Origin of the sequence: Lelliottia amnigena, assembly GCF_019047465.1 — a bacterium.
GTDB lineage: Bacteria > Pseudomonadota > Gammaproteobacteria > Enterobacterales > Enterobacteriaceae > Enterobacter > Enterobacter amnigenus.
In genome coordinates this window covers 4,424,406-4,505,532 of sequence record NZ_CP077236.1, presented here as the reverse complement: position 1 = coordinate 4,505,532, position 81,127 = coordinate 4,424,406, and the positions used below count along the sequence as shown (strand labels likewise).

At 51.2% G+C, this 81,127-nt stretch carries 71 protein-coding genes, 3 tRNA genes and 7 pseudogenes (1 of these 81 running past the window's edge); 55 read left to right on the top strand and 26 right to left on the bottom strand.

The features are described 5' to 3' along the window. Positions 1-669: 669 nt before the first annotated feature. Both I6L74_RS21320 and I6L74_RS21560 read right to left on the bottom strand, forming a co-directional pair. On the bottom strand, positions 670-897 hold the full coding sequence (locus tag I6L74_RS21320; protein WP_216979991.1) for a hypothetical protein: 228 nt from the start codon (positions 895-897) through the stop codon (positions 670-672). 514 nt (positions 898-1,411) lie between these two features. Further along, positions 1,412-2,794, bottom strand: a pseudogene (locus I6L74_RS21560) (alpha-L-fucosidase). 839 nt (positions 2,795-3,633) lie between these two features. On the opposite strand from I6L74_RS21560, the gene yedD reads away from it, so the two are divergent. After that, positions 3,634-4,047, top strand: coding sequence for a lipoprotein YedD (gene yedD, locus I6L74_RS21305; protein ID WP_059179625.1), 414 nt, complete (start codon positions 3,634-3,636; stop codon positions 4,045-4,047). A 51-nt stretch (positions 4,048-4,098) separates the two neighbouring features. Here yedD and amyA read toward each other — a convergent pair. The 4 genes and pseudogenes from amyA to fliD all read right to left on the bottom strand — a co-directional run bounded on the left by amyA (position 4,099) and on the right by fliD (position 7,861). Then, positions 4,099-5,584 (bottom strand): annotated as a pseudogene (gene amyA, locus I6L74_RS21300) (alpha-amylase). A 66-nt stretch (positions 5,585-5,650) separates the two neighbouring features. Next, positions 5,651-6,013, bottom strand: coding sequence for a flagella biosynthesis regulatory protein FliT (gene fliT / locus I6L74_RS21295; protein WP_059179627.1), 363 nt, complete (start codon positions 6,011-6,013; stop codon positions 5,651-5,653). Next, positions 6,013-6,422, bottom strand: a pseudogene (gene fliS / locus I6L74_RS21290) (flagellar export chaperone FliS). The gene fliT and the pseudogene fliS overlap by 1 nt, the downstream one beginning before the upstream one ends. Positions 6,423-6,439: 17 nt before the next feature. Continuing rightward, positions 6,440-7,861, bottom strand: a pseudogene (gene fliD, locus I6L74_RS21285) (flagellar filament capping protein FliD). A gap of 383 nt (positions 7,862-8,244) precedes the next feature. On the opposite strand from fliD, the pseudogene I6L74_RS21280 reads away from it, so the two are divergent. The 24 genes and pseudogenes from I6L74_RS21280 to I6L74_RS21175 form a co-directional block, all read left to right on the top strand. After that, a pseudogene (locus tag I6L74_RS21280) lies at positions 8,245-9,069 on the top strand (flagellin N-terminal helical domain-containing protein); the annotation flags it as partial. Positions 9,070-9,290: 221 nt separating this feature from the next. Then, positions 9,291-9,599 (top strand): hypothetical protein, encoded by a 309-nt coding sequence (locus I6L74_RS21675; protein ID WP_367304378.1) that lies wholly within the window; start codon positions 9,291-9,293, stop codon positions 9,597-9,599. A gap of 5 nt (positions 9,600-9,604) precedes the next feature. Then, positions 9,605-10,321 (top strand): hypothetical protein, encoded by a 717-nt coding sequence (locus I6L74_RS21670; protein ID WP_367304377.1) that lies wholly within the window; start codon positions 9,605-9,607, stop codon positions 10,319-10,321. A gap of 48 nt (positions 10,322-10,369) precedes the next feature. Continuing rightward, positions 10,370-10,705: a hypothetical protein gene (locus I6L74_RS21665; protein WP_367304376.1), complete on the top strand. Its 336-nt coding sequence runs from the start codon at positions 10,370-10,372 to the stop codon at positions 10,703-10,705. 44 nt (positions 10,706-10,749) lie between these two features. Beyond that, complete coding sequence (locus I6L74_RS21270; protein ID WP_059179631.1) at positions 10,750-14,100, top strand: O-linked N-acetylglucosamine transferase family protein; 3,351 nt, start codon at positions 10,750-10,752, stop codon at positions 14,098-14,100. A 64-nt stretch (positions 14,101-14,164) separates the two neighbouring features. Next, positions 14,165-15,325 carry a DegT/DnrJ/EryC1/StrS family aminotransferase gene (locus tag I6L74_RS21265; RefSeq protein ID WP_059179632.1) on the top strand — a complete coding sequence of 387 codons (1,161 nt, stop codon included), beginning with the start codon at positions 14,165-14,167 and terminating at the stop codon, positions 15,323-15,325. Beyond that, complete coding sequence (locus I6L74_RS21260) at positions 15,322-15,960, top strand: acetyltransferase (protein ID WP_059179633.1); 639 nt, start codon at positions 15,322-15,324, stop codon at positions 15,958-15,960. The genes I6L74_RS21265 and I6L74_RS21260 overlap by 4 nt, the downstream gene beginning before the upstream one ends. Before the next feature lie 24 nt (positions 15,961-15,984). Next, positions 15,985-16,224 carry a hypothetical protein gene (locus tag I6L74_RS21255; RefSeq protein WP_059179634.1) on the top strand — a complete coding sequence of 80 codons (240 nt, stop codon included), beginning with the start codon at positions 15,985-15,987 and terminating at the stop codon, positions 16,222-16,224. Between the two features lie 17 nt (positions 16,225-16,241). Next, complete coding sequence (locus tag I6L74_RS21250) at positions 16,242-16,988, top strand: SDR family NAD(P)-dependent oxidoreductase (protein ID WP_059179635.1); 747 nt, start codon at positions 16,242-16,244, stop codon at positions 16,986-16,988. Positions 16,989-16,998: 10 nt separating this feature from the next. Further along, the gene (locus I6L74_RS21245; RefSeq protein WP_059179636.1) at positions 16,999-17,742 is read left to right on the top strand and encodes an SDR family NAD(P)-dependent oxidoreductase; all 744 of its coding nucleotides are present in this window, start codon (positions 16,999-17,001) and stop codon (positions 17,740-17,742) included. Next, positions 17,739-18,548 carry a transketolase gene (locus tag I6L74_RS21240; protein WP_059179637.1) on the top strand — a complete coding sequence of 270 codons (810 nt, stop codon included), beginning with the start codon at positions 17,739-17,741 and terminating at the stop codon, positions 18,546-18,548. Before I6L74_RS21245 ends, I6L74_RS21240 begins: the two co-directional genes overlap by 4 nt. After that, the gene (locus I6L74_RS21235) at positions 18,545-19,513 is read left to right on the top strand and encodes a transketolase family protein (protein ID WP_059179638.1); all 969 of its coding nucleotides are present in this window, start codon (positions 18,545-18,547) and stop codon (positions 19,511-19,513) included. The genes I6L74_RS21240 and I6L74_RS21235 overlap by 4 nt, the downstream gene beginning before the upstream one ends. Beyond that, positions 19,510-20,892: an AMP-binding protein gene (locus I6L74_RS21230; RefSeq protein ID WP_059179639.1), complete on the top strand. Its 1,383-nt coding sequence runs from the start codon at positions 19,510-19,512 to the stop codon at positions 20,890-20,892. Before I6L74_RS21235 ends, I6L74_RS21230 begins: the two co-directional genes overlap by 4 nt. Beyond that, positions 20,885-21,967, top strand: coding sequence for a LuxE/PaaK family acyltransferase (locus I6L74_RS21225; RefSeq protein ID WP_082691941.1), 1,083 nt, complete (start codon positions 20,885-20,887; stop codon positions 21,965-21,967). Before I6L74_RS21230 ends, I6L74_RS21225 begins: the two co-directional genes overlap by 8 nt. Continuing rightward, positions 21,951-23,156: an acyl-CoA reductase gene (locus I6L74_RS21220; RefSeq protein WP_059179640.1), complete on the top strand. Its 1,206-nt coding sequence runs from the start codon at positions 21,951-21,953 to the stop codon at positions 23,154-23,156. The genes I6L74_RS21225 and I6L74_RS21220 overlap by 17 nt, the downstream gene beginning before the upstream one ends. A 127-nt stretch (positions 23,157-23,283) precedes the next feature. Beyond that, a complete protein-coding gene (locus I6L74_RS21215; protein WP_015959511.1) occupies positions 23,284-24,003 on the top strand; it encodes an RNA polymerase sigma factor FliA in 720 nt (239 codons plus the stop codon). Positions 24,004-24,058: 55 nt separating this feature from the next. Beyond that, positions 24,059-24,520: pseudogene (gene fliZ / locus I6L74_RS21210) on the top strand (flagella biosynthesis regulatory protein FliZ); the annotation flags it as partial. Beyond that, positions 24,514-25,038 (top strand): annotated as a pseudogene (gene uvrY / locus I6L74_RS21205) (UvrY/SirA/GacA family response regulator transcription factor); the annotation flags it as partial. The pseudogenes fliZ and uvrY, both read left to right, overlap by 7 nt. After that, positions 25,035-26,867 (top strand): excinuclease ABC subunit UvrC, encoded by a 1,833-nt coding sequence (gene uvrC / locus I6L74_RS21200; RefSeq protein WP_059179649.1) that lies wholly within the window; start codon positions 25,035-25,037, stop codon positions 26,865-26,867. The pseudogene uvrY and the gene uvrC, both read left to right, overlap by 4 nt. A 55-nt stretch (positions 26,868-26,922) precedes the next feature. Continuing rightward, positions 26,923-27,471: a CDP-diacylglycerol--glycerol-3-phosphate 3-phosphatidyltransferase gene (gene pgsA, locus I6L74_RS21195; protein ID WP_015959501.1), complete on the top strand. Its 549-nt coding sequence runs from the start codon at positions 26,923-26,925 to the stop codon at positions 27,469-27,471. Between the two features lie 152 nt (positions 27,472-27,623). After that, positions 27,624-27,699: transfer RNA gene (locus I6L74_RS21190), tRNA-Gly, on the top strand. Between the two features lie 46 nt (positions 27,700-27,745). Then, a tRNA-Cys gene (locus I6L74_RS21185) sits at positions 27,746-27,819 on the top strand. A gap of 12 nt (positions 27,820-27,831) precedes the next feature. Further along, positions 27,832-27,917: transfer RNA gene (locus tag I6L74_RS21180), tRNA-Leu, on the top strand. A gap of 1,025 nt (positions 27,918-28,942) precedes the next feature. Beyond that, positions 28,943-29,161, top strand: a complete 219-nt coding sequence (locus tag I6L74_RS21175; protein WP_059179651.1) for a cold-shock protein — start codon at positions 28,943-28,945, stop codon at positions 29,159-29,161. Between the two features lie 294 nt (positions 29,162-29,455). On the opposite strand, the gene I6L74_RS21170 is transcribed toward I6L74_RS21175, so the two are convergent. The 7 genes from I6L74_RS21170 to I6L74_RS21140 form a co-directional block, all read right to left on the bottom strand. After that, positions 29,456-29,614: a YnfU family zinc-binding protein gene (locus I6L74_RS21170; RefSeq protein ID WP_216979987.1), complete on the bottom strand. Its 159-nt coding sequence runs from the start codon at positions 29,612-29,614 to the stop codon at positions 29,456-29,458. Between the two features lie 266 nt (positions 29,615-29,880). Further along, entirely contained in the window at positions 29,881-30,114 is a 234-nt protein-coding gene (locus I6L74_RS21165; RefSeq protein ID WP_059179652.1) for a YnaE/YdfK family cold shock protein, read from the bottom strand. Between the two features lie 245 nt (positions 30,115-30,359). After that, positions 30,360-31,076 carry an ABC transporter ATP-binding protein gene (locus I6L74_RS21160; RefSeq protein WP_059179653.1) on the bottom strand — a complete coding sequence of 239 codons (717 nt, stop codon included), beginning with the start codon at positions 31,074-31,076 and terminating at the stop codon, positions 30,360-30,362. Beyond that, positions 31,073-31,948 (bottom strand): ATP-binding cassette domain-containing protein, encoded by an 876-nt coding sequence (locus tag I6L74_RS21155; RefSeq protein WP_059179654.1) that lies wholly within the window; start codon positions 31,946-31,948, stop codon positions 31,073-31,075. The genes I6L74_RS21160 and I6L74_RS21155 overlap by 4 nt, the downstream gene beginning before the upstream one ends. Further along, positions 31,945-33,234 carry a high-affinity branched-chain amino acid ABC transporter permease LivM gene (gene livM, locus I6L74_RS21150; protein WP_059179655.1) on the bottom strand — a complete coding sequence of 430 codons (1,290 nt, stop codon included), beginning with the start codon at positions 33,232-33,234 and terminating at the stop codon, positions 31,945-31,947. The genes I6L74_RS21155 and livM overlap by 4 nt, the downstream gene beginning before the upstream one ends. Before the next feature lie 11 nt (positions 33,235-33,245). Then, entirely contained in the window at positions 33,246-34,160 is a 915-nt protein-coding gene (locus I6L74_RS21145; RefSeq protein WP_059179656.1) for an ABC transporter permease subunit, read from the bottom strand. A 101-nt stretch (positions 34,161-34,261) separates the two neighbouring features. Further along, a complete protein-coding gene (locus I6L74_RS21140) occupies positions 34,262-35,383 on the bottom strand; it encodes a branched-chain amino acid ABC transporter substrate-binding protein (protein ID WP_059179657.1) in 1,122 nt (373 codons plus the stop codon). A gap of 476 nt (positions 35,384-35,859) precedes the next feature. Here I6L74_RS21140 and I6L74_RS21135 point away from each other — a divergent pair, with 476 nt between their 5' ends. Continuing rightward, the gene (locus tag I6L74_RS21135; protein WP_059179659.1) at positions 35,860-36,528 is read left to right on the top strand and encodes a YecA/YgfB family protein; all 669 of its coding nucleotides are present in this window, start codon (positions 35,860-35,862) and stop codon (positions 36,526-36,528) included. A gap of 39 nt (positions 36,529-36,567) precedes the next feature. Here I6L74_RS21135 and tyrP read toward each other — a convergent pair whose 3' ends face one another. Next, positions 36,568-37,779, bottom strand: coding sequence for a tyrosine transporter TyrP (tyrP, locus tag I6L74_RS21130; RefSeq protein WP_059179807.1), 1,212 nt, complete (start codon positions 37,777-37,779; stop codon positions 36,568-36,570). A gap of 249 nt (positions 37,780-38,028) precedes the next feature. On the opposite strand from tyrP, the gene I6L74_RS21125 reads away from it, so the two are divergent. Continuing rightward, positions 38,029-38,370, top strand: coding sequence for a PM0253 family protein (locus I6L74_RS21125; RefSeq protein ID WP_059179660.1), 342 nt, complete (start codon positions 38,029-38,031; stop codon positions 38,368-38,370). 67 nt (positions 38,371-38,437) lie between these two features. Continuing rightward, positions 38,438-38,677 carry a YecH family metal-binding protein gene (locus tag I6L74_RS21120; protein ID WP_059179661.1) on the top strand — a complete coding sequence of 80 codons (240 nt, stop codon included), beginning with the start codon at positions 38,438-38,440 and terminating at the stop codon, positions 38,675-38,677. Positions 38,678-38,707: 30 nt separating this feature from the next. Here I6L74_RS21120 and ftnA read toward each other — a convergent pair whose 3' ends face one another. The 3 genes from ftnA to I6L74_RS21105 all read right to left on the bottom strand — a co-directional run bounded on the left by ftnA (position 38,708) and on the right by I6L74_RS21105 (position 41,870). Continuing rightward, on the bottom strand, positions 38,708-39,205 hold the full coding sequence (ftnA, locus tag I6L74_RS21115; protein WP_059179662.1) for a non-heme ferritin: 498 nt from the start codon (positions 39,203-39,205) through the stop codon (positions 38,708-38,710). 218 nt (positions 39,206-39,423) lie between these two features. Next, complete coding sequence (yecR, locus tag I6L74_RS21110; RefSeq protein WP_059179663.1) at positions 39,424-39,762, bottom strand: YecR family lipoprotein; 339 nt, start codon at positions 39,760-39,762, stop codon at positions 39,424-39,426. Positions 39,763-39,866: 104 nt separating this feature from the next. Next, on the bottom strand, positions 39,867-41,870 hold the full coding sequence (locus tag I6L74_RS21105) for an HD domain-containing phosphohydrolase (protein WP_243398817.1): 2,004 nt from the start codon (positions 41,868-41,870) through the stop codon (positions 39,867-39,869). Positions 41,871-42,291: 421 nt separating this feature from the next. On the opposite strand from I6L74_RS21105, the gene I6L74_RS21100 reads away from it, so the two are divergent. Next, positions 42,292-42,930 (top strand): RpiB/LacA/LacB family sugar-phosphate isomerase, encoded by a 639-nt coding sequence (locus tag I6L74_RS21100; protein WP_059179665.1) that lies wholly within the window; start codon positions 42,292-42,294, stop codon positions 42,928-42,930. A 59-nt stretch (positions 42,931-42,989) separates the two neighbouring features. Here I6L74_RS21100 and I6L74_RS21095 read toward each other — a convergent pair whose 3' ends face one another. Further along, complete coding sequence (locus tag I6L74_RS21095) at positions 42,990-44,408, bottom strand: MFS transporter (RefSeq protein WP_059179666.1); 1,419 nt, start codon at positions 44,406-44,408, stop codon at positions 42,990-42,992. A 214-nt stretch (positions 44,409-44,622) separates the two neighbouring features. On the opposite strand from I6L74_RS21095, the gene azuC reads away from it, so the two are divergent. Further along, positions 44,623-44,706 carry a stress response protein AzuC gene (azuC, locus tag I6L74_RS21090; protein ID WP_014832437.1) on the top strand — a complete coding sequence of 28 codons (84 nt, stop codon included), beginning with the start codon at positions 44,623-44,625 and terminating at the stop codon, positions 44,704-44,706. Between the two features lie 107 nt (positions 44,707-44,813). Next, entirely contained in the window at positions 44,814-45,065 is a 252-nt protein-coding gene (locus I6L74_RS21085) for a DUF2766 family protein (protein WP_015959482.1), read from the top strand. A gap of 80 nt (positions 45,066-45,145) precedes the next feature. Here the strand turns inward: I6L74_RS21085 and I6L74_RS21080 are convergent, their stop codons facing one another. Both I6L74_RS21080 and I6L74_RS21075 read right to left on the bottom strand, forming a co-directional pair. Then, on the bottom strand, positions 45,146-46,489 hold the full coding sequence (locus I6L74_RS21080) for an anaerobic C4-dicarboxylate transporter (protein WP_059179667.1): 1,344 nt from the start codon (positions 46,487-46,489) through the stop codon (positions 45,146-45,148). Between the two features lie 179 nt (positions 46,490-46,668). After that, positions 46,669-47,172: a non-heme ferritin-like protein gene (locus tag I6L74_RS21075; RefSeq protein ID WP_059179668.1), complete on the bottom strand. Its 504-nt coding sequence runs from the start codon at positions 47,170-47,172 to the stop codon at positions 46,669-46,671. A 445-nt stretch (positions 47,173-47,617) separates the two neighbouring features. Here I6L74_RS21075 and I6L74_RS21070 point away from each other — a divergent pair, with 445 nt between their 5' ends. The 6 genes from I6L74_RS21070 (at position 47,618) to otsA (ending at position 54,437) form a co-directional block, all read left to right on the top strand. Beyond that, positions 47,618-48,175, top strand: coding sequence for a DJ-1 family glyoxalase III (locus I6L74_RS21070; RefSeq protein ID WP_059179669.1), 558 nt, complete (start codon positions 47,618-47,620; stop codon positions 48,173-48,175). 315 nt (positions 48,176-48,490) lie between these two features. Further along, positions 48,491-49,480, top strand: a complete 990-nt coding sequence (gene araF / locus I6L74_RS21065; protein WP_059179670.1) for an arabinose ABC transporter substrate-binding protein AraF — start codon at positions 48,491-48,493, stop codon at positions 49,478-49,480. 66 nt (positions 49,481-49,546) lie between these two features. Continuing rightward, positions 49,547-51,061, top strand: coding sequence for an L-arabinose ABC transporter ATP-binding protein AraG (araG, locus tag I6L74_RS21060; protein ID WP_059179671.1), 1,515 nt, complete (start codon positions 49,547-49,549; stop codon positions 51,059-51,061). A gap of 14 nt (positions 51,062-51,075) precedes the next feature. Further along, positions 51,076-52,056: an L-arabinose ABC transporter permease AraH gene (gene araH, locus I6L74_RS21055; protein WP_015959476.1), complete on the top strand. Its 981-nt coding sequence runs from the start codon at positions 51,076-51,078 to the stop codon at positions 52,054-52,056. A gap of 175 nt (positions 52,057-52,231) precedes the next feature. Continuing rightward, complete coding sequence (gene otsB / locus I6L74_RS21050) at positions 52,232-53,038, top strand: trehalose-phosphatase (RefSeq protein WP_059179672.1); 807 nt, start codon at positions 52,232-52,234, stop codon at positions 53,036-53,038. Continuing rightward, entirely contained in the window at positions 53,013-54,437 is a 1,425-nt protein-coding gene (gene otsA, locus I6L74_RS21045) for an alpha,alpha-trehalose-phosphate synthase (protein ID WP_059179673.1), read from the top strand. The genes otsB and otsA overlap by 26 nt, the downstream gene beginning before the upstream one ends. 21 nt (positions 54,438-54,458) lie before the next feature. Here otsA and uspC read toward each other — a convergent pair whose 3' ends face one another. Continuing rightward, entirely contained in the window at positions 54,459-54,884 is a 426-nt protein-coding gene (gene uspC, locus I6L74_RS21040; protein ID WP_059179674.1) for a universal stress protein UspC, read from the bottom strand. Between the two features lie 793 nt (positions 54,885-55,677). Here uspC and flhD point away from each other — a divergent pair. From flhD to cheW, 6 genes are all read left to right on the top strand, one after another. After that, positions 55,678-56,028, top strand: a complete 351-nt coding sequence (gene flhD / locus I6L74_RS21035; protein WP_041689445.1) for a flagellar transcriptional regulator FlhD — start codon at positions 55,678-55,680, stop codon at positions 56,026-56,028. A 2-nt stretch (positions 56,029-56,030) separates the two neighbouring features. Next, positions 56,031-56,609, top strand: coding sequence for a flagellar transcriptional regulator FlhC (gene flhC / locus I6L74_RS21030; protein WP_015959471.1), 579 nt, complete (start codon positions 56,031-56,033; stop codon positions 56,607-56,609). A 123-nt stretch (positions 56,610-56,732) separates the two neighbouring features. Then, positions 56,733-57,620, top strand: coding sequence for a flagellar motor stator protein MotA (motA, locus tag I6L74_RS21025; protein WP_015959470.1), 888 nt, complete (start codon positions 56,733-56,735; stop codon positions 57,618-57,620). Next, positions 57,617-58,546, top strand: a complete 930-nt coding sequence (gene motB, locus I6L74_RS21020; protein WP_059179675.1) for a flagellar motor protein MotB — start codon at positions 57,617-57,619, stop codon at positions 58,544-58,546. The genes motA and motB overlap by 4 nt, the downstream gene beginning before the upstream one ends. A gap of 4 nt (positions 58,547-58,550) precedes the next feature. Next, positions 58,551-60,581: a chemotaxis protein CheA gene (gene cheA / locus I6L74_RS21015; RefSeq protein WP_059179676.1), complete on the top strand. Its 2,031-nt coding sequence runs from the start codon at positions 58,551-58,553 to the stop codon at positions 60,579-60,581. Positions 60,582-60,601: 20 nt separating this feature from the next. Next, the gene (gene cheW, locus I6L74_RS21010; protein ID WP_015959467.1) at positions 60,602-61,105 is read left to right on the top strand and encodes a chemotaxis protein CheW; all 504 of its coding nucleotides are present in this window, start codon (positions 60,602-60,604) and stop codon (positions 61,103-61,105) included. A gap of 722 nt (positions 61,106-61,827) precedes the next feature. Here cheW and I6L74_RS21005 read toward each other — a convergent pair. After that, complete coding sequence (locus I6L74_RS21005; RefSeq protein ID WP_059179677.1) at positions 61,828-63,087, bottom strand: dicarboxylate/amino acid:cation symporter; 1,260 nt, start codon at positions 63,085-63,087, stop codon at positions 61,828-61,830. Positions 63,088-63,524: 437 nt separating this feature from the next. Between I6L74_RS21005 and I6L74_RS21000 the strand changes: the two genes are divergently transcribed. The 11 genes from I6L74_RS21000 to cheZ all read left to right on the top strand — a co-directional run bounded on the left by I6L74_RS21000 (position 63,525) and on the right by cheZ (position 75,147). After that, entirely contained in the window at positions 63,525-64,094 is a 570-nt protein-coding gene (locus tag I6L74_RS21000) for a Csu type fimbrial protein (protein ID WP_059179678.1), read from the top strand. Between the two features lie 14 nt (positions 64,095-64,108). Beyond that, positions 64,109-64,657, top strand: coding sequence for a Csu type fimbrial protein (locus I6L74_RS20995; RefSeq protein WP_059179679.1), 549 nt, complete (start codon positions 64,109-64,111; stop codon positions 64,655-64,657). A 16-nt stretch (positions 64,658-64,673) separates the two neighbouring features. Further along, positions 64,674-65,435: a fimbrial biogenesis chaperone gene (locus tag I6L74_RS20990; protein ID WP_059179680.1), complete on the top strand. Its 762-nt coding sequence runs from the start codon at positions 64,674-64,676 to the stop codon at positions 65,433-65,435. After that, a complete protein-coding gene (locus I6L74_RS20985; RefSeq protein ID WP_059179681.1) occupies positions 65,411-67,795 on the top strand; it encodes a fimbria/pilus outer membrane usher protein in 2,385 nt (794 codons plus the stop codon). Before I6L74_RS20990 ends, I6L74_RS20985 begins: the two co-directional genes overlap by 25 nt. Then, positions 67,792-68,757, top strand: coding sequence for a Csu type fimbrial protein (locus tag I6L74_RS20980; RefSeq protein WP_059179682.1), 966 nt, complete (start codon positions 67,792-67,794; stop codon positions 68,755-68,757). The genes I6L74_RS20985 and I6L74_RS20980 overlap by 4 nt, the downstream gene beginning before the upstream one ends. A gap of 84 nt (positions 68,758-68,841) precedes the next feature. Beyond that, complete coding sequence (gene tar / locus I6L74_RS20975; protein WP_059179683.1) at positions 68,842-70,509, top strand: methyl-accepting chemotaxis protein II; 1,668 nt, start codon at positions 68,842-68,844, stop codon at positions 70,507-70,509. A gap of 43 nt (positions 70,510-70,552) precedes the next feature. After that, complete coding sequence (tap, locus tag I6L74_RS20970; protein ID WP_059179684.1) at positions 70,553-72,154, top strand: methyl-accepting chemotaxis protein IV; 1,602 nt, start codon at positions 70,553-70,555, stop codon at positions 72,152-72,154. A gap of 19 nt (positions 72,155-72,173) precedes the next feature. Beyond that, positions 72,174-73,040, top strand: a complete 867-nt coding sequence (gene cheR, locus I6L74_RS20965) for a protein-glutamate O-methyltransferase CheR (protein ID WP_015959457.1) — start codon at positions 72,174-72,176, stop codon at positions 73,038-73,040. Beyond that, positions 73,037-74,086 (top strand): protein-glutamate methylesterase/protein-glutamine glutaminase, encoded by a 1,050-nt coding sequence (locus I6L74_RS20960; RefSeq protein WP_059179685.1) that lies wholly within the window; start codon positions 73,037-73,039, stop codon positions 74,084-74,086. Before cheR ends, I6L74_RS20960 begins: the two co-directional genes overlap by 4 nt. Positions 74,087-74,102: 16 nt before the next feature. After that, on the top strand, positions 74,103-74,492 hold the full coding sequence (gene cheY, locus I6L74_RS20955) for a chemotaxis response regulator CheY (RefSeq protein WP_015959455.1): 390 nt from the start codon (positions 74,103-74,105) through the stop codon (positions 74,490-74,492). A gap of 10 nt (positions 74,493-74,502) precedes the next feature. Further along, complete coding sequence (gene cheZ / locus I6L74_RS20950; RefSeq protein ID WP_059179686.1) at positions 74,503-75,147, top strand: protein phosphatase CheZ; 645 nt, start codon at positions 74,503-74,505, stop codon at positions 75,145-75,147. A 45-nt stretch (positions 75,148-75,192) separates the two neighbouring features. Here the strand turns inward: cheZ and I6L74_RS20945 are convergent, their stop codons facing one another. The 4 genes from I6L74_RS20945 to I6L74_RS20930 form a co-directional block, all read right to left on the bottom strand. After that, on the bottom strand, positions 75,193-76,344 hold the full coding sequence (locus I6L74_RS20945) for a fimbrial protein (protein ID WP_059179687.1): 1,152 nt from the start codon (positions 76,342-76,344) through the stop codon (positions 75,193-75,195). Next, on the bottom strand, positions 76,334-78,889 hold the full coding sequence (locus tag I6L74_RS20940) for a fimbria/pilus outer membrane usher protein (protein WP_059179688.1): 2,556 nt from the start codon (positions 78,887-78,889) through the stop codon (positions 76,334-76,336). The genes I6L74_RS20945 and I6L74_RS20940 overlap by 11 nt, the downstream gene beginning before the upstream one ends. A 10-nt stretch (positions 78,890-78,899) precedes the next feature. Next, complete coding sequence (locus I6L74_RS20935) at positions 78,900-79,586, bottom strand: fimbrial biogenesis chaperone (RefSeq protein ID WP_059179689.1); 687 nt, start codon at positions 79,584-79,586, stop codon at positions 78,900-78,902. Between the two features lie 127 nt (positions 79,587-79,713). Continuing rightward, positions 79,714-80,283, bottom strand: coding sequence for a fimbrial protein (locus I6L74_RS20930; RefSeq protein ID WP_059179690.1), 570 nt, complete (start codon positions 80,281-80,283; stop codon positions 79,714-79,716). Positions 80,284-80,796: 513 nt separating this feature from the next. Between I6L74_RS20930 and flhB the strand changes: the two genes are divergently transcribed. Next, positions 80,797-81,127, top strand: partial view of a flagellar biosynthesis protein FlhB gene (gene flhB, locus I6L74_RS20925; RefSeq protein ID WP_059179691.1) — the 5' portion only. The gene runs 818 nt beyond the window's last position; only the first 331 of its 1,149 coding nucleotides appear in the window; it begins with the start codon at positions 80,797-80,799; its stop codon lies beyond the right edge, outside the window.

The following is an 81,127-nucleotide window of genomic DNA, read 5'->3' as shown; positions in this document are numbered from 1 at the left end:
TCCTTCTTTGGAGCAAAGGTTGTTGAACCTAGCGCCATAGGATACATACAAAATTGTTCAGCATAGCCACCCAATTAGAAGGACTTAAGTCACCATTAGGTGCGATTGACATAGTGAAATAACCATCAGGGCTCACTGCGCTTTGCCAGTTAACACGATCGAATATTTGCTGGGCAAGTGCCCCACATTCACCACCAAAATATTGCCCAGCTGTTAAAATTCCGTTGAGGGCTAACATTGTATCAACGGTAGAAACATTGCTTCCCTCCGTATCTAATGTATCCATGTCGATAAAGTGGTAAAGAAACCATTAACTTGCGGGACTGTATTCAACAGACTTACTAAAGATAGCTGACAACGTTGCTGTGCTAAATCGAAGTCAATCCATCCACGTTCGGCTGCAATGACGAATGACGAAAGGCCAAACCCCGTATTCGCAATGGTTGCTCGTCTCGAATTTGTCGTATCAGAAATAAGACCATATCCGCTAGCGCCCGGGGTCAAATTAGCCTCACGCCAGAAATATTCAAAGCAGCTCCTGGATTCCAGTTCAAGAATCTCCTCATCATCAAGGGAGCATGTTGATTTCTTGCGGTTTGCCATACAGAGAATTCATAAATGCTGGGGCCACTCTGGTCTATCACATCGTTGATAATGAGTTTTATTGATTCACCCTTGGTTAGATAGGGTAATGAAATGGGGACTGATATCATTACCATTAAATATTTCAACCCAACCATGTTCTTCACTGAAAACTTCCAGAGAGAAATTTGAAATGCGGCTAATGGTTTCTTGGCTCGTTAAATACTCAGAAATTAAAACTAAGTCAAATGTTGTTTCTCTAATAAAGTTAAACGTCAGTTCAATGGGTAACGGTGGATTAGCGTTTGCAGCCATCGGGTTGTCTGGTTGCCGTCAATAGCGAATAATGGACCATACTGATCTTCTTTATCATACCAGACATCAGTGGCTGATGCGGACGATCCTTTTGCTAAGTTAATAGGTATATTAACGGGAAGAAGTGTTTCATTAGCATTCAACGCAAAGAGTGTATATATACTTGAATTGTTATCATCAAATACTGAATTAATTGTTAAACGTATTTTAGTTGCCCGTATCGGAGTATCAAGATATCCAATATAATAAGCTGCTGGAGAAGAGGAGGTAATAACTGGCTGCCACGCATCGTCGATATAAGCATCAATAACGAACTGATTAATTCTCGTTTCATATTGCCTGAACCCAATTCTTGTAAGTGTTTGAACACTTCCCAAATCAACTTCAACGATAACCGGTGTTATGCTTGAGGCCCACCGAGTTGCTTCATTACATCAACCATAAATTGCGGCCCATCTCTTTTATATCATTGTTCCATACATTATTGGCAGTGGCATGTTTCATCAGGGCTTTATCAGGATAGTTTTTGGGCTGAGGAAGCTTCAAATTCCATTGCCAAAACAATGCCTAAATCATCTGAAGGACCTTCCAGCAACGAGAAAACCATCAAGCCATCAATAATGGTATACGTTAACGAAGAGGAGGGGTTATTAAGCCAGTAGCATCTAACCGGCAATACCTGAGGTGCATCTATCCTGATTTGATCATCCTGGCTTCTTTCGGTTAGCGTCACATAAAGGATGTTGTTTTTATCCACTGTACAAAAACATCCCGGCTGATATGAGACATCAAGGGTGCCGGCTCGAGTTTGATAAACGGCTTGTCCCCATTTAGATAACCATTTTCCTATTTGATCAAGCCTGTCAACACAGGGTTGAGGAATAATGCCGTCTGCAGTTGGCCCGGTATTAAGTAAAAAATTTCCACCTTTGCTGGCACAATCAAGTAGTTCATTCAGCAAAGTTTGCGTAGATTTCCAGTTTTGATCGTTACTGTTATACCCCCAACTATTATTAATAGTCATACATGTTTCCCACAAACCAGTACTTGTCCCGGCAGGGATGCTCTTTTCTGGCGTTGCGTAATCCCCATATCCATTTCCGATACGGTCGTTTATAATAATGTCAGGAGAAAGACAATGAAGATATTTAGCAATCCTTGGGAAACTTCGTCATTTTAAAGGCAGCCCATGCACCATCAAACATATTAATACCGGATCGAATATTTCAATAAGTTCTTTCAGATGTTCTTTCATTTCTGACAGATAACGTGTTACATCATCTGGATTAATATTTTCAGGATCAAGAGAATTAGCATTTTCTATTGCTACTTCCCATTTGTTGCCCCAGTCAAGCAACGAATAGTAACAACAAAATTTTATTCCTTTAGAATGACATGCAGAAGCAAACGGCTTTAAAACAGACCGATGAGCGCTGGCTGTATTAACCACATCATAGGGTGCGAAATCTTTCACATTAGTATTAAACATGGCAAAGCCGTCATGATGCTTTGTTGTTATGGTAACGTATTTTTGCCCAGCGCCAAGGATAATATCCGACCAGTAATCAGGATCGTAATTTTTTGGATCGAATGGAATGCATGCTTGCTGTATATATTCATCTTTGGGGATTTTTTCCGTATTCATTACCCATTCGCCCCTGGCTAGCACAGAATACGCTCCCCAATGTATCATGTGTCCAAATTTAGATTCTGTAAACCAACTCATTCTCCTGAGTTTTTCTTCATTTGCTTCAGTATTTGAGTATTGACAAAAAACGAACCAATTGAGGCATCCATTAAACCCAGAAGGGAAGTTAAAATAAACATCTTGTTCAGACTCTGTGTTGAAATCTATGGTATTTGAGTAATTGTCTATAAAATAATTTTCTACACCCACCTTCGTTGCGGTAATCCTCCATAATGGGTCGTTAGATATACTTCCGATGGAGATATCTTTTTTTGATTATCTGAGGTTGTGGATGCATATATCATACACGTAGAATTACGGCCTAAGGGAATTTTTGTTCTGAATTTCAGCCATGCTCCAACGGGTAATTTTACGACTGACTGTTGTGATGGGTTTAGGGGAACTCCATCATAATCTGTTGTGCTATAATTATCGACATCGATAATTTCAGGTACTACGTTACTTTCAATATAATTTTGGAAATATAAAATATCGTTTGACATTTTCCACCTCGTAATTATAGAAATGTGACCCGTCCAGTTTAGACGTGAACATCATGAAGTGTTCTCGCAGTCAAGATTACGCATAATCAAAGATTTCCCCTGAATTAACACTATGATTTTTAAAAGAATATATAAACAGCACCATCAAGATAAGCTGAGCGAAGAAAATATTCATCTGTGATGAGTCGAATCTATATCACTTTGAAGGGTTTTATTGCGCATACTGATTGATTAGGTAAGTGAATCGACAGAAACTTTCACTAATAGTCTAGGGCTGACAGGCAAAGCGAATGCGGGTGTGTTGATCCCAGACCGCGTTCGTTGCCATCGGCTTTCGAAGTGATGGCTTCACCACTTTTTGGCAATGACTTCCTGAATGATCCCGGTTTTTAGCTACTCTTCAGCATACCTCTTTTTACGGCGGCGGGTTTCGTCCTCCTATGATGTCGATGCAGGTGTAGTCCTTGCCATTCATTCAGCATCTTGCGCTGGCGGCTTTAACGCTTTAATGCCACAATATTTTTTTCTTCGCAGGCAGGAAAGATGATGAAAAAAATAGTGATGGTTGGCGCGCTGATGGCGTTGACCGGGTGTGTGCAGGTCGATAATTATCAGGATGTGGTTAAACATCCGGTCCCTGCACATCTGGCGGGCTATTGGCAGTCGAAAGGGCCGCAAAGCAAAATGGTGAGTCCGCAGGCGATCGCAACGCTTGTGGTGACAAAAGAGGGCGACACGCTGGATTGCCGTCAGTGGCAGCGGGTTGTCGCTGTGCCAGGTAAAATCATGCTGCGCTCAGATGATTTCTATAACGTCACGCGCAAACTGGATGTCTATCAGCTGGACCGCGAAGGCAATACCCTGGAATATGATGGTATGGAATTACAACGCGTCGACCGCCCAACGGTGGAATGTGCGCAATACCTGACTAAAAACCCGCTCGAAAGCACCTTGCCATAAATTGTGTGCCGGGTGGCAACACTGCCTTACCCGGCAAACACATTTCCTCCGTTACAGCACATCCTCCATGACCCAAATACTCACGCTCCCGCCGTTACAGGTAAACGTGCCTTCGCCATCTGCGGCGGTGGTGACCGTCTCTTCACGATTGCCGAGAAAATCACGCCAGCTCTTGTTGCCGTAATTCTCGCCCAGACAGATCGCTTTTTCGCCCTCGTCACCGTTCGACAGCACCACCACACAGCCCGGTTCTTCGTCCGTACCGCTGCGGCTGAACGCAATACAGTTTGGATGATCAAAATAGAGCGTTTGCACCCCATGGGCAAAACGTTGACGGGCGAGAATCAGCTCGTGCAGCTGTTCGATAATCGGCATTTCAATAGGGTAAGTTTCGCCGTCACCGCCGGTGTCTTCATAGTTTGCGCCAAAGAGATCGGGAAAACACGCTGGGCACACCGTTTTCGCGCAGCAGGATTAACGCGTAGGCGAGGGGTTTAAACCAGGATTCTACCGGGGCCTCTAACGCCTGAAGGGGTTGGGTGTCATGGTTCGCCACCAGCGTCACCGCGTGGAACGGATCGGCTTCCACCAGCGTACCGGTGAAAATCTGGCTCATGTCATAGTCACGTCCCTGACGAGACGCTTCATGAAATTTCATTTGCAGCGGGGCGTCGAACAGCATGGTTTTGCCTTCAACTTGCTCAATGTACTGCTGCAATTTGTCGACTTCATGGGACCAGTATTCGGCCACGATAAACAGCGGGTTTGGCGCGACTTCCTGGACGTGTTCGATCCACTCTTTGTAGAACCAGGCGGGGATATGTTTGACTGCATCGAGTCGAAAACCGTCGCACTGGGTCTGTTCCATGACCCAACGTGCCCAGTATTTGATCTCTTCCGTCACGGCATGATTGCGAAAATCGATATTTTCGCCCATCAAATAGTCGAAATTCCCCATCTCGTTATCGACCTGATCGTTCCAGCCTTCGCCGGTGTAATCATTGACGATCTTGAAGATGCTGTCCTCGTTCGGGTTTTCGATATGATCAATGCCGCTAAAGCATTTGAAATCCCAGACAAACTGAGAATATTGTCCACCGCGGACAGGGAAGGTGTAGCGGGTCCAGGCTTCGCATTCGATGATTTCTTCATCGATCTGGGTGCGGTCCTGCTCATTGACGCGCTGCACACGGATGGGCTCTTTTTCATCCGCACCCATTTTGTGGTTCACCACCACGTCCAGCAGCACCGCAATGTCATTACTTTTTAACGCCGCGATGGCTTCAAGCAATTGGGCCTTATCACCATATTTGGTGGCAATAGAGCCTTTTTGATCAAATTCACCGAGGTCGAATAAATCGTACGAGTCGTAGCCAACAGAATAACCACCCGATGCACCTTTATAGGCGGGGGGCAGCCAAATCATGTTGATGCCGATTTCGTTAAGATTGGGAGCCAGGGCCGTCACTTCCGGCCACAATTCACCGCCGGTGGGGTAGTACCAGTGAAAACATTGTAATAGCGTGGGATTTTTCATCTTCCGTGCTCCAGAGGCCGTTATCGGCGAATCTCTGGAGTATGGATGATAAACCGCTAATGTGGATTACTGATTGATCTCTCCGGGAAACAAAACGTTACCGGAAAGCCTTCCGTAGGTAATATTCACATTTTTCTGCTTGCCGGTCTGAGCCATCAGACCGTGCAGTTCATCCATCCGCTCCTGCAGCAGAATTTTTAGCGTCATTTCATTCTGCAGCACATTGTTCAGCATCACCATCGCCTGTTCCTGTATATGCTTACTGTCAGGCGGGAAAGGGGTAACGCTGATCTTTTCTACCAGCGAAACGTAGGCGACCTCCTGTTCAATAAGCTCATCCCATTTCCCGGATTGAGCAAGGCTCAGCATGGTATTACTCAGTGCAGAAAGTGCATGCCACTTTTTTAGGGATAAGCTGGAGTCTTTCATCAAAATTGATCCTGCGTGGGAGGAAAACCTGGATTGATTTGCTTCCAGGCGTCGGAAATATTAAGCAGCAGTGCTTCAACTTCAACGATAGCCTCAACGTCGTTACGCAGGTTAGCGTGCAACAAACGGCGTACCATATAGTCGTAAAGTGCTGATAGATTATGGGGAAGCGTGCCCCAACATCCATGTTCAGCCCAGCTTTAAGTCCATTGTCGATAATATTGATGGCTTTCGAGAGCGCTTCGCCTTTAGCAGGGATATCACCCTGCTCAAGGAACAGGCGCGCTCGAACAAGCGCGCTATGGACACCGTCGAATAGCATGACAACCAACTGGTGCGGGCTGGCACTTAAGACGGCAGATTCAACACCTACCTTCTGATAGGCCTGTACACCAGATTTGCTATACATAGAGGTTCCTTTCTTATTTACGACTTCGTGCTGAACTGTTGAGTCAGATAGCTGGCGGTACCATTAAATTTGGTGACCAGTGCATCTAAATCACTAAATTGTTTTTTGTAACGCGCCATCGTGGCATCGATGGTGAGTTCCATCGCTTCATAACGCTTGCCGATGGATTTCAGTGTCGCGTTGATACCATCTTTCGCATTTTGAATAACCCCTTCTTTGCCGACGGAGGTGCTGAGCATATCGGTCAGTTTGTTATTCATTTGGGTCGCGAAACCGGTCGTTTTGCCGTCACCAACAAAGTAAGCCTGCACGCCAGCTGGGTTATCTGCTAACACCTGGGTCAGCTTCTTGTCATCAATTTTCAAATTCCCAACTGCGCCGTCAGCGCCTTTGATAGGATCCTGGGTGATGCCCAACTGCGCCATAATGGCATACGATCCACTCTGGACATTGGTCAATAAAGAGCGCAGATCGGACTGTACTCCCCTGATAGTGCTGTCACCCATCAATACGCCGTTGCTGGAAGACTGGGCGGTAGCACCCGTCGCAGGCGGTTCGTATTTGGTCAGAGAAGCAATGGTTGACTGTAATGAGTTATAGGCTGTAACCCAGTCGGTAATGGCTTTTTTATTATCCGTGGTGGAACGCGTTACTGAAAGCGTTTCATCTGCTGTGCTCTGTGCTTTCAGGGTTAAGGTCACCCCTGGCATCGCGTCGTTGATCACGTTGCTCTGGCGGACAATGTCGATACCGTTAACGTTCACAACGGCATTTTGCGATTTGACCTGCTCGTTCAGGGCTGCACTGCCAATCACGTCGTTCAGCGCGTCATCGCCCGTCACTGATACGGTCATATCCGAATCAGTACCGGTGGTTTTTTGAGGACAGCATCAAGCGATAATCACCGGTATCGGATTTGATTACGCTTGCGGTCACGCCGCCGTTGGCTGCGTTAATCGCTTTCGCAATGCCATTCAGCGATGTATCACCGTCTGCCAGTTTCACCGTCATCGGTTTGCTGTCAGCGCCAGCCTGGGTGATGGTAATTGTACGGGTGTTATCCGCTGTCGTGCCGCCCAGCTGTTTCGTATTGCTATCAATGGTGCCTGGCGCTGTCGTCAGAACCTGGCCTTTAGCAATCTTGCTGACGTTAACCGTAAACTCGCCAACGTTAGCATTTGTTGAGGTAGTGGCAGCGAACGCGGTATTGGTGCTGGTAACCGTCGTTGAGTTCCAGGTATCAGTGTTAGCCAGCTTAGCCGCAGCGGTTTGCAGATTGGTCAGGGCGCTTTGCAATTTACCGTAACCCGTAATCTGCGCATCGTATTTGGTTTCTGCGTAGCAATGGCCGTTAATTTTGTCTCTTCAGCAGCCTGTAACTTATCGTACAGGTCTGACAGCCCAGGCAAACCGACGCCGAGGTTACTGATAGTCGCCATACATTGTTCCTTGTCAATGGTAGTTTCAGACTTATATCGGCCATACACCGGAAAAGTTTACGGAAGCTCAAAAAAATAAATCGTGGAATTACCCCCTCAAACGGAGGCTTATAGAAGCATAACGCTCGCCTCGACAGTTCAAATCCAGGATCGACCCTTAATAAAGCGCGCAATGCGGATGCACGGGAGGCGAGATTTTGAAACGCGTAAAAGGAATGCTTAAAGCGTGGATGAAAAAACAATTCTTTTAAAAACAGTGAATTAAAAAATTCCTTCGATATTTTCTAAAGTCTTTTTCAGACCCGTCGATAACCTTGTTGACGGTGAGAGACGCCGTGAGTGTTAGACACCGACCCTAAAAATCAATTTGAAGGAATTTAATCATGGCAGTTATCAATACTAACCTGTTGTCCCTGACTACTCAGAACAACCTGAACAAATCTCAGTCTTCCCTGGGTACCGCTATCGAGCGTCTGTCTTCTGGTCTGCGTATCAACAGCTCTAAAGATGATGCTGCTGGCCAGGCGATTGCTAACCGTATGAACTCCCAGATTAAAGGGATGACTCAGGCAGCACGTAACGCAAACGACGGTATCTCTCTGGTTCAGACTGCTGAAGGCAACCTGAACGAAATCAACACCAACTTACAGCGTATCCGTGAACTGTCTGTACAGGCAGCAAACGACACCAACGGTTCAACTGACCTGGATTCAATCAACACTGAAATCACTCAGCGTCTGTCTGAAATCGACCGTATCGCGGGTGGTGCTAACTTCAACGGCAAAAGCCTGCTGAACGGTGCGGTATCTACCGCTCTGAGCATTCAGGTTGGTGCTGGTGTTTCTACTAACGACACCATCTCTATCGACAGCACTGCGCTGATCAACGCAACTTCCGGTACTCTGAGCTCCACTCTGAGCACCAAAATTGCTGATAACTCTACTGCACAGGCTGTTATCTCTGCTGCTGACGAAGCTATCGGTAAAATCGACGAAGCTCGTTCAAACATGGGTGCGATTCAGAACCGTTTCGAATCTACCATCAACAACCTGAACAACTCTATCACTAACCTGTCTGCTGCTCAGTCCCGTATCCAGGACGCTGACTACGCTACCGAAGTTTCTAACATGTCTCGCGCGCAGATCCTGCAGCAGGCTGGTACTTCTGTACTGTCTCAGGCAAACCAGGTTCCTCAGGCGATGCTGTCCTGCTGCGTTAATTTCGCAGAATATTCAGAAAAGGTTGCTGGAAACAGCAGCCTTTTTTTTGCCTCTCTTTCCTTAATTACGTCAGCCTCCTCGTTTTCTAATATCGAAAATAAGCCCTTCATTTAGGTTTTGTTCCCCCCATTATGGTTGCCGCTCTGGTGATAACCTTTCAGCATCTGCAGTATTGGCTAAAAATCGTGTCACCACAGGTTACGTAAAATATGACTAATTACGCTCGTACCCGAGCTTTGCATCAATTTTATCGGGATGTCTTTACCCGTACGATCTCTTTGCCTGATGCCGATGCTCTTCCCGCGCATCTTGTGGTCGAAATCCTGAACTATGCCAATGCTGATTTTGACTCGCTCGAAGCGAAACTCTGGGATGCGGAAACCGATTTAGACACGGAAAACGATCGCGCATTAAAGCTGATGATGAGTTCAGTTGCACTCGCTAACGGTGCATTTGATGGTCGCTCTGACGGACCGCTGGCAGCCGAAAAAGTCGCGCTGATCACCGTCAGGTCGTAGAGGCCATGCAGCTCTCGGACAACGTCAATTATCTGGTGGCGTCTATTCAACTGCTGTTCCGCGTCAATGAAATCGACTCGGTGCTGTTCCTTATCTCTAACAATCTTTCAACGCTCAGCGAAACGCCAGATGTCCTTAAAATCCTGCTGCTCATCTGTCTGATGGAAGAGGATTACAACCAGGCGCATGTAGTGATTCAGCAGTTAACGTCGAACGCCGATCTGATTGGCGAAGATCGCATGACGCTGGTGATGGTGGTGTGCTGCATCTATAAGCTGGGCGGTTATCCCGATTCGTTTATTGATTTCCGACCGCTGGCGGAACCCGCGCCAGAACTGGATGCATCCCGTTACGAATGGCTGATCGCGCCGGAAGATAACGGCAAAACGACCGTGCTGGTGGCGTGCGATAAAGGCTATTACTACGAACACGCTATCGCGCTGCTGCTCTCCCTCTATGAAACCAACGGCACCGCGCTGAACGTCCATTTCCACATTTATAACTGCGACGCAGAAATGATTTCGCATTTGAAGTCGCTTGGCGAAAAACTGCCAGGGCTGTCGATCTCACTCAGTAGCGAATATTTTGCCGCGCTCAAAGCGGTCAATGTCCATTACGCCTGCCGCCGCTTTGTCTTCCTGAGCCATGCGATCGAGAAAATCACCGGGCCGGTGATGGTGCTGGACGCCGATTGCCTGGTGAGAAAACCGTGGATGAGGTGAAAAACGCGCTACCAGGATAACGAACTGATCTTCTCGCATCATCAGGGGTTGCCGCTGTGGGAACAGATCCCGGCCGGATTCGTCTATACCCGCGGCGGTGAAATCTCGCAAAAGTATTTTGCGGCGGTGGGGCATTTCATCGACGTTAACCTGGCGAGTGACAAAGCCGAATGGTTCCTCGATCAAATCGCGCTCTCTTTTGCGGTTGATATCTTATCCCCGGTTGAGCAGATGGCCATTGGTCGCGAACCGACGGAAGAACTTATTGATATCAGGCATTCCGACGCGGCGTTTAGCTGGGTGGTGACCACCAAGAAAAACGCTGCTGGTCCTTATCAGGACTATAAACGCCAGCTGAATAGCAAATATCTGCCAGAGGCCTGAGCCGCGGCAAAGACAGTTTCATTCTTTATTTTGGATACGTTATCGTGACACGCGTTTACTCTGCCTCTCGTCATACGCCAGTTGCTTTTCATGCGGCGGCCTCGCTTTATCTCGCTGATGCGGTTATTCCCGCAGAGGCGCGTATTCTGGAGCTGGGATGCGGGCAGGGTGAATCCTTGATTGCCAACGCGCTGGCCTGGCCCGCAAGCGTGGCGATTGGCGTCGATATTCATGAAGACGACATCGCTCGCGGTCAACAGCAGATCGCGCAGTATGCGCTGGCGAACATTGAGCTGCATCATGCCGGGCTTGCCGATCTGCTGGCCTCCGATTTGGGTGAATTTGATTACATCATCCTGCGCGGGCTGTTTTCTCTGATGGGAGGCGACGAGCGCACAGCGCTGCTGGCCTGGTGCCAGACGCACCTTTCCGCACAGGGCATGATGGCGATTCACTGGCAGGTACTGCCGGGCGCGCACGATGCGAAAACGCTGCAGGACTCGCTCAGCTTCCACGCCAGCGGCGCAGAGGGTATCGACGCTCAGCTGGATTCCGCGCGCGGGATGCTCAGCTATCTGGCGATGACGCTGCCCGAAGGCGGCCTGAAAAATCAGGTCACTGACGCAGAGCAAAGCAGCGATCTGACGCTCGCGTTCCGCTATCTCGGCAATATCAATCAGGCCGATTATTTCACCGATTTCCATCAGCAAATCACCGATGCGGGCTTTAGCTATATTGGCGATGCCGTTCCTCAATCTGAAGTGGCGAACACGTTCGGCATCCAGACAGGGCAGATGCATGCCCTGATTAGCGGCGGCAGCTCACGTGAGAAAAGCCAGCAGTATCTTGATTTTGCCGTCAACCGCCGCGAACGTTTTAGCCTGCTCTCGCATGCTGGAGCGCACGACGCTGCGACTACGCCAGACCTGAAATCGGTTGAGCATTTGCACTGGGCAGGCTGCTTTAAGCGTCAGATCAACCACTTTGGCGTAGCGGCGAACGGACATATCGGGCTGGATGGCACACCGCTGAAAACGGAAAACAAAACCACGCTACAAATCCTGGATGTCCTGACGGAAGTCTGGCCGTTGAGTTTGAGCTTCGAGCAGCTGCTTTTCCACTGTCGCTTCCCGGAAGATACGGCCAGCGACACCCGCGCTGAGCTGGTCGCCTCGCTGCAGGATCTGCTGGGGAACACCATCAATGGCCTCATGATCAGCGCCGTTCCTTCGCCTTATAACGACGCCATTGACACCGTTTTGCGGCCCATTGTGCCCGTGACGGAAGAGGCGTTTGCAGAGCAGGATTTCATCACTCTCGGTAATTACTGGGGGCAAACCGTAACGCTTAGCCGCGAAGAGTGGGTCTTTGCCACGGATGAGATAAAAAACAGCGATGAATCAAGCTGGCTGCTGTTTTGCGCGCTGCGTGACAAAGGCCTGCTGACCGGTTCGACCGCTGCGTGGCGTGCCGGTTTCCAGCGATTTATGAAGTCCGACAATGTGGCAATCATTAAGCAGGTTTATACCGCACTGCTGATCTTCAGCTGTGAACGTAAATACGGTGGTTTCCCGCTCAAAATAGATCTCAAGCCGATATCGGTCGAAGACAATCAACAGTACGACAGCGTGTACGATGAAGTTAACGCGCTTATCAGGCAAGGGCGTAATAAAGAGGGGCGTGAACGGCTGGAGAGTTTGCTCGAAGCCGATCCGGACAACGTTCATCTGCTGCGCTGTCAGGCGCGGTCAAGCCTGCTAATGGGCGCGTGGAAATCGTCGCTACAGCTGAGTAGCCGTCTGCTGGGCCAGTTTTCCATGCACTGGGATAGCTATTTCGATCTGGCAACTGCGCTGTTTAAAACCAACGATCTTCTGCAGGCTCGCCAGTTACTGCGGGCATTACTGCGCATTAACGATAAAAATGCCAACTGCTGGAACCTGCTCGCGTGTATCTACCACGAACGTCGGGAAATGGCGGTCGCTGAGAAATGTGCCCGGCAGGCCATTCGTCTGCGGGCAGACGTGCCGTATTTCCTGAGCATCATAGGCATCATCCTCAGCGATAACCAAAAAATGGCTGATGCGCGCTATTTCCTGCAAAAAGCACTGACGTTGAAAAGTTATGATTTTGATACCTTTACCAGCCTGCTGTTTGTGTTGACGCATGATGCCAGCGTAACGCCCGCCGAGCTGTTTGCTGCCCATCAGGATTATGGCCGTCAGCTGAATGAATGGTGTGCTGCACAGCAGGTGAACATCCGCTATTTCGGCAATAAAGACCCCAACCGTAAGCTGCGTGTCGGGTTCGTCTCGGGTGACCTGCGCATTCATCCGGTCAGCAATTTCTTCCTGCCATTCTGGGATAACCTGAACCGCGATCGGTTTGATGTCATTGCTTACCACACCATCGATAAAAGTGATGCGGTCAGAGACCATTACGATCAAACCGCTACCCTGAGCCGCCTGGTGACTGAACTTAGCGCCGCCGAAGTGGCGAAGCAAATCGCCGAGGATCAGATTGATATTCTGATTGACCTGTCTGGCCACACCACGGGCACCCGTCTGCCGGTGTTTGGTTTTAAACCTGCGCCCATTCAGATGACCTGGATTGGTTATCCCGGCACCACCGGTCTTGAGCAGATGGATTACCGTATCACCACGCCAGGGCTTGGCAAACCGGGTGAAATGGACGATCAGTACACGGAAAAATTGCTCTACATGCCGCTGCGCAGTTTCTTTGCACCCAGTGAGCTTAGCCCTGACGTCAACCCGCTACCGGCGTTGAGCAATGGCTATTTCACCTATGGCAGCTTCAACCGTTCCAAAAAACTCAACAATGAGGTTTTCGCCGTGTGGGCGCAAATCATGGCGCGTAATCCGACGGCCAAATTGCTCATTGGCTTTATGGACGACGACGAAATGATTGCCCGCTATCGCAAAAAACTGTGTGCGCTCGGGGTGCTGGATTCACAGCTGATTTTCCGTAAAACGACCGGGCTTGAAAATTATCTGCGTATGCACCACGAGGTGGATATTTTGCTCGACTCCTTCCCTTACACCGGTGGCACGACCACAAGCCATGCCGTCTGGATGGGGGTGCCCACGCTGAGCATTGCGGGCGGAACAACGTCTTCCCGACAGGGCGTGGAAATCATGCATATCTACGGCCTACAAAAGTTTGTCGCCACCAGCCAGCAGGATTACGTCGAGAAAGCCGTCGCGTGGCAAAGCAACCTCGAAGAACTCAACGGCTGGCGACAGAGAATGCGCCAGCAAATGCCGCTCAAGCAGGATGGATTTGACGTCGCAGCACCGCTGGAAAAGGCGCTGCGTCAGGCGTGGCAGATATATTGTGCCGGGCAACCAGCGCAAAGTTTTACGGTAGAAGAGTAGGGCGGTTCGCGGCGGCGTCATTGCGCTCGCGAAGGCAAACACAGTTTTATTTTGAAGGTGCGCTATGAAGAATAATGTTTACGTCACCAGCCCGCTGCTTCCGCCGCTGGAGGAATTTATTCCTTACCTGGAGCAAATCTGGGACAACAAGTTTTTAACCAACGGCGGTCAGTTCCACCAGCAGCTGGAGAAAGCGCTGGCGGACTATCTTGGCGTTGAACATTTGTGTCTGTTTTCCAACGGCACGTTGGCGTTGCTGACGGCATTACAGGCGCTGCGCATTACCGGAGAAGTGATCACCACGCCGTATTCGTTTGTGGCGACCTCCCATTCATTGCTGTGGAACGGTCTCACGCCTGTCTTCGCGGATATTGATCCGGTCACCTGCAATATCGATCCGGCGAAGCTTGAACAGCTGATCACGCCTGCCACCTCGGCGATCCTGCCCGTGCACTGCTACGGAATTCCGTGCGATGTCGACGGCATCCAGAAGATTGCCGATGCCTGGGGTTTGAAGGTGATTTACGATGCGGCCCACGCGTTCGGCGTGAAAAAAGATGGCCAGAGCGTACTGAACTGCGGCGATCTGTCGATTCTGAGCTTCCACGCCACGAAGGTGTTCAACACCTTTGAAGGCGGGGCGATTATCTGTCCGGACGCCAGAATGAAGCAACGCATCGACTATCTGAAAAACTTTGGCTTTGCCGACGAGACGACCGTCGTTGCGCCGGGCATTAACGCCAAAATGAACGAAGTTCAGGCCGCGTTTGGCCTGGTGCAGCTGCAACACATTGACGGTGCGTTAGCGGCCCGTGCGGACATTTATGCGCGCTACTGCGAACTGCTCAGCGATATCGATGGGATTGAGGTCTTTCGTGCGCCGGACAACGTGGAGTGGAATCACGCCTATTTCCCGGTCATCGTCAACGATGCGTACCCGATCGGCCGCGACCAGCTCTATGACGTGCTAAAAGAGGTGAATATTTACTCCCGCCGTTATTTCTACCCGCTGATCAGCTCGTTCTCGATGTATCGCCATCTGCCCTCAGCCAGCCCGCAAAATCTGCCGGTGGCCGAGGGTATTTCGCAGAAGATTCTTTGTCTGCCGATTTACCCTGATTTGACGCAGGACGATCAGGATCGTGTGGTGGCGATGATTCGCCAGTACAGCGCGACCGCCGCGAATCAACCGCTGGTGCGCCATGCAGATGGAGAAGTGGCATGAAACTGGGTATTTATGGCGCAGGCGGCCTGGGACGCGAAGTCTTAATGCTGGCACAGCAGCTGAATCAATCCTCACGCTGGGAAGAGATCTTTTTTATTGATGATGTGACGGACGAAAATGTGGTCTCCGGCGTGCCGGTTCACCGCTTTGCGCTGCTGGATCATCCCTGCACGGAAGTGGTGATCGCCATTGGCGAGCCCGCCGCGCGGCAGAAACTGGCTGAGAAAGTGTTGGCGAAAACCAGCCTGGCGACGTTAATCCATCCCTCTGTTTTTATTCCGTCGGGAACGCACATTGGTGCGGGCGCGATTATCTGCGACCACGCCTTTATTTCCTGCGACGTTTTTATTGCAGAAAACACCCTGATTCAGCCGCACGCGAGTGTGGGTCATGATACGCACGTTGGCGTGCACAGCGTGGTGTCCAGCAACGTGACGCTGGCCGGGCACTGCGTGGTCGGCAAGCGCGTCTTTATCGGAATGAATTCTGCCATTAAAGAAAAAACCACCCTCGGTGATGACGTCATCATTGGCATGGGCAGCGCCGTGTTCAGCGATATTGCCGATGAGTCTGTCGCGCTGGGTAATCCGGCGCGCGTGATGCGCAAAAACGATCAAAAGAAAGTATTTAAGTAACTGTTTTATCTGGAGCTATTTCACATGACTAACTTAGTAAAATACAACGCGATTTTCGTCGAAACCTTTGAAGTGTCAGAAGATATTCTGCCTACCTATAAATATCAGGATACGCCGTCGTGGGATTCCGTGGGCCATATGAGCATGATTGCCGCGCTGGAAGAGACCTTCGACATCATGCTGGACACCGAAGACATTATTGATTTCTCCTCCTGGGAAAAAGGGAAAGAGATCCTTAATAAATATGATGTTGAAGTTGCCTGATTAACGGAGAGGTAAACATGTTACTGGCCGGGAAAACTGCCGTTATTACTGGATGCCTGCAGGGAATTGGTCAGGCAACGCTCGTGGCCTTCGCCCGCCAGGGTGCGAACCTGTTTGCCTGCGTTCAGCAGGAAGATGAGGCCTTTTTGGCCTTCATCCGCGACCTGAGTGAAGAACACGGCGTGTCTATCACGCCTGTTAGCTTTGATTTGCTGGATGATGCCTCAATCAAAAACGCGGCGATGACCATTCAAAAAGCCAAGCAGCCGATTGATATCCTCGTGAATGTGGCGGGAATCACGCTTGATGCGCTGTTCCCGATGGTCACGCTGGCTCAGATGCAAAAAACCTTCACCATCAATTTCTTCTCGCAGATGGTCTTTACCCAGTATATGACGCGTTTAATGCTACGTAATAAGCGCGGCAGTATCATCAATATCGCCAGTATTTCTGGCCTGGACGGCAACGTCGGTCAGTTATCGTACTCAGCGTCGAAAGCGGCGATGGTGGCGGCGACCAAAACGCTCTCTGCAGAACTTGCGCCACAGGGGATACGCGTGAATGCGGTGGCACCCGGCGTGATTAAGACCGCGATGACGGAGAATTTACCGGAATCCGTGGTCGCTAAAAAAATGGCGGCAGCGGCGATTTCACGCCCTGGTCTTGCCGAAGAGGTGGCAAACACACTTTGCTGGTTAGCGTCTGATGCGGCGAGCTACGTCACCGGACAGGTTATCCGCGTTGACGGCGGCATTGGTCATTAAGGAGCATCGTATGCTGTTAAAAGATAAAAATGTGATTATCACCGGCTGCAAGCGCGGTATTGGTCGGGCGATGGTTGAAGCATTCGCGGCGAATGGCGCCAATGTTTATGCCCACGCCCGCAGCGCTGACGATGCGTTTTTAGCCGACATGGCTGAGATTGCTGCACGTCACGACGTCGAAATTTGGCCGCTCTGTTTTGATTTGACCGACACGGCCGCGATGAAGCTGGCGGTCAAACAGCTGATGAGCGACAAGCGTCCGCTGCATGGCCTGGTCAATAACGCAGGTATCACGCTGAATGCGCTGTTCCAGATGACCACCGAGCAGGCGTTACGCCAGCAGTTTGAAGTCAACTTCTTCGCGCTGTTCAATTTTACTCAGTCGGTCTCAAAACTGATGACCCGCCAGAAGCAGGGCAGTATCGTCAATATCGCCTCAACGGCCGCGCAGGATGGTAATGCTGGTAAATCCGCATACGGCGCATCAAAAGCGGCGGTGATTGCCTTAACAGAGTCGATTGCCACAGAGCTGGGTGAAACCGGGATCCGCGCGAACTGCATCGCGCCGGGCATTACCGATACCGATATGCTGGACACCTTGCCAGCGGCCATTATCGAAGCCACGCGCAATCAGACGGATCTCCGCCGTCTGGGTAATCCGTCTAACATCGCCGATGCGGCGGTCTTTTTGGTCTCCGATTTGGCCAGCTACATTACCGGTCAGACAATTCGCGTCGACGGGGGATTACGATGAAATCGCTCGCTGAACTGCAGCTGGCCGCCCGCCAGATCCGCCGCTCGATCGTTGATGTCGCGTTCCATGCGCCCGTTGACGGCGTACATCTTGGCTCGGCGCTGTCGATGGTCGATATCGCCACCGTTCTGTATGGATCGGTGATGCGTTATCAGCCAGAGAATATGGCCGCTCAGGAACGCGATCGTTTTTTATTAAGTAAAGGGCATGCCGCGCTGGCACTCTATACGACATTGCACCATTACGGCGTGCTCAGCGATGAACAGCTGGCGACCTTCGACCAGAGCGGATCGCAATTTCCGGCGTTAACGCCGATGAATCCCGCGCTGGGGATTGATTTCGCGGGCGGTTCGCTTGGGCTTGGCGTCGGTTTTGCCAGCGGTATCGCCTGGCATCAGCGTCTCAAGCAACAGCCGTGGCACAGCTATGTGGTGTTGGGCGATGGCGAATGTAATGAAGGATCTATCTGGGAGAGCGCACTTTTTGCTGCGCATCACGGATTAGATAATCTGACGGCTATCGTTGACGTCAACGGATATCAGTCGGATATCGCCTGCGAGCAAACCCTAAAAATGAATTTCCCCGCGCTGTGGCAAGCCTGCGGCTGGCACGTCGAAGTGTGCGACGGGCACGATATTCAGGCGCTGCGACAGGCCTTTGCTGCACCTTCCCACAACAAACCAAAAGCGGTTATCGCCACTACCGTGAAAGGGAAGGGGATCTCCTTTATGGAAAATAACAACGCGTTTCACCGCGCGAAACTGTCAGCGGCGCAGCACGGCGCTGCGCTGGAGGAGCTGGTATGAAAATTTCCGTTTCTCCCGCTGACGTCCGCGCCTGGTCGATGATGGGCACGCGCGGCACCTTTGGCGTGACGCTGCTAAACCTCGCCCAGCAGAATCCGAATATTATTGGGCTGACGGCGGACCTGGGTATTACGTCGGGCATGGAGCGTTTTAGCCACACGTTCCCCGAACGCTATATCAACGTGGGGATTGCTGAGCAAAATCTGATGGGTGTGGCCGCGGGGATTGCGTCTCAGGGAAGCATTCCCTTTGCGACGACATTTGCGAATTTTGCCGCGCTGCGAGCCTGCGAACAAATGCGCCATTACATGGGGTATTTGCAGGGCAACATTAAGGTCGTCGGGCTGGCGTCGGGTTTTGCGATGGGCATGTTTGGCACCACGCACTACGGAATCGAAGATATCGCCACGCTGCGGTCGATTCCGAATTTAACCATTCTTTCTCCTGCTGATGCGACCGCGACCGCGCTGCTGACTCTCGCAGCGGCGGAGCATCACGGTCCCGTTTATCTGCGCCTCACGGGCGGTATGCGCACGCCGATTGTCTATCGTGACGCCGTTGAGTTCACACCCGGCAAAGCGAACGTGCTTCGGGAGGGGACGGACGTTGCGCTGGTCGCGACCGGCAGCATGGTGTCGGCATCGCTGAAGGTAGCAGACCTGCTGGCCGAGCGCGGGATCAGCTGCAGCGTGGTGGATATGTTTACCATCAAACCGCTGGATACCGACGCGCTGAAAAAACAGCTGGGCTGCAAACTGATGGTCAGTGTCGAAGAACATAGCGTGATCGCCGGGCTGGGCAGTGCTGTCGCCGAATTTTTGGTGACTCAGCCAACCACGCCGCGCCTGTTAACCATTGGTATTCCGCAGGGTTACGGCCCGGCTGGCGAATACGCGTGGATGCTGGAGCAAAGCGGACTGACCGCAGCGCAGATCGCGGGTGCGATTCTGGAGACCGGGCTATGACACCCTTCTGGCACCTTGAACAGTACGGCGATGCGGTGGCGGTTATCAGCGATGATGAAACACAGCTGACCTATCGCCAGCTGGCGCACGCGGTCAACACGCTTGCAGAACAGTTAACCGCCCGCGCGCTGGTTTTTTGTCTGTGCGATAACAGTCCCGGCGCGCTGGTGGGCTATCTGGCCTGTCTGAACGCTCGAGCCGTGCCGCTGATGCTGGACAAAAATATCGCCCCGGAACTGCTGCAACAGCTAATGGCTATCTATCGCCCTGGTTTCGTCTGGAAACAGGATGACGCCGACGCGGGTAGCTATCAGCTGCACGATTTACATCAGCCCGCGCCGGAGATGGACGATACGCTGGCACTGCTGATTGCCACGTCAGGTTCGACGGGCAGCCCGAAACTGGTGCGCCAGAGTTATCAAAACCTGCTCAGTAACACCCACAGTATCGTTGATTATCTCGCTATCGATAGCCACGAGCGCGCGCTCGCCTGGCTGCCGATGAACTACGTGTACGGCCTGTCGATTATCAATACCCATCTGGCGCAAGGGGCCACGCTGCTGTTGACCAACAGCGGGCCGGTTCAACCGACGTTCTGGCGTTTTTTGAAACAGCATGCGGCCACATCGTTATCCGGCGTGCCTTACAGCTGGGAAATTCTCAAAAAATTGCGCTTTACCCGCATGGATCTCCCGTCGCTAAAAACGCTGACTCAGGCGGGGGGAAAATTACGCCCGGAACTGCAAAGTGAGCTGGCGACGTGGGCAGCGGAAAAAGGATTACGCTTTTTCGTCATGTATGGCGCAGCGGAAGCCACCTCGCGGATGGGTTTTTTGCCCCCGGCGCTATCGGTGAATAATCCCGGCGTGATGGGAAGGGCGATCCCCGGTGGCCGATTTGCGCTCGAAGATGAGACCGGGACTGAAATCACCGCAGCGGGACAGCGCGGTGAGCTGATTTATTACGGTGAGAATGTGACGCTCGGTTACGCGACCTGCCGTGAAGACCTGGTCAAAGGTGACGAGCGCCAGGGGCGTCTGGCTACCGGCGATCTGGCAAGCGTTGATGAGAAGGGGTTGTACACCATCGTCGGGCGAAAGACGCGTTTTCTGAAAGTGTTCGGCAACCGCGTCGGGCTGGATGAGCTTGAGCATCTGGTTCTGAATGCCTTCCCGGCGACGGAGTGCGTGGTGGTTGGGCGTGACGACAACGTTCAGGTGTTTATCACCGATGCCGCTCAGACTGAAGCGGTCAAAAGCTATCTTGCACAAACCTGCCAGCTTCACCATTCTGCCTTTACGGTGAAAGGGATCGACGCGATTCCTAAAAATCCGGCAGGTAAGACGCTGTACCGAGAGCTGGAGGCGTTCTGTGATTGAGTTTGATGCGTGGCTGGAACACGGGCCCTACGCGTTTGAGCGCCAGGAAAAGCGTGAGCATCTGCTGCAACGACTGCGCAAACTGACGGAACATCATCAGGAGCACTGCGAGCCGTACCGCAACATTTTGCAGGGGCTGGGCTGCGATGTGTCGCAACTTCAACAGCCTGAAGATATCCCGTTTTTGCCCGTGTCGCTGTTTAAAACGTTGACGCTTAAAAGCGTGCCGGATGAAGAGGTAGTGAAAACCATGACCTCTTCAGGGACGACAGGGCAGGCGGTGTCGCGTATTTTTCTCGATAAGATGACGGCGGCGCGACAGCAGAAAACACTGGTGCGAATTGTCAGCCATTTCACTGGCGCCGGGCGTTTGCCCATGCTCATTCTCGATACGCCGGCGGTGATGAAAGATCGCAATATGTTCTCTGCGCGCGGCGCGGGGATCCTCGGATTTTCGATGTTCGGCTCCGACCGGTGCTGGGCGTTAACGGATACCATGGCGCTGGATATCGACGGCATCACCGCGTTTCTGGAACGTCATCAGGGTAAACCTATTCTGCTGTTTGGTTTTACCTTTATGGTCTGGCAGCATTTTTATCAGGCGCTTAAGGAAAGCGGCGTTAAGCTGGATTTAGCGAACGGGATCCTTATCCACGGCGGTGGCTGGAAAAAGCTTCAGTCGCAGGCGGTTTCCGCCAGCGCGTTTGCCGATGCGTTGCACAGCGTGTGCGGCCTGACGAAAGTGTATGATTATTACGGCATGGTGGAACAAACCGGCTGCATCTATATGCAGTGTGAGCACGGCCATCTACACGCCAGTATTTTCTCGGATGTTATCGTGCGCGATCCATTGGATCTTTCACCCTGCCCGCACGGTAAGCCAGGTATTATCCAGGTGCTCTCGACGCTCCCGGAATCTTATCCTGGGCATTCATTGTTGACGGAAGATGAAGGGGTTGTGCTGGGCGAGGATGATTGTCCGTGCGGCAGAGCCGGAAAGTATTTTCGTATTATCGGTCGACTTAAAAATGCAGAAATAAGAGGATGCAGTGATACCTATGCCGCCGATTTTTAAAACGTTGCGTTATCGGGTAGGCAACGAACAGGTGCTGGAGCAGATGCGCGATGTTCAGCCGCGTATTCCATTTGACCCGGACGTGATCGCGTTTTTGCAATCCTTTTCAAAAATTTTGCTTACGGAACCGCAGGCACGCCCGCACAGCGATGTTATTTCCCTGGCATTCTGGTGTCGGAAAGCGGCGCTGGAACAAATGAAAAAAGCGCACGCCTATAATGAATTATTGCTGGGCAGAGGTATTACGTTCCATATTGCGCCATCCAATGTTGCCGTCAATTTTGCTTACTCTTTGTTTGCTGGATTACTAACCGGAAATACCAACGTCGTGCGGCTGCCCTCGAAACCTTTTGTTCAGGTGGATATTATTTGCCAGGCGCTTAACCAGGCGCTTGAACATCATGTTGCGATACGTGAATTGATTTGTCTGGTGCAATATGGGCATGAGCCAGAAATTAATCACGCACTCTCTGCGATGTGTCAGGCTCGTATGATTTGGGGGGGCGATAAAACCATCGCATTAATTCGTCAGTCACCCATGTCCGCACGTGCAGTCGATATTGCTTTTGCCGATCGCTATTCCATTGCCGTTATTCAGGCCGATGCTTATCTCGCCGCCGACAATAAACAGCGTATTGCGCAAAACTTTTATAACGACACATTATTAACCGACCAACAGGCTTGTACCTCCCCAAAATTGGTAGTGTGGTTGGGTGAGCAAAAAGCCGAGGCCCGCGTCCTATTTTGGACTGAGTTTGAGGCTTGCTTGCGCGACAAACCTGTGCCAGAAGCGGTTTCCGTGGTGAAAACATTGGCTGATTATTGTGAGCGCGCGGCGCGTAGCCCTGAATTAAAATATATTCCGTCAGAAACGCGGCATATTTTCCGGGTCGAAGCGGAAAAAGTGACTCAGGACATGCTGGAAAATCATCATGGCAGCGGCCTTTTTTATGAGTGGCTACTCGATGATATTAGTGAAATGGCGCCCGTGTGCGGTGAAAAATGCCAAACTGTCGCAACGTTGGGTTTAACAGAAAATAACATTAAGCAGTTTATTCAAAACGTGGCTCCAAAAGGCGTTGATCGAATAGTTGCAGTGGGTCAAACCATGGAATTTACACTGCACTGGGATGGCTATGATTTGTTAAAAACATTAACCCGGACAATCACTTTGTCGCCCGGCTATTAGTCGGGCAGTCTCCTTTTTTGCATTACCCTTCAAATAACCCCTCATTTCACCCACTATTCACCCGATTAAAACCCCTCCAGAATCGGATAATCATGCCGATAACTCAATTAACGCAGGGCTGTTTATCGTGAATACACTCTATACCGCTGATGGTGTAATGGATAAACACTCGCTGTGGCAGCGTTATGTCCCGCTGGTGCGTCACGAAGCATTGCGCCTCCAGGTGCGATTGCCAGCGAGTGTTGAATTGGACGACCTGCTACAGGCGGGCGGTATTGGTCTACTGAATGCAGTGGATCGATATGACGCTCTGCAAGGAACGGCATTTACGACTTACGCAGTACAGCGTATTCGTGGTGCGATGCTGGACGAACTGCGTAGCCGTGACTGGGTACCGCGAAGTGTTCGCCGCAATGCACGCGAAGTGGCACATGCTATAGGGCAACTGGAACAAGAGCTGGGACGAAACGCGACAGAAACTGAAGTGGCGGAGCGTCTTGGTATCGCGGTTCAGGATTATCGTCAGATGTTGCTTGATACCAATAACAGCCAACTCTTTTCCTATGATGAGTGGCGTGAAGAGCATGGCGATAGTGTTGAACTGGTGACTGATGAGAATCAGCACGAAAACCCGTTACACCAATTATTGGAAGGTAATTTACGCCAACGCGTAATGGATGCTATTGAAGCATTGCCTGAGCGTGAGCAATTGGTGTTAACCCTCTATTACCAGGAAGAGCTGAATCTTAAGGAGATCGGCGCGGTTCTGGAAGTGGGGGAGTCCAGGGTGAGCCAGTTGCACAGCCAGGCCATTAAACGCTTACGTACCAAGCTGGGTAAGTTATAGGCGAGTCAATTCGCCCGAAAAATGCCGCACAACGTATTGACAACCAGGAGTTATCATGACGGTGCAGCAATCTAAAAGACGGCCTTTAAGCCGCTACCTAAAAGACTTTAAACACAGCCAGACTCATTGTGCTCACTGCAATAAGCTGCTTGACCGTATTACGCTGGTTCGTCGTGGCGAAATCGTGAATAAAATTGCGATCTCCCGTCTCGACACCCTGATGGATGAAGCCGCGTGGCGTGAAGAGCAGCAGGAGTGGGTCGCTTTGTGTCGTTTTTGTGGCGATCTGCATTGCAAAGAGCAGAGCGACTTTTTCGATATTATCGGCTTTAAACAATTCCTCTTTGAACAAACCGAGATGAGCCACGGGACCGTGCGCGAATACGTCGTGCGTCTGCGTCGTCTGGGGCAACATCTGACGGTACAAAATATCTCCCGCGACTTACTGAAAACCGGTTATATGGATGAAAATCTTGAACCGTGGTTGCCTGCAACCAGCACCAATAACTATCCCATTCTGCCGATGTGGTGTTGATGGACATGAATATGCCCGGCATCGGTGGGCTTGAAGCCACGCGCAAAATCGCCCGCGCCTTCGTTGATACTAAAGTCATCATGCTGACCGTTCATACTGAAAACCCGTTGCCCGCGAAAGTGATGCAGGCTGGCGCTGCCGGTTATCTCACTAAAGGCGCTGCGCCACAGGAAGTGGTGAATGCCATTCGTTCCGTGTATGCCGGGCAGCGCTATATCGCCTCGGATATCGCTCAACAGATGGCATTGAGTCAGATAGAGCCGGAAAAAACGGGTTCACCGTTTGCCAGTTTGTCTGAGCGCGAATTGCAGATTATGCTGATGATCACTAAAGGCCAAAAGGTGAATGAGATTTCGGAGCAACTGAATCTCAGCCCCAAAACGGTGAACAGCTACCGCTATCGTATGTTCAGTAAACTGAACATTCATGGCGATGTCGAACTCACTCACCTGGCTATTCGTCATGGTCTGTGTAATACAGAGACCCTAACCAGTCAGTGAGTGATGTGTTCGATTCTAAATCTTTCCTGAAAACCGTGACCAGCCAGCCAGGCGTATACCGTATGTACGACGCTGGCGAGACGGTTATCTACGTCGGCAAGGCGAAGGACCTCAAAAAGCGCCTTTCCAGTTATTTTCGCAGTAACCTTGCCTCTCGTAAGACTGAAGCGCTGGTGGCGCAAATTCAGCAGATCGATGTCACCGTCACCCATACGGAGACAGAAGCGCTGCTGCTTGAGCACAACTACATCAAACTGTATCAGCCGCGCTACAACGTCTTATTGCGTGACGACAAGTCATATCCTTTTATCTTCCTGAGCGGCGACACCCATCCGCGCCTGGCGATGCACCGTGGTGCTAAGCATGCGAAAGGGGAGTATTTTGGTCCCTTCCCAAACGGCTATGCGGTGCGTGAAACGCTGGCGTTACTGCAAAAAATTTTCCCGGTTCGTCAGTGCGAAAATAGCGTTTATCGCAACCGCTCCCGGCCGTGTCTACAATACCAGATTGGACGTTGTCTGGGCCCGTGTGTGGCAGGTTTGGTCAGCGAAGATGAATACGCGCAGCAGGTTGAATACGTGCGCTTATTCCTGGCCGGGAAGGACGATCAGGTCCTGACGCAGCTGATTGAACGCATGGAAAAGGCCAGCCAGTCGCTGGCGTTTGAAGAGGCCGCGCGCATTCGCGATCAAATTCAGGCTGTGCGTCGGGTGACGGAAAAACAGTTCGTTTCCAATAATGGCGACGATCTGGATGTTATTGGTGTCTCTTTCGATGCCGGGCTGGCCTGCGTCCATGTTCTGTTTATACGCCAGGGCAAGGTTCTTGGTAGCCGCAGCTATTTCCCAAAAGTGCCCGCTGGCACAGAGTTGGGCGAAGTGGTGGAAACCTTTGTTGGCCAGTTTTATTTGCAGGGCAGTCAGATGCGTACGTTGCCGTCAGAAATTCTGCTCGACTTTGCTCTCAATGATAAAACGTTGCTTGCAGATTCGCTCTCTGAGCTGGCAGGACGGCGGGTCAACGTCCAGACCAAACCGCGCGGCGACCGTGCGCGCTATCTGAAGCTCGCTCGGACCAATGCGGCGACCGCGCTGACCACCAAACTTTCTCAACAATCGACCATTCATCAGCGCCTACTCGCCCTGGCGACCTTGTTAAAATTGCCAGAAGTGAAGCGGATGGAGTGCTTCGACATCAGCCATACCATGGGTGAGCAAACTGTCGCCTCTTGCGTGGTGTTTGACGCTAACGGCCCGCTGCGCGCGGAGTACCGCCGCTATAATATTACGGGTATCACGCCCGGTGATGACTATGCTGCGATGAATCAGGTGCTGCGTCGCCGTTACGGAAAAGCGATTGAAGAGAGCAAAATCCCTGATGTCATCATTATTGATGGCGGGAAAGGGCAGTTGGGTCAGGCGAAACAGGTTTTTGCCGAGTTGGACGTGCCGTGGGATAAACATCATCCGCTGATGCTGGGTGTGGCGAAAGGAACTGACCGTAAGGCTGGCCTGGAAACGCTGTTCTTTGAGCCTGAAGGTGAGGGCTTCAACCTGCCGCCAGATTCTCCCGCTTTGCATGTGATCCAGCATATCCGCGATGAGTCGCACGATCACGCTATCGGTGGACATCGGAAAAAACGGGCGAAAGTGAAAAATACCAGCACGCTTGAAACGATCGAAGGCGTTGGGCCAAAACGTCGACAAATGTTGTTGAAATACATGGGGGGATTGCAAGGACTACTCAACGCGAGCGTGGAGGAAATTGCAAAAGTGCCGGGTATTTCGCAAGGGCTGGCAGAAAAGATCTACTACTCGTTGAAACATTGAGGGCTCTGTAGCAACATAGAGCTAAATTTACTGACAACAGACAGTTACCGTCACTATGCGATTTAATATCCCTACGTTACTTACGCTTTTTCGCGTCGTACTTATCCCCTTCTTTGTTCTGGCATTTTACCTGCCGTTCACCTGGGCACCTTTCGCATGTGCATTCATTTTTCTTATCGCCGCGGTGACGGACTGGTTTGATGGTTATCTGGCGCGTCGCTGGAATCAGAGCACGCGTTTTGGGGCGTTTCTTGATCCTGTTGCGGATAAAGTGATGGTCGCCATTGCGATGGTGCTGGTCGCCGAGCATTACCACACATGGTGGGTGACGCTCCCAGCCGCTACCATGATTGGTCGCGAAATTATTATCTCTGCACTGCGTGAGTGGATGGCTGAGCTGGGTAAACGCAGCAGCGTCGCGGTTTCCTGGATTGGTAAAGTCAAAACAACAGCCCAGATGGCGTCGCTGGTGTGGATGCTGTGGCGTCCAAATGCGTGGGTAGAGTGGGCTGGGATTGGCTTGCTGTGGGTTGCTGCCGTGTTGACGTTATGGTCTATGCTGCAATATCTGAACGCTTCACGCGGCGATTTGCTTGAACAGTGATCGTTTCGACGCAAATTTCAGCAAACGATCCTGGGATGCAAAAATTAACGTTGACTCAAACCGTCATATAAGTAGAATGCAACGCATCGAACGGCGGTACGCTTAGCCAGTCGGTAGTGAAATCAAGTGATTAGCATAATGACTTGATGATTGCGGGAATAGCTCAGTTGGTAGAGCACGACCTTGCCAAGGTCGGGGTCGCGAGTTCGAGTCTCGTTTCCCGCTCCAAATTATAGGCATCGGCAATAGCGGGTGCTGAGTAAAAAGATTTTAAGGCGCGTTAGCAAAGCGGTTATGTAGCGGATTGCAAATCCGTCTAGTCCGGTTCGACTCCGGAACGCGCCTCCAATTTCTTCCCGAGCCCGGATGGTGGAATCGGTAGACACAAGGGATTTAAAATCCCTCGGCCATAGGCTGTACGAGTTCAAGTCTCGTTCCGGGTACCATGGGAAAAAGAATAAAATCAATGATAAGCAGTGTCGTTAAACCACCGAAAGGTGGTTTTTTTGTGTCTGAAAATAGTGTTATCTCACTTCCTTCCTAATATTACCGCTTCTTTTTTACCGCCAGTGACCGACACAATTTTTATTTTCCTGTCGTAACGAGCCGTGTGCGAAATCGTTTTGTGACCTGATATCTGCTGTTTATCCCGGAGGCTACCCGCTCCTCAGTCAGCCTGGCGTAGGTTGGACATCGTGTTATCCACGCAGGGATGTTAATTAACGCTTTGCGAGGTAATTTATTGCCGCTTCGTATGCTAACGCTTCGTCAACTGAAGAGCTCGTCTCGTAAATATAGACATACTTGCGGGTAAGGTGCTGAATGAGCATTTTGGGCGTTATGTGGTCTGCTACACCTGCCTGGATAATGTCAAAAACAGCACTGCCTATGACCCTGTCTACATCGTTTGTGGCAAATTCGTTGGATGAGAAGCTCAACATGTCGCCTTTCCCGCGTTGTTAATAGATACCTTTAAGCATATACGCCTTGCATCATTCGTGTACCGTTCAGCCGTAGTTTTTAGGCCGTGGCGATGATTATTTGATGGGTTGTGACATTGATCGCTGCACCGCAGTAGTTCGTCTAACATGGCGCTTCAAAGGCCAGGTTCAAGCTGATAAGTATGAACAAAATGAAAACGTTGCTGGTGTATTGACCGTGAGTGATGGTCTTAGGATCGTGACCTCATAAGAGGTAAAAAACATGTCGATTATGTGTGCGATACCCTTCTCTTGATAGGCTTTCAATCCGGCAAATTACCTCGCCGGATGTGACGGAGGGTAAAGAATACTTTGCTTATTATCACTGTCCGTGCCTTAATGGTCTGCTAAGTTCGATGCACAGGCGAACGTAAACATTTTATCGGGCAGTCCTCATTACCAGGTGCTATCGCTGATACCCCTCCTTCTGAGTCCATACGTTTATTATTATACGTTTATTATCTCACTCATCATGCGTAACAGGAGTAAATATGTCCTCAAGAATTAGAGGCCTGGTAAAGTGGTATAAAGAAGACAAAGGTTTTGGTTTCATCTCTCCTCTTGATGGAGGCAAAGATATCTCTGTTCATGTTTCGAATCTTCAGGGGGATAATTTTAAAACCCTGTTTGAAGGACAGAAGGTCGAATACACTATTTACAAAAGTAATAAAGGTCCCGCTGCTTCTAACGTCATACTTTGTGAAAAATAAAGATGCGTCGCTCTGCGATGTGGAGAATGCCTGAGCAGGCATAGCTGTAAGATGATTGAAGGCCGAATGTTTTAAACTGAGGCCAGCATCGTTACCGATGTGCTGACCACGATGATGAAGCGCAGGCCTTTCGGATGAACAGTCTACACGCTGACGTTAACTGGCGGTACAAACAGTAACGAGCGCCAATGATTAGACGGCCTACAGCAGCATCATTTTTGGTATTCCCTAAACTATTGCTAAATATGGGGCGTTAGTTGTAACGCTCATCATATCTGCAATAATTTTTTGCAGTCATTTTGATGACTTGAACAAGGTGCTGCAAAACGGGCAGACCAATTGGGAACCTTTTTGAACGCGACTAAAACTATGTTCTGAGTCTTTAGAACAGTTTGGGCATGGGCATTTAACTAAGTAATTACGACGGGTTTGTGAATTTTTACGTCCAGACATAGGCATCTCCTGATATAAGGGACGACAACGATACACGTTTAATATACTAATTACTTGTGTTTTTTTACTTTAAATTGGGGAATGGCCGTAATTATGGAACACAAGTTTTTTTTCGGGGAGATCTACAGGTCTGGTCTGTAATGTGGCTCAAATATATTTAAGCGAAAAGGAGACATCTTTTTAATCAGAATCTCGTATCCGCATTTTGATGACGAAGTCCTCACGTCTCTTTGAACCGTCAAATCTTAAGTTCACAACGCCGTCGTTTACAGTCTACCGTTAATCTTCTGGTTATCTTTCAGAACTTCAATCGCAGTTTGCATTGCAATTTTGTTGTCCCTGCCTGTAAGTTTTTTCTGTGTAACCTGCAAGTATTCAAGAATCGTGCGGGCATTGATGGGGCGGCCTGTTTTACCAACTTCGAGTACTGCATTACCGAGGATGATTTTTACTGGCGGAAGCTGGGCTGGGTACCAATCGAGGGTGTCTTCTGATTTCATAACAAATTTCTCTGGGAAGGGCAGTGTACCATAAATTGAGTGAGCCTGCGCGTTGACGGCATCGTCCGTTTTGTACTATTGCCCATTCAAAAAATTCGCCATAATGAATTTTGTTGAACATAGCCTTCTGATATTCATTTAAAAAATAAGGTTTCAATGGCAAAAACCGAGGTGGCTACTCTCGAAGCAATAAGCTGTGTTATGAAACCACCCCAGGCTGGTCTTTGTGTCTAAATTCCAGTGAATTACACGCCGCCTAAATACGCTTTTCGCACCTCCTGATTACCTAAAAGTTCCTCACCGCTACCGCTTAGACGGATTTGTCCGTTGACCATCACATATCCGCGATCGGAAAGCTTGAGCGCGTGATGTGCATTTTGCTCCACCAAAAAAATTGTCATCCCATTACGCGCCAGCTCGCGCAGCGTCTGGAAAATTTGTTTTACCACGATCGGCGCAAGGCCAAGACTTGGCTCATCAAGCAGCAGGAGTTTTGGACGACTCATCAACGCCCGCGCAATCGCCAGCATTTGCTGCTCTCCCCCGGACATGGTCATCGCGCGCTGTTTACGCCGCTCTTTCAGCCGCGGGAACAAATCAAACATCGTTTGCAGATCGTGCGCGGCATGTTGGTTACCCACAGGAATGGTCCCCATCAGCAAATTTTCTTCAACGGTCATATCCGGGAAAATACGTCGACCTTCCGGAGCCTGCGCGATACCGCCTGACGCCACGTAATGCGTTGATTGATGGCTGATATCCTCGCCGCAAAACAGGATCTGACCTTTTCGAATGCGTGGCTGGCCGAAAATGGACATCAATAGCGTCGATTTTCCCGCGCCGTTAGCCCCAATCAGCGCCACGGTTTCGCCTTGATTCACCTGCAAAGACACCTGCTTTAATGCCTGAATCACGCCATAAAATACATCCACGTCCTTAAACTCCAGCATCGTCTCGCTCATACGCTGACCTCGCTTTCATCGGTGCCCAGATACGCGGCGATAACCTTCTCATCATGCTGGATTTCATGCGGTTTACCCTGCGCAATCACATCGCCATGGTCGAGAACAATAATGTGATCCGAAATTTCCATCACCATTCCCATATCATGTTCAATCAGCAAGACCGTGATTTTATGATGGTCGCGCAAAAAACGAATGATTTTACTCAGCGCACGCGTTTCGACGGGGTTTAACCCAGCGGCGGGTTCATCCAGACACAGCATCTCTGGCCCCGTACACATTGCGCGCGCAATTTCGAGACGCCGCTGCTGACCGTAGGACATCTCACCCGCCAGGCGATTAGCACAATCCACCAGATCCACTACCTCTAGCCAGTAAAATGCCCGATCCAACGCGTCGCTCTCCGCGCGGCGGTACGCGGGGGTATTCAGCACGCCGGCAATCAGGTTACGGTTAACGCGCATGTGCTGCGCGACCAGCAGGTTTTCCACCACAGACATTTCCCGAAAAAGGCGGATATTCTGGAATGTGCGAGCCAGTCCTGCGCGGTTGACCAGATGCGTCCCGCCAAACATTTTGTAGAAAATACGCCCCCCAAGCTGCGCCGGATTGATCCAGTCTCCGGGCTGAAATTTTTGCCCAAGAACCTGAATCACGTTGGTGGTTTTGCTGAGCGTATTGAACAGAATCGTGCCGCCAGAGGCTTTGTAGAAACCGGTCAGACAGTTAAACACCGTGGTTTTTCCGGCACCATTTGGGCCGATTAAAGCGGTTATTGAGCCGCGCTGGACGTCCAGATTCACATCGTTTAGCGCTTTTATACCGCCAAAATGCATCATCAAATGTTCAACGTTTAATATCGTCCCGTTCATGGCGCGACTCCTTTGCGAACTGCAAATCCGCTGCGGTTAATGCGAATCAGACCGCGAGGCCGCCAGATCATCATCACGACCATCAGCATGCCGAATAACAGCACGCGGTATTCCGCAAAGCTGCGCAACAGCTCTGGCGTGACGGTGAGTACGAATGCGGCTAACACCACGCCGACAGTCGATCCCATTCCGCCTAAAACGACGATGGCGAGGATCAGCGCGGACTCAAAAAACGTAAACGACGTAGGGTTAACAAATCCCTGATAGGTCGCAAAGAACACACCAGCAATGCCTGCCGTCGACGCCCCAAGAGTAAATGCCGAGAGCTTGACCAGCACATGATTTAGCCCCATCGAACGACAGGCGATTTCGTCCTCACGCAACGCTTCCCACGCGCGTCCAATCGGCATACGCGTCAGGCGGTGTTTGACGTAGAGCACCAGCAAAACGACCAGCAGGAGGACGACATAGATGAAAATAAACTTCAGGTTGGGGTTGTAGGTCAGATGGAAAAACTCGTGGAACGGCACGCCGCCTTCTTTGGCTCGTCGTCCAAACTCAAGGCCGAAAAAGGTGGGAGGTGGGGCCGAAACACCGTTTGGTCCGCCGGTAAAGGTCAGCCAGTTGTTGAGGATCAGACGGATAATTTCCCCGAATCCGAGGGTCACAATCGCCAGATAATCGCCGTGCATACGCAGAACCGGAAACCCCAGTAAAGCGCCGGCTGCGGCAGCCATTAGCGCCGCCAGCGGCAACATCGTCCAGAATCCCAGGCCCAGGTATTGATAGCCCAGCGCTAAACCGTAAGCACCAATAGCGTAAAAGGCGACATATCCCAGGTCCAGCAAGCCCGCCAGGCCGACAACGATATTCAGCCCCAGCCCCAACAGGACATAAATCAGCCCGAGGATCGCGACCGTCAGTACATATTTTGTGGCGATAAACGGGAAACAAACTGCCAGCGTCAGCACCAGCGGGATAATCCAGCGCATCCGGCTTTTATACTCTGGTGGCCGGACGTAAACCCCCGAGTTATCGGTGTCGAAACGGGATAATAACCGTGTCCCCATAGCCGTCATCAAAAACGCGCTCAGTAAAAAGCGCCCCGTCACCACGGTGGCAACGATCCACGCCAGCCGTCGCCCTTCAAAGTTGAAACTGTAGCCATCCAGCACCACGCCGACGATGGGGCCAAAAATGATTAATGCGATCATGCCGGCAAAGATGGCATCCAGAACGCAGCGTTTGAGCGAAAAACCGTCGTGCACATCAGTTTGCGATGTCATATTTGACTCCCTCATACTTTGGCGACAACCGGGCGGCCAAGCAGTCCTTGAGGACGGAAAATGAGGATCACCACCAGTAATCCAAACGAGAACACATCTTTGTAATCAGAATTCACCATCCCCGAAAATTGTGCTTCGGCGATCCCGAGAATCAACCCGCCCAGCATCGCCCCCGGCAGTGACCCAATCCCACCAAGAACCGCAGCCGTAAAGGCTTTGATGCCGATAACAAACCCGACGTAAAAATCAAAGGTGCCGTAGTTCATGGTAATCAACACACCCGCAAGGCCAGCCATGGCTGCACCAATCACGAACACCAGCGAAATTATCCGGTCCGTATTTATGCCTAAAATCGACGCCATTTTGCGGTCCTGCTGAACGGCGCGGCACATGCGTCCTAATCGGGTATTGCTGATTATCCAGGTGAGCAGCAGCATGCCTGCGAATGAGGCAATCAGAATAAACACTTTGGTATAGGTGACCTGGACAAACCCCTCGCCAAGGTGAAAACGGAACACGCCATCCAGCATTGTTGGCACGCCTTGCTGACGCGGCCCCTGGCTGATTTGCGCATAGTTTTGCAGGATTAATGACATCCCGATGGCCGAGATCAGCGGAGCCAGACGCGTTGAGTTGCGCAGCGGTTTATAAGCGATGCGTTCAATCGTCCAGCCATAGACGCCCGTCACGATAATGGTGAACACCAGCGTGCCGAGGATTAATAACGGAAATGACTCCAGGCCAAACCAGGCGAGCAACGCCAGGCCGATGGCGCTGAGATAGGCGGAAATCATATACACTTCGCCGTGAGCGAAATTTATCATCCCGATAATGCCGTATACCATCGTATAGCCGATGGCAATGAGTCCGTATACGGAACCTAGCGTTAAGCCGTTGATCAACTGCTGAAGAAAGAATGTGCTCATCACCGCGCGCTCGTGTTATGGGCTGCACGACACATGCGTGCAGCCTGATGGTTATATCGCGTCGATAAAAAGCTATCGACGTTGAGCGTGACGCCGTTCCGTTACGGCACTTCGGTATATTTCCCTTTGTCATCCCACTGATACACGACGTAGTCGGAGACTTTCAGGTCACCCTTGTCATCCCAGGATTTTTTGCCCATCACCGTTTCAACCGGATTGGCCTTCAGCCAGGCGCTGGCCTTGGCAGAATCCGTACCGCCAGTCGCTTTAAAGGCTGCGGCGATGGCTTGAACAGAGGCGTAGGAATAAAGGGTGTAACCTTCGGGTTCAAACTTACTGGTGCGGAATTTCTCGATGACGGCTTTGCCGTCGGGGATCAAACGGGGATCTTTGCCAAAGGTCATGTAAATACCGTTGGTGTATTTCGGCCCACCTGCCGCGGTCACCATCTCTTCGTTGACGATACAGTCGCCGGAGAAGAATTTGGCCTGCACGCCTTGCTCACGCATCTGACGCACCAGCGGACCGGCTTCCGGGTGACAGCCACCGAAGAACACCACATCCGGTTTTTGCGCGCCGATTTTCGTGACCAGCGCGTTGAAGTCTTTCTCACCGCGCGACAAGCCTTCGTACATCACGTCATTCACGCCACGTTTTGCCAGCGCGGCTTTCGTCGCATCCGCCAGTCCCTGACCGTAGGTGTCTTTATCGTGAATGATCACCACCCGTTTGGCCTTCAGCTTATCAATAATAAAATCGCTGGCGACTTTCCCTTGCTGATCGTCACGTCCGCACATGCGGAACATATCGCTCATGCCGCGTTCGGTGATTAACGGGTTGGTAGAGCCTGGAGTGATTGCCAGGACGCCTGCGTCGTTGTACACCTCGGAGGCGGGCATCGTCGACGATGAGCAAAAATGCCCGACAACCGCTTTGACTTTGTCCTGATCAACCAGACGGTTAGCGACGGAGACGGCCTGTTTAGGCTCGCAGGCATCATCACCCTGAACCAGCTTAATCTTTTCGCCGTTGATCCCACCGGCGGCATTGATATCTTCGGCGGCCTGAGTCGCTCCATGCCAGTACTGATCGCCATAGGTCGCGTTTGGCCCGGTGAACGGCCCCGCGACGCCAATGACGATATCCGCCTGGGCGGAAAATGCCGTGACCAGACAACCTGCTACTACAAGAGAAAGGGGACTTCTGAGTAATTTCAGCGACATTATTATGTTCCTTAGCAAAGAGGTTTTTGCACCACGGTCCAAACCTGAAGGCAGATGGCGCAGTCAATCCAAAAACAAAAGCGAGAACAAAATGCACGAAACAAACGCGAGCCTGACAATATCCTGCTGATACGGCGAGATTTCCTGTCACCCTTTACGGGCAGGAACATTAAGCAAAATGGTTGCCAGAGTGGATAACCCGTTGCGGGGTTTTGACTTATTTCAGTATAGAGCGCCGTTTTATGCGCTCTGGCAGCATCAACTGAAATTACAGCGGGGATCACATCTCATTAACAATAATGCCCGCCACGTGTGCAACGGTCACGATTCAAGCTATTTTGCACCAGGAAAGCCCATGGGGATGGTGTTGTTATCGTTGTTTGAACACGCTGCGCCGCACGCCTGACGCTGGCGTTGAGAAGTCCCTGGGCATTGTGTGATAAAATCGTTTTCTTTTTTTATCAGGAGTATCTGCAATGACTGAAGGCCCATTAACTGAAAACGAACTGGAGTGGCTGGAAGAGACGTTGATGTCTTACGGTCATGAGGATGCGTCTGTGATTGACGTTTCCGAGCTTGACGGCATGCTTACCGCGGTTTTATCGGGTCCGGTAGTCGTTGAACCCGATACCTGGCTGGTGGCGGTGTGGGGCGGTCAAAAGTATGTTCCGCGCTGGAAAAACGATCGCGAAATGAACCGATTTATCGATCTCTGCTTTAAGCATTTGAACGATATCGCTGAGCGACTGAGTGATTATCCCGATCAGTTTGAACCGGTTTTCGGCGTTAACGACGTGGACGGGAAAAGCTACACCGTGGTGGAAGAGTGGTGTTACGGCTATATGCGCGGGATGGCACTGACCGACTGGTCATCGTTGCCGGAAGCGCTGAAAGCCGATTTAGACATCATTACGCTGCACGGAACGGAAGCGAATGCCGAACAGCTGGATGAATTGACCGAAGACGAATATCACGCCAGCATTGAACGAATCAAACCGGCAGCGCTTCGTTTATATAACTACTGGGTGGCGAACCCGCTAGTGACCGTGGCCCAGCAGCCGATCATCAATGGTGCGAAAGTGGGCCGTAACGATCCTTGTCCGTGCGGCAGCGGTAAGAAATTCAAAAGCTGCTGTTTGCATTAATTGCATTGATAAAAATAGGGCTCATTATGAGCCCTTTTCTTAACCGATTTCCGGTAACAATCCTGCTGCGATTGAAAACTGTACCAGGATAACCACAATACCGCAGGTGAATACCATTGCCAGAAGCGGTTTGCCCCCCCATACCCGATAGCCTGAGTCAGGATGTTGCTGACGGCTTTTCCATGCCAGAAGGGAAGGAAGCAGCAGCGCAAGCACGGCGAGCGCCACGCCCGCGTAGCCCAGCGCCATCACAAATCCGCGTGGGTAAAACAGCGCGAAGGCGAGTGGCGGCAAGAAGGTTACAACGCCTGTCTGGATGCGTCCCCCGACGGAGCGACGGCGCTGGAACAAGTCCGCCAGATAATCGAACAGACCCAGCGCTACGCCAAGGAAAGAGGTCGCCAGCGCAAGGTCAGCAAACAGATGAACCGCCAGCTCAACATGCGGCGAGGCTACCACTTCACGCAGCGCCTGCAGGAATCCATTCAAACCGGAATGGTCAGCCATTAAGCCGATAAACGTCGAGGAATCGATGCTGCCCAACGTCACCAGTTGCCAGAAGATATAAGCAATTAATGGAATGGCGCTGCCGATGATAAACACCCGACGCAGCTTGCGGATATCACCGTTCATGTAGCTCACAATGCTCGGCACGCTGCCGTGAAAGCCAAATGAAGTGAAAATTACCGGGATGGCGGAAAGCGCCAGCCCTTGCTGAAGCGGAAGTGTCAGTAAATTGACTTTGTGCACGTGCGGGGCAAGCAGAACGAGCATCAGCACCAGGAAAATAATTTTGGCGCTAAACAGAAAACGGTTAAACAGATCGACGAGAGAGGTTCCGACACATACCACGCCGCCACCGATTACGGTGAAAAAGATAACGCCGGTCGCCGGGGAAATGTCCGTACCAAACCAGTCATTCACACTCGAGGCGATCAACTCACCCGCGCCGCTTATATAAGCCGCGGTCAGCGCGTACATCAGGAACATCATGCTGAAACCGGTGATCCATTGACCGTAGCGGCCCAGATAGCGTGCCGCCAGCGAGCCAAGCCCTGTGTCAGCAGGAACGTGCTGATAGACCTCAAGCAGCAGCAATGCCGTGTAGCACATCAGCGCCCACAGGCAGCCTAAAAGCAGTAACGTGACGCTAAAGCCGACACCGGCAGCGGCCAGCGGCATCGCCAGCATTCCTGCGCCAATCGTCGTGCCTGCGACGATAAAAATACTTCCCAGAGTTCTGTTTCTCACGCTTTCCTCTACCGCAACAACAAATCGCAACCCATTCTGCGGCGCAGAGTAAGTGAAAAGCACCACTTCGTCAAATCACCGTTACAATTGGCGTAATTAAATATTTACGATTTCGACTGAGTGCGATATTTAGGGCAACTGGCTGATACTTTTGAGGGTTTTGCCTACTTCATAAGGGCAATACTTTCGCGCGAAAATCAGGCGTACCTTAAACAGTAAATATAAATAATCAACAAAAGTGAGAAGCTGATGGCAGGGGATAATCCCTTTCAGGCCGCTTGGAGTCGTTCGGGCAATTTACTGTGTCACGGACACTGGATTATTCACTACAACGGTGAGGCACTTGAATTGCCTGAGCCGCGTCGTGAAAAAGATATGGGGACGTGGGCGATCTACAACATTATGGATCCGGACGATGAGATTTTTGCCCAGGGTTTGAAAGAGGATGAGTGGATAATTGAGAACGTCGAGTGGCTCACCGACCTGTTCTTCGACAACGCTATTCCGCTCGAAAGCGTCAACTATCGCGCCTTTTATCAGGCGATTAATCCTCATGACTGGCGATGCACCAGCTGTGCCGGGTGCATGTAAACCTGTGCCAGCGCAAGGCGTGAGGCCGACTTCGCGTGTAGTCTGTGCCTTTCTTTCTGGAGGGGTTATGACGTCAATTCACGGGCATGAAGTGCTCAATATGATGCTGGAATCTGATGAGCAATATTCAGAAACCAGTCTGATTCAGGTTATCCATACGCGATTCGGTGAAAGTGCGCGTTTCCATACGTGTTCTGCGGAGAATATGACGGCCGCGCAGCTCGTGGAATTCCTGAAGAATAAAGGTAAATTTATTCCCTTATCGGAAGGGTTTTCTACGCACCAAAGTAAAATATGTCAGCATTAAAAAAGGGAGCCAGCAGGCTCCCTTTTAAAATTAATTCTGGGTGTCGAGCGTGGAAAGCTCTTTATCAATAAAGTACAGACCTTCGCCAGATTTACCCACCAGTGACAATTTATCCAGAACAGATTTAAACAATTTCTCTTCTTCGTGTTGTTCTGCCACATACCACTGCAGGAAATTAAAGGTTGGATAATCCTGACCAATCATCGCAGCGTGGGTTAATTCATTAATTTTTTGCGTGATCAGCTGTTCATGTTCGTACGTTGCGCGGAACAATTCATCCAGAGACGCGTACTCCGCGAAAGGGGATGCAACAGGATTAATGCGCGGCAGACTGCCAGTATCGGCCAGATAATCAAACAGACGCTGCATGTGCGTCATCTCTTCCTGAGCGTGACGACGCAGAAATGCGGCTGCGCCTTCAAAACTGTGGAAGCTGCACCAGGCACTCATCTGTTGATAAAGCAGGGATGAAAAAAGCTCAAGGTTCATTTGCTCGTTGAGCTTATCGATCATTTCAGTTTTCAGCATGGTGCAGCTCCATATAATTATTTATGAGTCGGGCAGAGCGTCACTATAATTTGTTATTAAATTATTTGCAAAAGGTAAAATAAAGATATTATTTATTTAAAATACGAATGGGAATAAAACGCATTGGCAATGGTTAATATTTTAATGAGAATTGTTCTGTTTCTTATTTGAATATGCTGCCAGCGCTATTCTGGCAGCACTATTATTAATAGTAGGTATTAATAGTAGGTTTGCTTTGCCGAGGGATTAATCGCGAAACCCTGGCACTTGTATTGGATCGTCACGCTTTCATTCAGGCACAGCGAACCGCTGACAACAGTGCAGGTTTTTATCGGCTGGCCATAAGCTGAAGCGGTCGCGTAACCCATTGCCTGGCATTCACGTGTCGCCGTACCGTTAGTCACGTAATTATCATAATGGCTATTTTGCAGTATTGCCTGACCCATATTGAGCCTGACAACGCCGCTGGTGCTGTCCACGCTGTTCACTTCAGCCTGGCGGGTCACATTACAACCCGCGAGCAACAGAAGCGCGCCTGCAAGGAATAATCTCTTCATATTTCGCTCTGAGTCATTGAAAACACTCTATCCTACCGTCTGATCCGGCGCGCAATGCGTGGAATAGCCAGCCAATCCGCTCTTTCTCTTTGCGACGGCGGTGCTCAATCCGCCAGACTGTCAAATATCGTGCGAAACTTGAGATGGTGTTTGCGGAATAACGCAATGAGTTGCGGATCGAAGTGGCGTCCAGCGCCATCAAAGATCACCTCGCACGCCTGTTCGTGAGTAAATGCGGGTTTGTACACGCGTTTTTGCCGTAATGCGTCGTACACATCCGCCAACGCCAGGATGCGTGCTTCTAGCGGAATATTCTCGCCGCGAAGCCCCTCGGGATAGCCGCTGCCGTCCCATTTTTCGTGATGGAAGTGAATAATATTTTCCGCGACCGGACCCAGCGCCAGGCCCTGAATGATCATATAGCCTTTCGTCGTATGCAGTTTCATTTCGCTGAATTCTTGAGGCGTTAGCGGCCCCTGCTTGCGCAAAATGCGGTCGGGGACGGCGATTTTCCCGACATCATGCAACGAAGCAAAATGCTCAATGTCTGCGATCATTTTGCGGGACAATTTCAGCTCGCGAGCCATCATTGCGCAGTATTTCGCGACGCGCTGGATATGGCTTCCTGTCTCGTCATCGTGCGCGCGGTTGACCTTTTCCAGCGCCTGCACAATATTGCGATTGATTAACCGATTCTCTTTTATATGGCGGCGCATCATTATCAGCATAAACAGGCTAAACAGCGCCGTCACAAGCAAAATGACGCTGACTATTTTCAGCGTGTTTTTGGTTAAATCAGGAAAGAAATCAGGTTCTTCCTGGCGCTCCAGTTGCGTACGGAAGCTAGAGAGACGGTGAATCTGAGTGAGCAGTTGAAAGAGAGGGTGATCGGGCTGAACCCGGGGGCCAACAATAAACTCAGATCGCGTGATGCCAGCCACTTTTAGCACGCCTCGGAACAACTCATTGCCGCGAAGCGTCGACTCCAGCGAACTTAAATCGCCCAGAATATAGTCAATTTTGTTGTTTTCGATGGCATCGATCAGGCCGTTAAGGCTGTGTTGGGTCACGATAACGACGTCGTTACCGAATCGTTCCTGTAAATAGCGGGCGGAGAATGACCCCTCCAGCACGCCGACACGCTGGCTGCGAATACTTTCCTCATCCCACAAAAATGGCTGTTTGATTCGATTGTAATAGACGTTATGCCAGGCAATGTCCGGCCCAATTCGACCTGCTGCATGCTCGGTATTGCTGCTTTCGGCGACATCAACAAGGCGAACAGGCCAGCGCTGTTTGTCCAGCGTTTCGGCATAATTATCAATAAAATGAACATCGACTTCCATGCCGAGTAATTCGCGCATGTCATTAATCATATTGATCGCGGTTCCCTGGTAACCACGGTTGTCTTTCCAGATTATCGGCGCAAAGTTTTCATTTTTAGGTAACCAGATTTCCAGATGATTATTGGCAAGCCAGGCTTTTTCATCATTTGAAATAACAATACGACTGAGAAGGTATTGTCGCTTACTCTCCTCCAGCGCCTGGCGTAACGCCCCGCTGCGGTACCACTCACCAATAAAGGTATTTACCTTTTCACGTAAATCGCGCAGCTCCGGGCTGAACGCTAGCACCACGGGGATACGCAGTTCAGGAAAAGGATGGGAGAGCAGGTAGTAGCGCTGGGTGTTTTCCATCTCACTGGCGTCATTGATGTAGAAGTCGGCTTTACGCTCGCTCAGTAAGCGGAAGGCTTCTTCGCTGGTGGCGACCAGATGAATTGAGCGAAACGTCAGATCCGGATAACGCTTTTGTACGCTCTCAAGCGTGGCATCATTCTGGCGAAACAGAACGCGAGCGTTAGCCAGCTCTTCTGCAGTATTCACCCACATCGATGGGCTGGCAGCCACCACTTCATTGATAAAGAGCTGTGATGAGAGGATTTTGGTGCGCGCCCTCGACTCCGTTCGCAGAACGCCTGCATACACTCCGTAGCTGTCGGTATTAAAACGCTGTCCGATTTCAGGTCCACCTATCGGCTTGAGTTCCAGATGTGTGTCATATTTAAGGTTAATCGCGCGGATAAGTTCGGGATAGAAACCCTGCATTTCGCCCTGGGGAGTGCGCCAGTATTCAAAACTGTCGGCATCATAAATCCAGACGGGAACAGGGTTTGATTGAGGGGAGGGTTGTGCAAACGTTATTCTTGCCCAGAACAGTCCATAAAGGATAATTATCCCGATTAGCAATGCGATGCGAGGCTTCCGGCGGCGCATATTCACAGGTGTTCCCCAAAGGATTTTATGGTCTTTAAAATGCAGTCTAGCTAACCGACGGATTCGCGAGTACAAATTTCGTCACTTTATGAGCACGCACAAATTTGCACCCTCAAAACAGAAATGTGTGAAGTCACCTTAATTTTTTAAAACATTTTTTCAGTTAATTTGAAAGTATGTTTGCCAGATAGTAGAGTTGAGTGGACGAGCTATCTGTGGCGGGACAACCCGCATCGCATTCAGGAGATGAAGAATGAAAATTGCACTGATGATGGAAAACAGCCAGGCGGGGAAAAACGCCATTATTCTTAATGAATTGAAAGGCGTAGCCGACGAAAAAGGCTTCCCGGTGTTTAACGTGGGGATGAGTGATGAGAACGACCATCACCTGACGTACATCCACCTGGGCATCATGGCCAGCATCCTGATCAATTCTAAGGCTGTTGACTTCGTCGTGACCGGCTGCGGCACCGGCCAGGGCGCGTTGATGTCCCTGAACATCCATCCTGGCGTGAACTGCGGCTACTGTATCGATCCGGCTGATGCCTTCCTGTTTGCCCAGATCAACAACGGTAACGCACTGGCGCTGCCGTTTGCCAAAGGCTTTGGTTGGGGCGCGGAACTGAACGTGCGCTTTATCTTTGAAAAAGCATTCACTGGCCGTAAAGGCGAAGGTTATCCACCGGAGCGTAAAGAGCCACAGGTCCGTAATGCCGGTATCCTGAATCAGGTTAAAGCCGCCGTTGTGAAGGACAACTATCTGGATACACTGCGCGCAATCGACCCGGAACTGGTGAAAACCGCCGTGTCAGGCCAGCGCTTCCAGCAGTGCTTCTTTGAAAACTGCCAGGACAAAGAGATTGAAGCCTTTGTTCGCGGTATCGTCGGCTAATCTTACGATAAGTCGCAAGACCGCTAAGACGAAAAGCCAGCATCGCGCTGGCTTTTTTATTATCGTTTTTTCGATACCGCGCTGCCTGCATCTTTGGCCAGGCTTAGCGTATCAAACATTCCGATCAGGCAGATTATGGCGATAGCGACAAAGGCCAGTCGGAAGCTCAGACCGGGTATCGCAGCCATACCTAACGCATCGCTCATTTTCTCACCAATACGAATCCCAATCGCACCCAACGTAATGCCCAGCCCGACGGCGAGCTGTGTGGCCGTCGAAAACAGGGTGTTGGCGTAGCTCATCTGCGCGGAAGGCACATCAGAAAAGGCCAGCGTGCTGACGGCGGTAAACTGAATGGAACGGAAAACCCCGCCTAAATACAAGATTAACAAAATAAGCCAGACAGGCGTTTGCGGCGTGATAAGCGCGCACGCCAACAGCGACAGGACATTTAACGCGCCATTAATCAGTAATAATTTCCGAAAACCCAGACGACGGATGAGCGGCGTTGTCGCAGGTTTGATGGTCAGGTTCCCCACGAAAACGGCCAGCACCAGCAGGCCAGAGTGAAACGCATCCATGCCAAAACCGACCTGAAACATGAGCGGCAGCAGGAAGGGAACTGCGCTAATAGAAGCGCGAAACAGGGAACCGCCGTACATTGTCACGCGAAAGGTGGGGACCTGCATGGCGTCGAGGCGGATCATCGGCCATTTGGCGCGTTGAAAATGACGCAAAGCGTAGAACAACGTTACGCATCCGACAGCCAAAAGCGCGAATGTCACAGCGGTATCGGTCTGCTGAGCCCCCATTGATTCCATCGCGTACACCAGGCTTACCATGGCGATGGTCGTTGCTATGAATCCCGGCAAGTCGAACGGACGGCGGGCATCTTCATGCAAATCCGGGATAATACGCAGCGCCAGGATAATCGCGATGATCCCAAGCGGAACATTAATAAAGAAGATCCAGCGCCAGTCGGCGTAGCTCGTAATAAATCCGCCGAGCGGTGGCCCGATTATCGGCGCAACCAACGCGGGCCAGGTTAACGTGGCGATGGCTGTGATGAGCAGATGTTTAGGCGTTGTTCGCAAGACGGCGAGCCGACCCACAGGCACCATCAGCGCACCACCCATTCCTTGCAATATGCGCATGGTGACGAACTGATCGACTGTTGTGGATAACCCGCAAAATACCGATGCCAGCGTAAAGATGGCCAGTGCAACTGCAAACACCTTCCTGGCACCGAAGCGATCGGCAATCCAGCCGCTGGCGGGGATCAGTACCGCCAGCGTGATGAGGTAAGCGCTGATGCCGATGTTTAACTCTACCGCCTCAACGCCAAAACTCCTGGCCATATCCGGAAGGGCGGTCGCAATCACGGTTCCATCGAGAAACTCCATAAAGAACGCACCGGCGACTAAAAGTGCCGCTGGAGATATCCCGCGGCTCTCCTTCACGTTGATATTTTCTGTCATCTTTACCCTGTCGTATCAAAAAAATTTATAAAAATTTACTGGAACTTATCAGGCGCTAACTCACGGATTTGTCGGTGCTTTTATTAACAATCCGGCAGCATTGTTGGTTTGTTAACTGTGATGTGTATCACGCAATTATTGATTTTTGTGATATTGATCATATTATATGCGGATAAAGAATTACACCTGCATAACAAATTACTGGAGCATCACCATGAAACTGCGCAAAATCCTGAAAAGCATGTGGGCCAACTACTGCAATACGTTTAAAGACGTTCCGCCAGGCGCAATGTTCTGATGAAAAAACCTGCTTCGGCAGGTTTTTTTATGTCCGCGGTCGACGAGAGGGAAGATGAAAGGGCTGACGTTTTGCTACTATGGCGCTCTTTATTAAAGGAGCAGCCTATGTCTCAAAATCTGAGCGCCGATCAGGAACTGGTATCTGACGTCGTCGCGTGCCAGTTGGTAATCAAACAAATCCTTGATGTGTTAGACATTATTGCGCCTATCGAAGTGCGCGAAAAAATGTCCACCCAACTGAAAAACATCGATTTCACTAGCCATCCTGCTGCAGCGGATCCGGTTACGCTTCGCGCAATCCAAAAAGCCATCGCGTTAATCGAACTCAAATTCACACCGCAGGGTGAGTCGCACTAAAATAAACCGATGTTTTGAAATTAGAAATATTTTTGACAAAAAACGCAGAGGGCGACGAGAAACGTCGCCCTTTTGGCAGATTAAAAGAAGGTTTGTACCAGCAGATAGCTCGCCGCACAGGCGCAGCTTACGCCAATCAGCCCCGGTAAAATAAAGCTGTGGTTGATGATAAATTTACCGATGCGCGTGGTTCCGGACCGATCAAAGCCGATACAGGCTAAATCGCTTGGGTAAGTCGGGAGGACAAAGTAGCCGTACGATGCCGGGAAGAAGGCAATCAGCATTTTGGGTTCAATGCCTAACATCAATCCCATCGGCGCGACCGCAGTCAACGCGGCAGCCTGGCTGTTCACCAGCTTTGAAACTAAAAACAGCACGATAGCGTAGGTCCATGGATGGCTTTTCACCACCCCTTCCAACGCCATTTTCAGCTCATCGAGATGGGCCTGGAAAAACGTATCACTCATCCAGGCAACGCCGAATACCGAGAAAATCGCCACCATACCGGCTTTAAACACCGCACCGTTTGATATGGCCGAGGCATTAACCTTACACACTATCAGCATGACGGCCCCGGCAATCAGCATCATCATTTGAATCACCAGATTCATCGATAATGCGGTCATTTTCCCTTTAATTTCAAAAGCGGGACGTAAGTCTGGAAGTGCACCCAGCAGAACAACGACGGCTATCCCGGCAAAGAAAATCCACGTGGACCAGTAAGACTCTTTAGGAAATCGTTGATTCATTAATGTTTCAGTACTGCCGAAGATAAACTCGCGCTGTTTCGGATCTTTTATCTTTTCCTGAAACTCCACGTCATCCGCCAGATCCTTTCCGCGACGCAGGCTCCAGAGTGCCGCGATCAGCACCCCGAAAAGTGAAGCGGGAACGGAAATGGCCAGGATCTCGAGAATTCCCCATGCCTGCCCAACGCCATGCTGGGCACCGATAATGGAGACCAGCGATACCACGGCAACGGAAACCGGCGAGGCGGTAATTGCCATCTGTGACGCGATAGATGCCACTGCCATAGGACGTTCCGGACGAATCCCTTTTTTAAGCGCGATATCAGCGATAATTGGAAACATGGTGTAAACCACGTGTCCCGTTCCGCACAGGAAAGTGAGCGTCCAGGTGGTGAAGGGGGCGAGGAGGGTAATGTGCTGCGGATGTCGCCTCAGCAGTCGTTCTGCAAACTGCATCATCACGTTCAGTCCGCCAGCCGTTTGTAACGTCGCCGCGCAGCCAATCACCGCCAGAATCGTGAGCATCACGTCAACAGGCGGCTTACCGGGTTGCAATCCAAAGATAAAGGTTAAAATGAAAAGGCCGATGCCGCTTATCAGCCCAAGCCCCATTCCGCCAAAACGTGTTCCAACCAGCAGGCAAAGAATGATGACTATAAACTCGATGGTGATCATGAAGCTCCCTCGTCAATAATGAAATTTCCTAAATCATTTCATTTTGTGAGGGTATTGGTTGGGAGCCAGATCGGATTTGTTAAATTTCAATAAAAGCAAAGAGTTGATAACGAATGATTAACAACCAGAGAAGGGTCTGCGGACCGTACGACCACAGACCTCATCTGTAGACTGCACGATTAATGACGCTGGCAATTCACCAAATTCAGTAAATGTTGATCGGTTTGCTCAACACAAAGCCCTGCACATTTCGCGCTACGCACTTCATCAAGAATGGTTTTCAGCAATACACCGTCGTGCTGCTGGTCTTTTTCCATATCCTGTAAAAAATCGAGCGTAGCGCTGTCCTGAAGGAATTCTGCTTCGTCAGCGAGTTTGTTCAGCGTGGTCAAACGTGTTTCATAATCGTCGAGCGTTTTTTGGAACAGCTCTTCCAGCGAAGAATAAGAGCCATCGGTCATATTCATGGCTTTAACCACGGGATTACCCCCGGCACTTTTCATAAAGTCGAAAACACGCATCATTTGTGTGATGTTGCTTTGCGCCTGGGCGCGCAGGAAAGTGGCTGTACCGTTGAGACTGTGTTCGGTACACCAGTCGCTTAAATGGAGATACAGATTGGAGGTGTTGAATTCAAGATTCATCTGGGCGTTGAGTTTCTGAATCATTCCTGGCGTCGTCATAATAATATCCTTATTTCTGGAACCCGATCATTGATACGAGAATAGAGCTGTTCAGCATGTCCTGAATGTGATCGACTGTTCACTTTCTTTACTGACTCAAATCAGCATAGCGTCATCACCGCCCTAAGAAAATGCTTAATGGATTAGATTTACGAACAATGACATTTTTTATTATTCCTTCACCTGTTATGAATTATCTCGACTTATAGTTATCAGGGAATGAAATGTCATGTTTATTATATTTTTAATGTATTACAGAGGGTTAGGTTGTTTATTTGTTTTGATGTCATAAATATCGTGACATGTTTATTTTTGAGAAGCGGCATATTTTGAGGTGGATCATTTTATATAAAATACTAAAAAGTGTGATCCAGGCACATTTTTGATTGTGCGCTTTCCATGAAGATGAAACGGTGTTTTAAATTATATTGAAGATGGAGGCTCCATGGCGAAAGTCGCAGTGTTATTAGCACCAGGATTTGAAGAAGCAGAAGCCATTATCACCATTGATATTCTGCGACGTATGCACATCGATGTTGAAATGCTGGCCTGCGCAGAGTCGCGAGCGGTGGTGAGTTACCACGATATTCCTATGGTGGCAGACAGCACGTTGCGGGAGCGGATGGATACCCTGTACGATGCCGTGGTACTGCCCGGCGGGCCACAGGGCAGTGTGAATCTGGCTGCCAGTCGGGACGTTATCCGTTTTATATCCATGCATGATGAAGTCGGCAAATTAATATGCCCTATTTGCTCTGCAGCGGCGCGGGTATTAGGCGCGAATGGCCTGCTTAAGGGGCGGCGCTATGTCTGCTCTGGCGATTTATGGCAATCCGTGACCGACGGTGAATATGTCGATGCCCCTGTCGTTGAAGATCAAAACCTTCTGAGCGGAAAAGGTCTTGGACATGCGTTTGATTTTGCCCTGACGCTCTCGGCACGTTTATTGGGTGATGAAACGCCGGTTCGCGATCACGCCGATCACATTTACTACGCCTGGTAAATTCTGAGCCGGACGCTATGGCGTTCGGCTTACAGGGACTTCTTAGCTGACCTTATGGATAATCTTGCTTAACCCCTTCTGATTTGTCCGACAAACCCCGTCATTTTTATGTCATTTCTCGCTGAATCTATGCACGCAATTACTGTAATTCTGCGGTGTGATGGCGCTCTCTTATGGATGATTAATTTCCCGCTAAAACTATCTCCAGCACTATCACTTATAACAGGTTTTCTCTAATGCCTTGTTTTAAGTCCGATTAAATAAAAAGTACGTAAATGTTCCCTACATAAAAGAACGCTAAAGCTGGAGATAACCATGCACAAATTTACTAAAACGCTCGCGGCCATCGGTCTGGCTGCCGTTATGTCACAATCCGCTATGGCAGAGAATTTAAAACTCGGTTTTTTGGTTAAACAACCAGAAGAACCCTGGTTCCAGACCGAGTGGAAATTCGCGGATAAAGCCGGGAAAGATCTGGGTTTTGAAGTCATTAAAATCGCCGTTCCCGATGGTGAAAAAACGTTAAATGCGATTGATAGCCTCGCGGCCAGCGGCGCGAAAGGTTTCGTGATTTGTACGCCGGACCCAAAACTTGGCTCGGCTATTGTCGCTAAAGCGAAGGGTTACGGGATGAAGGTCATTGCGGTTGACGATCAGTTCGTTACCGCAAAAGGCAAACCGATGGATACCGTTCCACTGGTGATGATGGCGGCCACCAAAATCGGGGAGCGTCAGGGTCAGGAACTCTATAAAGAGATGCAGAAACGCGGTTGGAACGTGAAAGAAACCGCTGTGATGGCGATTACGGCCGATGAGCTGGACACCGCTCGCCGCCGCACAACCGGCTCCATGGATGCGCTTAAAGCAGCAGGCTTCCCGGAAGCGCAAATCTATAAAGTGCCGACGAAATCGAACGATATCCCAGGCGCATTTGATGCCGCTAACTCCATGCTGGTTCAGCATCCTGAAGTGAAACACTGGCTGGTGCTGGGCATGAACGACAACACCGTGCTGGGCGGCGTGCGTGCAACGGAAGGGCAGGGCTTTAAAGCCCCAGATGTGATTGGTGTGGGCATTAACGGCGTTGATGCGGTAAGTGAGCTGTCGAAAGCACAGGCGACCGGTTTCTATGGCTCCCTGCTGCCAAGCCCGGATGTCCACGGCTACAAATCCAGCGAAATGCTCTACAACTGGGTGACCAAAGACGCTGAGCCACCGAAGTTTACGGAGGTCACTGACGTTGTGCTGATCACCCGTGACAACTTCAAAGAGGAACTCGCCAAAAAAGGACTGGGCGGTAAGTAATTCGTTGTGATTGCGCCCCTCATTCATGAGGGGCCAGCCGTACACTACTGGAATCACGGAGACGTTATGCAACAGTCTGACCCGTATCTCTCTTTCCGCGGCATCGGTAAAACGTTTCCCGGTGTTAATGCGCTGACCGATATCAGCTTTGACTGCTATCCGGGTCAGGTTCATGCCCTGATGGGGGAGAATGGCGCGGGAAAATCCACGCTGTTAAAAATCCTCAGCGGAAACTATTCCCCGACGACCGGAACCATCGCCATTCGTGGTGAAGAGATGGCGTTTGCGGATACCACCGCTGCGCTGAATGCCGGGGTCGCTATTATCTATCAGGAACTGCATCTGGTCCCTGAGATGACGGTAGCGGAAAACATCTATCTGGGACAACTCCCGCATAAAGGCGGTTTCGTTAATCGCTCTTTACTCAATTATGAAGCCGGGCTGCAGCTAAAACATCTGGGCCTGGATATTGATCCGCAAATCCCATTGAAATACCTGTCTATCGGTCAATGGCAGATGGTGGAGATTGCCAAGGCGCTGGCGAGAAACGCGAAAATTATCGCCTTCGATGAGCCGACAAGTTCACTCTCCGCGCGTGAAATCGAAAACCTGTTCCGCGTTATTCGTGAATTGCGCAAAGAAGGACGCATCATTTTATATGTCTCACACCGTATGGAAGAGATCTTTGCCCTGAGCGATGCCATTACCGTCTTCAAGGATGGTCGCTATGTGCGGACCTTCACCGACATGCAGCAGGTTAATCATGATCAGCTGGTGCAGGCGATGGTCGGACGCGAGCTGGGGGATATCTATCACTGGCAACCAAGGCAGTACGGCGCAGAGCGTTTGCGTCTTGAGAATGTAAAAGCGCCTGGCGTACGCACGCCAATCAGCCTGACGGTGCGCAGCGGCGAAATCGTCGGCCTGTTCGGTCTGGTGGGCGCTGGACGCAGTGAATTAATGAAAGGGCTGTTTGGCGGGACGCGCATCACGGAAGGCCAGGTCTACATTGACGGCCAGCCGGTGAATATCCAAAAACCGGCGCACGCCATTCGCGCGGGCATGATGCTGTGTCCGGAAGACCGCAAAGCCGACGGGATCATTCCGGTTCACTCGGTTCGCGACAACATTAATATTTCAGCGCGGCGTAAGTTTATCCGTGCGGGCTGCCTGATTAATGACGGCTGGGAATCCAGCAATGCGGATCACCATATTCGTTCGCTGAATATTAAAACCCCGGGTGCTGAACAGTTGATCATGAACCTCTCCGGCGGCAACCAGCAGAAGGCGATTCTCGGGCGCTGGCTATCAGAAGAGATGAAGGTCATTTTGCTCGATGAACCGACCCGCGGCATCGACGTTGGGGCCAAACACGAGATCTATAACGTCATCTATGAACTGGCAAAACGCGGCGTGGCGGTGCTGTTTGCGTCCAGCGATCTTCCCGAAGTGCTTGGCGTTGCAGACCGCATCATCGTGATGCGTGAAGGCGATATTGCCGGCGAGTTACACCATGAACAGGCGAATGAACAACAGGCGTTGAGCCTCGCCATGCCTAAAGTCAGCCAGGCTGTCGCCTGAGTAAGGAGTTAATGATGTCCTCTGTTACTACATCGCAAACGCAGAAGTCGGCTTTCAGTCTTGGTCGCATCTGGGATCAATACGGAATGCTGGTGGTGTTTGCCGTCCTGTTTATCGGCTGTGCGATTTTTGTGCCTAACTTCGCCAGCTTCATCAATATGAAAGGCCTCGGGCTGGCGATTTCCATGTCTGGCATGGTCGCCTGCGGCATGCTTTTCTGTCTGGCCTCCGGTGATTTCGATCTGTCTGTCGCCTCGGTGATTGCCTGTGCCGGCGTGACAACGGCAGTGGTCATCAACATGACGGAAAGCCTGTGGATTGGCGTTTTTGCGGGTCTGTTGCTGGGTATGCTCAGCGGGCTGGTGAACGGCTTCGTGATCGCGCGTTTAAAAATCAACGCCCTGATTACCACCCTCGCTACCATGCAGATTGTGCGCGGTCTGGCGTACATCATTTCTGACGGTAAAGCGGTGGGTATTGAAGACGAGCGCTTTTTTGCGCTGGGCTATGCCAACTGGCTGGGTCTGCCTGCGCCAATCTGGCTGACGGTGGGCTGTCTGATCATTTTCGGTTTCTTGCTGAACAGAACCACTTTTGGGCGCAACACCCTGGCGATTGGTGGCAATGAAGAAGCGGCACGTCTGGCAGGTGTTCCGGTTGTGCGTACGAAGATTATTATCTTTGTGCTTTCAGGACTGGTGTCGGCAGCGGCGGGGATTATTTTGGCTTCGCGAATGACCAGTGGACAGCCGATGACGTCGATTGGTTATGAGCTGATTGTCATCTCTGCCTGCGTTTTAGGCGGCGTATCGCTTAAAGGCGGCATCGGAAAAATCTCATATGTGGTGGCGGGTATCCTGATCCTCGGCACGGTTGAGAACGCCATGAACCTGCTGAACATCTCCCCGTTCTCTCAGTACGTGGTACGCGGCCTGATCCTACTGGCGGCGGTGATTTTCGACCGTTACAAGCAAAAAGCGAAACGCACCGTTTAAGCACTTTTCCCCTCCCAGCGACCCAACTTTTAAGTCTAGTCGTCCCCCCCAACCGCTTGCCAGCTTTGCTGGTAGGCGGTTTGCGAAATGGCGAGCCCCGTCACACTGTCTATACTTACATGGCTACTGAGATGCTAACCGTTTCGACATCTCGCTAACTGTAAGGAGGACAAGGGTGGCAGACACGTTAACCATACCGCCTGTGCTGACCGGAGAGTACGCATTCTTTTTCGACCTCGACGGGACGCTGGCCGAGATCAAACCGCATCCTGACGAGGTGGTTTTACCTGCCGATATTCTCCGGATGTTGAATCAGCTATCAGAATTGAATCAGGGGGCTCTGGCATTGATATCAGGGCGCTCAATGGCCGAACTCGATGAACTTGCCCGGCCTTACCGCTTTCCGCTTGCCGGTGTGCACGGAGCGGAGCGCCGCGACATCCATGATCAATCGCATATCGTTTCTCTCCCCGAGCCGCTCGTGAAGTCACTGCATGCGAAACTCACATCGGCGCTTTCCCATTTTCCGGGGACGGAACTGGAAGCGAAAGGCATGGCCTTTGCACTGCACTATCGCGGTGCACCAGAGCATGAGCAGGCGATAACCCAGCTTGCGGCGTCTGTCGTTGAGGCTAACGCTCAGCTGGCGATTCAGCCAGGCAAATGCGTTGTTGAGATTAAGCCAAGGGGAATCAATAAAGGCGAGGCGCTGAAGGCGTTTATGGCCGAGATGCCGTTTAAAGGGAGAACACCTGTCTTTGTCGGTGACGACCTGACCGATGAAAGCGGTTTTAGCGTCGTGAATCAGGAAAACGGGATATCGGTAAAAGTCGGGCAGGGTGAAACCTGTGCGAAATGGCGACTGGCGAATGTTGCCAGCGTCTGGCAGTGGATCGCTGAAATCGCTAACCAGCAACAAGAAGAAAAAATAGCGCATCACAACAGGAGAAAACATTATGGGTCGCTTAGTCGTAGTCTCTAACCGTATTGCGCCACCGGATGATAAAAAATCCAGCGCCGGGGGTCTGGCGGTAGGGATTTTGGGTGCCTTAAAAACAGCGGGTGGACTCTGGTTTGGCTGGAGTGGAGAAGTCGGTAACGAAGATAAGCCTTTACAGAAAGTCACGCGCGGTAATATCACGTGGGCGTCGTTTAATCTCAGTGAACAAGATCATGAGGAGTATTACTCCCAGTTCTCAAACGCGGTGCTGTGGCCTGCGTTTCACTATCGCCTGGATCTGGTCAAATTCCAGCGAGACTCCTGGGAGGGCTACACGCGCGTCAATGCGCTGTTAGCGGACAAACTGCTGCCATTGATCGAAGAAGACGATATTTTGTGGATCCACGATTATCACTTGCTTCCGTTTGCCAGCGAGCTGAGAAAACGGGGGGTGAACAATCGCATCGGTTTCTTCCTGCATATACCGTTCCCGACGCCGGAAATTTTTACCGCCATTCCACCGCATGAAGAGCTGCTGGAAGGATTGTGCGACTATGACCTGCTGGGCTTCCAGACGGAGAATGACCGTCAGGCGTTCCTCGAGAGCGTCGCGGGTAAAACGCGACTGACCACCCATCATGGAAAATCCCATCAGGCATGGGGGAAAACCTTTGATACAGAAGTCTATCCCATCGGGATTGAGCCAGACGAAATTGCCGCTGATGCCTCCGGGCCGCTGCCACCTAAACTGGCTCAGCTGAAAAATGAGCTGAAGAACGTTAAAAACATTTTCTCTGTCGAGCGACTGGATTATTCAAAAGGGTTGCCCGAGCGCTTTCAGGCTTACGAGAGGCTGCTGGAGAAGTATCCTCAGCATCACGGTAAGATTCGTTATACGCAGATCGCGCCAACGTCGCGTGGTGAAGTCCAGGCCTATCAGGATATTCGTCACCAACTCGAAACTGAAGCCGGACGTATTAACGGACGTTATGGCCAGTTGGGCTGGACACCGCTCTATTATCTGAATCAACACTTCGAGCGTAAAGTCCTGATGAAGGTGTTCCGCTACGCTGAGGTTGGTCTGGTGACGCCGCTGCGTGATGGGATGAATCTTGTCGCAAAAGAGTATGTGGCTGCGCAAGATCCTAAAGACCCAGGCGTGCTGGTTCTGTCGCAGTTTGCTGGGGCGGCCAATGAACTCACCTCCGCGCTGCTCGTCAATCCATACGACAGTGATGATGTGGCGAATGCGTTGGATCGCGCGCTCAAAATGCCGTTAACGGAACGCATTTCCCGGCATGCGGAGATGATGAAAGTCATCCGCGAAAATGATATTAACCACTGGCAGGAGACGTTTATTCGCGATCTCAAGCGTACAACTCCCCGTAGCGTGGAGAGCAATCTGCAAAAAAAGATTGCAACCTTCCCTAAACTCGCCTGATAGATATACCCCCTCGGCAAATCAATTGCCGAGGGGAACCAGCAGCACATCCACCTGGCTTGAACTGACAATCGCTTTTGCAGAGCACGCCGCGCGTGAGAAAAAGCTGTGGTTATGATTCCCACATATCACCAGATCGATGCGCTGTTTGCGGCAAATATCCAGAATATGTTCATTCAGCTCACCCGTCGCAATATAGGTACGCTCGACAGGGTAATGGGCTCTATCTTCCAACTCCTGAAGAAATTGCTGCGTCTCTTCCTGCAAAAGTCCACGTATGTTTTCCAGCATCGGTGCGGCCAGCTGATTGTACATTTCCGGCTCAGCGGCGAGGGTGATAAAACTGACGCGAGCGTCGAGGGGGCGTGCTATGGAAACGGCGCGTGCGACGAGGAGATGGCTTTCGGGTGAGACCGCAACAGAGACGAGAATGTGGGAGTAACTCATTACGCACTCCTTATACTATAAGCCCACGATATCCAACACCATTACCGCTATTCTACTGAGTTCGCAAGTGGGCAATACGACACTCGTGTGACGCTTATCATAATTATTCATTAATTATTCTTATAAAACGAATAGTGGCATAACGCAGGTTGCTACGATAAATGAGGAACTTAACGTAAATCCAACAAAATTAATCATGTACTATTGAATGGTTGTAACCGGTTATCAACCGGTTTGATATGATAACTATTCGCGATTATTTAACATTCATCAATAACTAACACGTTGTTTTTAAAATAAATAATGAAATTGTTTCTATGGTAGAAATGAGCGTGAGGCACTTTAGGGCTGTCTCGAAACCCCAATCGTAAATTTGTGTTCATATTGTTAATACTTATGCATGACTATTCGTTCAGTGAGAATAGAAAGGAGTCGCATTTGAACGCTTTTTGTTCAATCAACAAGTCATACTGATGGGTTTGCAGATTTTTCTGGCTAAATTTTGTGATCTAGATCACACTTTTTTTAAATTCTTGGTAGGGCTGGATTGTATGTCTCAAACCTGACGAGTAGAGTTGCCGCAATTAGGAAAAATCTTAGTTATTTGTAAGAATTGATAAAGCGTGTTATCAGAATGTAACGATTACAGCACTGAGCGTTTTACTCAGCACGACCCTTAATACAACTATGCATTTAGCCTTTTCTTTATTTTTTTACCGGGGTTTTCCCGGCGACATCACGGGATGCGGTTTATCCGCATAAAAATTATAGTTGGTTATTGTGGATGGGAAAAATGCACACATCCGAAATGTTGAAACATGTCTATGACATCAATTTGTCATACTTATTACTTGCACAACGTTTGATTAGTCAAGACAAACCTTCCGCGATGTTCCGCCTTGGTATTAGTGAAGAAATGGCGACAACATTGGGCGGTTTAACGCTTCCGCAGATGGTTAAACTGGCGGAAACTAATCAACTGGTTTGCCAGTTCCGTTTCGACAGTCACCAGACCATTACGCGTCTGACCCAAGATTCTCGTGTTGACGATCTGCAACAGATCCATACCGGTATTCTGCTTTCAACGCGTCTCCTCACTGAAGTCAGCCAGACTGACGAAGTGGCCCGGAAGAAAAGGGCTTAACGATGAGCGAAAAAAGCATTGTTCAGGAAGCACGCGACATTCAGTTGGCAATGGAACTGATCACGCTGGGTGCCCGCTTGCAAATGCTGGAAAGCGAAACTCAATTGAGTCGCGGTCGTCTTATCAAGTTGTATAAAGAATTACGTGGCAGCCCGCCGCCAAAAGGCATGCTGCCATTTTCAACCGATTGGTTTATGACCTGGGAGCAAAACATCCATGCATCGATGTTTTGCAATGCCTGGCAATATCTTCTTAAAACGGGTTTATGCACTGGCGTAGACGCTGTTATCAAAGCGTACAAACTTTATCTTGAGCAATGTCCGCAGCCTGAAGAAGGCCCGTTGCTTGCGCTGACCCGAGCCTGGACTTTGGTGCGCTTTGTTGAAAGCGGCCTGTTGCAATTGTCGCGCTGTAACTGCTGTGACGGCAACTTTATTACCCACGCTCATCAGCCTGTAGGTAGCTTTGCCTGCAGTTTATGCCAGCCGCCATCACGTGCGGTAAAAAGACGTAAACTTTCCCCGCAATCTGCCGATAGTAATCCACAACTGCTGGATGAACAGATCGAACAAGCTGTTTAACCCGAACGTAGGGGCAAGATTCCAGCAGCGGTAAGAAATTACCGCTGCTTTTTTTTACCCCGCATTCCGGTCAATCATTCGAACTGCGCATCTTGCCATAGTCACTAGCTGAAGGATGATGTCGTGCTTATCGTATTAGGTTACCTGGTAGTTCTCGGTACAGTTTTCGGCGGTTACATGATGACCGGCGGACACCTTGGAGCACTCTATCAACCCGCTGAGCTGATTATTATCGGCGGCGCAGGCATAGGTGCATTCATCGTTGGCAACAACGGTAAATCCATTAAGGGCACGCTTAAGGCGCTCCCATTACTTTTTCGTCGTTCGAAATACACCAAAAGCATGTACATGGATCTGCTCGCGCTGCTCTATCGCCTGATGGCGAAGTCGCGTCAGCAGGGCATGTTCTCGCTGGAAAGGGATATCGAGAACCCGAAAGAGAGCGAAATTTTCGCCAGCTATCCACGTATTCTCGCTGATGCGATGATGCTGGATTTCATTGTCGACTACTTACGTCTCATCATCAGCGGCAACATGAATACCTTCGAAATCGAAGCGCTGATGGACGAAGAGATCGAAACCCACGAGAGCGAATCCGAAGTGCCGGCCGCTGCGCTGGCCATGGTCGGCGACTCCTTACCGGCATTCGGTATCGTTGCGGCGGTCATGGGTGTGGTTCACGCGCTGGCGTCAGCAGACCGTCCGGCGGCGGAGTTGGGTGCATTGATTGCCCACGCGATGGTGGGTACGTTCGTCGGTATTCTTCTGGCGTATGGTTTTATCTCTCCACTGTCGAGTGTGTTACGTCAGAAGAGCGCAGAAACAACGAAGATGATGCAGTGCGTGAAAATCACGTTGCTGTCGAACCTGAACGGCTACGCACCGCCAATCGCGGTGGAATTTGGGCGTAAAACCCTTTACTCCAGCGAGCGTCCTTCGTTTATCGAGCTGGAAGAACACGTACGTGCGGTGAAAAACCCAAACCAACAGACGACCACTGAGGACGCATGAAAAATCAGTCCCATCCCATCGTCATAGTAAAAAAGCGCAAACACAAAGGTCACGGGCACGGTTCCCATGGCTCGTGGAAAATCGCGTATGCGGACTTTATGACCGCGATGATGGCGTTTTTCCTTGTGATGTGGCTGGTGTCGATCTCAAGCCCCAAGGAGCTGATACAGATTGCGGAATATTTCAGAACCCCGCTGGCGACAGCCATTACGGGTGGGCCGCGAGTCTCTAACAGCGACAGCCCCATTCCTGGCGGTGGTGATGACTTCACCCAACAGAAGGGTGAAGTCAAAAAAGAACCGAATATTGATGAGCTGAAAAAGCGTATGGAACAAGCGCGCCTCAAAAAATTACGTGGCGACCTTGACCAGTTGATCGAGGCCGACCCGAAACTGCGCGCGCTGCGTCCACATCTGAAAATCGATCTGGTGCAGGAAGGGTTACGCATCCAGATTATTGATAGCCAGAACCGCCCAATGTTCAAAACAGGTAGCGCGGAAGTCGAATATTACATGCGCGATATTTTGCGCGGTATTGCGCCTGTGCTGAACGGTATTCCTAATCACATCAGTCTTTCTGGCCATACGGATGATTTCCCGTATGCCAACGGTGAAAAGGGATACAGCAACTGGGAACTCTCAGCCGATCGTGCCAACGCCTCGCGTCGCGAGCTGGTGGCAGGTGGGCTTGATGAAGGCAAAGTTCTGCGCGTCGTCGGCATGTCATCCAGTATGCGTGTGACCGACCGCGGGCCGGAAGATGCCGTCAACCGTCGTATTAGTCTTTTGGTACTCAATCAGCAGGCGGAGCAGAGCATTCTGCACGAAAACGCCGATAGCCAGAATGAGTCACTGGACGATTTAAAACAGCCAGGGGCAGTTCCTTCGGCTGCCGTTCCAACATCGCCACAAGCCAATCCGAGGTGATAGCGTGAGCATGGATATTAGCGATTTTTACCAGACGTTTTTTGATGAAGCCGACGAGTTGTTGGCTGATATGGAGCAGCATCTCCTGAATTTGGTGCCTGAGGCCCCGGATTCAGAACAGCTGAATGCCATATTCCGTGCGGCACATTCTATTAAAGGTGGCGCCGGAACCTTTGGTTTTACCATTTTGCAGGAAACTACCCATTTAATGGAAAACCTGCTGGATGAGGCTCGTCGCGGTGAGATGCAGCTCAACACCGACATTATTAACCTGTTTTTGGAAACCAAAGATATTATGCAGGAACAGCTTGATGCCTATAAAAGCTCCACAGAGCCGGACGCTGCCAGCTTTGAATATATCTGCAACGCGCTGCGTCAGTTAGCATTGGAAGCAAAAGGCCAGGCGGCAACGCCAGCCGTTAGCGCAGCAAAATTAAGCGTTGTGGATGCGCTGGCGTCAGACGACGCGGCAGCCCCTGTCGCGGAAGATAAACTCCGCGTCGTGCTCTCTCGACTGAAAGAAAGCGAAGTCAATTTGCTCGAAGACGAGCTGGGTAATCTGGCGACGCTGAGCAATGTGGTAAAAGGCAAAGACAGCCTGGCGGCCACCATCGACGGCGGTATCGGTCAGGATGATATCGTGGCGGTTCTCTGCTTCGTTATCGAAGCCGATCAAATTGCTTTCGAAATGGAATCTGCCGCCGTTGAAGCGCCTGCTGAAATCGACGCTGAACCTGAATTCACAGCACCTGCGGTTGTGGCCCCTACGACGGCTCTGAAAGCGGTGCCAAATGATGCAGCGGCGCCAAATCGCGCTGAGCGTGAAAAACCGGCAGCCCGCACAAGTGAATCGACCAGCATCCGCGTCGCGGTAGAAAAGGTCGATCAGCTGATCAACCTGGTCGGTGAACTGGTGATCACCCAATCCATGCTGGCACAGCGTTCCAACGAACTGGACCCGGTGACGCATGGTGATTTGATTACCAGTATGGGGCAGTTACAACGTAACGCCCGCGATTTGCAGGAATCGGTGATGTCCATCCGTATGATGCCGATGGAATATGTGTTCAGCCGCTTCCCGCGTCTGGTTCGCGATCTGGCCAGCAAGCTGGGTAAGCAAATCGACCTGACGCAAATCGGGAGCTCTACTGAGCTGGATAAGAGCCTGATTGAACGCATTATCGATCCGTTAACGCACCTCGTGCGTAACAGCCTTGACCACGGTATCGAATCACCAGAAAACCGTATTGCTGCGGGTAAATCCCCGGTCGGTAACCTGACGCTGTCTGCTGAACATCAGGGCGGCAACATTTGCATCGAAGTGATTGATGACGGTGCGGGTCTGAATCGTGAACGTATCCTCGCGAAAGCCATGTCGCAGGGGATGGCCGTTAACGAAAACATGACCGATGAAGAAGTGGGCATGCTGATCTTCGCGCCTGGCTTCTCGACTGCCGAGCAGGTCACTGACGTATCGGGCCGTGGTGTGGGTATGGACGTGGTGAAACGTAACATCCAGGAAATGGGTGGTCACGTTGAAATCAAATCCAAACAAGGTTCTGGCACGACGATTCGTATTCTGCTGCCGCTGACGCTGGCTATCCTCGACGGAATGTCGGTGAAAGTGGCCGGTGAAGTCTTTATCCTGCCGCTGAACGCGGTCATGGAATCCTTGCAGCCGAGTGATGAAGATTTGCATCCGCTGGCCGGTGGTGAGCGCGTACTGGAAGTGCGTGGCGAATATCTGCCGCTGGTGGAACTGTGGAAAGTGTTTGAGGTTGACGGCGCGAAAACCGAAGCCACTCAGGGCATCGTGGTGATTCTGCAAAGTGCAGGCCGTCGCTATGCGCTGCTGGTCGATCAGTTAATTGGTCAGCACCAGGTCGTGGTGAAAAACCTCGAAAGCAACTACCGCAAAGTGCCGGGAATTTCAGCTGCCACCATCCTTGGCGATGGCAGCGTCGCACTGATCGTCGATGTGTCGGCGCTTCAGGGATTAAATCGTGAACAACGTGTGGCGTACACAGCCGCCTGATTAGTAAAGAAGGTAAAAACATGACCGGTATGAGTAATGTAACGAAACTGGCAGGCGAGCCATCAGGGCAAGAATTTCTGGTTTTCACTTTAGGCGATGAAGAGTACGGCATCGATATTCTTAAAGTGCAGGAGATTCGCGGCTACGATCAGGTGACTCGCATTGCCAACACCCCTGCGTTTATCAAAGGTGTGACAAACCTGCGTGGCGTCATTGTCCCTATCGTCGATCTGCGCGTGAAGTTCAGCCAGGGCGACGTGGAGTACAACGAGAATACCGTGGTGATCGTCCTGAACCTGGGTCAGCGCGTGGTGGGCATTGTGGTTGACGGTGTTTCTGATGTGCTGTCCCTGGCCGCAGACCAGATTCGCCCGGCACCTGAATTTGCCGTCACGCTGTCGACAGAATACCTGACTGGCCTGGGTGCACTCGGTGACCGTATGTTGATTCTGGTGAACATCGAGAAGCTGTTGAACAGCGATGAGATGGCCTTGCTGGATATCGCAGCGAATCACGTAGCATAATGTTTAGTGCCATCAGCTCTTCATGCCTGTTTTGCTTGTCATGTGAGGGTGTGGTGGAATTGTTCCGTTCACTATAGCCAGTCTGCTATCTGTCTCGTCTGCTGCGGTGAACGTGTTAAGGGGGCTTTCGCCGCCCCCTTAACAATCCCGGCGCCCGGCGATGAAAATCGCCGCTTCGTGGTTCCCTCGACTTATTGCGTCTGGCTTTCGGGTCGGATGCGTGGTCACATCCCTGTGACTCGCATCCTCCACCCGCATCCCCGCGGGTGGCCCCGGCCAGTCGCAAACGTTTCGGCGATTTTCTGCCGGACCATCATCTCCTCCGCCTTCTTCATTGTGTGAATGGGAAAGGGCGTATCAATGAAATCAGTGAACGGCTGCTCGTAAGTTAATCGCTGGACTTAATTCCTTTCCAGACTTTACCGGAGCCTGAATGGGGCTCGGGGTTGTGTCCCCGCTGAAATCGGCGAAACGTAGACCGTATGACAAGGGCTGGACGCCAGGGATGGCGGCCAGAGGCGATGCGAGACAGGATGTCGAGTTAAGCCGACCGCGGGCAGTAGGTCGGGAGGTGAGCGTAGTGCGAAGCACCGATTCCTCGCGGGGCCACGGGGATTGATAAGGGGGCCGTGGTGGCCCCTTATCCCGTTCATGAGTTTCTATGTTGAACCATTCACTTCACATGAAATGAACGGAACGATTCCACGAAAGTCATGGAAAGATTACGCTTCCTGCTCAATAAGCTCTGGCTCCTCCTCCAGCAACCCCTCATTCTGCGCCAGCATCGCAGTCGCAATCCCATTCCCCAGCACATTAATCGCCGAACGTCCCATATCCAGGAAGTGATCGATGCCCATCAGCAGTAAAATCCCGGCAACCGGAATATGGAAACTGGGAATGGTGGCGGCTAACACCACCAGCGCAGAGCGTGGCACGCCGGCAATACCTTTTGACGCCAGCATCAGGGTTAGCATCAGCACGGTCACTTCAGCGAAACTCAGCTGAATATTGTACGCCTGAGCGATAAACATCGATGCAAATGAGCAATACACCATTGAGCCCACCAGATTAAAAGAATATCCGATCGGCAGAACAAACGAGACGATATTGCGCGAGCAGCCGAAGCGCGTGAGCTGTTCCAGCGTTTTTGGGTAAGCCGCCTCAGAGCTGCTGGTGGTAAACGCCACCAGCACAGGATCTTTCAGCATGCTGACCAGGCGGAAAACCTCTTTCTTCAGCACCATATATCCCACCGCCAGCAGCACCAGGCAGGTGAGCATAATGGCAACATAATATCCGCCGATAAACGACGCGTAGTTCAGCAGAATCCCCAGACCCTGTGTCGCGATGACCGATGAAATGGCCGCGAAAATAGCCAGCGGCGCAACGTACATCACATAGCCCGTCACCTTCAGCATGATATGGGAAACCACATCGAGCGCGGCAACGAGCGGGGCGTTGAATTTGTCGCCCAGGGACGCGCCGCCAATCCCGAAGAACATTGAAAACACAACAATTTGCAGGATTTCGTTATTGGCCATCGCCCCGGCAATGCTGGTGGGGATGGTGTGCGACAGGAACGCTTTCAGCGACATCCCGCTGACGGCCAGCCCCGTGTCGACAGATTCGACGGGGATCGCCAGGTTCAGGCCGCTGCCCGGTTGTTCGAGCGTAACAATGAACAATCCCACCAGAATGGAGAGCACGGAGGAGCTGATAAACCACACCATCGCTTTACCGCCAACGCGCCCAATGGTTGAGGTTTCGCCGAGTCGCATGATCCCCACCGTCAGGGTGCTGAACACCAGCGGAGCAATAACCATTTTAATAAGACGGAGAAAAACATCGGTGAGGAGCGTGATGTTATCAGCCCAGGCCGCGATGGCGCTGGCCGATGCGTACTCGTGAATTGCTGCCCCTGAAAGAATACCCGCCAGCATGAAAATCACGATGAAGAGCGTGAGTTTGTTTGCACTTGCCACGAAAAAAGACCCTCTGTTATGCAATGAAGTGAAGTGTTTACCGCACGCTGAGTCATATAATTTTTTAATTTCAGCGCATCTAAATATTCATCACATAAATTGAAGTAAAGCGAACATGCATACAACTATTTTTTAAAATTTATTATTTTAGTTGTCCTTGTGAGATCGATATATTGTGATGTATGTCACAGAATAATGAATATATCTTCATGTTAGCAGTGATTAACGCGCTCGGGATAAATGTAACACTTTGTTTTGTCGTGAAATAAACCGTAAATCAGGCAATGGTCGTAGATGAAAACAGGTAGGTGGTTGAACCCTCATCCGTAAACTAAATTCACACTAGCTGCTCATCAGGAATGTTAAGCGGTGCTAACAGATTGAGTGTTATCAATAAAATATGAAAAGCGAAGGTTGCATTTTCTGGAGGGCAGTAAATGAAAAGTAAACTCCTTCTGATATGTACAGGTGGATTATTGGCCATGGCGGCACAGAATGCCGGGGCAGTGACCAGCAGCGGGACCATTGGTGCAACGTTAACATTGACCAATGGTTGCCTGATCAATGGCTCACCGACACAAAACGGCATTAATTTCGGGAGTCTGGACTTCGGAACACATCCCGCCACATTTTCAACCCTAACGACCCAGCTCACCGGCGCCAGCGGTGGGAATACCTTTACGATTCAATGCACCACCGCCAGTTATACGGTCGCGATCACGGGTAATACCAACTCTACGGCACCGGGCACGGTGGTCGGCACGCCTGGCACACCGGCGCGGTATCTTGTGAATACCGCCAATACCGCTCAGGGCGTGGCTTACAGCCTCTTCAGCGACAGCGGATTCAATAATATTATCGCGAACAACGCGCCTATTCCTGTGGCATCAACGGCAGGGGGCATCGACAGCTACACCCTGTATGGACGAATTACGGGGGGCGGCAACAGTGTGACCGTCGTACCGGGCACGTATACCGATACCATCAACGTCAGCGTGACCTACTAGCTCAAGCGCTGGAAATGACAGAAGTGATTCCTGATCTGCGACAACGTGCAGAGGGAAAACTGCATGCTTTTTTTGCCCTGGCGCTATGCCTGCTTAGCGCAACTTCCGTGCAAGCGGTCACTACGCAGTCGTTCCAGGTCGCCGCGACCATCACGCCGGGATGCTCGGTGACGGCGGGAACCGGTGGGGTACTGGGAGCGCTGAATTTTGGCACGCGCTCAGGCGTGGCGACCGGTCAGGTGAGCACCAGTTTTGTACCCAACGGATCGTTATCTATTGCCTGTACGCCGGGTGTTTCGCTGAGTATGAGCATTGATGGTGGGCAGCATTACGCGTCAGTACGTCGAATGCAGCGTGCCGGCGGAACTGACGTGGTGGCATATCGGCTTTACAGCAGCAGTTCGCTGGCGGCCAACAGTGAAATAGGTCTCAATCAGGCCGTTCCGGTGACTTATACCAACAGCAACAATATTGCGCTGCCGCTCTTTGGTGTGGCGCTTTTGACGGGATTCAGTCCCGCAGGTACTTATTCAGATCAACTCACCGTGACGCTGTCCTGGTGAAACAGGGAGAAGGTTGATGAAGGCATCTTATTTACGCTACGGCGTACTGAGTTTAGGGGTGATGTTTGCGGCACTGACGGGCAAGACACACGCGGCGGCGACGATTCTGCTCTGGCCAATCGATCCGTGGCTGTCTGCCGACACCAAAGCCACGGAATTATGGATCCAGAATCAGGGTAACAGCGCCACCACCATGCAGGTGCGCATCGTGCGATGGAAGCAGGAAAACGGATATGAACGCTACACGGCGCAGCAGGATGTGGTTGCCAGCCCGCCGATTGTCACCATTGGCAAAGAGGGCAAGCAGCTAATTCGCCTTATCAAACAAAACACGGTCCCCATGGGTGTCGAGCAAGCCTACCGCATTATTGTTGATGAAATCCCCCAGCCAAATGACAAATCCCAGCCCGAGATCGGCCTGAAAATTCAAATGCGCTATTCCATCCCGTTATTCGTGTATGGCCAGGGTATCCCGACCATTAAGGAAGGGGCGCATCATGCGCTGGTTGACCCGAAGAACCTGAGCTGGCGGATTATCCAGGAGGGAGGGAAACCAGCGGTGCAGGTGCAAAATCAGGGGGATACTCACGTCAGGATAAGCCACGTGGCGATGCAGGAGGGAGGGCAGAATCGTACGATCGCTGACGGACTATTGGGCTACGTGCTGCCGCACAGCACCCGCAGTTGGCCGCTGCCGTCCGGGTTACAGCGACCTAACCAGATGAGTGCGCAAATTAATGCCAGAGATACGCAATGGCAGTCTGCGCCGGTCAACTGAAACGGACGATGATCATTCTGCTTTGCGTGACGACGAGCGCCTGGGCGGCACCTGGTGACGACAGTTTACCGCCCCCGCCGGACGCGCAGACGATGAACAACGACGCCATTTTCCAGCTCTCGGTCGTGATAAATCACTACGACACGGGGCTGGTGGTGCCTGTCACGCAGCGTAATGGCACCTTTTTTATCTCCAGTGCCGATCTGCTGCGCGCCGGTCTGCCGCCTGAGCAGGTGCCGACGGGTGAGGTGAATCTCTCGCAGCTGGCTAACGTGCGCGTGGAGTATGACAGTGCCGCGCAACGCCTGTTGCTCACCGTGCCGCGCGAGTGGGTTTCAGCGCGCGTGACGCCATTCGGCGGCCAGCCCAGGCAGAGCAAACCCCAGTTTGGCCGCGGCGCGTTGCTCAATTACGATCTCTACACCAATCATACCGAACACCTTGGCGGCCAGGCATCGCTGTGGCATGAATTCCGCTATTTCAACGAAAACGGGTCGCTCTCTTCAACGGGCTATACCCGCAAAACGTTTACCGGCAACAAGGGGCAGGAAGAGGGCTACGTGCGGTATGACACCACCCTGACGATGACCAACGAAGAGGACGCCACCACCTGGACCGCCGGGGATGTGATCAGCGATGCCGTCAGCTGGAGCAGCAGCGTGCGTATGGGCGGCATCAGCTATGGACGTGACTTCTCGCTGCGCCCGGATCTGGTGACCTGGCCGCTGCCCGAGTTTTCGGGTGAAGCCGCCGTGCCGACGTCGGTCGATCTGTTCATCAACGGCTATCGCTCCGGATCAACGCAATTACAGCCCGGTCCTTTCACGCTCACCAATTTGCCGTATATCAACGGTGCCGGCGATGCCGTGCTCATCACCACCGATGCGCTGGGGCGTCAGGTGAGTACCACCATGCCATTTTACGTTACCAGCGAACTGTTAAAGCAGGGACTGAGTGACGGTGCCGTGACGCTGGGGAGCCTGCGACGCAATTATGGCATTAAGAATTTTGATTACGGCCCCGCAGCGGGCAGCGGATCGTATCGCTATGGTTTGACCGACTGGCTGACGCTTGAGGGGCACGGAGAAGGGGCCGAAGAGCTGGCATCAGGCGGTGCAGGGACCATCGTCAAACTCGGGCGCTATGGTGTGGTCAACTCCTCTTATACTCACAGCCGCATGCGCGGGGAGGAAGGCGGGCAAACCAGCTGGGGTTATCAGTACAGCACCAGCGAATTCAGCCTTGCCACCCAGCATTCGCGCCGCGATCGGGGATACGGCAATCTGGCGCTTTACGATCAACCCACGATTTACGATGAAAAAAATCAGCCCATTGCCAGCCTGAGTCGCAATACCGACCAATATTCACTGACGTTTAACCTTGGCAATTTAGGCAATATCGGCGCGGCATGGATTGGCGTTGAGAGTTTTGACAGTCAAAAAACCGAGCTATTGAACCTGTCGTGGAGCCGTAATTTGTGGGGCAGTAGCAGTCTCTATCTGGCTGCCAGCCGCGATCAGCAGCGTGGTGACTGGACGGTTGCTATGTCGCTACAAATCCCGCTTGGTGAACGCGACAGCGCCGCCGTAACGTTCGAAAACACGCCTGATTCGGGCAGCACGCAGCGCGTGAACTACAACCACTCCATGCCCACGGATGGCGGAGTGAGCTGGAACATGGCCTGGGCAAATCAATCTCAGTCGCGCAACTATCAGCAGGCCTCGCTGGGCTGGCGTAATAATAATATCGAGCTGCAGGGCGGCGGATACGGTGAGCAGGACAGGATGACCTGGTGGGGCGAAGCGATGGGCTCGATTGTGCTGATGGATGGTGAACTGTTCGCCGCAAACAAAATTAACGACGCGTTTGTGGTGATCAGCACCGATGGGCATCCCGATGTCCCCGTAAATTACGAAAATCAGCCTGTCGGTAAGACCAACAATAACGGCTATCTGCTGATCAGCGGTGTCTCGGCCTATTATCCGGCGAGCTACAGCATCAACACGCTGAATTTGCCGGCAGATACGCGGCTAAAAGAGACCGAACGCCGCGTCGCTATCCGTCGCAACAGCGGTTTTCTGGTGGATTTCCCAATGGAGCAAGAGCGGGTCGCCAGCGTGATTCTTCATGATGTGGATGGGGTCGCTATTCCGGTTGGGAGTCAGGTCAGACGCGCGTCTCGCAGTACGGCGGTGGTGGGTTATGACGGCATCGCCTGGCTTGAGAATTTGAATAATGTGAACCCGCTTGACGTGATTATGCCGGGGGGCAAGCGCTGTCACGCTACGCTCACGGTAGGCGCCAATCCTGAACATAAATTGCAAACCTTCGGACCGCTGACCTGCCGGGTGGAACCATGAAACGCCTGCTGCTCTTACTCCTGCTGCTGATGACATCGGGCGGCAGTTGGGCGGTATGTAACGTAAGTACCGTCAACGCGTCGTTTGGCAGTGTCACCTCTTTTGCTCTCAGCGGGGCGGGAGAGGTCGAAACGACGGGCACGCTGGTAGTGAGTTGCGATGCGGTATTGAATTTATTGACCAACGATTCGGTGACGCTGAATTACACATCGGCAACCGTGTCGGCAAACAGCCGCGCCACCATGAAGCGCACGGATAATGCGGCCATCACGGATGTGATTCCGACGCGGTTATGCGGTTTGACCGGCTGCTCGGGCAGCACCGAAGTGCAAATCGCCAAAGCTTATACCTGGAGCGGCAGCACGCTGCTCAGCCTGTTGGGTGCAAAACAGTACAATATCCCGCTCTATTTCCGCACCGTTCCCGGACAAAACGTCACGGCGGGGCCGTATCAGGTGATCTTAACGTTTAGCATTAACTACAACGTCTGTTCGGTCGGCCTGGTAGGGGTTTGCCTGACCCCGCAAACCGGGACAGCGACGACCAGCATCACGCTCAATATGAACGTGACAAATGACTGTAGCGCGATGACCACGCCAAACGTCAATTTCAACAGTGCACCGCTGGTGCAAAATTTCCCGACCATTTCCCAGGCCGTGTCCGTGACCTGCACCAAAGGCAGCGTGTACACGATTGGCATTGACAATGGAATCAACTCGCTCAATGGCGTACGCAGAATGGCGAGCGGAAATAACGTGATGAGTTACGACATTTACAAAGGCGCAACAAGCAACCGCTGGGGCGGCAGCGGAACGGAACGCTGGGCAAGCTCAGCCTCGTCGCAAGTCAGTGCTGACGGGCTTTTACGCACCTATAATTACACCGCCAAAGTTCTCACCAGCCAGGCGACTCCCCCCGCCGGAACCTATAACGACACCCTGATCGTTGACGTCATGTTCTAAGCTCACGCTTTTCCCTTTCGCAAATGTAAAGTTCCTGCTACCCGTGCCGATAACACCGTTAATAAAACTTAGAGAAGGTGTTGTATGTTGAACCGTATCCGCGTAGTCACAATGCTGATGATGGTGCTGGTCATTTTCGCACTTTTGCAGCTTATTTCCGGTGGGCTATTTTTCTCATCTTTGAAACAAAATCAGGAGAGCTACACGGCTTCAAACGATCTGCGTTTGCAGCAGCGTGAACTCACTTCGGCCTGGGATTTGATGCTGCAAACGCGTATCAACCTGAGCCGCTCCTCCGCCCGTATGATGATGGACCCCAATAATCAACAGAGCACGGCCAAAACAGACCTGTTGAAAAATGCACGTGCCACGCTGGCGGATGCGGCGAAACATTACGACGCCTTCAAACAAATTACGCCTCAGCCTGCGATGGAGCAGGTGAGTCTTAACATTGATGAGAAATATAACAACTACGCGGCAGGGCTGACGGAACTGATTCAGTTCCTCGAGAGCGGTAATACGGATGCCTATTTCGCCCAACCGACCCAGGGAATGCAAAATGCACTGGGGGCAGCGCTTAAAGAATACGACACCGCCAGCAGCCAGCAATATCTTACGGCGCTTACAGAAACCCGTGACGATTACCGCTTTGCCAAATGGCAGATGGCGGTTTTGGCATTGGCATTAGTAATTGTGCTGGTGGGCGTCTGGTACGGCATTCGTCATATTCTGCTGAATCCGTTAGGGAACGTTATCGGCCATATTCGTGAAATCGCCGGTGGCGATCTCACCAAAAAGCTGACGATCTCCGGGCGTAACGAAATCACTGAACTGGCGAGCAGCGTGGATCATATGCAGCGCTCACTCACGGAAACCGTGGCCAATGTGCGTCAGGGGTCAGATGCGATTTACACCGGTACCAGCGAAATCGCGATGGGCAATAACGACCTCTCCTCGCGTACTGAAGAGCAGGCCTCCGCGCTGGAAGAGACGGCCGCCAGCATGGAACAGCTGACCGCCACCGTGAAGCAAAACGCCGATAACGCCCGTCAGGCGTCCCAGTTGGCTGAACGAGCCTCAGAAACGGCGCTACACGGCGGGAAAGTGGTGGATGGTGTGGTGAAAACCATGCAGGAAATCACCGGCAGTTCGAAAAAAATCGCCGATATCATCAGCGTGATCGATGGAATTGCCTTCCAGACCAATATCCTGGCACTGAACGCCGCAGTTGAAGCCGCGCGCGCAGGTGAACAAGGACGTGGGTTTGCCGTCGTTGCGGGTGAAGTGCGTAACCTTGCGAGCCGCAGCGCAAATGCGGCCAAAGAAATTAAAACCCTGATTGATGACTCCGTTTCACGCGTCAATACCGGTTCAGTGCTGGTTGAGAGCGCCGGTGAAACGATGACGGACATCGTTAACGCGGTGACCCGCGTGACGGACATCATGGGCGAAATTGCCTCGGCATCTGACGAACAAAGCCGGGGGATCGATCAGGTCGCTCTGGCCGTACAAGAGATGGATCGCGTTACACAACAAAACGCCGCGCTGGTGCAGGAGTCCGCTGCGGCGGCCGCTGCGCTGGAAGACCAGGCGAGCCGTCTGAAGATGGCCGTCTCGGCGTTCCGTCTTACCTCTACGCCTGTCAATACGGATACGTCACGTGCAGTTTTTGCCGGGACGACGTCTGCCGCTGTGGTGAAAAACACCCGTGCGACGGCCCATGGAAAAGAAGAAAACTGGGAAACATTTTGACTGAAATTTAACTGCGGCAGATTGCCGCTTGATGGGAGCGTGGATGTTAAATCGTATTCGTATCTCGACCACACTGTTTTTAATTCTGATCCTTTGCGGTGTGTTGCAGGTTGGCAGTAACGGGTTGTCTTTTTGGGCTTTTCGCGATGGCTATCAGAACTTACAGGAAGTTGAGACGAGTAATCAGCAACGCTCCACGCTCGCACAAACGCGCGCGGTGCTTTTGCAGGCCAGCACTGCGCTGAACAAAGCGGGCACATTAACCGCGCTGAGCTATCCGCCTGATGACATCAAGGCGCTGATGACCACCGCACGCGACAGCCTGAAGCAGGCGCAAGCGCAATTTAAAGCTTTTGGCGAGCAGGACGCGGTCAGTGAAAAAGGGAAAGCGCTGACAGCGCAAATGCAGAAGGATTATGCGCAGTGGCACAGCGATCTGGAGCATCAGGCGACCTGGCTTGAGAACAATCAGCTGTCGGATTTCTTGACCGCACCGGTGCAGGATTCCCAGGCCGCATTTGATAAAAGCTTTAACGCCTGGCAGCAGGATATTAATCAGTTCGTGGCCAAGGCCAGCGGAGACAGCCAGACCAGCTATCACATGTCGGGCGTCATTTTTGCCACGATGGTGGTGCTGGCGGCACTGTTGACAGGCGCGTCGTTGCTCTGGTCGCGCCGAATGATTGTGCTGCCGCTGGCGATTATCAGCAGCCATTTTGACAGCATCGCGAAAGGCAACCTGGCGCGTCCGGTTTCGGTGTATGGCAAGAACGAGATTTCGGCGATTTTTGCCAGCCTCAAGGCCATGCAAGGTTCGCTGCGTGAAACCGTTACCGATGTGCGTCAGGGCAGTTATGCCATGCACACTGGGATTTCAGAAATTGCGGCGGGGAATAACGATTTGTCCTCGCGAACAGAACAGCAGGCGGCCTCGCTGGCGCAAACAGCGGCCAGCATGGAAGAGTTGACGGCGACGGTGAGCCAGAACGCCGACAACGCCCGTCAGGCGTCGGACCTGGCGAAGCGAGCGGCACAAACCGCCACAAAGGGCGGCGAACAGGCTTCGCACGTTGCGACCACGATGCAGGATATCGCCACCAGTTCGCAGAAAATTGGCGACATTATTAGCGTCATCGATGGAATTGCGTTTCAGACCAATATTCTGGCACTGAACGCCGCAGTCGAAGCCGCGCGCGCCGGTGAGCAGGGCCGTGGCTTTGCCGTGGTCGCCGGTGAAGTCCGTAATCTGGCCAGCCGCAGCGCGAACGCGGCGAAAGAGATAAAAGTGTTAATCGAAGAGTCAGTTTCTCGCGTTCAGCAAGGGTCTGAACTCGTCGATACCGCCGCGCACACCATGACGGAAATCGTCACGTCGGTCACGCGAGTGAACGACATCATGGGCGAAATAGCATCCGCCTCTGACGAACAACGCCGTGGGATTGAGCAGGTTGCTCTGGCGGTGACGCAAATGGATCAGGTAACGCAACAGAACGCTTCGCTTGTAGAAGAAGCGGCCGCCGCTACCGACCAGCTCGCAAATCAGGCCGATCATCTGACAAGTCTGGTTGCGGTATTTAACGTGAAAGAGCAAGTCGAAAAAGTAGCCGAAGCCGGACGGTCGCAGACCGTGCCCGTTGTAACCTGAAAGTGATTAAGAAGGCGCCATGACAACACCACAGCCCTCGGGCCAATCGTCATTATTGTTGCAAATGACACAGCGCCTCGCGCTGTCCGACGCGCATTTCCGTCGGATCTGTCAGTTGATTTACCAGCGTGCTGGGATTGTGCTCGCCGATCATAAGCGAGACATGGTCTACAACCGACTGGTCAGGCGCTTACGTACCCTTGAGCTTGATGACTTTGGTCGTTACTTGAGCATGCTGGAAGCCAACCAGAACAGTGCAGAGTGGCAGGCATTTATTAACTCGCTGACCACCAACCTGACGGCGTTTTTCCGCGAAGGTCACCATTTCCCGGTGCTTGCGGAACACGCGCGTAAACGCGGCGGTGAGTATCGTGTCTGGAGTGCCGCTGCGTCTACAGGTGAAGAACCGTATTCACTGGCGATTACGCTCGCTGATACGTTGGGAATGGCGCCTGGACGCTGGAAAGTTTATGCCAGCGATATTGATACCGAAGTGCTGGAAAAAGCACGCAACGGTGTGTATCGCCTTGAAGAGCTGAAAACGCTGTCACCTCAACAGTTACAGCGCTATTTCATGCGCGGAACCGGGCCCCATGAAGGGCTGGTTCGTGTGCGTCAGGAGCTGGCGAATTGTGTCGAATTTGCCTCGGTAAACCTGCTGGATAAGCAGTACAACGTGCCGGGTCCGTTTGACGCTATTTTTTGTCGTAACGTAATGATTTATTTTGACAAAACGACGCAGCAGGACATTCTGCGTCGTTTCGCCCCGCTGCTTAAGCCGGATGGCTTGTTGTTTGCAGGGCACTCGGAGAACTTCAGCAACCTCGCCCGCGAATTTAGCCTACGTGGACAAACGGTTTATGCGCTGAGTAAGGAAAAAGCATGAGTAAAATCAGGGTTTTATCTGTCGATGATTCCGCGCTTATGCGCCAGATCATGACTGAGATTATCAACAGTCATAGCGATATGGAGATGGTGGCTACTGCCCCCGATCCTCTGGTCGCGCGTGATTTAATTAAAAAATTTAACCCCGACGTACTCACGCTGGATGTGGAAATGCCGCGTATGGATGGCATTGATTTTCTTGAAAAATTAATGCGTCTGCGCCCAATGCCCGTGGTGATGGTGTCTTCCCTGACAGGGAAAGGCTCAGAGATCACCCTGCGCGCGCTGGAGCTGGGGGCGATAGATTTCGTCACTAAACCGCAGCTCGGCATTCGTGAAGGGATGTTAGCCTACAGCGAAATGATCGCTGAGAAGATTCGTACCGCTTCGCGGGCGAAACTGGCGGCGCATACGCCTGTTGCGGCTCCCGTGGCGATTAAAGCTGGACCGCTGCTGAGCTCGGAGAAGTTGCTGGTGATTGGCGCGTCAACCGGAGGAACAGAGGCAATTCGCCATGTACTCCAGCCATTGCCGCTCTCAAGTCCCGGTATTCTGATTACCCAGCATATGCCGCCAGGTTTTACCCGTTCGTTCGCGGAGCGTCTGAATAAGCTGTGTCAGATTAGCGTAAAAGAAGCGGAAGATGGCGAACGTGTTTTGCCGGGTCATGCTTATATTGCGCCGGGTGACAAACATATGGAGCTGGCGCGCAGTGGCGCTAACTACCAAATCAAAATTCATGACGGACCGCCGGTTAACCGGCATCGTCCGTCAGTGGATGTGCTGTTTCATTCGGTGGCGAAACATGCGGGGCGCAATGCCGTTGGGGTTATCCTGACGGGCATGGGCAACGACGGTGCGGCCGGAATGCTAGCGATGCATAAGGCTGGCGCATGGACGATTGCGCAGAATGAAGCAAGTTGTGTGGTGTTCGGCATGCCGCGCGAGGCCATCAATATGGGTGGCGTGAGCGAAGTGGTCGATCTTAGCCAGGTAAGCCAGCAAATGCTGGCGAAAATCAGTGCCGGACAGGCAATACGTATTTAACGAGGAGTGTAGTTTTATGGCGGACAAAGAGCTCAGATTTTTGGTTGTGGATGACTTTTCCACCATGCGTCGCATCGTACGCAATCTGCTGAAAGAGCTGGGTTTTAATAACGTTGAAGAAGCAGAAGACGGTGTCGATGCGCTGAACAAACTGCAAGCCGGTGGCTTTGATTTTGTTATTTCTGACTGGAACATGCCTAACATGGATGGTCTGGAACTGCTGAAAACAATTCGCGCTGACGGCAATATGTCTTCTCTCCCGGTTCTGATGGTGACAGCAGAAGCCAAGAAAGAAAACATTATTGCGGCAGCACAGGCGGGCGCGAGCGGTTATGTGGTTAAACCATTTACTGCTGCGACCCTGGAAGAGAAACTCGGCAAGATCTTCGAGAAACTCGGCATGTGAGGTGCTGGTGATGATGCAATCTTCTATTAAACCCGTTGACGCGCTTTCGCCCAACGACATAATTGTTCGCATTGGTAGCCTGACGCGCATGCTGCGTGACAGCTTACGCGAGTTGGGCCTGGATCAGGCGATTGCCGAAGCAGCCGAAGCGATTCCTGATGCACGCGATCGTCTGGACTACGTCGTACAGATGACCGCGCAGGCAGCAGAGCGCGCGCTGAACAGCGTTGAAGCGTCGCAACCGCACCAGGATGCGATGGAAAAAGGCGCGAAATCGCTGAGCAAACGCTGGGACGCGTGGTTCGAAAATCCAATCGAACTGACCGATGCGCGTGAGCTGGTGACCGATACGCGTCAATATCTGGGTGAAGTACCGGATCATACCAGCTTCACCAATGCTCAGCTGTTGGACATTATGATGGCGCAGGATTTCCAGGACCTTACGGGTCAGGTCATCAAGCGTATGATGGATGTGATTCAGGAAATCGAACGTCAGTTACTGATGGTACTCCTGGAAAACATGCCGGAACCCGCATCACGTCCGAAACGCGAGAATGAAAGCCTGTTGAATGGCCCGCAACTCGATACCACCAAGGCGGGCGTTGTTGCCAGCCAGGATCAGGTGGACGATCTGCTGGACAGCCTCGGATTCTAATTGTTGCGATGTATACGCAGGTTGTTTGCGCAACCTGCGTATCGCTTAACGCAAATCCATTTTTACCGTGACGTTACCTTCAAATTTACCGGGTTCAGGCGTTTTACTGGTGGTGCTGACGGGCGCGGCTTTGATGCGCACGACGCCATTCCCCTGATCGTCCATTGGGACCGGGAACTCGAATGTGCCGTCTAGTGCCACGCTTTGATTATTCTCGTCATACACTCTCACCCCCACATCCTCTTTATCGAGCATTTTGGCGATCAGCGGATCGCTGCTATCGACAACGCCCTGATCGGCAGTCAGCGTTAGCTTGATTCTGTCATTATTCCCAACAGCGTTATCATCGCAGTGGTAAGAAATGTCGACATTTTTCAGGGCGTATCCCTGAGGTGGTTGGCTTTTACCGCTAAACTGTTTGCTCACGATATTGCCAAAATCGACCTCAATCGTACTGCCTTCATTAATGGTGCAGCTTAACGGGGCAGAGAGCGATCCGCTTAGCCAGATATTTGAGACCTGCTGTGCGTCGCTGAAGCTACAACTTCCTGAACCAAAATAAAGACAGGTATAGTTTTGAACGACGAGCGTGGAAGGAATCGCTTCTTTGCCAATAATCGGTTTTTTGATGTAAAACTTTGCACCAATCACGTTTAATTTAAATTTTCGTTTAACGGACGTTGAGTCAGCAGGGCGTGTACTCTCACTGCATACGCTGGCTGTGCCTTCTTTTGTTTTAATATCTTCAATTGTGTTAGACATTGAGGAAAGTGATGTTGGGTACTGATTAATACTCAGTCCGAATAATCCAGCGCCATCAGGTGAATTGACTGCATCCGTATATCCCCTGACATCGATATCCACTTTATCAGTCAAATATCCATACCCGCTTACGCCTGGCGAAAGTGGGCTACCCGCCAATGTGAGTTCCAGCACAGGTGTGGAGCCAGAGATGTTTTTAGGACAGCTGCAGTTAGCCTCTATTTCCATTCCATCGCCGATTAAATGATCCACATTGATATCGTGATGAGTAATATTTTCACTGGCGTTTAACTCGCGGTCATAGGTGATGTTGTATTCTTGTGGTGCGCCAAAGCAACCATGCAAGATAGTAGCTGCGGGCGCTGAAGCCGAAAAGACGAGACTCAGCACTACACCTGTGCAGGTGCGAAAAAGGGTTTTTATATCAGTTAACATGTTTCATTTCCTGCTGACAAATTGCGCGGACGGAGCGAATGCCTGTTGGGTTTATCGCATTTTGCGATGAATCCAACGACACGTTGGCCGTGCATTGCTGGTTTGGTGCATTACCCCACTTAACATCGAGCTGGACGTTGTCCGATACACCGGCAAGATAGAGCGTGCCGGTCTCGTCAACGATGCCGCTGATAACCGGTGACCGTGCGGAGGCGATAGCGCCAAAGGGAACGGTTTTGCCATCGCTACGGATTAAGGTAATGAGCGCGCGGTAGCCGACATGGGCCTCAAAACGGGCGACGACACCTGCATTACGGGAAGGAATCACCGTGACGGCCGTATCCGTGGTATCGACGTTTTCAGGTAAACTGGTGGTATCAATTCGGATACGGTTTTCCTGATAAGGGCTCAGTGAAGGGATGATGGCATTTCCCTGCCAGTCAGTCTGAATGCCACGCTGGTTCTGGAAACGTACGCCTGATGCATGGTTCGCATTCACAATAGCGAATTGACTTCCTAAAGGTTGGGCAAGCGTCACTCCCAGAGGATGCGCCACCACTGCGCCACTGACGCCATAGCTGAGCTGCTGGGAATTATCAGAAGAGTAGTAATAACCTGCGTTCAGGTTGGCATACTGCGAACGATAGCTGCCGTAAACGCTGCTGGTATCATCCCCGTCGTGGTTTGAGTGACTTTGCTGAAGTGAATAGCTCAAGCGCTCGTCTTCGAGCAATGTGCCATTCACTCCCACGTTTTGTCGTGTGTAACCGTGTTTACTGTTACTGATGTTGTAGCTGCTCCAGGCGCGCGAGAGCCATTGACTCAGCGGCATACTCAAGCCGAAAGAAACCATCTGGTCATTTTCACTGTTGTTGGTTTTACTGTAGGTGTACGCCAGATGGTAACTGATGCTTTTCACAACGGTATTCAGTCCGGCTGAAATGCTGCGTTCGGTCTGTGAGGTTTGCCAGTAATCCTGTTGATAACCATTCAGATAGAGGCTGACATCGTAAATCTTCTGACTAATACTCGCCTGGATACGGTTACGTTTGTTATAGCGAAACAGGTCATCATCTTCATGCTGATCGTACTTTTGGGTCGCATCAGCAAAGCTGTAGTAACCATGGGTAGAGTAGCGATAACTGGCCAGGGTGAAGTTTGTGTCGGTGGCCTCCACTTTGCCGGAGTAAAGCAGGCGATACGACTGGCCTGTGCTTTTCTCATCATTATCGAGCTGCGCTTTCGCGATCGTGACGTCCGCTGAAATCGAACCTAAAGCACCGAGCGCGATACCCGTCCCAGTGTTGACCGCTTGATAATCCTGCGAGGTGGTCACGCCCCCGAAAACGGTCAAGTAGTTATTCACACCATAGATAAGACTGCCCTGAGCGAAGACCGGCTCATTCTGATCGCTGCCACTGTCAGCTCGGTAACGCGCTGCGGTGAATTCATACTTCATTTGAGAGGGGCGTTGCATCACGGCGACGCTGGAGTATGGCTGCGTGAAGCGATGTTCACTGCCGTCCGCTTCTTTTACCGTGACTTCCAAATCGCCGCTGTTGGTTGTGGAGTAGAGGTCGTCAATGGCAAAGGCACCGGGAGCGACGTTTTGCTGGTAAATAAGATAGCCGTTCTGGCGCACCGAAACTTCTGCATTTGAACTCGCAATTCCGCGAATCGTGGGTGCGTAGCCGCGTTGACTGTACGGCAGCATCTCTTCATCAGAAGCAATGTTGATGCCGCGATATTGCAGGCTGTCGAAAACCTCTCCACGAGTACTGCTCTCACCGCCGGTAAATTGCGCTTTCAATGCGTCGATATCATGTTGCAGATAGGTATTGATGGTATCCCAACTGTTGGTATCGTCAGTTTTGCTCCAGGTGGAATAGTTACGCACGCGCCAGCCCCCGAGATTAGCGCCGTTACGTATATTCAGATACTGATTGGTTGTCCTGCTGTGCGAGTCATCCTCACTTTGTGATCCGGAAAAACTGTAATCGACAAAGGCCACCGGGGCACCGTCGTCCCAACGTGAAGGATCGATATAATCTTTGCCATGACTGTTCATTGCCGCTTGCGGAATACTGAGGTTCAGCGTCATCACAGAAAAATCGAGCTTCGCTGCCGCCTGAGGAATGTAGTCACCGAGTGATTTTTCGAGAGGCGTGGTGGCCGCTTGTGATGCAAGCGGAGGATATTTATCAATATCAATCCCCCATTTGCGCAGCATTTCAGGTGTCAGCTGTGGAACGAGAGCGCCACTTTTATCGCTGAGATACGTGATATCGACAGTCTCTATTTGGCTGTCGTTGACTCTGACTTTTGAGGAGTAGACGCCGGGTAACTGAGCATTGGATTTCGAAAATAACGACAGGTCGATATCCTGTTGCATCAGCATGTCGCCCTCCAGTGAAGAAGGGGAGAAACGATACTCTCGCGCATGGGTCACAGCCGAAGCCATCATCAACGCCCCGCCTAAATAACGAACAATCGGATTAAAGCGCGGGCGGCGCTGGCTAAGCGAGGAACAGAGTCCACGGGTCATTTTTTTCGTCCTAAGCCAGTGTGAATGAGAATTGCGTTGAGGCATTACCGTAATCCGTGATGCAACGCCAGGTGACGTTTGTCCCGGTGACGCCCTCTGGAATGAGGATGCTGACGCTTGACTGAGGACTGATCTGATCGGCTTTTTCTATCTTTGTGTTACCCACCTTGAGGTTATCGAAGATGCTGTAGTAATCGCCGTTATTCACCACGGTCAGCATTTTGCCACTGCGCGTAAAACGAAGTTGTTTGCAGGTCTCGCTGGGCGTGCCTTTCAGGCCCGCGGGGCGCCAGAAGAGTTTCAGTCGCGTTTTATAAATCAAACGCAGAACGTTTTTTTCATCGTCTTCCTTTGCCGTCGCTGGGATGGTGCGAATGTTCATGTAGAATAAGGATTCTTTATTATCAGGCAGCGCAGCGCCATTCCATGCAATACGAAGGCTCTGCTCTTTTTCCGGATCCAGACGAAATAAAGGGGGCGTGACAATGAAGGGCCCGCGTGTTTTTCCATCACCCGTATCGGTCCAGGATTGCACCAGCCATGGCAGCGAGCGATCTTTATTCACCAGCGGGAGAGCAATCTCTTTTTTACCCGCTTCATAAATAATTCGTGTGCGCCCAATCTGTATGCCTGCAGCATGACTTATACTGGTTGAAATAACCGGAATGCATAATAATAAAAGCGAGAAAATACGCATCAAAACTCCCTTTTAAAGAATTTTATCTCAAGGGAAACGATAGTCCGAATAAGGATTCGGACTATCAATATGACTATCCCTTAAGGAAACGCTACAAAATATATGTTTTATGAATAAGGGGAGGGTATTAACGGTAAAGAATATTCACTGTCAGGTCACCGTCGGCTGGACCAGCAGTCACTGTTGACGCGAAAGCTTGATATCGCGCATTAAAATCTGACTTAATCTGGTCTTCTGCAGCTTCAGGAAGATCGATGTAGACTTGTCCTTCCTTACCGTCCAGCGAAAGCAGTTGATCATCTTCTCCTTGAGCACTGATTGCGATGCCAACACCGGTTGCTGCGGTATCGCCAGTCGTGGCGCCTACATCCAGAAGAGTCGTAGCGCCAGTCAATGTTGTTGGGCCTGTAAGGGTTAACTGAACTTGCGGTAAGCCATCACTTTTTACCGGGCAATCAACGAGGGTGATTGAAAAGGGCACAAGAGTAGACTCATCTCCTGGAGCCGTAAATAAACTCGTGGGATAGGTTCCGAGAGGGACTGTGCTATCGGTGCCGTTTTCACCTTTAATAGTACAGCTTGGTTCAATAATTTGGCCGGTAAAATGGATAGTTCCGGCGTTGGTTTCAGCCGCACAGGCGCTGCCGGAAATAATCGCCAGAATAGTGGCGGCAATGACATTTTTCCTTAATTTCATAAGCTGAAGCTCCGTGAGATTTATATCCAGTAGTTGAATGTATTCATCGGGATTTATATGAACTTATTTCATCCCAGGGCTCAGTATACAACTTTGTTTATTTCAGGAAAGAGGTTGAGCAATGGTTTGAAAGTTTAGTGGTCTATTTAAATGTGGCTGTAATATAACGCATTGGCATTTTAATATTAGCTTTTGTTATTAATTTAATACAGAGCATAGTTACTAATTATGAATGGCGTCGTAGTTCCCTTTAATTGTTGATTTTACTTAAGGGGAGTGTTGTTTTAATGTTTAAAAACGTCGATGAAACGGACCGTTTCTTTTATCTGTCCTAATGAATTAAAGGAAGTAATAATAACTATCGATCTAAATTTGGAGTGTTTAACGCGTTCAAATTGCCCTGTTTGCAGCGTTAAACGGGACAAAAAGGACAAGTTATATGAGCTTTTCCCCCCATTGGTCAGCTGCGGCTCTGGCATGATAAGCCTGACGTAATGGGCAGCGAGCACGACAGTGGCAGACGATAGCGACGACAAAACAGAAGCCCCCACACCCCACCGACTAGACAAAGCGCGTGAGGATGGGCAAGTCCCCCGATCCCGAGAACTGACATCCCTGCTGATTTTAATCGTAGGGGTATGCATTATCTGGTTCGGCGGCGGGGCGTTTGCCAACCGGCTGGCGGGTATGCTCTCGGCCGGGCTACGTTTCGACCACAGTATCGTCAATGACCAAAATTTGATACTTAGCCAAATTATCTTGTTGATAAAAAACGCGATGATGGCGTTGTTACCCTTGATCAGCGGTGTCGTAGTGGTTGCACTGGTATCGCCGGTCATGCTGG

Bases quoted from the DNA above. Each gene is read 5' to 3' on its own strand.
- cheY (WP_015959455.1), top strand. From the start codon at position 74,103: ATGGCGGACAAAGAGCTCAGATTTTTGGTTGTGGATGACTTTTCCACC.
- I6L74_RS20995 (WP_059179679.1), top strand. From the start codon at position 64,109: ATGACAGAAGTGATTCCTGATCTGCGACAACGTGCAGAGGGAAAACTG.
- livM (WP_059179655.1), bottom strand. From the start codon at position 33,234: ATGACATCGCAAACTGATGTGCACGACGGTTTTTCGCTCAAACGCTGC.
- I6L74_RS21170 (WP_216979987.1), bottom strand. From the start codon at position 29,614: ATGTCTGGACGTAAAAATTCACAAACCCGTCGTAATTACTTAGTTAAA.
- I6L74_RS20940 (WP_059179688.1), bottom strand. From the start codon at position 78,889: ATGACCCGTGGACTCTGTTCCTCGCTTAGCCAGCGCCGCCCGCGCTTT.
- I6L74_RS20960 (WP_059179685.1), top strand. From the start codon at position 73,037: ATGAGTAAAATCAGGGTTTTATCTGTCGATGATTCCGCGCTTATGCGC.
- I6L74_RS21135 (WP_059179659.1), top strand. From the start codon at position 35,860: ATGACTGAAGGCCCATTAACTGAAAACGAACTGGAGTGGCTGGAAGAG.
- yecR (WP_059179663.1), bottom strand. From the start codon at position 39,762: ATGAAGAGATTATTCCTTGCAGGCGCGCTTCTGTTGCTCGCGGGTTGT.
- azuC (WP_014832437.1), top strand. From the start codon at position 44,623: ATGAAACTGCGCAAAATCCTGAAAAGCATGTGGGCCAACTACTGCAAT.
- I6L74_RS20990 (WP_059179680.1), top strand. From the start codon at position 64,674: ATGAAGGCATCTTATTTACGCTACGGCGTACTGAGTTTAGGGGTGATG.
- I6L74_RS21670 (WP_367304377.1), top strand. From the start codon at position 9,605: ATGCAGCTCTCGGACAACGTCAATTATCTGGTGGCGTCTATTCAACTG.
- I6L74_RS21120 (WP_059179661.1), top strand. From the start codon at position 38,438: ATGACGTCAATTCACGGGCATGAAGTGCTCAATATGATGCTGGAATCT.
- araF (WP_059179670.1), top strand. From the start codon at position 48,491: ATGCACAAATTTACTAAAACGCTCGCGGCCATCGGTCTGGCTGCCGTT.
- I6L74_RS21105 (WP_243398817.1), bottom strand. From the start codon at position 41,870: ATGCAGGGTTTCTATCCCGAACTTATCCGCGCGATTAACCTTAAATAT.
- I6L74_RS21145 (WP_059179656.1), bottom strand. From the start codon at position 34,160: ATGAGCACATTCTTTCTTCAGCAGTTGATCAACGGCTTAACGCTAGGT.
- ftnA (WP_059179662.1), bottom strand. From the start codon at position 39,205: ATGCTGAAAACTGAAATGATCGATAAGCTCAACGAGCAAATGAACCTT.
- flhD (WP_041689445.1), top strand. From the start codon at position 55,678: ATGCACACATCCGAAATGTTGAAACATGTCTATGACATCAATTTGTCA.
- I6L74_RS21155 (WP_059179654.1), bottom strand. From the start codon at position 31,948: ATGAACGGGACGATATTAAACGTTGAACATTTGATGATGCATTTTGGC.
- I6L74_RS21075 (WP_059179668.1), bottom strand. From the start codon at position 47,172: ATGACGACGCCAGGAATGATTCAGAAACTCAACGCCCAGATGAATCTT.
- I6L74_RS20935 (WP_059179689.1), bottom strand. From the start codon at position 79,586: ATGCGTATTTTCTCGCTTTTATTATTATGCATTCCGGTTATTTCAACC.
- cheZ (WP_059179686.1), top strand. From the start codon at position 74,503: ATGATGCAATCTTCTATTAAACCCGTTGACGCGCTTTCGCCCAACGAC.
- araG (WP_059179671.1), top strand. From the start codon at position 49,547: ATGCAACAGTCTGACCCGTATCTCTCTTTCCGCGGCATCGGTAAAACG.
- I6L74_RS21175 (WP_059179651.1), top strand. From the start codon at position 28,943: ATGTCCTCAAGAATTAGAGGCCTGGTAAAGTGGTATAAAGAAGACAAA.
- I6L74_RS20980 (WP_059179682.1), top strand. From the start codon at position 67,792: ATGAAACGCCTGCTGCTCTTACTCCTGCTGCTGATGACATCGGGCGGC.
- I6L74_RS21265 (WP_059179632.1), top strand. From the start codon at position 14,165: ATGAAGAATAATGTTTACGTCACCAGCCCGCTGCTTCCGCCGCTGGAG.
- flhC (WP_015959471.1), top strand. From the start codon at position 56,031: ATGAGCGAAAAAAGCATTGTTCAGGAAGCACGCGACATTCAGTTGGCA.
- I6L74_RS21675 (WP_367304378.1), top strand. From the start codon at position 9,291: ATGACTAATTACGCTCGTACCCGAGCTTTGCATCAATTTTATCGGGAT.
- I6L74_RS21125 (WP_059179660.1), top strand. From the start codon at position 38,029: ATGGCAGGGGATAATCCCTTTCAGGCCGCTTGGAGTCGTTCGGGCAAT.
- I6L74_RS21320 (WP_216979991.1), bottom strand. From the start codon at position 897: ATGGCTGCAAACGCTAATCCACCGTTACCCATTGAACTGACGTTTAAC.
- I6L74_RS21220 (WP_059179640.1), top strand. From the start codon at position 21,951: ATGCCGCCGATTTTTAAAACGTTGCGTTATCGGGTAGGCAACGAACAG.
- I6L74_RS21250 (WP_059179635.1), top strand. From the start codon at position 16,242: ATGTTACTGGCCGGGAAAACTGCCGTTATTACTGGATGCCTGCAGGGA.
- I6L74_RS21245 (WP_059179636.1), top strand. From the start codon at position 16,999: ATGCTGTTAAAAGATAAAAATGTGATTATCACCGGCTGCAAGCGCGGT.
- cheR (WP_015959457.1), top strand. From the start codon at position 72,174: ATGACAACACCACAGCCCTCGGGCCAATCGTCATTATTGTTGCAAATG.
- I6L74_RS21095 (WP_059179666.1), bottom strand. From the start codon at position 44,408: ATGACAGAAAATATCAACGTGAAGGAGAGCCGCGGGATATCTCCAGCG.
- motB (WP_059179675.1), top strand. From the start codon at position 57,617: ATGAAAAATCAGTCCCATCCCATCGTCATAGTAAAAAAGCGCAAACAC.
- I6L74_RS21100 (WP_059179665.1), top strand. From the start codon at position 42,292: ATGAAAATTGCACTGATGATGGAAAACAGCCAGGCGGGGAAAAACGCC.
- I6L74_RS20945 (WP_059179687.1), bottom strand. From the start codon at position 76,344: ATGTTAACTGATATAAAAACCCTTTTTCGCACCTGCACAGGTGTAGTG.
- I6L74_RS21240 (WP_059179637.1), top strand. From the start codon at position 17,739: ATGAAATCGCTCGCTGAACTGCAGCTGGCCGCCCGCCAGATCCGCCGC.
- I6L74_RS21165 (WP_059179652.1), bottom strand. From the start codon at position 30,114: ATGAAATCAGAAGACACCCTCGATTGGTACCCAGCCCAGCTTCCGCCA.
- I6L74_RS21160 (WP_059179653.1), bottom strand. From the start codon at position 31,076: ATGAGCGAGACGATGCTGGAGTTTAAGGACGTGGATGTATTTTATGGC.
- I6L74_RS21080 (WP_059179667.1), bottom strand. From the start codon at position 46,489: ATGATCACCATCGAGTTTATAGTCATCATTCTTTGCCTGCTGGTTGGA.
- tap (WP_059179684.1), top strand. From the start codon at position 70,553: ATGTTAAATCGTATTCGTATCTCGACCACACTGTTTTTAATTCTGATC.
- pgsA (WP_015959501.1), top strand. From the start codon at position 26,923: ATGCGATTTAATATCCCTACGTTACTTACGCTTTTTCGCGTCGTACTT.
- I6L74_RS21085 (WP_015959482.1), top strand. From the start codon at position 44,814: ATGTCTCAAAATCTGAGCGCCGATCAGGAACTGGTATCTGACGTCGTC.
- yedD (WP_059179625.1), top strand. From the start codon at position 3,634: ATGAAAAAAATAGTGATGGTTGGCGCGCTGATGGCGTTGACCGGGTGT.
- I6L74_RS20985 (WP_059179681.1), top strand. From the start codon at position 65,411: ATGGCAGTCTGCGCCGGTCAACTGAAACGGACGATGATCATTCTGCTT.
- I6L74_RS21235 (WP_059179638.1), top strand. From the start codon at position 18,545: ATGAAAATTTCCGTTTCTCCCGCTGACGTCCGCGCCTGGTCGATGATG.
- I6L74_RS21070 (WP_059179669.1), top strand. From the start codon at position 47,618: ATGGCGAAAGTCGCAGTGTTATTAGCACCAGGATTTGAAGAAGCAGAA.
- I6L74_RS21255 (WP_059179634.1), top strand. From the start codon at position 15,985: ATGACTAACTTAGTAAAATACAACGCGATTTTCGTCGAAACCTTTGAA.
- I6L74_RS21000 (WP_059179678.1), top strand. From the start codon at position 63,525: ATGAAAAGTAAACTCCTTCTGATATGTACAGGTGGATTATTGGCCATG.
- cheW (WP_015959467.1), top strand. From the start codon at position 60,602: ATGACCGGTATGAGTAATGTAACGAAACTGGCAGGCGAGCCATCAGGG.
- araH (WP_015959476.1), top strand. From the start codon at position 51,076: ATGTCCTCTGTTACTACATCGCAAACGCAGAAGTCGGCTTTCAGTCTT.
- uspC (WP_059179674.1), bottom strand. From the start codon at position 54,884: ATGAGTTACTCCCACATTCTCGTCTCTGTTGCGGTCTCACCCGAAAGC.
- otsA (WP_059179673.1), top strand. From the start codon at position 53,013: ATGGGTCGCTTAGTCGTAGTCTCTAACCGTATTGCGCCACCGGATGAT.
- fliT (WP_059179627.1), bottom strand. From the start codon at position 6,013: ATGAAAGACTCCAGCTTATCCCTAAAAAAGTGGCATGCACTTTCTGCA.
- I6L74_RS21260 (WP_059179633.1), top strand. From the start codon at position 15,322: ATGAAACTGGGTATTTATGGCGCAGGCGGCCTGGGACGCGAAGTCTTA.
- I6L74_RS20930 (WP_059179690.1), bottom strand. From the start codon at position 80,283: ATGAAATTAAGGAAAAATGTCATTGCCGCCACTATTCTGGCGATTATT.
- I6L74_RS21230 (WP_059179639.1), top strand. From the start codon at position 19,510: ATGACACCCTTCTGGCACCTTGAACAGTACGGCGATGCGGTGGCGGTT.
- tar (WP_059179683.1), top strand. From the start codon at position 68,842: ATGTTGAACCGTATCCGCGTAGTCACAATGCTGATGATGGTGCTGGTC.
- I6L74_RS21140 (WP_059179657.1), bottom strand. From the start codon at position 35,383: ATGTCGCTGAAATTACTCAGAAGTCCCCTTTCTCTTGTAGTAGCAGGT.